Source organism: Citrobacter sp. Cpo061, from assembly GCF_030332845.1.
Taxonomy (GTDB): domain Bacteria; phylum Pseudomonadota; class Gammaproteobacteria; order Enterobacterales; family Enterobacteriaceae; genus Citrobacter; species Citrobacter portucalensis.
This window is the reverse complement of sequence record NZ_JAOWHB010000036.1, coordinates 1-113,327: the sequence shown is the minus strand read 5'-3', so window position 1 is coordinate 113,327 and position 113,327 is coordinate 1. Positions and strand designations below refer to the sequence as shown.

Below are 113,327 nucleotides of genomic sequence, written 5' to 3'. Positions count from 1 at the left end.
CCAAGCGAATGTATACCCGCCATCCGAATATCGATCTGTTAGCGTTGACCGCATGGCAGATGCTGTATGCCGCGCTGGTGATGAGCCTGGTGGCCTGGCTGGTTCCACAGCGAGATCCAGACTGGCAACCTGTCGTTTTCTGGGCATTAGCTTATAGCGCCGTGCTGGCGACGGCGCTGGCATGGAGTTTATGGCTGTTTGTGTTGCGTAACTTACCAGCCAGTATTGCCAGCTTAAGTACGCTGGCGGTACCTGTCTGTGGCGTTCTGTTTTCCTGGTGGTTGCTGGGTGAAGAGCCTGGCGTTGTTGAAGGTTGCGGTATTGTGCTGATTGTTGTTGCGCTGGCTATCGTCAGCCTGAAAAAACGCGTCTCCCAGGTTCAAAGCGTACGAAAAGCACCATCCTGCGAAAATTAATCGGCTAAAAAAATGCCCCGCATTTGCGGGGCGTTACCTCAGGAGCGTTTACGCGGCATCATGCGCAATAGCGTATTATCCTTCCAGAAATAGTGATGCATCAGGGCGGCAACGGCATGCAGACCAATAACAAAATAACCCAGGTTTGCCAGCGTCACGTGCCAGGACTTCAGCATATCCACTAAATCAAAGTTAGCCTCTGCCGCATGCGGCATAACGATGCCGAATGCAATCCACGGATTACCCCGGTTGTACATCATCACCAGCCCAATAATAGGCAGCACAATAAACAACAGATAGATAACCAGATGCCCCAGATGCGCCATGCCGGTCATCATTGGCTTTGGTTTTGGCACAATCGGCGGTGCCGGATATTTCAGCCTGACCAGCAGACGCGCCACCATCAGCGTTAATATCGTGATACCACAGGATACGTGCACCATGTTGAATAAGGGACGATAGCTGCGCGGGAAAAATCCGCGAAACTCCATGGCGCTATAGGCCACAATAACTAACAAAAAGACCAGCCAGTGAATACCGATTTGCAGGCCAGAATACTTATTCCCCATAACACTTCCTGAATAAAAACAATAATGCGTCAACATAACGGGCTTTTGTTAAAAATTCATTAACTTTTGTTCACCCATTTTCAGTCGCTTACGCTTAACAGCAAGAACCGCTATTGCCGAGGATGCCTGTCTGAACTAAGCCTGGTAAGGAAAATATGTCGTACCGCCTCATCCTGACAGGAGAAAACCATGAGTAAAATTGGCATTAACGGTTTTGGTCGTATCGGCCGTCTGGTATTGCGTCGGCTACTGGAAGTCAAAAGCAACGTGGAGGTTGTGGCCATTAATGACCTCACCTCGCCCAAAATTCTCGCCTATCTGTTAAAGCACGATTCAAACTACGGCCCGTTTCCCTGGAGCATCGACTTTACCGAAGACGCGCTGATTGTCGACGGTAAAAAAATCGCAGTCTACGCAGAAAAAGAGGCCAAAAATATCCCGTGGAAAACCACTGGCGCTGAGATAATCATCGAATGCACCGGTTTTTATACCTCGACAGAAAAAGCCAACGCACACCTGGATGCAGGTGCCAAAAAAGTGCTGATATCCGCCCCGGCTGGCGACATGAAGACCATTGTCTTTAACGTCAACGACGACACAATGGATGCGAACGATCGGATTATCTCGGTCGCATCGTGCACCACCAACTGCCTGGCACCGATGGCGAAAGCGCTGCACGATAGCTTCGGTATTCAGCTTGGCACTATGACCACCATCCACGCCTACACGGGAACGCAGTCGCTGGTTGATGGTCCACGCGGGAAAGATCTGCGCGCCTCGCGGGCAGCAGCAGAGAACATCATTCCCCATACCACTGGTGCCGCCAAGGCCATTGGTCTGGTTATTCCGGCGTTGAGCGGAAAATTAAAAGGCCATGCCCAGCGTGTTCCGGTGAAAACAGGATCTGTCACGGAACTGGTATCGATATTGGGGCAAAAAGTCACTGCTGAAGAGGTCAACAACGCGCTGAAAAAAGCCACGCAAAATAATGAGTCGTTTGGTTATACCGACGAGGAAATCGTCTCGTCAGATGTCATTGGCTCGCATTTCGGTTCGGTATTTGATGCAACACAAACCGAGATTACCGAAGTGGGCGATCTGCAACTGGTAAAAACCGTCGCCTGGTACGATAACGAATACGGTTTTGTCACCCAGCTTATTCGTACGCTGGATAAATTTATCAAGCTCTAATGTTCTGGCGGAGGCCTGCCTCCGCCCTCTTTCATTTCCCGCGAATTCAATACGTTGTGAGTCTCTCCCCGTTTTCGATTCACTGACTGTGCTATAGCTAACCTTTGCCACTGAGGGAGCATAGTAATGGAAGCACTGAGTCGTGAAACGTTAGAAAACATGATGGAGCAAGCCGTTGCCCACGCAACCACCGTCTCATTCTGGCCGCAGAGTGAAGCCCCCGGAGCAAAAAACAGCGATGCGGTGTTTACGCCTGAACCCCGACATACAGGAACATCTCAGTATGATCGTGCGGTCACCGGTATTCGTGCCCCGGAAATTACCGTTTATGCCCCCGAAAAACCTAACGGCGTAGGGATCCTTGTTACACCGGGAGGTTCTTACCGTCGCGTGGTGATGGATAAAGAAGGCAGCGTACTGGCACCATTCTTTAACGCCCGCGGTTATACCCTGTTTGTGATGACCTACCGCATGCCGGGTGATGGCCATGAGGAAGGTGCAAACGCGCCGCTGGCCGATGCCCAGCGCGCCATGCGCTACATTCGCGCCAACGCCCATGAATGGAAAATTAACCCTGACCGTATCGGTGTGTTGGGCTTCTCTTCCGGTGGTCACGTAGCCGCCAGTCTGGGAACCCGGTTTGCCGAACCGGTTTATACACCGATTGATAGCATAGACGAGCAACCAACGCGTCCTGCGTTCATGGCGTTGGTCTACCCGGTGATTACTCTGCGTGAAGACATCGGCCACCCGGGCTCTCGTCTTGAGCTGGTTGGCGCTACGCCCGAAAAGGAAGATCTGCGCCACTATTCTCTGGAAGAGCGAGTGGATAACACGACACCGCCGACATTCCTGCTACACGCCATCGACGATCCGGCGGTGAAAGTAGAAAACAGCCTGGTTTTCTTTAATGCGCTACGTGGGCTGGGCGTTCCGGTCGAAATGCATCTGTTTGAACGCGGTAAGCACGGATTTGGTATTCGCGATGCGCAAGGGTTACCGCTGGCCATCTGGCCGGAAATGATGATGAACTGGATCGCCACCAAAATGTGAGAATTGCGCCGGGTGGCGTACAGGCTCACCCGGCGAAAAACTTAAGACTGCAAATACACTACCTGTGTTTGCAGGTATTCATTCAGACCGTGTTTACCATCTGCCCCGCCAATCCCGGACTTGCGCCAGCCAGCGTGGAAGCCCTGCATCGCCTCGAAGTTTTCGCGATTAATATAGGTTTCGCCAAACTTCAGCCCCTTAATCGCCTTCATTGCCGTATTCAGATTCTGCGTATAGATCGATGAGGTCAGTCCGTAGTCGCTGTCATTGGCCATTGTCAGCGCCTGTTCCAGCGTATCAAATGCCACCACCGGCAGCACCGGACCAAACGTCTCCTCGTGCATAATCGCCATATCCTGGCGCACGTCTAACAGTAACGTCGGCGGATAGTAATAACCTTTACCGGCAACGGCTTTACCACCCAGCACCACACGGGCGCCTTCCTGCACCGCTCGCTCGACTTTTTGCTCTACACGCGCCAGCGCAGCGGCATTAATCAGCGGCCCCATCGCAATGTCATTGCGTTCGGCCGGATTGCCAAACTGCACGGCTTTCATCGCCTCACCCAGACGATTAACGAACTGGTCATAGATACCTTTCTGAACGTATACGCGCTCGGCACAGTTGCATACCTGTCCGGTATTGATCACCCGCGAGTCAACAATAGCCTTCACCGCCAGCTCAAGGTCAGCATCTTCCATCACGATAGCCGGGGCCTTACCACCCAACTCCAGACAAACTTTGGTGATGTTTTTGGCCGCTGCGGCCATAATTTTCTCACCCGCACCGACGCTACCGGTCATGCTCACCATGGCGACCTTCGGGTTTCCGGCCAGCTCCTGACCGACCGTTTCACCGCGTCCCAGCACCAGGTTAAAGACCCCGCGCGGTAAACCAATGTCATCAACAATTTTGGCAAAGGCGATGGCGTTATTCGGTGTGAATTCACTCGGCTTAATGACGATGGTATTTCCCGTCAGCAAGGCGGGAGCCAGTTTGCGGGCAATCAGGAAAAATGGGAAGTTCCACGGCAGAATGCCCGTCGTCACGCCCAGTGCACGCTTAAACAGCAGGATATTCTCACCAGGGCGATCGCTTTGCAGGATCTCGCCTTCATAGCGACGCGCCCACTCCGCCATGTAATCGATATAGTCGGCGGTAAACGCGACTTCAACGTCAGCCAGTTGTTGAATTTTTCCACCTTCCGCCACAATCAACGCGCTGATTTCATCGGCTCGCTGGCGGATACCTGCAGAAATTTTGCGTAACCAGTTTGCCCGTTCAATGGCAGGCAACGCTTCCCATTGCGGCTGAGCGCGATCCGCGGCATCGATCGCTTTACGCGCATCTTCGGCACGCCCATCGGGAATACGCGAGATAATCTCTTCCGTGGCCGGATTGACGACATCAATCCAGGCGTCATCGTGCCAGGTCACAAACTGCCCATCGATATACATAGGATGTTGTACGGGTACTGACATGCGGCTCTCCTGTGACTGATTTGTTTTTAACAGGTAAAACTATTGTTAATTAATATCAATCATGCATGACGCATTATCGCTGGAGTGGTGGTTCTGTGAACTGCTTCATAAAAGCGTCTGGAAAAGTGATGATAAAGAGAAAAACCAGGTGGGATTTCTGCCCGTTTGCCGTAAAACGCCGACAAACGGGCAGCAAGAATTACAGAGAACGGCTCTCCAGTAAGTCGGTCAGCGCGGTATCATTTTTTAGCTGCTGCCAGGCTTGCTCGACGTCCTGAGGAATATCGACATGTACGATAAAATCGTGTCCACAGGGCCCGTAGCCGGTTGCATCATCACGCAGACGCGGAAGTTCACCGGTAATGAGAGAAAGATAGCGATCTACCGACCACAAACCTTCTGCGGCGGGCACAAAATCCACGCCGTTGTGCTGTTGGGCCAGTTCAGGGATGAAACCAGGGAAACTCAACCAGCGCGGCGCATGCGGTTCATCGCGGGTGACGCGCTGAAACGTGGCCATTGTGCGGCGTTGCATAGTGGGATCCTGCACCACAATGACGGTATGAATACTTTCTGCCGCCTGATTCAGTAATGCACAGCTAAACCGGGCATTCTCACCGCAGTTTGTCGACTGATCTTCCACCCAAATTTTCTCACCCGGAATTTGCCAGAACTGGTGAGCAATATCGGCAAGGATCGCCGCTTCCGCGCGTCCGGTAGTACGAATGATGCTATAACGCGGATGCTGGGCAATCGCATCATACAGAAAGCGCGTGGAATGACCGATACCACCGCTAATCAGCAAGGGAACCTGTTGCTCTTTCGCGATCCGACAGGCGGCGTCGATGGTCGGAATAACCGCGTTTCCTGCCAGAATCACGCAATCTGACTGAACGGTGATATTCCCCGTAAAATCATTCTGCGCCAGCCATCGCCCTACGGTATTGATAGCCGCAAGGGTGGTTGCGGAAAGTGTTGGAAACTGACTCATATTGATGACTCCTGGTGTTTATCTTTACCGGGTACAGATGCCGGATGGCGGCTACGCCTCATCCGGCCTACGGTCCTGCACCGATTTATCCCGAAATCTGCTCCATCGCCTGCAGAATACGTTTATCGGAGATCGGATACGGCGTACCAAGCTGCTGGGCAAAATAGCTGACGCGCAGCTCTTCTATCATCCAGCGGATCTCTTTGACATCGGCATCTTGACGGCGCGCGGGAGGTAGTTTATTGAACCACTGCTGCCAGGCCTGCTGCACACTGTCCACTTTCAGCATCTGTGCACGGTCACGGTGCGGGTCGATAGCCAGTTTTTCCAGACGTTTTTCAATAGCCTGCAAATAACGCAACGTATCGCCCAAGCGTTTGAAACCATTGCCAGTAACAAACCCGCGATACACCAGTCCGCCCATTTGCGATTTGATATCCGCAAGACCCAGCGCCATGGTCATATCCACGCGCCCTTTCAGACGTTTGTTGATATTAAACACTGCGGTCAGGATCTGTTCGACCTGCTTCGCAATCTCCACCACCGTATCGTTCAGTTCAGCCCGCACTTTCTCATGCAGCGCGGTAAAGCCTTCTTCGGTCCACACCGGACCGCCGTTGGCGTCAATTAACTGATCCACACCGCAGGAGATACAGTCGTCAATCAAATCCAGAACTTTACCGTATGGGTTAAAGTACAGCCCCAGCTTGGCTTTATTGGGCAGCTTCTCGTGCAAGTATTTGATTGGCGAAGGAATATTCAGCAGCAACAGGCGGCGTAAACCGCACCACATCGCCTGCTGTTGCTCCAGTGGGTTATCAAACAGTTTGATGGCAACGCTGTCACGCTCATCGACCAGCGCCGGCCACGCTTTCACCTTATAGTTACCGCGTTTTTGTTCGTAACTTTCCGGAAGTTGACCGAAGCTCCAGATGTGCAACCCACTCTGTTCGATGCCGTCATCGGCCACCGCAGACAATGTTTCCTGAACTTTACCCTTCAGCGCATCCTTCAAATCTTGCAGCGAACGCCCTTCCTGTAGCTTCTTATTTTTATCATCCACCACCCGGAAGGTGATTTTTAGGTGATCGGGCACCTGATCCCAGTGCCAGTCTTCACGGTCAACGGTAACGCCGGTCATGCGGCGCAGTTCACGCTCCAGCGAGTCCAGCAGCGGCAGTTCCAGCGGTGTGACGCGGCCTAAAAACGCTTCCGCATAGTTCGGCGCGGGCACAAAGTTGCGTCGTACCGGTTTTGGTAACGACTTAATCAGGGCAATCACCAGTTCGCGGCGCAGCCCCGGGATTTGCCATTCAAAACCGTTCTCTTCGATCTGATTAAGCAGCGGGAGTGGAATATGTACGGTCACACCGTCCGCATCGGCTCCAGGTTCGAACTGGTAGCTCAGGCGCAGCTTAAGGTTACCCTGATGCCAGAAGTTCGGATAATCCAGCTTACTGATTTTCTCCGCACCCTCTTTGATGAGCATGCTCTTTTCAAAGTTGAGCAGATCCGGTGTTTCACGGCTGACCTTTTTCCACCAGCTATCAAAGTGACGCGCAGAAACCACGTCATGGCTGATGCGTTGGTCGTAAAACTCAAACAGCGTCTCATCATCGACCAGAATGTCGCGACGGCGTGATTTGTGCTCTAACTCTTCCACTTCAGCCCGTAACTTCAGATTGTCACGGAAAAACGCATGGCGCGTTTGCCAGTCGCCTTCCACCAGCGCATGACGAATGAACAGTTCACGCGACAACGCGGGATCGATCTGGCTGTAATTTACCTTACGGGCCGCAACAATCGGTAAGCCGTAGACAGTGACTTTTTCTGTCGCCATCACAGCACCCTGCGCGCGTTCCCAGTGCGGTTCGCTGTATGAACGTTTGATCAGATGCTGCGCAACTGGTTCCACCCACTCGGGATCGATACGTGCGGCAATACGTCCCCACAGGCGACTGGTTTCCACCAGCTCTGCCACCATCGTCCACTTCGGCGGTTTTTTGAATAAACCTGAACCCGGGAAGATCGAGAAGCGAGCGTTACGCGCCCCGGTAAACTCCTGTTTATCGGTATCTTTCATCCCGATGTGCGACAGTAAACCGGTCAGCAACGCGACGTGGATCTCCCGATATTCAGCAGGTTCGCTGTTGACCGGAATACCCAACTCTTTCACCACCTGGCGCAGTTGCGTGTAGATATCCTGCCACTCACGCACGCGCAGGTAGTTCAGAAAATCAAGTTTGCACTGGCGACGGAACTGGTTTGACGACAGCGCTTTTTGCTGCTCGCCGAGATAGTTCCACAGGTTCACAAATGCAAGAAAATCAGACTCTTTGTCGTGGAAACGGCGATGCTTCTCATCGGATGCCTGCTGCTTGTCCATTGGACGCTCGCGCGGATCCTGAATGGACAGCGCTGAAGTAATGATCATCGCTTCGCGCACACAACCATGTTTTTGTGCTTCCAGCACCATTCGCGCCAGCCGTGGGTCCACCGGAAGTTGCGACAGCTGACGGCCCAACGGCGTTAACTTGTATGCAGTTGCCTGTTCGTCGGTGGTTATCGCCCCCAACTCTTCGAGCAGGCGTACACCGTCCTGAATATTGCGCTTATCCGGCGCTTCAACAAACGGGAACGCCGCGATATCGCCCAGCCCCAACGCGGTCATCTGCAAAATAACGGATGCCAGGTTGGTACGCAGGATCTCCGGGTCGGTAAACTCCGGGCGCGACAGGAAATCGTCTTCGGAATACAGACGAATACAGATCCCTTCCGAAACACGACCGCAGCGACCTTTACGCTGGTTAGCAGAAGCCTGCGACACCGGTTCAATCGGCAAGCGCTGAACTTTGGTGCGGTAACTGTAACGGCTGATACGCGCGGTGCCCGGGTCAATTACGTATTTGATTCCCGGAACGGTCAGCGACGTTTCCGCCACGTTGGTCGCCAGCACGATGCGGCGACCGCTGTGCGACTGGAACACGCGGTTCTGTTCGCTGTTTGAAAGACGCGCATACAGCGGTAGCACTTCGGTATGTCGCAAATCCAGCTTATTCAGCGCATCGGCGGTATCGCGAATTTCACGTTCGCCGCTCATGAAGATCAGAATGTCGCCAGGCCCTTCACGCCCCAGTTCATCTACGGCATCAAAAATTGCCTGCAGCTGGTCACGCTCAGTGTCATCTGCATCTTCAACAATTGGACGATAGCGCACTTCCACCGGATACGTTCGGCCGGAGACTTCGATAATCGGCGCGTTATTGAAATGCTTTGAAAAACGTTCAGGATCGATGGTCGCCGAAGTGATGATAATTTTTAGATCCGGGCGACGCGGTAGAAGTTCTTTCAGATAGCCGAGCAGAAAATCGATATTCAGACTGCGTTCATGCGCTTCATCGATGATAATGGTGTCGTACTGCATTAGCAGCCGATCCTGTTGGATTTCTGCCAGCAGGATACCGTCCGTCATCAGCTTGACCATGGTGTTATCACTGACATGATCGCTGAAACGTACCTTATAACCGATACAGCCGCCCGGCTCGGTCTGCAGCTCTTCCGCAATACGGTTCGCCACGGTGCGCGCCGCCAGACGACGCGGCTGGGTATGGCCTATCAGCCCTTTTACCCCGCGCCCCAGTTCCATACATATTTTGGGTAACTGGGTGGTTTTCCCCGAACCGGTCTCACCGGCGACAATCACCACCTGATGGTCGCGAATAGCCTCCAGAATATCCTGTTTTTTCTGGCTGACGGGCAGGTTTTCCGGGTAGCTAATTTCCGGACGCGCCGCTTCACGCAGCACAACTTTACCGGCTGCCAGCTCAATCTCTTTCGCCATCTCCTGGTAAATGGCCTGTTGTGCATCAGGATTTTTAACCTTCTTCACACCGTGCAGGCGGCGGGCAAAACGCTGTCTGTCACGCAGCATCAGTGAGTCCAGCTGTTGCTGCAACATGTTGAAGGTTAATTTTTGTTGTTCTGTCATAGCGTTAAAAGGCAGTGCTCTGCCGGGTTAAATCTCTTTTAGATGATGGGTATAGAGTACCACATCGGCGCTTTTCATGTGTTGTTCAATAATTTCGAACATAGGATTCGATATATTGCGCTATCACTGCGACAGGATTGTGAATAAAGTGTCAACAAGCAACGGGGCACTACCCCTTCAAACACATAAAAGGAAACACCCATGAGCAAGGTATTAGTTCTTAAATCCAGTATTCTGGCAGGGTACTCTCAGTCTGGTCAGTTGTCTGATTATTTTGTTGAACAGTGGCGTGAAAAGCACTCTGCTGATGAAATCACTGTCCGCGACCTGGCTGCAAATCCTGTACCGGTACTGGATGGCGAACTGGTGGGTGCGATGCGCCCGAGCGATACACCGCTGACGCCGCGTCAGCAAGAAGCGCTGGCGCTGTCCGATGAGCTGATTGCTGAGCTGAAAGCGCATGATGTGATTGTTATCGCCGCGCCGATGTACAACTTCAACATCCCAACGCAGCTGAAAAACTACTTTGACCTGATTGCCCGTGCAGGTGTGACTTTCCGTTATACCGAGAAAGGCCCGGAAGGTCTGGTGACAGGTAAACGCGCGGTAGTGCTGACCAGCCGTGGTGGTATCCATAAAGACACACCAACCGACCTGATCACGCCGTACCTGAACGTATTCCTGGGCTTTATCGGCATCACCGACGTGAATGTCGTCTTTGCTGAAGGTATTGCTTACGGCCCGGAAGTAGCGTCTAAAGCACAGTCTGATGCGAAAGCCGCTATCGACAGCGTGGTAGCTGCCTGATAATTCCCCCTCTCACCATCCGGTGGGAGGGTTTCTCCGACACTTACTTCTTTCCCTGCATTTGTATCTGTTTGCCGTGAATGCGATTGATATCACGCCAGATGGTTGCATAATCCCTGCATTTCGCCAGATTCTCTTCCCAACAATGAAGCAAAAACTGTTCAGGCTCCGCGACATCCCGGCTTAACAGCTTGAATACCCAACGATTCCAGACGTACCACTTGAGAAGCCACATGATTTCACCCCACGACGCGACCGGTGTTGGACTATACCAACATCCATTTTATGCCGTGTGGCAACTATTGCGATGTCGATGAATAATCCAGCGTCGTGTCCCTCTGGCTGTGTGAAAAAGCGATTTACTCTTTTCTCAACCACTTACCATTTATACCCTGCACGTACTCTCCCGGTTTAGCGCGAGCAACCAGCTTTTGCCCGGCCATTTTTGCCACTTCATCTGGCGGAATATTATTGCTCTCAGCCAGTTGCTGATAGCTGGCGTGGCGCGCTTTATTAATCTCACTCACCAGCGCCTGCGTTTCGGCATCGGTTTTCAATGCAACCAGATAGCCATTGAGCGTTTCCCCTACTCGCCCCTGAGTTCTGGCTTCATTCAGGGTCAATGCCCACGCATTGCTGCAGAGTAAACTTAGGACGACCAGCGCCACTGCAAACTGTTTTCTCATCATGACCTCAGAACAAATCGCTGCGCGATTTCAATAAACTTTCGACGTCTTTATCAACTTTGATATGGATCTCATGCTCGATTTTGACGTTCATATTAATGGTGATGGGCTCTTTTGGCGCAGCCACTTCGATTCTGGGAGTACACCCTACCAGCAGAGATGAAGTCAGCAGACCCAGCATGGCAGCTATCGTTTTCATTGTTGTTCCTCACATTCCTTGCCTTCCGGGCAATGGGTTTCCGGCAGCGCTGCATTTTGTTCAAGCCATGCCTGTAAATTGTCGCCAAAACGCAAACTGCGCCATAGCGTAAAGACGTTTTCCTCGTGGGTATAATTCAAATTAACCGTACCTACTTTGCCATCTACCCGACTATTGCCAGTCACGGTTGACTGCATGGTTAAGACACCGAGGTTATCCAGATTTATTTTCGTCCACGAATGGCTTATTTCCATATAACGCAGCCAGTTAATGGCCGCCCCCGCCGCCATGTTATCTTTGACGACCGCATCCGCTGTGTCCTTATCAATACGCAACGTCATCGGTCCTGGATTAGTCAACCAGCCGTCTTTTATGATCCATTTTTCGTTATCCAGCCATAATGGCAACGCGCCACTGACCGGGCCAGACATGGCGAACTGTTTGGGGTTAACCGCACTGATAAGCTCGCTGGAAGAGATATTCTGCACCCGCAATAAGGCCGGGTCGTGCTGCGGCATCCGCAGTTGCTGCATGATGATTTTGCCACCCAGCAGGTCGGCACTGACATCGCTCAACAGTAACGGGTTGTTCTCACTCCAGGGGTACGCCCCCTGCAAATCGGCGGCGATATTCTTCACCGTCACCTGATTCACCACTTCCGCAATACGCAGTGAAATAGGTCCACGCGTACCCAGTTGCCATGCGCCTTCACTGAACCGGAAAGGCAATACAAAATCGACACCGTTGATTTGGTTATCGGGCATCCAGCCGCTACCGCCTTTTAACACCCCATGACCGCCTGCTTCAAAGCCCTGCTCCGGGGCTGCCGAAAACGCGACCTGCGCATACAGTTCACCTTCACGTAGCTTCATTTTCCAGTCAGGTGGAACCAGAGGTTGGAATACGGTGAGCGATTGTTTTGGCCACCATGCCTGTCCGCGCAGGCGGATACCGTCCCAACGACCATTCAGCTGTACGGGCCCAATCGCCCCTGCGTGAAGCTGGCCTTTGAACTGGAAAATTGTCGGATCGCTACCTTCCACGCTGAACTTCAGCGTCGATGGTGGTAACACGCTTCCCCCGGTGAAGGTGGTGTTCCCTGCGTCCAGCGACAGCGCGCCGCTAAATGTCGGTTTGGTTGCATCCCGCACCCAAACTATCGGTTCGTCCATCACCAGACGCGGATTTTCCACCTTCATCGTGCCGTATTGCAGATGATCAAATCCGGTAGAAAGATCAAATAGCTTCAGGGTGTTGTCATGCCATTCTCCCTTACCCGCTACGTCCCAACGGGCATGCATCGGCGTAAAGCTGCCTTCCCCCCAATATCGCCACTGCCAACGACCGGCATCAGGAAGAAAATCATTTGCCAGGCCATCCAGGTGCAGTTCAAAGCCCCCCATCTGGTTTTCATGCGCACGTAAAATAGCCTGCAGACGCCCATCCACACCACGTTGCGTGACTTTTACGCCTGCCAGCGGCCAGCGAATCTCGTCAATATCCAGCGAATCAATCACCCGCCCACGTGAGCGCAGCAGCGCTCCTGGCTCAAAAGCCAATTGTGGATCGTTCAGACTTCCGCTAAGTCTGGCGGGCAATTTCGCGTAGAAGATCAGATCGCCCTGTTTCGCTTCACCGGTCAACTGTAGCGGCATCTCGCTACTATCCATGCCAAGCTTACCCGGCCCCAGCGTTAATACGGCATTTCCTTTACCGGCGTCGCCATGCGTCAGAACGTTCAGACGCCCGCTCACCACCGCGTTTTCCAGTCCGGCCTGCCAGTTTTCAACTTTTATGCCCAACCGCCCGCTTAACGGGAATCCCTGATAAGGCCAGTTCCAGCGTCCGTCGCTGATGGTCAGTTGCTGGCGTGTTATTTCCCACGGAAGGTCAAGCAGCGGATCGGCATTATCACGCGCCATGACGATCAGTTGTCCGCTGTTTTCTTGCCACTCCAGTTCGGCATCCACAAGCGTAGGCTCTTGCGGCAGACTTAACGTCGCAACCGCATGACCGCTTACCGGTAGCCCATCGGGAACCAGTGGCATAGTAAATTCACCGACCAGTTTTACCGGCGGCTGGCCTTCAAATGCCGCAACATCCAGCTCCGTTACCGTGAGGTTTTGCCCGTGCAAACGCCCCTGAAATTTAACTTTTTCACCCTGGTAACGCAGCTGTTGATTAGAGGGAGTGAGCGAGAGTGACAGTTTTCCCTGCCATTCCTGCCATGGAGAAAGAATAAGTTTGTCGATGTTAATCCAGGTATTGGGCAGCATTGACTGCCATTCAGCCAGCGTTTTAGGCGCTACCGGCGATGGCTCTGCCTGGGGCAATTTGGCCAGGCAAGCTGAATCCAACTCAATGGTCCCGACATTCAGTGACCAGCGGCTGGGGTGAGACAGATCCGCCTGAGTGATGCGTGCTAGCGGGCAATCTTCAACCAGATAGCGGAGTTCAGGTATATGCAACCCATGCCGTGTCAACCGCGGGCTCTCATCCAGCGCGATGCGTGTTCCAACGGGTAACCAGATACCCACCAACGTAGGCACCCACAGGCCAAGCGTCATCACTAGCGTCAGCGGCACGAGAATCAATAATAAGAGGAGTGCCAGAACGGCTTTATATTTACCCTTCATGGGTAGTTAATATCCTGATTTAGCAAAAATTTAAGCCGGTTTAGGCCTGTATTGTGGCATGTTTAACTGGATATGCCCACATTAAGGATAGATAACCGATTTCCAGGCACGCTGTTACACGTGCCGTCTGGGATATTAAGATTCAGACTCAATGAGGCCTAAGTTGTCCATCGCTATGTTTAGGTCCGATACGACCTGCTTCTATCAGAATTTCCTCAATGAGTTCTTCGAGGCACTCCCTACCATGATGATCGCAGACCAGATGTACCTGCCGGGAAATCTCATCAGGTTTCATACCATCGCATAATGCCGCCTTGAGCATTAGGGTGGCCCATCGTTTTGCTTCAGAGTGAGTCAGCATAACCCCTCCCGATAATTGCTACCTGTATAAGCGTAGCTGCCCGGATGTGATTCGGCTGGCTTTTTACCTGCCGCGATATTCGGGTGTTGAGTTGGATAGAAAAATATCCAGTTGTTGAAATTGTGTAACCTGCCCACACTAACAACAGATACGCTGAAATTATTCATTACGCCTATGACTATCAATAACTTTTTAGATTTTGTAAAATAATTTGAATTGGATTAATGTGACGTCAAAATCACTGGAGAAAGTCTTATGAAACTCGCCATCTATAGTACAAAACAGTACGACAAGAAGTATCTACAGCAGGTTAACGAGGCTTTTGGTTTTGAACTTGAATTCTTTGACTTTCTGTTGACGGAAAAAACAGCGAAAACCGCCCATGGCTGTGAAGCTGTGTGCATTTTCGTCAACGACGATGGCAGCCGCCCCGTTCTGGAAGAACTGAAAAAGCATGGCGTGAAATACATTGCGCTGCGTTGTGCCGGGTTCAATAACGTCGATCTCGACGCAGCAAAAGAGCTGGGTCTGCAGGTGGTTCGTGTTCCAGCTTATTCACCAGAGGCCGTCGCTGAGCATGCGATTGGCATGATGATGACGCTGAATCGCCGTATTCACCGCGCTTATCAGCGTACCCGTGATGCCAACTTCTCTCTTGAGGGGCTGACCGGTTTTACTATGTATGGCAAAACCGCTGGGGTGATCGGTACCGGTAAAATCGGTATCGCTGCGTTGCGGATCCTGAAAGGTTTTGGTATGCGTCTGCTGGCGTTCGATCCTTACCCGAGCGCTGCTGCGCTGGAGTTAGGCGTTGAATATGTCGATCTTAAAACGCTGTTTGCAGAGTCCGATGTCATCTCTCTGCACTGTCCGTTAACACCGGAGAATTATCATTTGCTCAATCACGAAGCCTTTGAGCAAATGAAAAACGGCGTGATGGTCATTAATACCAGTCGTGGTGCATTGATCGACTCACAAGCCGCTATCGATGCGCTGAAAAACCAGAAAATTGGCTCTCTGGGTATGGACGTGTACGAGAACGAACGCGATCTGTTCTTTGAAGATAAATCCAATGACGTCATTCAGGATGATGTGTTCCGTCGTCTGTCAGCCTGTCATAACGTGTTGTTCACCGGACATCAGGCATTCCTGACAGCTGAAGCGTTGACCAGTATTTCTGAGACTACGCTACAGAATCTGGCCCAAATCTCCAAAAGCGAGACCTGTCCAAACGCCCTCTTCTAATACCTGTGCTCCCCTGGCGTCAGGGGAGCATTTTCAGACAATCACCGATGATAAAACATTCAGTATCATTATTATATTGAATGTATTCCCGTCACAAACGTAGAGAAATTTAATGAAGAAAGTTGTCACGTTGATTGCGCTCAGCCTGCTGATGGCTGGCTGTGTGAGCAATGGAAAAGTTTCCGTCAATCGCGAACAGTTGCAGCATCACCGCTTCGTTTTGCAAAGCGTGAATGGTAAAGCCGTCACCGCCACCAACAACCCACCTGAGTTAAGTTTTGGCGAAAACATGACGGTATCAGGAAAGATGTGTAATCAATTCCACGGCCAGGGCAAGCTGTCCGACGGTGAGTTGAAGGTAAAAGATATGGCGATGACGCGTATGATGTGCGCCGATCCACAGCTTAACGCGCTCGACGGGATCGTCAGCGAAATGTTTAAGCAAGGCGCACAGGTCGATCTAACTGCTGACCAGTTAACGCTGGCGACAGCAGAACAAACACTGACGTATAAACTCGCGGATTTAATGTAGGAAACGTGGTGGCTTAATAGCTCCCACAACTTCCGGCGGCAAGCGACTGCTCACTACAGCGTTTGCCGTTGGGTAGCGCACACATCCCGATAGCAGAACCATCCAGTTGACGAGCAACAGAGAGCGAACCGCCAATCATGGCGCAATTAGCTTCTCCTGAACTGGACATTGCTGCCTTCATGCCCGGTGCGACATGCGCGGCGGTTGCCTGCTGAACAGGTTCGCTGCTACAAGCCGATAATAATAACGCGGCACATCCTACCCAAAACGCTGCGCGCATCTTACTCCCCTCTGAATATTAACCAAACGACACAGCCATAAATAATAGGCAGCGGAAACACCGCCGTCGAGAGGAAAAATACGCATTTATGCGTACTGTTTACATTTTCTGGCAATTTTTTGCCTGCTCCTTTGATCAAACCATTCATTCTGTTTATTCCAGGGACACAAAAGCGAAAATCTGTCTTTAGCGCTTTTGCTAAAATAGAAGGATAACAACCAGGACTCGCCGCTGTTACGCGTGTCCCTCTTTTTGCGCAATGTAAGGGTGTCAGTATGATCACAATTGACGGTAATGGTGCGGTTGCTTCAGTCGCATTTCGTACCAGCGAGGTTATCGCCATCTACCCGATTACGCCCAGTTCGACGATGGCTGAACAGGCAGATGCCTGGGCCGGGAACGGGCTTAAGAACGTGTGGGGGGATACCCCTCGCGTCGTAGAAATGCAGTCAGAAGGTGGCGCGATCGCAACCGTTCATGGCGCGTTGCAGACCGGTGCGCTCTCTACGTCGTTTACCTCATCGCAGGGCCTGTTGCTGATGATCCCAACGCTGTACAAACTGGCCGGTCAGTTGACCCCGTTTGTACTGCACGTTGCGGCTCGCACAATTGCTACTCACGCATTATCAATCTTTGGCGATCATTCCGACGTGATGGCGGTGCGCCAGACAGGATGTGCAATGCTGTGTGCCAGCAGCGTTCAGGAGGCACAGGACTTTGCGCTGATTTCGCAAATAGCCACCCTGAAAAGCCGGGTTCCGTTTATTCATTTCTTTGATGGTTTCCGTACATCCCATGAAATCAATAAAATTGTGCCACTGGCCGACGACACGATCCTCGGACTGATGCCGCAGGCGGAAATCGATGCTCATCGCGCTCGGGCGCTTAATCCTGAGCATCCGGTTATTCGCGGTACGTCTGCGAACCCGGACACCTATTTCCAGTCACGCGAGGCAACAAACCCGTGGTACAACGCGGTTTACGATCATGTAGAACAGGCGATGAACGATTTCGCCGCGGCGACAGGTCGCCAGTACCAGCCATTTGAATATTACGGCCATCCTCAGGCTGAGCGCGTCATTATCTTAATGGGCTCGGCGATTGGAACCTGCGAAGAAGTCGTTGAAGAACTGCTGGCGCATGGCGAGAAAGTCGGCGTTCTGAAAGTGCGTCTGTTCCGTCCATTCTCTGCCGGACATTTACTGCGCGCGCTTCCGGAAACCGTACGCAGCATCGCCGTTCTTGATCGCACCAAAGAACCCGGCGCACAGGCAGAACCGTTGTATCTGGACGTAATGACCGCGTTAGCAGAAGCCTTTAACTGTGGCGAGCGAGAAACGCTACCGCGCGTGATTGGCGGACGTTATGGCCTTTCTTCCAAAGAGTTCGGTCCAGACTGCGTGATGGCAGTCTTTAATGAGCTGAGCAGCGCGAAGCCGAAACCTCGCTTTACGGTCGGCATCTATGATGATGTCACCAACTTGTCGCTACCGTTACCGGAAAACACCCTGCCCGGTACGGCTAAGCTCGAAGCGCTGTTTTACGGGCTGGGCAGCGACGGTAGCGTGTCAGCCACCAAAAACAACATCAAAATTATTGGTAACTCGACGCCATGGTATGCGCAGGGTTATTTCGTCTACGACTCGAAAAAAGCAGGCGGTCTGACGGTTTCCCACCTGCGCGTTAGCGAGCAGCCTATTCGATCAGCGTATCTGGTTTCACAAGCCGATTTTGTTGGCTGTCACCAGCTGCAATTTATCGATAAGTATCAGATGGCCGAGCGCCTGAAACCAGGCGGTATCTTCCTGCTTAATACCCCATACAGTGTGGATGAAGTCTGGGGTCGTCTGCCACAGGAAGTTCAGGCGGTACTGAATCAGAAGAAAGCCCGTTTCTACGTGATTAATGCGGCCAAAATCGCCCGCGAATGCGGTCTGGCAGCGCGTATTAACACCGTTATGCAAATGGCCTTCTTCCATTTGACGCAAATCTTACCCGGCGACAGCGCGTTGGCTGAATTGCAGGGGGCGATTGCGAAAAGTTACAGCAGTAAAGGACAGGACCTTGTTGAACGTAACTGGCAGGCTCTGGCCCTGGCGCGCGAATCCGTCGCCGAAGTAGCACTCCAGCCGGTTGATCCGCACAGCGCAAACCGACCACCGGTGGTTTCTGATGCCGCACCTGATTTCGTGAAAACCGTCACCGCGGCAATGCTCGCCGGTCTGGGTGATGCCCTCCCCGTATCAGCGTTGCCACCAGACGGCACCTGGCCAATGGGCACCACGCGTTGGGAAAAACGTAATATCGCCGAAGAGATCCCCATCTGGAAGGAAGAATTGTGTACCCAGTGTAACCACTGCGTTGCCGCGTGCCCGCACTCGGCAATCCGCGCCAAAGTGGTTTCACCTGAAGCGATGGAAAACGCCCCTGCCAGTCTGCATTCTTTGGATGTGAAATCACGCGATATGCGCGGTCAGAAGTATGTCCTGCAGGTTGCACCAGAAGATTGCACTGGCTGTAATCTGTGTGTCGAAGTTTGCCCGGCAAAAGATCGCCAAAACCCGGAAATCAAGGCCATCAATATGATGTCGCGCCTTGAGCATGTTGAAGAAGAAAAAGTTAACTATGACTTCTTCCTCAATCTGCCGGAGATCGACCGCAGCAAGCTTGAACGCATTGATATCCGTACCTCGCAGTTAATCACTCCGCTGTTTGAATATTCCGGCGCCTGTTCTGGTTGTGGTGAAACGCCGTATATCAAACTGCTTACGCAGCTGTATGGCGACCGCATGCTGATCGCTAACGCGACCGGCTGTTCATCGATTTATGGCGGTAACCTCCCTTCAACGCCGTATACGACCGATGCCAATGGTCGTGGACCTGCGTGGGCAAACTCTCTGTTCGAAGATAACGCTGAGTTTGGTCTGGGCTTCCGCCTGACGGTGGATCAACACCGTGTGCGCGTCATGCGTTTGCTGGAGCAGTTTGCGGATAATATTCCGGCTGAACTGAATGACGCCCTGCATGCTGAAGCGACGCCAGAAGTACGCCGTGAGCAAGTTGCTGCGCTGCGCCAGCATCTGAAAGATGTCGAAGGTGCACAGCAACTGTTAACCGATGCCGACGCGCTGGTCGAGAAGTCCATCTGGCTGATTGGCGGCGACGGCTGGGCTTACGATATTGGTTTTGGCGGGTTGGATCACGTCCTGAGTCTCACCGAGAACGTCAATATTCTGGTGCTGGATACCCAGTGTTACTCCAACACGGGTGGACAAGCGTCGAAAGCCACGCCGCTTGGAGCGGTTACCAAGTTTGGTGAGCACGGCAAGCGCAAGGCTCGCAAAGATCTTGGCGTCAGCATGATGATGTACGGGCATGTTTATGTCGCACAGATTTCTCTGGGCGCCCAGTTGAATCAGACGGTCAAAGCTATCCAGGAAGCTGAATCCTACCCCGGCCCGTCGCTGATTATCGCGTATAGCCCATGTGAGGAGCATGGCTATGACCTCGCGCTAAGCCACGATCAGATGCGTCAGCTCACGGCTACCGGATTCTGGCCGCTGTACCGCTTTGACCCACGCCGAGCAGACGAAGGTAAGCTGCCGCTGGCGCTCGACTCGCGCCCACCGTCAGATGCGCTGGCCGAAACATTGCTTAACGAGCAGCGTTTCCGCCGCCTGAACGCCCAACAGCCAGAAGTTGCAGAACAGCTGTGGAAGGATGCAACGGCTGATTTGCAAAAACGCTACGACTTCCTGGCCCAACTGGCAGGCAAAGCGGAAAAGAACGGTACCGAATAATACGTTTTTCTCAGTATTAGCCGGAACCCCAAAAAAAAAGCCCGAACAGTTGTTCGGGCTTGTCAATTTATTCGCTGGCTAATTAATAAGTGTCATCAATATACCAACGAAAAATAAAACGTGACAATAAAGGCATATAACACGCGCAGAATATCCCAACAAAATTCAATTGTATAATTTTTATTTTATATATATTTTACAAACTCATTCACGGCAATTATCACTATTTCCGTAGAATTATTTGTTTAAGGTTTTACTTAAGACGTAACAATTCATATTTATCTCTTTACGGAACTTCTCCTTTAGCATGCTTTTACTCCCTACATGGGTGGTCACAGGTTAATAAAAAAACTAAAGGATTATTTCAATGAACAGAAAAGTACTGGCTCTCGTAATTCCTGCCCTGCTGGCTGCAGGCGCAGCTCACGCTGCTGAAGTTTATAATAAAGACGGCAACAAATTAGATCTCTATGGCAAAGTAGACGGCCTGCATTATTTCTCTGACGACGCTAACAGCGATGGCGATCAGACTTATATGCGTATGGGCTTCAAAGGCGAAACACAGGTTAATGATATGATCACCGGTTATGGCCAGTGGGAATATCAGGTTCAGGCCAACGGCACCGAAGGTGATAAAGGCGACTCCTGGACTCGTCTGGCATTCGCAGGTATTAAAGTCGGCGACTACGGTTCATTCGACTACGGCCGTAACTACGGCGTAATGTACGACGTTGAAGGCTGGACCGATATGCTGCCAGAATTCGGTGGCGACTCTTACACCAAAGCTGACAACTTCATGACCGGTCGTGCAAACGGTGTTGCAACCTACCGTAATACTGACTTCTTTGGTTTGGTTGACGGTCTGAACGTTGCGCTGCAGTACCAGGGCGCGAACGAAAATCAGTCACCAGAGCAGGAAGGCACCAATAACGGTGGCGCCGATCGTAACATGAAGAACTCCAACGGTGACGGCTTCGGTATCTCCTCTACCTATGATTTGGGTATGGGCGTAAGCTTCGGTGCAGCGTACACCTCTTCTGACCGTACTAATGAGCAGGTTAACGATTCTACCGCTGGTGGCGATAAGGCTGACGCATGGACTGCCGGCCTGAAATACGACGCCAACAATATCTACCTGGCAACCATGTACTCCGAAACCCGCAATATGACCCCATATGGTGGTTCAGACGGTAGTGATTTTACTATTGCCAACAAAACTCAGAACTTTGAAGTGACTGCGCAATACCAGTTCGACTTCGGTCTGCGTCCGGAAGTTTCTTTCCTGATGTCTAAAGGTAAGGATCTGTCCTTGTCAGGAAATGCGGCAAATCCTGCAGGAACTAGCGGCGATAAAGATCTGGTTAAATATGCTTCTGTAGGTGCTACTTACTACTTCAACAAAAATTTCTCCACCTATGTTGATTACAAAATCAACCTGCTGGACGAAGACGACAGCTTCTATGCGGGCAATGACATCTCTACCGATGACACTGTAGCACTGGGTATGGTTTACCAGTTCTAAATTCGTAAGCCCGCTGGCAACGGCGGGCTATCCTTATTTTCTGTGTAACTCTGTTTTATCTCATTCGAAACATTATATCTGTTGCGTTAAAACACATCTCTGATAGATGATATCTTGCATTAAGGTCTGTAGTAGAGGATACCTGCAATGAATCATCATCCTGTAAAATCATCCCGTATTGCATCCATCGGCTATGACGAATCCTCTTGCACGCTAGAAATTCGCTTTCACCAGTTGGCTACCCTGCAATATCAGCAGGTCCCTGCCCGTATTTTTCGTGATTTCCTGATCGTGGTCTCTAAAGGCCGATTTTACGATGGGGTAATAAAAGGAAAATTTCCTGAAATCAAAATAAAGTGATGCCAAAATGTGATCGTTGTCATTGTACATAAAGTGCCATTACGCGGTAAGCTTTACGTGGATACTTAAACAGGAGGTTTTATGAACAGAACGATTCTTGTACCCATCGATATTTCAGACTCAGAATTAACTCAACGCGTTATTGCCCATGTTGAAGCAGAAGCAAAGATCGACGATGCGCAGGTTCATTTTTTGACCGTTATTCCGTCCTTGCCCTATTACGCTTCCCTGGGACTGGCCTACTCGGCAGAGTTACCGGCCATGGACGATCTGAAAGCCGAAGCGAAATCTCAACTGGAAGAGATTATCAAGAAGTTCAATATCCCAACGGACAGAGTGCACGTTCATGTCGCAGAAGGTGCGCCGAAAGATAAGATTCTGGAGATCGCCAAAAAATTACCGGCCGATATGGTCATTATTGCCTCACACCGACCTGACATCACCACCTACCTGCTGGGCTCTAACGCCGCGGCTGTAGTGCGTCACGCGGAGTGTTCGGTACTGGTAGTCCGCTAAGCTGTCTGGCCCGCACATCGCTGCGGGCTTTTTGTTTCTCCCTCATTTTCCCCACGATTCCTGATCGAAGCATACAAGGCCATTTCAGTATCGCTATGTCGTGACATCATTACGCCCTCTCTTGAAACCCGGATAAAAACAGAGTATAAATACTGTATATACATCCAGCTAAAAGAGCGATAAGCAATGTTCGTGGAACTCGTTTATGATAAAAGGAATTTTGATGGTCTGCCCGGTGCAAAAGATATCATTCTGGGCGAGTTAACTAAGAGGGTTCACCGGATCTTCCCCGATGCTGATGTTCGGGTTAAACCGATGATGACACTGCCGGCGATCAATACTGACGCCAGCAAGCATGAGAAAGAACAGATAAGCCGAACTGTGCAGGAAATGTTTGAAGAGGCTGATATGTGGCTGGTTTCAGATTAAACGCCTTGAACCGTCATATTGCTTAAGTACCATCCGCTGTGACTGGCAATCATTCAATACTCGCACTATCGGATGTTTGCCGGTTGGCCGCAGCCATGCTCTTGCATACGGCATGGTTGCGGCAGTTCGCCACACCCTGCGTTTTTCGCTCCCTGACATTGCTCGTTGATAGTTCAGAACTGAATTATCTGGCGGTGAACTGCTCCACAATTTTCTTCAGCGCTTCAATATCTGCTTTCAGCTGATTAATTGCTTCCTGTCCGGGACCATGTACCTTTATTCAATCGTTCGGTTCACAGTTTATTCTGGTCTGGTCACGGAGAGCAAAAATCTTACTACTCTATGAGTAGCATCGGTGCCAGATAGAACGCAGCTGTAAAACGTGCTGGTATTCGTCGCCGTAATCCGTACCATACGCGGCATACTTTTGCCTGCTGGCTGTAATCGGCTGGAGCGAACCCATCATTTATAGCTAATCAGATGGGGCATGAAAACGCGCAAATAGTGTACGACGTCTACAGTACATGGATTGAAGAAATGAATGACGATCGGGTTGCAATGTTGAATAACCAACTAGCCCTGTGATTGAAGTTTGCCCATTACATGCCCCTTTTGGTTTTTGAGAACGGTAAGAATGCAAGATAATCAACAAGTTACAAAGAAAGAACAATACAACCTGAACAAACTGCAAAAACGTCTGCGTCGTAACGTGGGCGAAGCCATTGCCGATTTCAATATGATCGAAGACGGCGATCGCATTATGGTGTGCCTTTCCGGCGGGAAAGACAGCTATACCATGCTGGAGATCCTGCGTAATTTGCAACAAAGCGCCCCGATCAGTTTTTCCTTAGTTGCGGTTAACCTCGATCAAAAACAACCCGGTTTCCCGGAGCACATTCTGCCAGAGTATCTGGAACAGCTGGGCGTTGAGTATAAAATTGTTGAAGAAAACACCTACGGGATCGTCAAAGACAAAATCCCAGAAGGCAAAACGACCTGCTCGCTCTGCTCTCGCCTGCGTCGCGGCATTCTGTACCGTACGGCAACCGAATTAGGAGCCACCAAGATTGCGCTCGGCCACCATCGCGACGACATCCTGCAAACGCTGTTTTTAAACATGTTCTACGGTGGGAAAATGAAAGGCATGCCGCCGAAGCTGATGAGTGATGACGGTAAGCACATCGTGATCCGCCCGCTGGCTTACTGCCGTGAGAAAGATATCGAGCGTTTCTCCGAGGCGAAAGGTTTCCCGATTATTCCGTGCAATCTGTGCGGCTCACAGCCTAACCTACAGCGTCAGGTCATTGCTGATATGTTGCGTGACTGGGACAAACGCTATCCAGGCCGCATTGAAACCATGTTCAGTGCGATGCAAAACGTTGTACCTTCACATCTGAGCGATATCAATCTGTTCGATTTTAAAGGCATTAAGCACGGTTCAGAGGTTGTGGACGGCGGGGATTTAGCGTTCGATCGTGAAGAGATCCCGCTGCAGCCTGCGGGCTGGCAGCCAGAAGAAGATGATGCTCAACTGGATGAGTTACGCCTGAACGTGGTGGAAGTGAAGTAAGCGTATGTCAGGCCTACAACGTACATAAGCGCCTGTAGGCCTGATAAGCGGAGCGCCATCAGGCGCCCCAACGGGTAGTTATTTCAATAACCGGACCCGGCAAGTCTTGCCTTTGATCTTACCGTTTTGCAATTGTTTCCACGCCTTGTGCGCTATGTTCTGGCGAACGGCGACATAGACGTGTGCCGGATGAACGGCAATTTTGCCAATATCAGCGCCATCCAGACCAATATCACCGGTCAGAGCCCCCAGAACATCACCAGGACGCATTTTCGCTTTTTTACCACCATCAATGCATAACGTCGCCATCTCTGCTTCCAGCGGCAGGATTGAGCCGTTAGCTGGCGCAGTTAGCCAGTTCAGCTTCAGTTGCAGCATTTCAGAAAGAATGTTGGCACGCTGCGCTTCTTCCGGCGCACAGAAGCTAATCGCCAGACCGCTGTTGCCGGCACGCGCGGTACGTCCGATACGATGGACGTGGACTTCCGGATCCCACGCCAGTTCGAAGTTAACTACCAGCTCAAGTGATTTGATATCCAGGCCACGTGCGGCCACATCGGTTGCGACCAGGACGCGCGCGCTACCGTTGGCAAAACGAACCAGCGTCTGATCGCGATCGCGCTGTTCCAGGTCGCCATGTAATGACAGTGCGCTTTGCCCTGCCGCATTCAGTGCATCGCAAACGGCCTGACAATCTTTTTTGGTGTTACAAAAAACCACGCACGATGCGGGTTGATGCTGGCTGAGTAGCTTTTGCAGCAGCGGAATTTTTCCGTGGCTGGAGGTTTCGAAAAACTGCTGTTCAATCGCCGGTAACGCATCGACCGTATCAATTTCAATCGTTAATGGATTTTGCTGTACCCGGCCACTGATAGCAGCAATGGCTTCCGGCCAGGTTGCGGAAAACAGCAAAGTCTGACGTGACGCAGGCGCAAAGCGAATGACATCATCAATCGCATCGCTAAAGCCCATATCCAGCATGCGGTCGGCTTCATCCATAACCAGCGTATTCAGGGCATCCAGAGAAACGGTGCCTTTTTGCAGGTGGTCAAGTAAACGACCCGGTGTGGCAACAATAATATGTGGTGCATGTTGCAGGGAGTCACGCTGTGCGCCAAAAGGTTGCCCACCGCACAGCGTTAAGATCTTGGTGTTTGGCAGGAAGCGCGCTAAACGACGCAGCTCACCCGCTACCTGGTCGGCAAGCTCGCGCGTTGGGCACAGCACCAGAGACTGCGTTTGAAACAGCGCGGCATCAATATGCTGTAATAGCCCAAGACCAAAAGCAGCCGTTTTGCCACTGCCGGTTTTAGCCTGCACGCGAACATCTTTACCCGCCAGGATTGCCGGTAACGCAGCAGCCTGAACAGGCGTCATTTCAAGATAGCCCAGCTCGTTAAGATTCTCGAGTTGAGCAGCAGGTAAAACATTCAGGGTTGAAAAAGCGGTCACAATTTAATCTCGCGGTAAAAACTCACATTCAGCAGGCGCGTATCCTCGCAGATATGTGCCCGTGATGCGACAATTTAATCGGTTCTTCATCCGGCGGCGGATCCGGCATGGGCTGCGGACGAGGTATGGGATCGGGAATGGGAACCGGATCGGTCGGTAGCGAATCAGTGTTCGACGTTGCAATCAGACAGGTCATATACCCCTCCAGTCATTCAGGTTGACTCTTTTAGGGTAGACGCTGATTTCCTGCAGGCAAAAAAAAGCCGACTAATCTAAGTCGGCGTCGTACGAATCAATTGTGCTATGCAGTAATTCAAAAAAGGAAGTAAGACAATATGGAGCGCAACGCCCATCGCTTGACGTTGCATTCACCTGCGAGAGAGATATTGCCCCGAATAGGTAGATGGTTTATTGACTTCGCTCAAAAATCAGGATGTTTTCATGCGCAAAAGCCACTAAAAAACGTTGTTGTTACAACCATTTACTACGGTGCAACCATAAAGTAACACCACCAATCAGGACCACTAACAGAATACAAAAAAGTGAGAAACCAAACTGCCAACCACCGCCGGGGATACCGCCGAGGTTAACGCCGAAAAGCCCAGTTAAAAATGTGCTGGGAAGAAAAACCATTGCCATCAATGACATTGTATACGTTCGGCGAGCCAGAGACTCCTGCATCACCTGCGCAATTTCATCCGCCATAATACCGGTCCGGGCAATACAGGCGTCTATTTCATCCAGCCCTCTCCCCAGCCTGTCAGCGATATCCTGCATCCGTCTCCGATGGTCGTCGGTCATCCAGGGTAAACGTTCACTCGCCAGACGCGCATAAACATCTCTCTGAGGAGCCATATAACGGCGCATCACAATTAGCTGCTTACGCAGTAAAGCCAAAAAACCACGCGGTGGGATCTGCTGATCGAGCAGGTTATCTTCCAGATCAATAATCTTGTCGTGCAGCTGTTCGATAAATTCGCTGGCATGGTCGGTTAGCGCATCACAAACATCCACCAGCCAACTGCCACAATCAGCCGGTCCCGTCCCTTCCTGGAGATCGCTGACCACATCATCCAGCGCCAGCACTTTGCGCTGGCGGGTTGAGACAATCAGACGTTCATCCATATATAAACGCATCGCTACAAGTTGGTCAGGACGCTCGTCGGTGCTGCCGTTAATACAGCGCAGTGTAATCAGCGTACCTTCCCCGACTCTACTGACGCGTGGGCGTGTACTTTCGCCTGCCAGCGCATCACGCACATTGTTGGGAAGAAGAGGTGTTGTCGCCAACCATTGGGCGCTTTCAGGATGGGTATAATTAAGATGTAGCCAGCAGGGATGCTGACTATCGATAACATCGTTATCTTCCAAGGGTTTCACCCCACCCCGGCCATCCAACAGCCAGGCAAACACGGCATCCGGCACATTAACATCCGTTCCCTTAATGGCTTCCACAGCGCCTCCACAAACATTCAGCTTTTTTCGTTAGTCTAGCTGTCAGAATATGTTAAGCAATATCTCATTGTCCCATTGTGCTGAAATGATTCATAAAAATATCTGATAATACAAAAAGCGCCGACGATTGCGACGCTTGCATCGAGATGCCCAGTTAAGCCCGCTGCCATCTCGCTGACTCAAGAGCGTTACTTAAGCGAAATTTATGTGTTCGCGACTGGAGATCAATCACCTGGTTTTTCAGGATACCCGAGGAATCAGAAAGCTCATCAACCATAATGGCATTACTTTGGGTTACATTCTCCAGTTCGGCCAGTGCATGAGTAATTCTGATAATTCCTTTCTCCTGCTCCTGTGTAGTGGTTAATATCTCGCCCATCAGTTGGTTTAATTGACCGGCACCACCGACAATATCATGCATATTTTTTTCTGCTTCACGCACAATAGCTGCACCTTGCTGAACATTTTGATGGGTTTGCGCAATCAGCTGCTTAATATTCTTAGCAGCATCCGCACTTCGGTGTGCAAGCATTCTGACCTCACCGGCCACCACGGAAAAACCTTTGCCATGTTCACCGGCCCTCGCCGCTTCCACGGCAGCATTCAATGCCAGAATATTTGTCTGGAATGCGATACCATCAATTAGCGTAATTATTTCCGTCATCTGCTGTGCACATTCGGTGATTGAACGCATATTTGTCGCAACCTGCACCATTAATTCGCCACCCTGAATGGCGCATTGCGTGGCAACTGTTGCCTGGACGCTGGCGATTTGCGTGTTGTCAGCATTATTTCGCGTATTAACGGCTATCTCATCCATATTAGCAGCCGTCTGCATCAATGCTCCTGATTGTTGTTCCGTTTTCACTGAAAGCTCGGCGCTGCGTTCCGCAAGCTGTTCAGAGAGCGCCATCGCCGTTTGTGAGGATGTTCGGATCTCATTAACGAGTGTTGAAATATTACTCGATAAACTATTGATACCCGGTATTAGTCTACCTGCACAATTATTACCAAACTCTGGAATACTGATCGCCAGATTCCCAGACGTCACTTCCTCAATGCTCCTTTTTACCGTATTGATCGGCATGACCAGGTATTTCGTCATATACCACCATAAGCATAATATAGAAATAACGCTTACCACATTTGTACCAATTATAATTTCCGGCGCGGCCGAGAAAATCATCTCAACAATATTGAGAGCAACTGCCGAAATGAGCAGAAATAAAATAATAAAGGTTCTGACGCTAATATCATTAAACATTTTAGTCCTGTGCACTAAGAAATTATGTAGATATTATTTTTTATAGCACCTGAAATGCAGAATGCCATTGCTCTGCGACGAAAGCTGAACTTTCAATGAGAGCCTGCAATCCTTTTACTTAAGGCAAGAAATTACACCTTTTATTCCCGTTAGTTCAGTGTTTTATTCCATCAAATGGCTGTGATGGTGCCAGTCATCAAGTTATTGTGATGACAAGCACATGGAGAGCATAAAACACACAGAACCATAAGCCTGGTGAATGTTTATATAAGTAATGGCTCGTAATTTTCACTATCTTCCTGTTTCCTCTAATACCAGTGAGAACATTCCCGGTTTTATCATGTTAACTGGACAAAACCTGCTAGATTTATTACCACGGCTTTTTTTCGATAGGTAGTATGATGTTGAACGTGTCGTGGGACCCTGTATTGATTGGGATTTCCTTTGTTGTCGCGTTTATTGCCTCTTTTATTGCTCTCGATAGTGCGGGCAAGGTGGCAATCTCCAATCGACGTGAATCAACCTTCTGGCGCCTGTCTGGCGGGGCTACGCTAGGGATGGGTATTTGGTCAATGCATTTTATCGGTATGCTGGCCATGAAAATGAGTATGCCGATCAATTACCATTTTTCGCTCACGGCATTTTCTTTCTTTATTGCGATCATTTCTGCAACTCTCGCTATTAATATCGCCATTTCCGGTAATACGCTTTCAACAAAACGATTAGTCGTAGCCACAGGAATATTAAGCGCCGGTGTCGTCACCATGCACTACGTTGGCATGTATGCCATTATTGAGCATGTTGCCATCCTATGGAGTCATTCGCTGATACTGCTCTCAGTGATGATTGCCATCGTTGCATCTGGTGTGGGTCTGTGGCTGGCGTTTCATTTGCGCCAAAATACCCGTCGAGCCCTGATCAATCGGCTTGTCGCCGCCCTTATTATGGCGCTGGCGATTGCCTCTATGCATTACACCGGGATGGGAGCGGCAACATTCACCCATTTTGGACACACAGTACACAATGGGCTCAGCACACTGGAACTCTCTGTCTGGGTCTGCGCCGTCACGCTGGTTATTTTGGGTATCATGCTGGTGGTGTCGATGGTGGATTCGCAACTGCGTACCTCCCGACTGGCTGACAACTTACATCAACTTAACTGCCAGCTTGAGCATCAGGTCCACTTCGACGCACTTACCGGACTTGCCAATCGCACACAGATAGATGCCTGCTTACAGGCCTGTTTGCAGCATTCCAAACTGCATCAGCATCAATTTGCTCTGGTATTCATCGACCTCGATCGCTTCAAAGTCGTTAACGATACCTGGGGACATCACATCGGCGATCAGTTGCTGATCGCCAGTACGCAGCGAATCTACAGCTGCCTTGATGACACCATGACGCTGGCGAGGCTGGGGGGAGATGAGTTTATTCTTCTGGTTCCTGACTGTAATAAAGAGGATATCACCGCTCTGCTGACCCGGATTGCGGCTGCGATTGGTGATCCTTTCACGCTGTTTGGGTACACCATTCGGGTTTCGTTAAGTGCGGGAAGCAGTATTTATCCTGAGCATGGTTCCACGTTGCATGAGTTAAAAGTAAAGGCTGATATGGCGATGTATCATGTCAAACAGGCTGGCAGAAACGGTTGGGCTATTTATAGCCCGGAAATGGAAGCTATCGCCGATACACCGCCGACATTTTTACAGGAATTGTCACAAGCACTGGAACACGATCAATTTGAGCTTTGGTATCAACCCAAATACACCGCCGGAGATCATTCCCTGACCGGTTTTGAAGCATTATTACGCTGGCATCACCCGGAACGCGGCATGCTGTTACCTGCTGAGTTTCTGCCTGCGCTGGAAGAGACAGGCCTTATCATTCCGGTCGGGAAATGGGTTATCCAGCAGGCATGCCAGCAGTTACATCAATGGAAGTTACAGGGCCATGCGGAATGGACCCTCGCCGTTAATCTTTCCCCTTCCCAGTTTGAACAACATGACATCGTTGATGTGGTTTGCAGCGCCCTTGCACAATATCAACTATCACCTGCATATCTCACGCTGGAATTGACTGAAAGTACAGCACTTAAAAATTTAAAACGTAGCGCTGAAGTCTTAAATGCATTTTCAGCTTTAGGGATCACCGTTTCTATTGATGATTTCGGCACCGGTTATTCAAATATATTGATGTTAAAGTCTCTTCCGGCACGGGAATTAAAAATTGACAGAGTATTTGTTAAAGACATTAGCGAGAACAGCAAAAATACAAAGATTGTGTCTACTATTATTGACATAGCCCACTCCATGAATATGCAAGTGGTGGCTGAAGGAATAGAGACCCAGGAGCAGGAAATACTCCTGACCCAGATGGGATGTGGCGTGCTGCAAGGTTTCTTGTTTGCAAAACCGTTGCCTGCGCATCAGATCCATGAATTGATTCCAACGGAAAGTAACATTAAGCAGCAGCGAATCGTACAGTCTTTGTCTCCTCAACAATCAATAACATTATGAGACTGTAATATAAAAAACAGATGCCATTAAACGGGCAACACAGCAGATAAAGATAACGGGATTATCGATGAGCACAACCGAGCTGCATTCACTGGATTTATTAACCCTGCCGGTGTGGATTGTTTCGCCGCATACCGAAGAACTGGTGTTCGCTAATACCGTTGCACGGGAACTGATGCAGGCCCCCTGCTTTTCTCTACTCCGCAAGGGCATATTTTCAACTCATGCCCAGAATGATTTAACCATGTATCTCAGCGATTTGAGAAATCATCACGACATTGTAGAAATCCTTACAGTTTGCCGCGAAGGTGAAGACGTCGCGATGGCCAGCCGCCTGTCCATCCGCTCTCTGCCGGAATCAGGTGACGTTATTCTTTTCGAAGGCATTGAAACACCGACTTCGCAAGGTCTGAAAGCGAGCCGTTCAGCGAATTATCAGCGAAAAAAACAGGGATTTTACGCGCGTTTTTTCCAGACCAACTCGGCCCCAATGTTGCTTATCGATCCGTCCCGTGATGGGCTGATCGTTGATGCAAATCTCAGTGCGCTAAATTTTTATGGCTATAGCCATGATACGATGTGCCAGAAACATACATGGGAAATCAATACGCTGGGCCGCCATATACTCCCGGTGATGCATGAAATCGCCCATCTTCCCGGTGGCCATAAGCCTTTGCATTTTGTGCATAAACTGGCAGACGGCACATCCCGTCACGTACAAACCTACGCCGGGCCAATCGAAATCTACGGTAATAAGCTCATGTTGTGCATTATTCATGATATTACCGAGCAAAAACGGCTGGAACAGGAGCTTGAGCGTGCGGCCCTGCGTGACGCCTTAACGGGATTGCTTAACCGCCGACATTTTTATCAGGTAACCGAGCCGGAACAGACCCACGCGATGTCATTGACACAGGATTACAGCCTGCTGTTGATCGACACCGATCGCTTTAAAAGCATTAACGATCTTTTTGGTCATTTAAAAGGTGATGAGGTACTTTGCGCTCTGGCCCGCACACTTGAATCCTGCGCAAGAAAGGATGATCTGATTTTTCGTTGGGGAGGTGAAGAATTTGTGCTGCTGCTGCCGCGAACCTCGTTAGATATTGCCCTCAATCTCGCAGAAGTGATACGGGCGACGGTGGCCAAAGTGACTCTCCCTGGCCTTCCCCGCTTTACCGTCAGCATTGGCGTAGCTCGGCACGAAACAAATGAAAGCATCGATGAGTTATTCAAACGCGTTGACGACGCGTTGTACAAAGCCAAGAACGAAGGCAGGAACAGAGTGCTGGCCGCCTGATGTTTACGTCGTTCAGCGACTGCGTTTAGCGTGACGCTCCCAGTTGTCCTGTTTTGCCTGTGCGGTTTTACGCAATGCCACATAACATGCCCCGCTGCCGCCATGATGCGGCAGTGCGGCGCAGTATGCTTGCACGTCGTCAAATTCCGTCAACCAGCGCGCCACGTAGCTGCGAACAATATTGGCATGGGAGTTATCGTCACGTCCCTTGCCGTGTATCACCAGCACGTTACGCAACCCTTCCTGCTGCGCCTGCAGAATAAAGCTAAAGAGCATCTGGCGACATGTTTCAACAGGTTGGCGAATAAGATTAAGGCTCGACTGCTGCGGGTATTTTCCGTTTCGCAGCTTGTCGGTCACGCCGTTCTGTAAACCTTCGCGACGAAACTCGAGCGGCACATTCAACGGGACAATATCGAGAAATCCCGTCGAGAGAAAATTATCCAGTTGTAGCGTATCGATACGCGCCGGAGTGCGAAGATTACGCATGGGCTGCCAGTGCACATCGGCATGGTTTTTCAGCGGTTGAACATCCCCCATTGCGTCAAGAAACAGCGATGCATCATCAAGGTTCATGTTTCATCCTCCAGCGTATTGCGACGGGCATTATCATAACCGCGCACTATTATACCGACAACTGTACTGGTAACGGTTTACGATTATTTCCAATAATTAACCGGATCCTCCGCGCTGAACCGATCTACTCACGACAAGTTGATATCCGTTTTTAGGGGTATAGCTGCGACGGTCACTGGCGTGATAATGTGTAGGCTCGCCTGAATGCTGTAATGAGAGAAACGGATGCTTAACTTACTGGAAGACACCATCGACACGCCGCTGGGCCCGCTGTGGGTTATTTGTGATGAGCAATTTCGCCTGCGCGCAGTGGAATGGGATCAGCACAGCGATCGCATGGAACAATTGCTTGATATTCATTACCGTACAGAAGGTTATCAGCGCATTACCGCCAAAAATCCTGGTGGATTAAGCGACAAACTCTCTGAGTATTTTGCCGGAAACCTCAGCATCATTGACACGCTGGAAACGGCAACCGCTGGGACGCCTTTCCAGCGTGAAGTCTGGCAAGCATTACGCACTATCCCCTGCGGGCAGGTCATGCATTATGGTCAGTTGGCCGAACAGTTGGGGCGCCCCGGCGCTGCAAGAGCGGTCGGCGCAGCTAATGGCTCCAATCCAGTAAGCATTGTGGTTCCCTGTCATCGCGTCATTGGACGTAACGGCACCATGACCGGATATGCCGGCGGTGTACAACGAAAAGAGTGGTTATTGCGCCACGAAGGTTATTTGCTACTCTAGATTCCAGGCAATTAATGCCTTATTCATCACACTTCCGCATAATGCGACCCCAAATTAAGTGTGGTTAATCAAGTAGATACAAACATTCGCTCCAGTTATGCCTGAATTATTCTCTATTGGGAGTAGCTCAGGCTTACGTGCTCACCAAAAAGATGTTAAAATTGACAAATATCAATTACGGCTTGAGCAGACCTATGATCCCGGAAAAGCGAATTATACGGCGCATTCAGTCTGGCGGTTGTGCTATCCATTGCCAGGATTGCAGCATCAGCCAGCTTTGCATCCCGTTCACACTTAACGAGCATGAGCTTGACCAGCTCGATAACATCATCGAGCGCAAAAAGCCTATCCAAAAAGGGCAGACGCTCTTTAAAGCAGGTGATGAGCTTAAATCACTCTACGCTATCCGCTCCGGAACGATAAAAAGCTATACCATTACCGAACAAGGCGATGAGCAAATTACCGGTTTCCATCTGGCGGGTGACCTGGTAGGTTTTGACGCCATTGGCAGCGGCCATCACCCGAGCTTTGCTCAGGCGTTGGAAACCTCAATGGTATGCGAAATTCCTTTCGAAACCCTTGATGACCTGTCCGGTAAGATGCCGAACCTGCGTCAGCAGATGATGCGTCTGATGAGTGGCGAAATCAAAGGCGACCAGGATATGATCCTGTTGCTGTCGAAGAAAAACGCTGAAGAGCGCCTGGCGGCCTTTATCTACAATCTGTCTCGTCGCTTCGCCCAGCGTGGGTTCTCGCCTCGTGAATTCCGCCTGACCATGACCCGTGGCGACATTGGTAACTACCTCGGTCTGACGGTTGAAACCATCAGCCGCCTGCTGGGTCGTTTCCAGAAAAGCGGCATGCTAGCGGTGAAAGGCAAATATATCACTATTGAGAACAGCGACGCGCTGGCAGTTCTTGCCGGCCACACGCGTAACGTTGCGTAATCTTTCCGCAAGCCTCTCTGTTATCCTTCTGTCAAATCGCTAAATTTTCCCGATTTATTGATCTGGCAGGAGGTTATTCCCTGTTTCAAACCACATTATTGGGTTACTCTTTTAGTTACAAACTGCGATGACAGTTGTAAGGAGACCCTGTATGGCTATGTATAAAAATATGCTGGTCGTCATCGACCCTAACCAGGACGATCAACCAGCATTACGGCGAGCTGTTTATTTGCATCAACGGATTGGTGGCAAAATTAAAGCCTTTTTGCCGATCTATGACTTTTCCTATGAGATGACTACCCTGCTGTCGCCTGATGAGCGTACGGCAATGCGTCAGGGGGTCATCAGCCAGCGAACTGCATGGATACGTGAACAAGCGAAATACTATATCGAAGCAGGGATCCCTCTGGATATTAAAGTGGTCTGGCATAACCGACCCTTTGAAGCCATCATCCAGGAAGTCATCAGCGCCAGGCATGACCTGGTCCTCAAGATGGCGCACCAACACGACCGCCTCGAAGCCGTAATATTTACGCCAACCGACTGGCATTTATTGCGTAAATGTCCAAGTCCGGTATGGATGGTGAAAGACCAGCCATGGCCTGAAGGGGGTAAAGCACTGGTTGCCGTAAACCTCGCCAGTGAAGAGGCTTATCACAACGCGCTCAATGAAAAACTGGTTAAAGAGACGCTACAGCTTGCAGAACAGGTTAACCATACCGAAGTGCATCTGGTAGGCGCCTACCCTGTCACACCAATCAACATCGCGATTGAACTGCCTGAATTTGATCCCAGCGTTTATAACGACGCAATCCGTGGACAGCATCTGCTGGCCATGAAGGCGCTACGCCAGAAATTCAGTATTGATGAGAAAGTGACGCACGTTGAAAAAGGCTTACCTGAAGAGGTCATTCCTGATTTAGCCGAGCACTTGCAGGCGGGTATTGTGGTATTGGGGACCGTCGGACGTACCGGTATTTCTGCTGCGTTTCTTGGTAATACCGCGGAACAGGTTATCGATCATCTACGCTGTGACCTGCTGGTCATCAAGCCGGATGAATATCAAACGCCAGTTGAACTGGACGACGAAGAAGACGATTAACCACACAATGAAATGCCGGATGGCGATATCATCCGGCATTTTAAACGCCTAGTGTTGCTCCTCACCACCGAGGAAATAGATACCAAGCGGGATAGCCAACAGAATCGTAAACACCATGCTGTAGACACAAATCATTGCAGATTGAATGGCGTACATTGAAGCGGTCCAGTCGGATAGCGGAATGTCATACTGTTCAATAACGCCACCGATCGTCGCTCGCGTCACGACCGACGCTGCGATAATAAACACTCCAAGCAGGCACAACAGAAACTTCCGTCCCTTCGCTGTTTTCAGCTTAGCCATGATCATAGTACTGTCCTTTTGCAGATGAAAACCTTGTTACTTTGCGCTAACAATACCATGACATCAACTGACTGTCTGCTACATAAACCGCATACAGGGTTGACGTCAGCGTTATTTCGCTGAAAATAGCGCTGATTGCATTATTTATCTCTCCTTTTGATTAATGATCTGACCGCCTTAACTGAGTAAAATATCTGGGGATTGGGATGTCAGATGATATTTAGCTAACACGGAGTTGCCAGGAAGAATCATGATCGCTGAACTGTTTATGAATAATGCGTTTAATTTGACGGTAATTCTTAGCTGCTGTGCCGCGCTGGTCCTGATGAGCGTCTGGTATCATCGTGGAGAGCGTCGCTGCAAAGGATTCATATTTCATGCCGCACAATTTTTTGTCTATGCCATTATCATTGGGACGTTTGGCAGCATTGCTAATAACGTTATCGAAAGTTACAGCCTGAAATTTATCTCCCCCAGCGTGGTCGACTTTATCTGCACCTCGTTGATTGCGTTGATCCTGACCATCAAACTTTTTCTGGTGATTAATCAGTTTGAAAAGACGCAGATTAATAAAGGCAGAGATATCACCAGCGCGAGGATCCTCTCGCGTATCATCAAGATTACCATCGTGGTTGCCATCATTTTACTGTATGGCGAACACTTCGGTATGAGCTTATCCGGTCTGTTAACCTTTGGCGGTATTGGCGGTATCGCAGTGGGTATGGCGGGGAAAGATATTCTGAGCAACTTTTTCTCAGGCATTATGCTCTATTTCGACAGACCGTTTAGCATAGGCGATTGGATCCGCTCCCCGGACCGCAATATTGAAGGCACGGTAGCAGAAATTGGCTGGCGAATGACTAAAATAAACACCTTCGACCATCGTCCGTTGTATGTGCCAAACTCGATTTTCTCCTCCATCAGCGTAGAAAACCCAGGGCGCATGACCAACCGGCGAATTAAAACGGTGATCGGGTTACGATATGAGGATGCCGATAAAGTCGGTGCCGTTGTCGAGTCGGTCAGAGAAATGCTGCAAAACCATCCTGGAATAGACCAGAAACAAACTCTATTGGTCTATTTTAATGAATTTGCCGATTCATCGTTGAATATCATGGTGTATTGCTTCACGAAAACCACCGTCTGGAAGGAATGGCTCGCGGTACAGCAAGACGTTTATTTAAACATTATCACGATAGTCCAGGCAAACGGTGCCGACTTTGCATTCCCCAGCCAGACGCTGTATATGGACAATCCTGAAGCATCGCCATCGACACACTAACAAAAGAAAAGACGCGGAAATCCGCGTCTTTTTTGTACTTATTTCAATGAGGCAATATCAATTACAAAGCGGTATTTCACATCGCTTTTCAACATCCGCTGCCAGGCACGATTAATATCCTGAATATCGATCACTTCGACATCGGCGGTAATACCATGCTGACCGCAAAAATCCATCATCTCCTGCGTTTCAGCAATGCCGCCGATAACTGAACCCGCCACAGACCTACGCCCAAGGATCAGGGGAACCGTATTCATAAACGGATCCAACGCACCAAGATAACCAACCAGCACCAGCGTACCGCTTAGTGCCAGGGTTGGGATATAAGGGTTCAGGTCATGAACGTAGGGCACAGTATCGATAATCAGATCAAACTGATTCGCTGCCGCTTTCATCTGTTCACTGTCAGTGGAAAGCACAACGTGACTGGCACCCAAACGTCTGGCATCAGCTTCTTTGCCCGGTGAACGCGTAAACAGCGTAACTTCCGCGCCCAGCGCATTTGCAAGTTTGATTGCCATATGTCCGAGTCCACCCAGACCGACAACCGCGACTTTACTGCCCTCACCTACCTGCCAGTGGCGCAGAGGCGACCATGTTGTGATCCCGGCGCAAAGCAGCGGCGCCGCACCGCGTAAATCAATCCCTTCAGGGACCTTCACCACAAACTTTTCGGTAACGACAATTTTGTCAGAATAGCCGCCGAAAGTAGGCAGACCGTCATGACGGTCGATATCGTTATACGTTAGCGTGTTACCTTCTTCGCAATACTGCTCTAGCCCCTGCTCGCAGGCGCTACAGTGTTGACACGAATCAACCATGCAGCCGACCCCTGCGAGATCGCCCACTTTGAATTTTGTTACCGACTTACCAACATGCACCACGCGGCCAATGATCTCATGCCCTGGTACCATCGGATATTTAGCACCGCCCCAATCGTTGTAGGCGTTGTGAATATCCGAGTGGCATACACCGCTGTATAAAATATCGATAACCACATCATCTTCACGCGGATCGCGACGAACAAAATTATGGGGGACTAAATCTTCTTTCACCGCCAGAGCAGCATAACCCTTCACATTCATGACCATTGAGATCTCCTCAGGGATTAGGTGTTACCAGAACCAGCATAGTTCAGGGCAGCAGGTTGTACTCAGCGTCGCTAACCGGTTCCAGCCATTCGTTCGACGCGCCAGGGGCCGGGATTTCCACGGCGATATGGGCAAACCAACTATCACGCGCGGCGCCGTGCCAGTGTTTCATTCCCGCCGGAATGTGCACGACATCGCCGGTTTTCAGCTCACGTGCCGGTTTATTCCACTCCTGATACCAGCCTCTGCCACCGGTCACCAGCAATATTTGTCCACCCTCATGATGAACATGCCAGAAGTTACGACAACCCGGTTCAAATGCGACATTGCCAATTACCACGCCTTCCATGGAGAGCATGGTCAGATAGCTGTCGCCAGTGAAATACTTCGCATACGCTTCATTTTTCTCTCCACGTGGAAAGACGCTGTTACCATCAAATTGTTCGTTCATAGTGACTCCAGTATGGATAATGTCCGCGGTGTTCATACCAGACATTCATCAAGAACCGTACGGGCATTTTCCCCAATCCCGGCTCCACAGTGCTGTTCGAGTATCGTAATAAACTCACTGAGTTGCTCAGGGAGGATCCCGATGTTAAGGCATATCGCAAAATGGCTTTTCAACTGGCTGTTAACGCCGCCCAGAACGGCCAGCGCCGAAACGGTCACCCATTCACGGTCCTGCCAGTCAAGTACATCTCGCTGAAAAATATCGCCAAACAGATGTGCTTTAAGCCAGACATCAATAGCGGGTGCAAAGTCAAACAGCGGACCGCTTACAGGATGTCCAACCAGTTGCGTCTGAGTTAGGCTCCCAGCCTGAACACTGTTCCAGTCTGCAGGTGGCGGCGTGGCCGTTCTACCTTCGTCGTCTGAAAGCCCTTTCTCGCTTCGACTTTTCACCACCGACATAAAGCAGGACAGACCGTTCAGGCTGCGAGGGAAACCGCAGTATGCGTAGAGCTGTAGCAGGATCTCTTTTACTTCATTGAGCGTGAGTCCCGCATCCAGTCCGGCGTTGAGCGCGACGTCCAGCTTTTCCATCTGTCCTGTGGCAGTGAATGCCGCAATGGGGATGATTGCCTGTTGTCTGGCATCCAGTTGGTATTGCATATTCGACTCTCCAAAACGGTGGCAACATTGCACCACCGGGGGCTGAAAACAGTAAAATTATAGAGACTCGACGTGTCGGTGATTAGAGAGGAAAAGAAGGACAAACTTATGAGCTGTGCTCATCAATAATGAGCAGCAGGTACTCTTTATTTGCAGGTAATTGATTGAAGACTTACGCCACAATCTCGATTAAATTGCCGTCAGGATCTTTTATCACCGCTTCGTAATAACCATCGCCAGTAGTGCGCGGACCTGAGACTAGTATCCCCTGTTCCTGCGCTTGCATTGCAATGGCATCAACATTTTCATTGCCGCCAACAGAAATGGCGAGGTGTACCCATCCGCAACGATTATTGTCAGGTTGCTGCCCGATAAGACCCGGTTTGGTCATTAACTCAATCGCAATTTCCTCGCCAATTTTGACAAAATAAGATTCAAACCCAGGATTGGTTTTACTGCGGTATTTCTCGTTGATCTTGCCGTCAAAAAACGAGACCCAGAAGCGAGCTTGCTGCTCGAGATCCTGTGTCCATAACGCCATATGCGCAATCTTCATAGCGAACCTCTTCCCGTTGTATCCAGAATAGTACGGCCCCTGTAAGGGATGTTGACATCGTTAATCATAATGCACGATCATGCACTCTATTGCTCGATGTTTATTTCACCTGGAGTATCTATGCTCGATTACGCCGCATTCCCGGAACAGCGCCAGGCGCTTATCTTTCAGATCCTGCAAGAAAACGGCAGAGTCATTTGTTCTGAACTTGCTAACCGATTAGGTGTTTCTGAACACACAATTCGTCGTGATTTGCATGAATTGAGCAAAGATGGCGTGTGTAAAAAAGTCTATGGTGGCGCGGTCATTACACTCCCTGAATCCGAAGACATCGACGTGCGCAAGAGTATTAATGTAGCCAAAAAGAGCAACATCGCGCAGAGATGTGCCCGACTGGTCAAATCTGGAAGCTGTATTTTTATCGACACGGGTAGCACCAATCTGGCGATGGCAGAAGCTCTGCCCGCCGAACTGGCGTTAACCGTGGTGACAAATTCACCGGAGATTGCCGCCGTTTTGCTAAAAAAACCGCTGTTTGAAGTCATTATGCTGGGTGGCGTGGTGCAGAGATCTTCAGGTGGGTGCGTGGGAGCTTCCGCCATCGCACAAGTGCAGGACATTTTATTCGATCAGGGATTTATTGGCGGCTGCGCGATGTCGCCTGAATCCGGCTTAACGGGATTTGATTATGCGGATTGTGAGTTCAAAAGAGCGGTGATTAAACAATGTAATGAAACTATCGTCGCGCTAACGGCTGAAAAAATCCCAGCCGTCGCCCGATATGTCGTTACCGAAAGCAGCAATATCGATGTGATTGTTGTAGAGGACAACATCAGCAAAGAGTACGCCACAGCGTTCCAGGCGCACGACATTCGAATTTATACCGTCTAACCGCGGTAGACTCGCTGAAAATTTACTGTGCTAAACGTTGCTCCTGGCGTCAGCGCTGTGATCGCTGACAGATAATCCAGACGGATTTTTTGCTGGTTTTCAGATTGCCCCACGACCAGAAATTCTTCTTTTTCCACGGTGGTACACGTCGTCAGCGCTTTAGCATCAAAACATGTGCCATCCGTTAGTTCAATGCGCAACCAATAGTGGTACATGCAGGCGATTTCCAGATAATCATGAAGATCGCAATCTATCGGGTGATACTCTTCGGTCGTTTTCATCATGCTACCTTCCCCAACGTCTTGTATATTCGGGAAATCGCCAACGCAACTTCCCGAACTATCTAGCTATTTCAACGCTTCAATGGGAGCGCCGAAATTAATATGCAGCACATTGCCGTCAATCACCAGCGCCGGAACAGATTTCACGCCAGCCACTTCAGCCTCAGCAACCCGATCAGGTTGCTCTCCCAGATGAACCACATCGATTTCAACATCTGCAGACAAATGCTGCAGAAGTGTCTGTTCTGCGGAAACACAAACCGGGCAACCTGCATGATAGAAACGAGCTTTAGTCATGATACATCTCCTTTAAATTATAGTATCGATTCGATACTATAATTCATGCTACGCTGCTTTTATCCTTTGTCAATATAGTTTTTAATCGATACTATATACCGAGGAGGATTTGTTATGCCCGACATGTCACTTTTCGACGTACTTGACCGGCTTTCCAGCCTGACAAGGATGTGGTTTCGCCAGCATCCTTTACTAGCGGATCTCCAGCCAGTACAACTTAGCGCGTTAATGTATCTGGCCCGTTGCAACCGTTATTCCAATACGCCGCTTGGCGTGACAGACTACCTTGGGCTCACCAAAGGTACCGTGTCACAATCGCTGAAGCTTTTGGAAAACAAAGGGTTGATTGTTCGCAAGCCGGATGACCGTGATAAACGTAGCGTCCATCTACACTTAAGTGAGTCGGCCAATACCTTACTGGAAGACCTGCTGCCCCCCACGTTTTTAGTGGAGGGTGAATTGGCAATGGATGAACGGGCGATCGTGCTCAGAGAGCTGCTGTTAGAACTGTTACGCGGGATCCAGAGGACCAACAATGTGCCTGGCTTTGGTCTTTGCCATAGCTGTCGGTTCCACCAAAAAATTGATGGTCAGGGATTTTGTAATCTGACGAAAGAGAGATTGAGTGAAGAAGATTCATTGCTGATTTGCCGGGAGCACCAGCCCCCGGAAACTTAAAATGGCTGGTGCAAAATCACACCAGCCATTTTAACGCAGGCAAAAAAGTTGTCCGTTTTACGAGCTCGCGACGTTTTCTCCACGCTTAGTCATGGATTTTAACGCCAAGGCAGCTGCGGACGAATTCAGGATTAAAATGCTTCACCGCCTCACCCACATAGCCTAAATCCAGCGAGCTGATATGCGCCATTTCGCTATCCGTGAGTGAGAAATCCCAGATGGCAAAGTTCTCTGCAATACGCTCCTGCCGGGTGGATTTAGGAATCACCGTGACGCCGCGCTGCACGTTCCAGCGCAGAACGACCTGAGCAACCGTTTTTTGATGGGCATCCGCAATCCCCTGGAGCATTTCATCTTCATACGGTTTATGCCTGCCACCGCATAACGGCGCCCAGGCTTCAGGCTGAACGTTATAGCGCTTCATAGTTTCAATGGCTACAGGTTGCGCAAAGTAAGGATGTAATTCGACCTGGTTCACCATCGGCTTAATTCTGACGGTTTCACAGAAGTTAGCTAATACATGCGCATAGAAGTTGGAGACGCCAATGGCCTTCAGTTTACCGGCTTCATAAGCCTCTTCCAGCGCACGCCAGGCGCTGAAATAATCGCCCATGGCCTGATGCAATAAATAAAGATCAATATATTCCAGGTCCGATTTTTTCAGCGACGCCTCAATACCGGCTTGAGCCATATCGTAGTTGGCCATATCCTGGACCCACAGCTTAGAAGTGATAAATAACTCCTCACGGGTACACAGACCTTCGGCAATGGCTGCACGAACCGCCTCACCCACGGCATCTTCATTGCTGTACACGGCTGCGGTATCGATGAGGCGGTAACCGGTACGAATAGCGCTTAATACAGACTGCTTACACTCTTCTTTATCGGTGAGCTTAAAAACGCCAAAACCAACCATCGGCATTTTGCGATTGTTACTTAGTATGGAGTATTCCACGGCCAAGCCCCCTGTCATGTTAAAACACCATATTAGGCCAGAAACCCCGCCGTGATTACCCAGTCATCTCTGATTTGACCTATGCCTAGCATTCATTAATACACATGAGGTTGTTCTGTTAAAGATGAGGGTAAGAAAGGATAAAGGCTGCGATATCAGCCTTTATGAACGCATCAGGACAGGACTGGCTCTACGGAACCAACATGGCATATGAACCTAATTCATGGTTCCGGACATAGCTCCTTCCGGTCGACACTATAAATTCTGAGTAATGTTGTAGTCTGCATAACAGACTACAACATTCAGGTGAGAGCAAACTAATGATGCCACCTGATCTGTAATACGTAAACATCAGCCATCGTCTGTATCCGTTTAAAGGATCCAGATGATGGTTTTACTGATTAAATCTTTCTTTAATGTGATTATCGCTTTTAACAAAAAAGTAGCACATCCCCATTACAACAAATATGAAACCGGAGCCGACGACCCAGTAACCGGGACCAAAGGCCTGGGGGTTCAGTATCATGTATATCAGGGATCCAATAGAGCAAAGCAAGACGCCTGTGCGTAAAACCCATTGGATAAATTTTGTCTGTTCATCCTTCAGTAAATGCTGGGCAAACAACATAACAACCATAATAGCCGGAAATAATATCAAACTGACATCAAGATGCAGCATGCGGAATGCAAAACCATACTCCCCTAGTGGCACAGGGTTAGCTGAGTTATAAAGATCGGCTCGATACTCTTCCAGGAACCCCATACCTGCTACGGTAATCACTATGCTACACCATGTAAGGAAGATCCCCATAAGAGTGTACTTGCTGGATTTGTTTAGTTTGACGCCATTTTTCCCTTTTCCGAAAAGTATTGCGCCAATCAGAAGTAAACCGCCACATAAAATAAAGGTACCGATTGTGAAATCACCTAAATCAATACCAGCCACACTATGGCCTCTGGGTTCAAAGAATCCTTTTTCTGTAAATATATGAGGGATCTGTAAATGAGAACCACCGAAACCTGATACTACTAAAATAATAACAACAGCAACCAGCCCAAAAATAACCAGCCATTCACCAGTTGCTTTTATCTTTGCAGCATATCCGGATAAATATCTCCCGTATCTCCAGGTCACTACCGACAGTATAAGACCAATGACAGCCACTACCATCATGTCTGAGTGAGAGCGTAGTAAATTGTCCTGCCATTCCGGTAGGGTATAACCGATCTTACCAGCATACCAACCTAATATTCCCAGCCAATCGCCAAAATCAAGAATGAACCCGGCTAAATCGCCAATCAGTGCGGCAATGACAGCTGTGCAGGATGCGGCTATAACCAGATAATATGTTCGTGATGACTTTAATTCTTTATTTTTTGACAGAATAAGTCCTGATAACATTGTTATCAGTATCACATCAAGCGATAAAAAAGAAAGAATTTGGTACCACAATGCAAGCTTGCTGTATTCCATAGAACGATTGATCGCACCACCACTTACACCAATTAAAATTGTGGCGATTGTGCAATAGAAAATAATTTTTTTGAATTTTCCGTCAAGACCATAAATCTGACTAACCAGTAGAGCAGTCAGACCAGCAAGACCTACAGACAAGCCATGAAAATACATTATTCTTGAGTAATCTACGGGAGTTACTCTGTCCACAAAAATAGAAAAAGGATTTGAAATAAAAACACTGCATACTGCATAAATGACCAGAATGATGAGTAGCCATTTGATTACCTGTGGCCAGCTATGTTTCCCCAGACCTGGTTCAGGTTCATAGTCCATTGGTTTTATCATCTATGTTATCTCTGTTATGGCTTTTGCTGAGATTTTTGAATACGTGCCAGTGAGTCAAACTGACAGAGCAGTAAGACCAGTGGCTGCGTTTTCTTCTTCAAATTGCCTTATTAGTCCAAATATCTTTGTATAAAGTACCTTAATCCTGGGGTTCAGCCAGTGTGATCGTCAGGATCTGTAGGTCATATTATTGGTATAACTAGGTCATTATATTGACTAAGATCTATAAATCTTTTGAAAGGTGAACCCAAAAAACGCAGATTATGTATGTATGACTCAGCAAGTCAGAGATGCTAATGACAGAATAGGTATAACGATGAAAATCTATAAAATCAGATGGTTATATTAATCATCACAGCTATAAGGGAGGTACTGTTGTCTGGGGATAGTCAAAACAAAGCAGGTCAGTGATTGAACAGCATCGCTATGCGATGAAAATGCCTGGGAGGCCGGTATCCTTCACCAGCCTTCAGTTTCCGGAGATGATAAAGCACGGGATCTGACAGACAGGTATATCGGGAACAAAGCCAGCCCGTAGTTATCTCTGAGAAATAGATCTTGAGCGTATGTCCGGACGATTTTTATCCCTACACATCTCACTCTTACGAGTTACTCATGATGCTTTCTCATTCACTGTCATGATAAATATCAGTAGGCTCTCACCCCGGTTTTCATAGAAATGAGGGACATCCGTTCTGGCCGTTGCAGAACAACCGGAATTAACCAGATACAGATGCTCTTGTACGCCAAGCGTGAGCGTCCCCGTTTGTACATAAAACAATTCAAGTGTTCCCGTAGAGTGACCGGGCGAAGCAAACTTTTCTCCTGGCTGCATTTCCCACATCCAGAGCTCTGTCATATCCGGCCCCCCGGAACCAGCAAGAAGCCTTGCTCTTCCTCCTTTGTCGCCTTTCCAGAGTTCAGGGATCTCACCTTCAGCAATAAGATGGACGGTTGGTTTTGTCCCTACATCGACAAAATCAGCCACCGATACCCCCATTGCGGCTGCCAGACGGCATAACAGCGCAATACTGGGATTGGCCTTACATCCTTCAATCTCGACCAGCGCTCCCTTACTGACATTTGCCTGCCTGGACAGCTCATCAAGCGACATTTTTTTTTGTTTACGGTACTGCTTAATTCGCTGCGAAACAGCTTCATTGACGGTGCTGACATCTGCACCCGCATCGGTCATTAAGTTGACTTTTTTGGTCATTGGTCGATATCATAAAATAAATTGGTCATTACAGGATTATCCCGTGTTAACACATTCTCCGTCAATTGCCCCGGAAGTTTATCGTACTGCTCCCGGTTTTCGAGCGCTTAGTATCTACGTAAAAGCCGCGCCGGTACTGAATCCTGACGTTGGCAGGGCAGCCTTGCTGGAAGCTTGTGAGGCGGTTCTGGCAGGCAGACCGGAATGGGCGGAGTCTCATCTGGCCGCATGGGCTGGCATTTTTCAATCATTTGGCGCCAAACCAAAGCGCACGCCTTGTTCAGCTGATGCGCTACGTAAGCGCGTGCTTCGTGATGGGATGATGCCAACACTGGATCCTGTTGTTGATCTTTATAACGCCGTCAGCCTCCGCTATGCCGTTCCGGTTGGTGGCGAGAATATTTCCGCTTACCAGGGCGCTCCGCGTCTGACCATTGCGGAAGGTACCGAGCCCTTTGACACGATGAAAGAAGGCGCACCTGTTATCGAGTATCCCTCCCCCGGAGAGGTTATCTGGCGTGACAATGCTGGCGTCACCTGCCGTCGCTGGAACTGGAGGCAAGGGATAAGGACACGTTTAAGTGTTGAAGCGCAGCAAATGTGGTTTATTCTGGAAAGTCTGCCACAGATGCCGCTGGAAAAGCTTCATGAAGCAGGAAGAATGCTGACTGACGGTCTGGAAGAAATGATGCCAGGTCTATGGTGTGAAATTACTCTCATCGAAGATCAGCACCAGTAATCTTATTCAGGACAAACACCTATGTTTACTGGCTTGTCTGCGTTTCCCTTAACTCCAGTCACCACCAGCGGCGTGGATGAAAAGGGCTTCAGTCATATTCTTTCTCGCCTAACAGAAGCCCGGGTTGATTCTATGGGTATCCTGGGGTCAACCGGAAGCTACGCTTATCTGACCCGGGAGCAACGCAAGCGCATCGCGACTCTGACAACACAGCACGCCGGAGAGATCCCTGTCATGGTGTGTGTGGGAGCTGTCAGCACGGAAGCCATCCTGCATCTGTCAGACGATGCGCAAGCCGCGGGCGCAAATGCCCTGCTGCTCCCGGCTGTCAGCTACCAGCCGCTCCGTGACGAAGAAGTCTTCGCACTATTTGAGACCGTTACCCGACACGCGTCAGTGCCGGTGTGCATCTATGATAACCCGGGCACCACACATTTTACCTTTACGGATGAACTGCACGGGCGTCTATCCTCACTGGAGGGGGTTCGCTCGGTCAAGCTTCCTGGTGTCCCGGATAGCCCGACTGCAGCGAGAGAGCGGGTCGAGGCATTACGTCAACACCTGCGTCCTGGCGTAACCATCGGTATCAGTGGGGATACTTATGCCGGGCTGGGATTAAACGCCGGCTGTGAAGTGTGGTACTCCGTTAGCGGTGGTTTGTTTCCGGTGACGGCGAAACAAATTACTGACGCAGCGGCGGCGAACGATCATGAACGCGTTACTGCCCTGACAACGCGCCTTGAGCCATTTTGGGCGCTGTTCCGTAAACATGGCGGAAGCATCCGCGTTATTGCTGCTGCCGCAGGCGTGCTTGGACTTACCGATACGGACTGCCTCCCTCGCCCCCTGCAGCCTTTGTCAGCAGGTGATATCGCGGATATTGCCCGTGTGATAACCACACTGGAGCTGAAATAGCCGTCCTTGAGGACCGGCTGTCTGCCGGTCCTTCTGAAACCTAACCGGGCAATAACCTTCATGACGATCCTTCGGTGTACAAACGCTCCTGCAAAGGCAGCTCTCGCACGCTATGCTCATGCCGTAACGACCTGCGGGTCACCGCCTGACCGCCCTCAATACAGAAAACCTTCTCCCCGATAAGCAATTCCCGCTATTTCACCAGGTTTAGTGCTTAACGATATACATTGTGCGGCTGTATGCGACATCTTCAGGGTTAGTAATCGGATACCCTTTCAGCCACGGTTTAATTAAACGCCCGTTGGTATACTGATAAATCGGTGCAATAGGTGCCTGTTCCATCAGAATTTTCTCCGCGGCGTTATAATCGGCATTGCGCGCTTTCTCTGTATTCTCCAGAGTTGCCTGGGTCAACACTTTGTCGTACGCCGGATCATTAAAGCGGGAGATATTGCCCGTATGGGTCGATGTTAATAGCGACAAGAACGTAGATGGCTCATTGTAGTCACCCACCCATGAGGCGCGGATCACATCAAAATTACCGGAATTACGGCTGTCGATATACGTTTTCCATTCCTGATTCTGCAGTTTTACGTCAACACCGAGGTTCTTCTTCCACATAGAAGCCACTGCAATAGCAATCTTCTGATGATTTTCTGAGGTGTTGTACAGCAGCGTCAGTTTAAGCGGTTTCTGTGGGCCATAGCCCGCCGCACGCAGCAGCGTTTTTGCCTGCGCGTTCAGTTCTTCCTGACTCATTTGCTCAAACGGTGAAGGTTCCGGTACAAATCCTGCCGTTACATCCGGCGTAAAATGCCATGCCGGTTTCTCACCGGTACCCAAAACTTTCTCTGCCATCAGACGACGATCGATAGTCATGCTGAGCGCCAGACGCACGCGCGAATCGGCGGTCGGTCCCTTCTGGGTATTGAAAGCATAATAATAAGTACCAAGTTGCGGCGGGGTGTAAACCTGACCCGGGATATCCTTCAACAGTTTCTGGTACATATTTTTCGGGAAGGATTCCGTGATATCAATATCACCAGCAAGATAGCGCTTGGTCGCAGCTGATTCCTGGTTGATCGGCAGGAAGGTGACTTTTTGCAGCACCGTTTTGGCGTTGTCCCAATAATGTGTGTTTGGTACCACTTCCAGTTTTTCGTTCACGACGCGATCTTTGAGCACATAGGCGCCGTTACCAATAAGATTGCCTGGTTTGGTCCACTCTTTGCCGCTCTCAACGTTAGCTTTTTGTACCGGATAGAATGCAAAACTCGCTGTCAGATTGGCAAACCAGGGCAGCGGTTTATCCAGTTGAACTTTCAATGTCCGTGCATCGACAGCACTAACGCCAAGTTTATCAGGCGTGGCTTTGCCATCGATAATAGCCTGAGCATTATTAATTCCCGCCAGCGCCGCAAACCAGGCAAACGGCGACAGCGTTTTTGGATCAACCAGACGCTGCCAGCTATAGACAAAATCCTGCGCCGTTACCGGCGTACCATCCGCCCATTGCGCATTGTCACGCAGCGTAAACGTCCAGATGCGGTTATCGTTACTCTTCCACTGGGTAGCGACGCCAGGCACGATCTCACCCTTCTCATTCTGGTTGACCAGCCCTTCAAATAGATCACGAATAACCTGTATTTCAGGCAGCCCTACGGCTTTTGCCGGATCAAGCGACGCCGGTTCGTCTTTTATATGACGCACCAGTTCTTGTTTCTCTGCCAGTACCGTTCCGCTGGGAACATCAGCAGCCCAGGATAAAGAAATGCTGCTAACCAACAACGCACAACAGGTTACTGAAACAGAATGCTGCATAAGATACCCTCAATTCCGGCTACTAAGTGAATGTGTAATTATTTGTATCGCCAGCAGGAAATGCAATTAACTTCCGACAAGAAAGTGATATTACACCTGAAAAGATAAGTGTGTGAAAACGATTTGATTATCCATACATTTTGCACAACACTGCGAGTAACAATCCAAGCATTCAGAGATGACTATGACCGTTACCCGTCCCCGTGCCGAGCGCGGCGCATTCCCACCTGGAACCGAACATTACGGACGTTCATTGTTAGGCGCACCGCTAATCTGGTTTCCTGCACTGGCAGCCGATCGTGAAAGCGGCCTGATACTGGCGGGAACGCACGGCGACGAAAACTCCTCGATCGTTACCCTTTCCTGCGCATTGCGTACGCTTAACCCTTCCTTGCGTCGCCACCATGTAGTGCTGGCCGTAAACCCTGACGGTTGCCAGCTTGGACTGCGCGCAAATGCGAACGGCGTCGATCTGAACCGTAATTTTCCCGCCGCAAACTGGAAAGCGGGAGAAACGGTGTATCGCTGGAACAGTAGCGCAGAAGAGCGTGATGTGGTGTTGTTGACCGGCGAAAGTCCGGGTTCGGAACCAGAAACCCAGGCGATGTGTCAGCTTATTCACCGAATTCATCCCGCCTGGGTAGTCTCTTTTCACGACCCACTGGCCTGTATTGAAGATCCCAGAAGCAGCGAGCTGGGTTCGTGGCTGGCACAGTCGTTTGAATTGCCTCTGGTCACCAGCGTAGGTTATGAAACGCCCGGCTCTTTTGGGAGCTGGTGCGCAGACCTGAATTTACACTGCATAACCGCCGAATTTCCGCCCATTTCATCGGATGAAGCGAGCGAAAAATACCTGCTGGCCATGTCCAATCTGCTGCGCTGGCACCCTAGAGATGGAGCTGCCCGGTCGTAAAATGCAGGGCTGGCTCCGCATCGCTGGCCAGCCAGGTAGGGCCATCAAGATCGGCAAAGTTAACCTGCGGCGTAAGCGGTAACGCCGCACCGATAGCCCGGGAGGTACACAGCATGCAGCCCAGCATCAGCGCAAATCCCTGCTCGCGGGCTTCCGTTGCCAGCGCCAGTGCTTCCGTCAGACCGCCTGTTTTGTCCAGTTTGATATTGACCATTTCATAGCGTCCGTGCAGCGCTTTCAGGCTGCTGCGAGTGTGGCAACTTTCATCTGCGCAGATGGGCAGCGGATGCACAAAATTCTCCAGAGCGGCATCATCCTGAGCCGGCAGCGGCTGCTCCAGCATTGCCACCCCTAAATCAGCCAACAGCTGACAGCGTGCCGCAAGGCCTTCTGCCCGCCAGGATTCATTAGCGTCGACAATAATCGTAGCGTCAGGAACAGCCGCACGAATGGCAACCATCCGCTCACTAATCAAGCGAGCATCCAGTTTAACTTTCAGCAGTTTTGCGCCATTTCCCCACAGCGCAGCCGCGCTCGCAGCCATTTGTTCCGGCGAGCCAATCACTACGGTTTGCGCCGTCGTCACCACTTCCGCCAGTTCACTTCCCACCAATTCCGCCAGCGATTTCTGCTGTTGACGCGCACTTAGATCCCACAACGCGCAGTCTACGGCATTTCGTGCAGCCCCTGCTGGCAGCAGCTTTTGCAGCTCTTCACGCGTCAGTCCGTTTTCCAGTTGTGGTGCAATGCTCATAATTTGCGCCAGGACAGAGGCATCGCTTTCACCGTAGCGTGGGTACGGTGTGCACTCGCCAATACCTGTGACGCCATTTTCTGTCAATTCGACGACAACCACATGCGCTTCGGTCCTGCTCCCACGGGCTATGACAAAGGGAGTGTGCAGCGGCCAGGCTTCCTCATATACCTTAACTGTTCTCATTTGTTTTCCTTAATGCAGTCCCTGAAGCGGATATCCGCAAATAGCGTTTGCCGTGTTAACTGTTGATGGCATAAACTAGCCTCGACGTTAACTATATGTAAACAGGAAGATAACCATGTCACAAACCGTTCATTTCCAGGGCAACCCGGTTGCAGTTGCCGGCTCCATTCCTCAGGCTGGAAGCAAAGCTCAGGCTTTTACCCTTGTGGCTAAAGACCTGTCTGACGTTACGCTGGGCCAGTTTGCAGGCAAGCGCAAAGTGCTGAATATTTTCCCAAGCATCGATACTGGCGTTTGCGCGGCATCGGTACGTAAGTTTAACCAACTGGCGACAGAAATCGACAATACCGTCGTACTGTGTATTTCGGCCGACCTGCCATTCGCCCACTCTCGTTTTTGCGGCGCGGAAGGTCTGAGCAACGTTATCACGCTGTCCACCCTGCGCAACGCAGAATTCCTGAAAAACTACGGTGTTGAAATCGCTGAAGGCCCGCTGAAAGGTCTGGCCGCACGTGCCGTAGTTGTTATCGATGAAAATGACAATGTTCTTTTCAGCCAACTGGTCAATGAAATCACCAACGAACCAGACTACACAGCAGCGCTGGACGTTCTGAAAGCATAAACTGCGTTTGCATACAAAAATGCCTCCGGATGGAGGCATTTCCATTTACGGCATTACTCTTCGCTTTTTTTCTGTTGGCTCAGGCCGTACTCGCGCAATTTATTGGCAATCGCGGTATGCGAAACGCCGAGGCGCTTGGCCAGCTTGCGCGTGCTGGGATAATTCATATACAGCTGCGTCAGCACGGAGCGTTCAAAGCGGCTGGTAATTTCATCCAGCGACCCTTCCATCACCTCTTCTCCGACCGCAACCGTTGCCGCATCATAATCCGGCAGCAAAATATCCTGTGGCCGTAGCTCATAGCCTTCAAGCTGGGTCAGCGCCCGGTAGATAGCGTTTTTAAGCTGACGCACGTTGCCCGGCCAACCGTAACGGGTTAACACCGTGCTGAGATCGGCGGACAGCTTCGGACGCGGCACGCCCTGCTCATCGGCAAAACGCGCTACGAACAGTTCGGTGAGCGGCATAATATCTTGTGGGCAATCGCGCAGCGGCGGCAGGTTTAACGTCAGTACATTCAGACGATAATAGAGGTCTTCACGGAAAAGTCCTTTCTGCACCAGCTCCACAAGGTTCTTTTGCGTCGCGCAAATCACACGGACATCAACATGAACTTCGTGATCTTCTCCCACGCGACGGAACGTACCGTCATTGAGAAAACGCAGCAATTTGGTCTGCATACGCGGCGACATTTCGCCAATTTCATCTAACAGAACCGAACCGCCATTCGCCTGCTCAAAGAACCCTTTTTTGCCTTCCGGCGCATGGCCAAACAGCTCGCTTTCAACCGCATCTTCAGGGATTGACGCACAGTTCAGCGCCAGATACGGTTTCGACGCACGCGGGCTTGCCAGATGACAGGCATGAGCAAAAAGATCTTTGCCGGTGCCGGTATTACCAGTAATCAGCAGCGGTGCGCTCAGCGTCGCCAGCTTGCGCGCTTGTTCTACGACGTGTTTCATTTTGGCGCTGACGGCAATAATCTGGCTAAACGCACTGAGATCCTGCGTTGTCATATTTTGCAGCTGACGTCCCATTCGGATGGTGGAGCGCAACATCACCACCGCGCCGGTCAGCATCTGCTCCTGATTTTCGCCCTGCAAATGGACAGGCGTAATTTCCATCAGGAAATTCTGCCCGTTAATCACGACATGTTCGCTATGGGAATCCTGCGGATTGCTTTCCAGCCAGCGCTGAAAGTTAAACCCATTGATTAACTGGGCTGCGGTATGGTTGCGCATCCGCTCCTGGGTGTGCGCAAAAAGTTGACAGCTCGCAGGGTTCGCCATCTCAACTTTGCTTTTCATATCAAGAGAAAGGACCGGCTCTGGCAACGCTTCAAGCAGCGCACTTAGCGCCAGATGTTCACGTTCAGAAGGCATCCAGGGCACGGTACGCACATCCGTAACCCCTGAAATACGGCGAATTTCAGCCATCAGGCTGCTGAAGTTGGTGAACTCCAGCTCCGCAAAATTAAGGTAAATCCGCCCGATGGGGTCAATCTCGATACCGCGTAAATCAATGCTTCTCAGCACCAGTAAATCGAGCAATTCGCGGGTCAGACCAAGACGGTCTTCACAAAAGACTTCCAAACGCATAGGAACCTTCATCAGGACAAGGGATTATGTAGTAAATGATAAGACAGTATTTGGTTCGCAGGAAGAACTCTGTCAACAAATATTGACAGCGCGCTGGAAAATTGGGCGCCGGGGCGTAAAGTTATACGATCGGCGCCTGTTTTTTAGCTAACTTTCGCGCGGAGATTTGTTCTTTTGTAAGGTCTCTTTCACCTGACCAATCAGTTGACGGCGAAAATCGCCCAGTCGTGGCTTATCATCATCGATCCACGGCAGCGGTCGGCAAAGCTCCATAGCTTTAATGCCCAGACGCGCCGTTAATAACCCCGCGCCAATGCCCTGTGCAGCACGCGTTGATAAGCGGGCGGCTAAATCCTGCGACATCCAGTCCATCCCTACTTCCCGCACCAGCTCACTGGCCCCGGCAAAAGCGATATTCAACAACACCAGGCGGAACAGGCGCAGACGGCTGTAATAACCAAGTTCAATGCCATACAGCGATGCAATGCGATTAATCAGCCGCAGATTTCGCCAGGCGATAAACGCCATATCCACCAGCGCCAACGGACTGACTGCAATCATCAGCGTTGACTCTGCCGCTGAACGGCTAATCTCACGCCGGGCTTGCGCATCCAGTACCGGCTGCACAAGATGGGCATACAGACTGACCACTTCGCGATCGTTCTGCGTTTCATGAATTGAGGCATACCAACGCTGTAGCGCCGGATGCGACTGATCGATACCCGCCTGCTGCGCCAGTTTTTCACAAAATGCACGACCTTTTCCGGTTCCATGGCTGTGGAGCAAGTCTCGCGCTTCATCACGTTCGTGCGCGCGCTGACGCAATCGCCACAATCTGCGCCACTCGGTCGCCACCGATCCGACACCTGCGCCGATAATCAATGCGCCTGCGGCACATCCTCCCAGCGCGACCCAGTCCTGAGTCTGCCAGGCGTTCATGGTCCACTGCACACCCTGAGCAACAACGCTTACGCCAAACAGCGCCAGCCCGCCCATCACCATCTTGCGCCACAGACTGCGTTTGGGGCGTAAGGCCGCATCAATGACGGCCTCCGCCTGACCATCGTCTTCCAGGGGTTCATCCACTTTCGCCGGAGAAAAAGTCTGCGCCTCCGTTTCGTTGAACATTTGCTGCGCTTTAAACGCCGTGTTTTGTTCCACGTCCAGCGGACCTGAGAAATCGATACGCGGTTTTAACGGCTCGCTCATCGCAATTTATCTCCTATTAAAAACTCCAGCGCGGCATCGAGGCGGATATGCGGTAAGGGTTTATCGACATCCATAACCTGCGGGCGAAATGCTTCAAACTGAAATCCCTGGCTGTCCCAGAACGCCTGTCCTGGCAGTCGCGCGGGCACTTCCCCCGGATAAACTGTTAGCGGTTCGCCATCGCTCAGACGATTACCTCGCAGCGCCGGGATCTTTTCACCTTTCACATCGATTAAGCCGCTGGTGGTTGCCTGCACCGATGCCAGCCCCAGACAATCCATGCTGATACCTTCGAACGCAGCGTTTTGCCATGCGTCCTGGATCAGCTGCTGCAATAACGACACCATATTGGCGTGCTGATCCACCGTGACGTGGTCGGCTTTGGTGGCGGCAAACAGCAGCTTGTCGATCACCGGAGAAAATAGCCGACGAAACAGCGTACGCTGCCCGTAATGGAAGCTTTGCATCAACTGGGTAAGCGCCAGACGCATGTCGTTGAACGCCTGTGGCCCGCTGTTGAGCGGCTGCAGGCAATCGACCAGCACAATCTGGCGGTCAAAGCGCAGGAAGTGATTCTTATAAAACCCTTTGACGACCTTTTCGCAGTAATAATTGAATCTTTCGCGCAACATGCCCGCGTTGGTGTGTTTGTCAGCCTGCGCCAGCTTTGATTCCCCCCAGGCATCGACATCCGGCCACGGGAAGAATTGCAGCGCAGGCGCGCCCGCCATATCCCCGGGCAGGACAAAACGGCCCGGTTGAATAAAATGCAGGCCCTGCTGTTTACACTGATGCAGATACTCCGTCCAGGCGGCAGCAATTTCCGCCAGACGGTTTTCATCAGCAGGCGCCAACGGATCCAGCCCCTGGCATAACTGCCGCCATTTTGCCGACCATTCGCCCCGCTGCCCCTGCAATAATCCGGTCATTTGCCGCGACCAGCTCAGATAATCCTGGGCAAGCATCGGTAAATCGAGCAGCCACTCCCCCGGATAATCGACGATCTCCAGGTACAGCGTGGAGGTGTCTTTAAAGTGGCGCAGTAAAGAGTCATTGGATTTATAGCGCAACGCCAGACGTATTTCACTCACGCCGCGCGTAGGGGTCGGCCAGGTTGGCGGAGAGCCGTACAGTTGCGCCAGTCCCTCATCATAGGTAAAGCGCGGAATGCCAAAATCGCGTTGAGGAACCCGTTTCACGCCGAGCAAACGCTCTTCGCGCACGCAGCTGAGCAACGGCAGACGCGCACCGGCATGAATATTGAGTAACTGGTTTACCATCGCAGTGATAAACGCCGTCTTACCGCTGCGGCTAAGTCCGGTGACAGCCAGGCGTAAATGCCGGTCTACGCCGCGATTAACCAGCGAATTGAGTTCATTTTTAAGTCGCTTCATCGCCATCCCGTTTTGCTGAAGGAACCGAAGAAATTATAACAAACAGGAAGTAAAGATAGGGGTCAATTCTTACTTATCAACTACCTGGGCGGTACCTGGCGGCATTATTCTTACCGCCAGGAGCAGAAGAACTGCGTACGGCTTATTTATTCTCTACTTTAGGAAGCGAGATCTGGTTGATGCCACCTTCATTCGTCACCTGCGTATAGCCCATTTCAGTCAACATATCCTTCGCTTGTCCCGATTGACGCCCGGAGTTGCAGTACAGCTTCACAGTGTCGTTCTTATCAGGAACTTCAGCTGCAATACGTGCCTTCATTTCTTTTAACGGAATATTGACGGCCCCCTGAATATGCTGCTGTTGGTACTGTTCAGGAACGCGAACATCGATCCAGTGTTCGGCTGCGTAAACCGGCATGCCGATGACCAGAGCCAACGCTAATACACCTTTTTTCAACATAATATCTTCCTGACTGATAGTTGGATTTACCTCTACACTATACGCCAGTTCTTAAGAAAATATTGCGACCGCATTATCACCGTCTGCAGGCGCGGACGATTGTTCCTCAGGTTACCCATGCTGCAGTTAGCCTGTTGATTTTTCTACCCACATTTGATGTTCCTACCCAACAATTAGGTGAGCAAAGCTGTAATTTATTATTTAATCTGATTGCAGGTGAGAAAGGATTACAGAATATCACGATAGGAACACAAATATTGCTGACCGACTTCCTGATATAAAACTTGGGTATTAATGCTCTGCGAAATAGATTTTTAGTTCACCCTCAATACCCGTGGTAACGATCCAAAAGAATTCTGACAGCCCCAAAATTATATTTGTGAGCTGCCGCAAATTAACTGAGGGAATGTTGATTAATTGTTGCTTGCTTTTGCTGATTCAAATATCAGGGTTGATTACCTGAATAGCGTTTCGACAATTTTGCCGCAGCCCGACTCAACACCGGTTCCAGAACCAACGCCAGCAGCATTTTTAGCGGGCGTCGGGCGACGGACTTCACCGCCCACCCTGCTACACCCGCCGGGCCGTAGCGCAGCGCGGTCAGAAGCACCAGCTTACCTGCTATTTTAAAGCCCGGCTTAACCCTTTGCCCGGCACGTTGCCAGCGATTGTTCATTTCTGCCCTCACAATTGACGGAAGCGACTACGTAAGGAAAAAGTATCGGACGTCACATAACGCTCCATTTCACGTAAACGCTTTTCACTAGCCGCCAGCTCGCGATCGACGGCATCCAACAGCTCACCGCTTGATGGCTGCTGCTCGCCGGAAACCACATTATCCGGCATCGGATCCAACACAAAGGTCAGCACGATGTAGGCGACGAAGGTGAAAAAGGCCAGGCCAAAAAAGACTGACAACACCACCAGGATCCGTACCAGCTTCACAGGCACATCGAGATAATGCGCAATCCCAGCGCAAACCCCCTTCACCATGCCCTGCTGCGGAATACGCCACAGTTTTTTGTTCAGATTAACGCCTCCCATTAGCGGTCCCTCCAGTTTGGATGTTCAGCATCAAGAATGTCTTCCAGCGCCTGAATGCGCTCGCGCATCCGCTGTGCGTCATCGTTGAGTTCAACCAGGCGTTGCTGTTCACTTTGCGACAGTTCGCCACGGCTGGAACGGTTGCTGTAATGCAGCCAGAGCCAAATCGGTAAAACGAACAACACAAAGATGGTTAACGGGATGGCCAGAAATAGCGCGCTCATGAGTACTCCTTACAGGTGATGAGCGGCGGCGCCTTCGGGCGCCGCCAGATGTTATTATTGCTTGTCTTGCTGCATTTTGGCTTTAAGTTGCGCCAGCTGCTCGCTGATTTCATCATCTGCTTTCAGGTCAGCAAATTGCTGATCCAGAGACTTCTGTTTACCGAAGTTATGGCTTTCAGCCTCGGCTTCCATCTGATCGATACGACGCTCGAAAGATTCAAAGCGCGCCATCGCTTCATCGAGTTTACCGCTGTCCAGTTGACGACGAACATCACGCGAAGAACTCGCTGCCTGATGACGCAGCATCAACGCCTGCTGACGAGCACGGGTTTCACTGAGTTTATTTTCCAGCTCACCGATCTCTTTTTTCATACGCGCCAGCGTATCGTCAACCAGCGTCACCTCATGCTCCAGAGAGGCAATTAAATCGGTCAGTTTCTGCTTTTCAATTAACGCAGAACGCGCCAAATCTTCTTTCTCTTTACGCAGCGCAAGTTCTGCTTTTTCTTGCCACTCTGCCTGTTGGGCACTGGCCTGTTCGATACGTCGAGATAATTGTTTCTTTTCTGCCAGCGCACGCGCTGAGTTAGAACGTACCTCAACCAGCGTGTCTTCCATTTCCTGGATCATCAACCGCACCAGTTTCTGCGGATCTTCAGCCTTTTCCAGCAACGCATTAATGTTGGCGTTCACGATGTCGGCAAAACGAGAAAAAATACCCATAATGTAATCCTCACTTACTGTTCTGATATCGGGCTATGCCCTGCTGTTTTCGTTATGCACTTGGCGTGCCAACTTTTTATATAATTGATTTTAATGTAATTATATAATTTTACCTGCCAGGCTAATTAGCGTAAATTGGTGAATAACACTAACAAATGGTGAATTTCATCATGGCTGGATACAAAGATAATCTTCTGGGTGAAGCGAACAGCTTTATTGAAGTGCTGGAGCAGGTTTCTCATCTGGCACCGCTGGATAAACCTGTACTGGTTATAGGTGAGCGCGGGACCGGGAAAGAACTTATTGCCAACCGCCTGCACTACCTCTCCACCCGCTGGCAAGGCCCGTTTATTTCGCTTAACTGCGCGGCTCTAAACGAAAATTTGCTTGATTCCGAACTGTTTGGTCACGAAGCGGGTGCCTTTACCGGCGCGCAAAAACGCCATCCGGGACGTTTCGAACGCGCCGACGGCGGTACGCTGTTTCTCGATGAACTGGCAACCGCCCCGATGTTGGTACAGGAAAAATTACTGCGGGTTATTGAATATGGCGAGCTGGAGCGCGTTGGCGGCAGCCAGCCGTTGCAGGTTAACGTACGACTTGTTTGTGCGACCAATGCCGACTTACCTCGCATGGTCAGCGAAGGCACTTTCCGCGCTGACCTGCTGGATCGCCTGGCCTTTGACGTGGTGCAACTCCCACCGTTACGCGAGCGTCAAAGTGACATTATGTTAATGGCCGAGCATTTTGCCATTCAGATGTGCCGCGAGATCGGATTACCTCTGTTTCCGGGTTTTAGTGCCGAGGCCAGAGAAACGCTCCTCCACTACCGTTGGCCGGGCAATATTCGTGAACTGAAAAACGTCGTGGAGCGATCCGTTTACCGGCATGGAACCAGTGATTACCCGCTGAATGAGATAATCATTGACCCCTTCCGCCGCCACACTACGCAGCCGCAGGCGCCGGAAACTAAACCGATGTCTGTAGGGTTACCGCTGGATCTGCGTGAATTCCAGCAGCAGCAAGAGAAAGACTTTCTACAAACCAGCTTACAGCAGGCAAAATTTAACCAGAAAAAAGCCGCTGAATTACTGGGTCTGACTTACCATCAGCTTCGCGCTTTGCTGAAAAAACACCAGATTTAACGCACATTTGCAGATGTCATATTGGCGGATTTGACGCATAACCTCATCAGGGTTTACCATGACGCCATTACTGTATAAAAAAACAGGTACAAATATGGCTCTGGCACTCGTTGGCGAAAAAATTGACAGAAACCGTTTCACCGGTGAGAAAATTGAAAATAGTACATTTTTTAACTGTGATTTTTCAGGTGCCGACCTGAGCGGCACTGAATTTATCGGCTGTCAGTTCTATGATCGTGAAAGCCAGAAAGGGTGCAATTTTAGTCGTGCGATGCTGAAAGATGCCATTTTTAAAAGCTGTGATTTATCCATGGCGGATTTTCGCAATGCCAGTGCGCTGGGCATTGAAATTCGCCACTGCCGCGCACAAGGCGCAGATTTCCGCGGCGCAAGTTTTATGAATATGATCACTACTCGCACCTGGTTTTGTAGTGCATATATCACTAACACAAATCTAAGCTACGCCAATTTTTCGAAAGTCGTGCTGGAAAAGTGTGAGCTGTGGGAAAACCGTTGGATGGGTGCCCAGGTACTGGGCGCGACGTTCAGTGGTTCAGATCTCTCCGGCGGCGAGTTTTCGACTTTCGACTGGCGAGCAGCAAACTTCACACATTGCGATCTGACCAATTCGGAGTTGGGGGACTTAGATATTCGGGGCGTTGATTTACAAGGCGTTAAGTTGGACAACTACCAGGCATCGTTGCTCATGGAACGTCTTGGCATCGCTGTGATTGGTTAGCATTCACGGAGCGGTAAGTACCGCTCCCGCTCTTATACAATAGTGTCCGCTCTTGCCTTAAAAGTCACTTTCGACGCACAGAGCATAAACGTTAGAGGGTTCCGGTCCCCCCATCAGAACACCAGACCTGACCAGACGTATAGCTGTTCTCCCAAGCGGCCAGGGTGACATAAAGCGGCGCGATTTCCACCGGTTGACCAGGGCGTCCCAGCGGCGCATTTGCCCCAAATTTCTCCACCTTTTCCTGCGGTTGACCACCACAGCACTGCAGTACAGTCCAGTATGGACCCGGCGCGACGGCATTGACACGGATCCCTTTCGGGGCCAGCTGTTTCGCCAGCGATTTAGTAAATGCCACGATAGCTGATTTAGTCTGAGCATAATCAAGCAAGATTTCACTTGGCTCATAAGCCTGTACGGAGGAGGTATTAATTATCACGCTGTCTGGTGAAAGATGGGGGATGGCCGCTTTGGTGATCCAAAACATAGCGTAAACATTGGTTTTGAATGTTGCGTCGAAATCTTCTGTGGTGAGTTCCTCAATTGACTCACAAAATTGCTGACGACCCGCATTATTGACGAGGATATCCAACCCTCCCAGCCCTTTTACCGCCTGTTTTACCAGATGGCCGCAAAAAGTTTCATCACGGATATCTCCGGGGATGGCCAAAACATTTCTGCCAGCTTTTTTTATCAGGTCGACCACTTCACGCGCATCATCTTCTTCTTCAGGTAAATAGTTAATCGCAACATCAGCGCCTTCACGAGCATAGGCAATAGCAACAGCACGACCAATCCCTGAATCCCCACCGGTAATTAATACCTTGCGCCCATTCAGGCGACCGCTTCCCTGATAGCTGTCTTCTCCATGATCGGGGCGCGGTTGCATTTTCCCCGCCAGCCCGGGAAAGGGCTGCTGCTGCTGTTGAAAAGGCGGCGCCGGAAAACGCGCAGAATTGGTTTTATTGATGGTCTTTTTTTCCTTGTTTAAGCCAGCCATTCAATTACCTCTCATTATTTATCACAAAGACTAATAAGCGTAGACCAAAATGAATGGCATGACCTATATTATCCAGCTGCACTTAATTTTCTCGGAATATTACCCCCCCTACTTTCCTCTACCGTTACGCTTATATCCCCACCAACGTTAGATTTAATTTAAACAATATTATTTGAGACTTATCCAGTTCGCAGTATTAATAAATAGCAACCACACTTAACATCTCAACCTTGGCAAAAGGAGAACATATGAAATTATCCATAACGCCATTATTATGTTGTTTTTTATTGTCGCCAGCGCTTGCTGATGATAACGGCGGGTTGAAAAATGATACAGCTCCACCGCCAGCCCACGCTCTGGATGAAGGTTATCGTGGAACTGAAGATGCAAGAATCATGACTGTCGAACAGGCCAAAACGATGCATGACGGTGCGACCATTTCTCTGCGAGGTAATCTCATCGAGGATCAAGACGGAGACAAATTTGTCTTTCGTGATAAAATCGGCAGTATCCTGACTTTAATTCCACACGCGGTTTTCGATGGTCGAACGGTTAAACCCGATCAAATGATCAGTATTAACGGTAGCCTCGACGCTAAAATGCAACCACCAGTAGTACGCGTAAATAAGATCCAGAAGTAACGCAATAACCGGGAAGAAAGCCGCTCTTCCCGGTTGATTTTCTTTATTCCCACGATTTTGCGAATGCTCTCTTCTGCCCGTCATGGTCATTTCCCCCTCTTTCCCCTCACATTTTTCTTTCTACCCGCGAATCACACGTTTATAGCAAGTCAGATGGGCCATGAAAATGCTAAGATAGTTAACAGAGTAGATTCAAAGTGGATAGCAGGTATGAATTTTGACCATGTCGCGGTGTTGAACTCGCGCTTATCGAGCCTGTTACTCCCAAAAACAAACGGTAATGGCAAATGTCATTAAGTATTAGTAAGATAGCCTCTTTATATAATCCATTAAAATTATGCGCCTGGTTTTATCATCTCTGATCGTGATGGCTGGATTTCTGAGTGGTCAGGCTGCTGCTGCGCCTGAGCAAGCTCCGCACGCTGATATCCGTGACAGTGGGTTTGTCTATTGCGTCAGCGGGCAGGTCAATACGTTCAACCCACAAAAAGCAAGCAGCGGTCTCATCGTCGATACGTTAGCGGCCCAATTGTATGACCGACTGCTTGATGTAGATCCCTACACCTATCGGCTGGTGCCTGAGCTGGCTGAAAGCTGGGAGGTGCTGGATAACGGCGCAACCTACCGCTTCCATCTTCGTCGTGACGTACAGTTTCAGAAGACTGCCTGGTTCACCCCCACCCGCAAACTGAATGCAGACGATGTGGTGTTTACCTTCGAGCGCATCTTTGATCGCCACCATCCGTGGCACAATGTGAACGGCAGCAGTTTCCCCTACTTCGACAGCCTGCAGTTTGCCGATAACGTCCAAAGCGTGCGCAAACTGGACAACAACACCGTTGAATTCCGCTTAACGCAACCGGATGCCTCCTTTATGTGGCACCTTGCCACACACTATGCCTCCGTAATGTCGGCCGAATATGCCGCTAATCTGGCAAAACAGGATCGCCAGGAGTTGCTCGACAGACAACCCGTCGGCACAGGCCCGTACCAGCTTTCAGAGAATCGTGCTGGCCAATATATTCGGTTGCAGCGACATGAAAAATTCTGGCGTGGTACCCCCCTGATGCCGCAGGTCGTAGTGGATCTCGGCTCGGGTGGAACCGGACGCTTATCGAAATTACTCACTGGCGAATGTGACGTCCTGGCCTGGCCTGCCGCCAGCCAGCTCAGCATATTGCGTGATGACCCTCGCCTGCGTTTGACGCTGCGCCCGGGGATGAACATTGCCTATCTGGCGTTCAACACCAATAAACCGCCGTTGAATAACCCTGCCGTGCGGCATGCGCTGGCGCTAGCGATCAACAACCAGCGCTTAATGCAGTCTATCTACTACGGGACGGCAGAAACCGCGGCATCTATTTTGCCTCGCGCCTCGTGGGCTTATGATAACGAAGCTAAAATTACAGAATACAACCCGGCGAAATCGCGCGAGCAGCTAAAAGCGCTGGGGCTGGAGAATCTGACGTTACAACTTTGGGTCCCTACCAGCTCTCAGGCCTGGAACCCCAGTCCGCTGAAAACCGCCGAGCTGATTCAGGCAGATATGGCTCAGGTGGGTGTGAAAGTGAAGATCATCCCGGTAGAAGGTCGTTTTCAGGAGGCGAGATTAATGGATATGAACCATGATCTGACGTTATCCGGCTGGGCAACGGACAGTAACGATCCTGACAGTTTTTTCCGGCCGTTGCTCAGCTGTGCCGCCATCAATTCGCAGACCAACTTTGCCCACTGGTGTAATCCGCAGTTTGACAGCATTCTGCGCAAGGCCCTCTCTTCGCAGCAGCTTTCATCGCGAATTGATGCCTATGACGAAGCGCAAAATATTCTTGCCCAAGAGTTACCGATCCTGCCGTTGGCCTCTTCGCTACGTCTACAGGCTTACCGCTACGACATCAAAGGGTTGGTGCTCAGTCCATTCGGTAATTCCTCTTTTGCCGGCGTGTCCAGGGAAAAGAAAGATGAGGTGAAAAAACCATGATTATCTTCACCTTGCGTCGATTTTTATTGCTACTGGTAACCCTGTTCTTCCTGACCTTTATTGGCTTCAGCCTGAGCTACTTCACGCCTCATGCGCCGTTACAGGGTGCATCGCTGTGGAACGCATGGGTATTCTGGTTCAATGGTCTCATTCACTGGGATTTCGGCGTATCCAGTATCAACGGTCAGTTGATCTCAGAGCAGCTGAAAGAGGTGTTCCCGGCCACAATGGAGCTGTGCATTCTTGCCTTTGGTTTTGCACTAATGGTTGGGATCCCCGTTGGTATGCTGGCCGGTATCACGCGGAACAAATGGCAGGACCGCTGCATCAGCGCATTGGCTCTTATGGGGTTTTCTATCCCCGTTTTTTGGCTGGCGCTGCTGCTGACATTGCTCTTCTCGCTGACCCTCGGCTGGTTACCCGTTTCCGGGCGTTTTGATCTTCTCTACGAGGTGAAACCTGTTACCGGTTTTGCCATTATTGATGCGTGGATCTCCGACTCGCCCTGGCGCGATGAAATGCTGGTCAGCGCTATCCGTCATATGGTGCTCCCGGTGCTGACGCTCTCCGTTGCGCCCACCACAGAAGTTATCCGCCTGATGCGTATCAGCACCATTGAGGTCTTTGATCAGAACTATGTCAAAGCGGCGGCCACGCGCGGTTTGTCACGATTAACGATTCTGCGTCGTCACGTCCTGCACAATGCCCTTCCGCCGGTGATCCCGCGTCTGGGCTTACAGTTTTCCACCATGCTGACATTGGCGATGATCACCGAGATGGTCTTTAGCTGGCCAGGTCTTGGTCGTTGGCTGATTAACGCGATTCGCCAGCAGGATTACGCGGCGATTTCAGCGGGCGTGATGGTGATTGGTTCACTGGTTATCATCGTTAACGTCATCTCTGATATTCTGGGTGCTATGGCTAACCCTCTGAAACATAAGGAATGGTATGCCTTACGATAGCGTCTATAGCGAAAAACGCCCGCCAGGTACGTTGCGCACCGCATGGCGCAATTTCTATGGTGATGCGACTGCGATGATTGGCCTGTACGGCTGTGCGGGACTGGCTATTCTGTGTATTTTTGGTGGTTGGTTTGCCCCTTACGGCATCGATCAGCAATTTCTCGGCTATCAGCTTTTACCGCCGTCATGGTCGCGCTATGGCGAAGTCTCATTCTTCCTCGGGACTGACGATCTGGGACGTGACGTTTTAAGTCGTCTGCTCAGCGGCGCGGCCCCGACCGTTGGCGGCGCGTTTGTCGTTACTCTTGCCGCCACGCTGTGTGGCCTGGTATTGGGCGTAGTTGCCGGTGCGACGCACGGCTTGCGCTCTGCGGTGCTGAACCACATTCTGGACACCCTGCTGTCGATCCCTTCTCTGCTGCTGGCGATTATTGTGGTGGCCTTTGCCGGGCCGCATCTGACACACGCCATGTTTGCCGTCTGGCTGGCGCTGCTGCCGCGCATGGTGCGCTCCGTTTACAGCATGGTGCATGACGAGCTGGAGAAAGAGTACGTCATTGCCGCTCGCCTGGACGGTGCAACCACACTGAATATTCTGTGGTTCGCCGTTCTGCCCAATATTACCGCCGGCCTTATTACTGAAATCACCCGCGCACTGTCGATGGCGATTCTGGATATCGCCGCGCTGGGTTTTCTCGACCTTGGCGCACAGCTGCCGTCCCCAGAATGGGGAGCCATGCTCGGCGACGCGCTGGAGCTGATTTATGTCGCACCGTGGACGGTGATGCTGCCAGGCGCGGCAATTATGATAAGCGTGTTGCTGGTTAACCTATTGGGTGACGGCGTGCGCCGCGCAATTATTGCGGGGGTGGAGTAATGCCATTACTGGATATCCGCAACCTGACCATTGAATTCAGGACCGGTGACGACTGGGTAAAGGCTGTTGATCGTGTCAGCATGACCTTGAATGAGGGTGAAATCCGCGGGCTGGTCGGCGAATCTGGCTCCGGCAAAAGTCTGATCGCTAAGGCCATTTGCGGCGTAGCTAAAGATAACTGGCGCGTAACCGCAGACCGTATGCGTTTTGATGATATCGATCTGCTACGCCTTTCCGCGCGTGAACGACGCAAACTGGTCGGTCATAACGTCTCCATGATCTTTCAGGAGCCGCAGTCATGTCTCGATCCGTCCGAGCGTATCGGACGTCAACTGATGCAAAATATTCCGGCATGGACCTACAAAGGTCGCTGGTGGCAGCGCATCGGTTGGCGCAAACGCCGTGCGATTGAACTCTTGCACCGCGTCGGGATAAAAGACCATAAAGACGCCATGCGCAGCTTTCCATATGAGCTGACCGATGGCGAATGCCAGAAGGTCATGATCGCTATCGCATTAGCGAATCAGCCGCGTTTGCTGATTGCCGATGAACCAACGAACGCGATGGAGCCAACCACCCAGGCGCAAATTTTCCGTCTGCTAACCCGTCTGAATCAAAACAGCAATACCACCATTTTGTTGATAAGCCATGATCTGCAAATGCTCAGCCAGTGGGCTGACAAAATCAACGTGATGTACTGCGGGCAAACGGTCGAAACCGCGCCAAGTAAAGATTTGGTGACCATTCCTCATCATCCTTATACTCAAGCGTTGATTCGCGCTATTCCTGATTTTGGTAGCGCAATGCCGCACAAAAGCCGCCTGAATACCATGCCAGGAGCTATTCCATTGCTGGAACAATTACCCATCGGCTGTCGTCTGGGGCCACGCTGCCCTTATGCACAACGCGAATGTATTGAAACCCCAAGACTGACCGGAGCAAAGAATCATCTCTACGCCTGTCATTTCCCGCTGAACATGGAGAGAGAGTGAGATGGTAGAAACCCTGCTCGAAGTTCGTAATCTGAGCAAAACCTTTCGCTACCGGACAGGTTTATTTCGCCGCCAGACCGTTGAGGCCGTTAAGCCCCTGAGTTTCACCCTGCGTGAACGTCAGACGCTCGCCGTCATTGGTGAAAACGGTTCGGGGAAATCTACGCTGGCAAAAATGTTGGCGGGTATGATTGAACCCACCAGCGGTGAGCTGCTGATTGACGATCATCCGTTAAAATATGGCGATTATTCATTTCGTAGTCAGCGGATCCGTATGATTTTCCAGGATCCGTCAACATCGCTTAATCCGCGGCAACGTATCTCGCAGATCCTTGATTTTCCGCTACGTCTGAATACCGACCTCGAGCCTGAGCAGCGTCGTAAACAGATCGTGGAGACCATGCGCATGGTCGGGCTGCTGCCCGATCACGTAAGCTATTACCCACATATGTTGGCCCCAGGGCAAAAACAGCGTCTGGGCCTTGCCCGTGCGCTCATTTTACGCCCCAAAGTCATTATCGCCGACGAAGCCCTGGCCTCTCTGGACATGTCGATGCGTTCACAGCTCATCAATCTGATGCTGGAATTGCAGGAAAAACAGGGGATTTCGTATATCTATGTGACCCAACATATTGGCATGATGAAGCACATCAGCGATCAGGTATTAGTCATGCATCAGGGCGAAGTGGTAGAACGCGGCAGTACAGCGGATGTTCTGGCGTCCCCGCTTCATGAGCTTACCCGCCGCCTGATTGCAGGTCATTTCGGCGAAGCGCTTACCGCTGATGCCTGGCGAAAAGATCGTTAACAAACGGCTGCCCTCCTCAACCGGGGGGCAATCTGTCATCAGTGACACAACGTGGGTAAGAGCAGCGTATCAACTTCGGTAAACGCGACTGACGGGTAAAGGGCACCACCTTGCATTGCCCAGACACCTGCGGTACTGGCCTCGTCAATAAGTCGTACTGTTTCTACTCCCTTCACCACAACACGGTCGCAATATTCCCTGATATTTTTGATCAGCACCGGGAACATCGGTTTTTCTACCTGTTCCAGGAAGAAACCGCGATCCAGTTTCACAACGTCAAAATGACCGCAAACCAGCGGACTGGCCCCTACGCTGCCGGAGCCAAGATCGCCCAACCACAATGCGTTTGGGCCGTCGCGAAGTGAATTAATCAGCAGATTATTCAGGCACACGGTATTCGACAGAAAACGTTCTGAAAGTTCCAGTGCAATAAATGGTAGAGCATGTAAGGCCGACTTGATGGCTGGATCACCAATCGCCAGCAGTGCCATTTCGTCAATGAGGTTCAGGGTGCAAATAAGGCTGTTGCGCTCAAACCAGTCACGCTTTTCGGCAATTAATCGAATTTGCTCGAGCATGAAATTACGCTTTTGTTCGCTATCCCACGCTGAAATGATGAAATCTGGATGCAACGGGTGAACCGTATCTGAAGTAAACCGGGCGTTAATCTCTACACCCAGTAATTTATCTGTTGTGTCTCTCATCGGTTCCGCGATGAAATGATAGTGCATAAGACCACTCCAATTGATCATAACATACTGATAATGCACTTCTAATCATAATCAATCAATAATATCGATCAATGAATCGATATTGATCGATAAAAACAATATATCATAACAAGCTGAATATTGTCATATTTTATGTTTTAAGAAAGTTCCTACCTTGCTATGTTTATTAACATCAGCTAGCAATGAAATAATACCATTTCAATGCCTTTGAAACCTCGTATTTTCTCTGATTCACCGACGTTAGATGCCTGAACGAAGCATAAGCGGAGGGGGATGATATACTCCTCACATGAAATGACGTGACAGGTCACGTGAGGCGGATAACCATTCTCCAGGGAAAAAGCGTGGGATATAATTTCAGGCCAATTTCGAGTAAGCTTAACGCGTCAATTATAACTCATTGATTGATAAAAGATAAGTGTTAACCAAAAGGATTAAAGCCATGGGTTTTTTATCAGGTAAGCGCATTCTGGTGACAGGCCTTGCCAGTAAATTGTCTATCGCATGGGGAATCGCTCAGGCGATGCATCGCGAAGGTGCCGAACTGGCGTTCACCTACCAGAACGACAAGCTGAAAGGTCGTGTGGAAGAATTTGCAGCGCAATTAGGCTCCAACATTGTTTTGCAGTGTGATGTGGCTGAAGATGCCAGCATTGACGCCATGTTTGCTGAACTGAGCAAAGCCTGGCCGAAATTCGACGGTTTCGTACACTCCATCGGCTTCGCACCTGCTGACCAACTGGATGGTGATTATGTGAATGCAGTTACCCGCGAAGGATTTAAAATTGCGCATGACATTAGCGCTTATAGCTTTGTTGCGATGGCAAAAGCATGTCGTTCTATGCTAAACCCTGGCTCTGCGCTATTGACGTTGTCCTATCTGGGCGCAGAGCGTGCAATTCCTAACTATAACGTGATGGGCCTAGCGAAAGCCTCATTGGAAGCAAACGTCCGTTATATGGCTAACGCAATGGGGCCTGAAGGCGTACGCGTAAACGCAATTTCCGCAGGTCCAATCCGCACCCTCGCCGCTTCCGGTATCAAAGATTTCCGTAAAATGCTGGCCCATTGCGAAGCTGTTACGCCGATTCGCCGCACTGTTACCATTGAAGATGTGGGCAACTCTGCGGCATTCCTGTGTTCCGATCTTTCTGCCGGTATCTCTGGTGAAGTCGTACACGTTGACGGTGGTTTCAGCATCGCTGCAATGAACGAACTGGAGCTGAAATAATCTTCCACTCTTTCTGGGCGGCCCACTGTCGCCCATGATGCTCGTTTTTAATTCCCCTCTACCCTGTCCCATATATGCTTTTCTGATATTTATTATCACGTAACAATCTTTCATCCCCTCTTCTGCTTACGTCAGGATATTGCAGCGCAAACGATCCGGCGTAGTGGTATGACGACGTGTCCGGGTCGCCACTTTTTAGACCAAGGACCGCCCATGGAACAACGCCGAATTGAAGGCAAAAGCCACTGGTATCATGAGACGCAATCCAGCATGTATCCACAAGATGTTCTGCCGCTGGTGCCGGAAGCCGCTCATGTCGACGACTGCTTTTTACTGGATCTGGCGATATCTGATGACGCCCTTTTACCTTTTCAATCTTGGTTAATCCCTGCCCGTAAACTTGCACAGATCCTCTTCCCGACCCACGTAAATCTGAGTCAGATGCACACATTCAGTGCCTATGAACGGATGAGTACGGCGTTAACCGTCGCTCAGGTATATGGCGTCCAGCGATTATGTAATCACTATGCCGCGCGTCTAACACCGCTTCCTGGGCCGGACTCCTCGCGGGAAAGTAACCATCGACTGGCGCAAATCACCCAATATGCTCGTCAACTTGCCAGCTCTCCTGCCGTGATAGGCGCGCGCGATCGCCAGCATCTGGATGCTGTCGGGCTAACCACCAACGATAGTATTCTGATGAATCAAATTATTGGTTACGTCGGTTTTCAGGCCCGTATCGTGGCCCTGTTTCAGGCCTGGTGTGGACATCCGGTGCGCCGAATTCCGGGTCTCGATATACAACAATTCGCTCACGCTTCGCCATTTAGTGCAGCAAACGCTACCTGGCACGCTGCGCCATTCCCAATAGAAAAACATCTTAATCATGATGAGTCGATAGAAAGACGTTATCCCGAGGAACTGCAAGCGTTACTGCCATTACTGATACATTCCCCCGTCATTTTGGATTTACTCGGGTCGCTCATTTCCAGCACGCAACGTAGCGGGATACCGATACAGGCATTTTCATTGGCGGCACTGATGACTTCGCGGATTAATGGCAGCGTGGCCTGTTTTAATGAACATGCGTATTCAGCTCATGAATTAACCGAGGCCATTACCGTTCTTCGTCAGGATGAACGTGAATTACAACGGTGGGAACAACGACATCCGGTTGAGCGCGTCACCCTACAGGCGGTACAATGGCTGACCCGGGCGCCCGACCGCTTTAGCACCGCACTGTTAACGCCTTTGTTCGATCAGGGAATCTCTTCAGAGCAGGCCATTAACCTGCTAGCCTGGAGTGGATTGTGCGGATGGTTGAATCGCTTGAAAATCGCGCTGGGCGACACTGATTAACCGATCCACTTACTGAAAGAGCGCTTGCTGCCACTGGCAGAATCGCGTAAAACTGTCAGCCGCTCTTTTAGCCACGAAAATAGACAATTATGCTTCAGGACAACCCGCTGCTAGCGCAGCTTAAACAGCAACTACATTCCCAGACGCCACGTGCTGAAGGGGTGGTAAAAGCCACGGAAAAAGGCTTTGGCTTCCTGGAAGTCGATGCACAAAAAAGCTATTTCATTCCACCGCCGCAGATGAAAAAAGTGATGCATGGCGACCGTATTGTTGCGGTTATCCATACAGAAAAAGACCGTGAGTCTGCTGAGCCGGAAGAACTGATCGAACCCTTCCTGACGCGCTTCGTGGGTAAAGTTCAGGGCAAAAATGACCGTCTGTCCATTGTGCCGGATCATCCGTTACTGAAAGATGCTATTCCTTGTCGTGCAGCCCGCGGCGTTGAACATGAATTTAAAGAAGGCGACTGGGCTGTTGCAGAAATGCGCCGCCATCCGCTGAAAGGCGATCGCACCTTCTACGCCGAGTTAACCCAATTTATCACTTTTGCTGATGACCACTTTGTCCCGTGGTGGGTCACACTGGCACGCCATAATCTGGAAAAAGAAGCACCAGACGGTGTAGCAACCGAAATGCTGGACGAAGGCCTGGTTCGTGAAGATTTAACCGCCCTCAATTTCGTCACCATCGACAGCGCCAGCACCGAAGATATGGACGATGCGCTGTATGCTGAAGAACAAGCTGACGGCACGCTACAATTAACCGTCGCCATTGCCGACCCAACAGCCTGGATTGCAGAAGGCAGCAAGCTGGATAAAACGGCTAAAATTCGCGCGTTCACCAATTATTTACCGGGGTTCAATATCCCGATGTTACCACGTGAATTGTCTGACGATCTCTGCTCTCTGCGCGCGAACGAAGTGCGCCCGGTTTTAGCTTGTCGTATGAGCATTACCGCCGATGGCACGATTGAAGACAACATCACCTTCTTCGCCGCAACCATCGAGTCCAAAGCGAAGCTGGCCTATGATAATGTTTCCGACTGGCTGGAAGGTACTGGCGAGTGGCAACCAGAAAACGACGCGATTGCGGAACAAATCCGTCTGCTGCATCGTATTTGCCTGAGCCGAGGAGAGTGGCGTCATAACCACGCGCTGGTCTTTAAAGATCGCCCGGATTACCGTTTCGTTCTCGGTGAAAAAGGTGAAGTACTGGACATCGTCGCTGAGCCACGCCGCATCGCAAACCGTATCGTGGAAGAATCCATGATTGCGGCAAATATTTGCGCCGCCCGTGTGCTTCGCGACAAGCTGGGCTTCGGTATTTATAACGTCCATATGGGATTCGACCCGGCCAACGCCGACGCTCTGGCCGCGCTGCTGAAAACCCACGGTATGCACGTCGATGCCGAAGAAGTACTGACACTGGAAGGTTTCTGCAAACTGCGCCGCGAACTGGATGCACAGCCATCCGGCTTCCTCGACAGCCGAATTCGCCGCTTCCAGTCTTACGCTGAAATTAGTATTGAGCCAGGTCCACACTTTGGGCTGGGTCTGGAGGCATATGCCACCTGGACTTCCCCAATCCGTAAGTACGGCGATATGATCAACCACCGTCTGCTTAAGGCTGTCATCAAAGGCGAAACCGTCGCTCGACCTCAGGATGATACCACCGTGCAAATGGCAGAACGTCGTCGCCTGAACCGGATGGCTGAGCGTGATGTGGGTGACTGGCTATACGCCCGTTTCCTGAGTGATAAAGCCGGAACTGACACCCGCTTTGCGGCCGAGATCATCGACGTCAGCCGCGGCGGCATGCGCGTACGTTTGGTTGATAATGGCGCTGTTGCCTTTATTCCTGCACCCTTCCTGCACGCCGTGCGTGATGAACTGGTCTGCAGCCAGGAAAGTGGTACCGTACAAATCAAAGGTGAAGTGGTTTACAAAGTCACTGATGTGATTGACGTAACTATCGCCGAAGTTCGCATGGAAACCCGTAGCGTTATCGCGCGTCCAGCAGCGTAAACTGACAAATCCAACGACCTTTCTCTTTTTTGAAAGGTCGTTTTCTTTTTTTAGCGGCCAAATTTCAACCACACACTACACTTCTCTTATCCAGTCAAAATTTTTTTTTACTATTTTTCAGTTCCGCTGGCTTTGCTTTTTATGGATTCTGGATTACATATAAATATATAAATAAAACAATACGTTCAGCCATAATCACCCTGAATGAATCATGGCTACCCTTACTTTTGAGGCTTTATGCGCTTTAAACGGGATAGTACACATCATGAAAGACGTCCGGGAGCTGGTTACGTTGTATAGCTATGTGGGCACTCATAACCCCTACTGGCGTTTGTCAGAGGATTGCAACATCCTGCATTTCTCTATTGACGAAACAGCAGACGCTGAGCAGACCATCGAATTATCACCCGAGCAGGCCGACCGCATTCGCGAGATGACGGTAATTACGTCAAGCCTGTTGATGACGTTACCTATTGAAGATGACGATATTCCGGTACATTTGGTCGGGCGGAAAATCAATAAGCGCGAATGGGCCGGCAGCGCATCAGCCTGGGATGACACCCCTTCCGTCGCACGCGATCTGGCTCAAGGTCTCTCTTTTGCCGAGCAGGTGGTTTCAGAAGCCAATTCCGTTATTGTCATTCTTGACCGCATGGGCAACATTCAGCGTTTTAACCGTCTGTGCGAAGAGTACACCGGACTCAGAGAACGTGAAGTCATTGGCCAAAGCGTATTCACACTGTTTATGAGTCGACGTGAAGCCGCAGCCTCCAGACGCAACATCGAGGTCTTTTTTCGCGAAGGCAACTCATATGAAGTCGAACGTTGGGTGAAGACCTGCAAAGGTCAGCGCCTGTTTCTTTTTCGCAATAAGTTTGTACATAACGGTAGCGGCAAGAACGAAATATTTCTGATCTGTTCCGGCACCGATATCACTGAAGAACGCCGCGCGCAGGAACGCCTGCGTATGTTGGCTAATACCGACTCCATCACCGGATTACCGAACCGTAACGCCATTCATGAGCTGATAAGCGACGCGATTGAGAACGCAGGTGATACTCAGGTTGGGATTGTATATCTCGATCTGGATAACTTCAAAAAGGTGAACGATGCCTACGGGCATATGTTTGGCGATCAGCTATTACAGAGTGTGTCGCTTGCAATCCTCAGTTGTCTTGACGACAACCAGCTATTGGCTCGGTTTGGCGGTGATGAATTTATCGTCCTTGCCACCGAAACGTCCCAGAGCACTCTGGAAGCTACCGCATCGCGCATTCTGACACGCCTGCGTCAGCCCTTTCGCATTGGCCTGATTGAAGTCTATACAGGCTGCTCTATTGGTATTTCCCTTGCTCCACAGCATGGTCAGGACTGCGAGAGCGTCATTCGTAACGCCGATACGGCCATGTACACCGCGAAAGAAGGCGGCCGCGGACAGTTTTGTGTTTTCTCTCCGGAAATGAATCAGCGGGTATTTGAATACCTGTGGCTGGATACTAACCTGCGCAAGGCGCTGGAAAACGATCAACTGGTTATCCATTATCAGCCAAAGATAACCTGGCGAGGCGAAGTGCGCAGCCTGGAGGCGCTGGTACGCTGGCAGTCTCCGGAACGCGGCCTCATTCCACCACTGGAATTTATCTCCTACGCCGAAGAATCAGGGCTTATCGTTCCGCTGGGTCGCTGGGTTATTCTGGACGTTGTGCGTCAGGTCGCAAAATGGCGCGCCAAGGGAATCAATCTGCGCGTGGCGGTAAACGTTTCCGCCCGCCAGCTCGCCGATCAGACGCTATTTACCGATCTCAAACAGGTGCTTCATGAACTCGACTTTGAATATTGCCCCATCGATGTCGAGTTAACGGAAAGCAGTTTGATTGAAAATGAACAGTTGGCACTGTCCGTCATTCAGCAGTTTAGCCAGTTGGGGGCGCAAATCCATTTGGATGATTTTGGTACTGGATATTCGTCACTGTCTCAACTGGCCCGCTTCCCGCTTGATGCAATTAAACTGGATCAGACCTTTGTCAGGGATGTACACAAACAACCTATTTCGCAGTCGCTGGTACGTGCCATTGTTGCGGTCGCACAGGCACTCAATCTGCAGGTCATCGCCGAAGGTGTTGAAAGCGCGAAAGAGGATGCGTTTTTAACCAAAAATGGTGTCAACGAGCGTCAGGGTTTTTTGTTTGCCAAACCAATGCCAGCGGCTGCATTTGAACGTTGGTATCGACGACATCTGAATAAAAAAACGCGCTAATGCTGTGGGATCAAACGTCATTAATAGCCATAAATGGACATTACGTAACGATCCTATCTGCATGTAATCACAGAATATATAATATTCTTCTATCATTGATAGTTAATACTATTTTTCCCTTCTCTTTTGCCATGAAATTCTGCATCATGAAATTCAAACTCTATTGCTATTAGGATGATAACCATGTCTGATATCGACGCTCAGCGTCTGGCCGAACGCATTGATACCGTGCTGGATATCCTCGTTGCAGGTGATTACCACTCAGCCATCCACAATCTCGAAATTCTGAAGGCTGAGCTGCTAGACACGGCCAAAGAAGATGCCGAGTCTTTGCCCAAAAAGCACAAGGCTCCCTGGGAGATCTGATGACATTAACCCTTTAATGTCGCTGCTATAAGCAAACTGCGTATGAAGCAGTTTCCGTTTAATTTCCGATACGATATCGCAATAAAATTAATATTATGAATTCCCGACAACAATCTATTTTGCAGATGGTGACTGATAAAGGTCAGATGAGCGTCGCCGAACTGGCAAAAATCACCGGTGTCTCAGAAGTGACGATTCGACAGGATCTGAACACACTGGAAAAACAGAGTTATTTACGCCGTGCGCACGGTTTTGCCGTTTCATTGAACAGTGATGATGTGGAAACGCGCATGATGACTAATTTTACGCTGAAGCGTGAACTGGCCGAATTTGCCGCATCTTTGGTAAGCCCTGGCGAGTCCGTATTCATTGAAAACGGCAGTAGCAATGCGCTCTTGGCCAGAACGCTGGCGGAGCAAAAAGATGTCACCATCATTACCGTCAGCAGTTATATAGCCCATCTGCTGAAAGAAACCCCCTGCGAAGTGATTCTCCTTGGCGGCATCTATCAGAAAAAAAGCGAAAGCATGGTGGGACCCTTAACTCGCCAGTTTATCCAGCAGGTACATTTCAGCAAGGCCTTTATCGGCATTGATGGCTGGCAGGCTGACACCGGCTTCACCGGACGCGACATGATGCGTTCTGATGTAGTTAACGCGGTGCTGGAGAAAGGTGCAGAAGTTATTGTGCTTACTGACAGCTCAAAATTCGAAGCCATTCACCCTTACACGCTGGGTCCATTAGAGCGATTCAGCCGCGTAGTCACGGATTCCAGACTCAGCGCCAGCGTACAAATGCAGCTCGAGCATTCAGGATTAACCGTCAATATCATTGATGCGCACGCATAAAATCTTCAGCAGATGATTTGTCAGTCGGCAAATCATCCCCTCTCTGAGAGTTATCTGACAGTCCAATTAAGACTTTTTACCTGTCGTTAACAGGATTAAGTCGTAAAATTAATGTTAGCGATATAACAGGAACGAACCTCCAATCTCAGGATAGTGTTTGTCATGCCTTCGCTAAACGGTTTCACGGAAATATCTTCGTTAGCCTAAATTTAGCGCTATTCTTAAAGAACACTGGATTCCGTGAATCAATAATTCAGGAGAAAGTATTATGTTAGTAACGAGCAAAAAAATGACCGCTGCCATTTTGGCGATTACTCTAGCAATGTCGCTGAGTGCCTGCTCTAACTGGTCCAAACGTGACCGTAACACCGCAATTGGTGCTGGTGCTGGTGCAATCGGTGGTGCAGTCCTGACTGACGGCAGCACGCTGGGCACGCTGGGTGGTGCTGCAGTAGGTGGTATTATTGGCCACCAGGTGGGTAAATAATTTACGGTTAAACGGCTCGATATAATAATACGTTTACTTTTTCAGGTCTGTATTATTAAAAAGCCACGGAAAAATTCCGTGGCTTTTTTTATTAACCGCCAGCCAATTTAACTTTCATTCCTTTGGCTTCCAGCAGCGATTTAATCAGGTCGCGTTTATCACCCTGTATCTCAATCACGCCATCCTTCACTGCCCCGCCGCAACCACATTTTTTCTTCAGTTCCGCAGCTAATTTGGTCAGTTCAGCATCGTCCTGATCTATTCCAGTAATCAGGCACACGCCCTTACCTTTGCGGCCACTGGTCTGTCGCTGGATACGGACAATGCCGTCGCCTTTGGGACGCTCTGGGACGGCTTTCGGTTCATCAATACGCCCGGTGTCAGTTGAGTAGACCAGACGAGAATTTGAGTCGTTCATTTACGCACCTCGTTTCAGGGAGGCATTGATCATCTTCAGCGTCTGAGCCGGATCTGCCGACTGTGTGACCGGACGACCAATAACCATATAATCCACGCCAGCTGACTGTGCCTGTTCCGGCGTCATAATGCGACGCTGGTCGCCTGCCTCGCTACCTTCAGGGCGAATACCCGGCGTAACCAGTTTAAATGCCTGGCCAAATGCCTGCTTGAATCGCACTGCTTCCTGCGCGGAGCATACGACGCCATCCAAACCACAATGTTGGGTTAAGCGCGCCAGCCTTTCCGCATGCTCCGCAGGTGACAACGTCACGCCTAGGTCGGCAAGATCGCTGGCTTCCATACTGGTCAGAACTGTTACTGCAATCAGCAGCGGCGCATCCTTGCCAAAAGGGGCCAGGGCTTCACGTGCGGCGGTCATCATACGCGCCCCACCTGAAGCATGAACGTTAACCATCCACACGCCAAGCTCGGCAGCTGCCGCAACGGCATGTGCGGTAGTGTTGGGAATATCATGAAATTTCAAATCAAGAAAAACGTCAAAGCCACGCTGTTGTAAATCGCGAACCAACTGAGGTCCAAAAAGCGTGAACATCTCTTTGCCCACTTTCAAACGGCAATCACGAGGATCAATTCTGTCGACAAAAGCTAATGCTTTATCACGATTGGAATAATCGAGAGCGACAACGACAGGAGAATCAGTAACAGCACGAGAAGAAGATGAAGCAGTAAACGTCATGACCAGACCTTCCTGAGGATGGGCGCCATCGGCGGCGCAAAATGGGTAAACGGCGTGCATTCTACCTGCGGCAATAGAAAATTAACAGGCGCGATTACATTTCTGCCAAGCGAATTTGGCAACGGAGGTTGAGGATGGATTGGTTACACATCATTAGTATGTTGTAACTAAAGTGAAGTTTTTTTTAAAAATTACAGCCCATCAAGTCCGCGAATAGGCTTAATGGTTGACCATGAGCGACAGGATGGGCAGTGCCAGTACAGTGTATATGCGGTAAATCCGCACTTCTGGCAACGATACCGAGGCTTGCTGCGCACCTGCTCCCCGACCATATCGCGCAGAACCATCAGGCTCTCTTTCGCGCGCCCTTCTTCTGCTTCGTTAAGATGGTAATCCATCAACTTGTGGAACACGCGCATCGTAGGATGGCGTTGTAGCTGGCGGGTAATATAAACCTGAGCGGTATCAGTCCCCTCACGCGCTTCAAGAATATCGGCCAGCATCAGCTCTGCGGCGGCGCCAGTATTCTCCTCAACGGCCCGACGTAAAAACTCGGCCCACTCATCGTTTTTTCCCAGATGCTGGTAGCAGCTTTGCAGCATTTCCAGCGTTTCGCTGACCAGTTCTTTATCCTGAGAAATCACGCGTTGCAGACTTTCAACGGCCTTCGCGTAATCGCCTTTCACCATATACACACGGCCCATCATGATGGAAACACGTGCACTGTTTTTGTCTGCCGCAGCCCCTTTTTTCAACAGCGTCATGGCGCGATCCATATCGTCGCTGCCCATCTGCTGTAAGGCCAGTTCGCAGTAGAAGTGAGCTATCTCGATACGTTGTTTATCTTTACCGAGCTTCACCAGGCGTTCTGCAACATCAATCGCTTTCTGCCATTCGCTGGTCGCCTGATAAATTTGCAGCAGTTGCTGTAATGCACCGACGCGAAAATCTGTTTCATCGGTAAGCTGATTAAACATGTCTTCCGCGCGGTCGTACAGACCTGCGGCCATGTAGTCGCGCCCCAGCTGTTGTACGGCCAACAAACGCTGCTCATAGGTTAGCGAAGCACTTTCCATTAACGTTTGATGGATGCGGATTGCGCGGTCGACTTCACCGCGCGAGCGAAACAGGTTTCCGAGGGTGAGATGAGCCTCAACGGTGCCCGTATCCTCTTTTAGCATATCGAGGAACAGATCCACCGCTTTGTCTTGTTGGTTGCTCAGGAGGAAGTTAACCCCGGCGACATAGTCACGGGAAAGACGGTTAGCTTCATCCTGCTTGGTTTGTTGCGCACTTCTGCGACCCATATACCACCCATAGGCAGCGGCTACAGGCAAAAGCAGAAACAACAACTCCAACATAAATAATTATTCCTTCACAACCGACGAATCGGCAGAAACCGCAACGTCGGTCGCAGGCGTAAGCTGGTTTTCCAGTCGTTTGATTTTACGTTCGGCACGCGCAAGAGACACACGAACCTTCAGCCAGAAAAGGCCGCAAATTAACCAACCAATCGCAAAACCTGCGGCAAACAATACAGCAAGCAGCGTAGAGATACGATACTCACCCTGAGCCAGCAGGTAATTAAACGTAACCTGTTGATCGTTTTGCGCACCTAATGTCACCGAAATAACAAAAATCGCCAACACCAGTAAGAAAATGAGTAAATATTTCACATTACTTCCCGTTATGTGGTTTGAGCGAATAAATCGTGTACAACTTACCGCGTTGAGCCCTTTAAATTACCATTTTCACAACGAGTGCGAAACGGAAAAGCGCTTTCCCCTTTCTGATTTAAGGGCAAAATTCGAAAAATCAATCATGGCTAACTTTCTTGTTCACGCTGAGCGATTTCTTTTTCCTCCTGCACAGGCGGCGTTAATGGTCCGCATACCCGCTGCGCAAGCCACGTCGCCAGTGTTACCAGCAACCATGAAATCAGCGTTGCAACGACCAAATCACGGGGCCAGTGCATGCCTAATAGCAAGCGACTCCCCATAACACCCGTAGCCCAGAGAAGTAAAAACACAATCGTCAGCGTACGTCGGCGTGGCCATAACAGTCCTACTGCAAGTAAAGCCCAACTGGCGGCAAACATCGTATGCCCTGACGGAAAGGCAAACCCTGTTTCTTTTTGCCAGTGCTTACGTAGAAACGTCGGAATATCCTGTTGTTCGGCCAATTGCTCTTTAACTAAGTGACCACGATCTTTACGTTTTAAAGTGTAGAACTCATCAACCGGAATATGGTGCGTTTTTTCCAGCCACACGACAAAGGGCCGAGGTTCCTGCACCCTGTCTTTAACCCAGGACTTCACGCCCTGACCGACTAAAATTGCCGCAGCCAGGATCGCAAACAGCATTACCGCAGCTTTCAGACGAAAACGCAGACACCACAGAAACCATGCACAGAGAACAACGTGAGTGATAATGCCCCACGGCTGCGTCACCGTTTCCGTTATCCAGTACAGAGATTTTAGCCACCAAACGTTATGTCCCGGCTGCCAGCCCCAGCCCGATACCCATACGGCAATCGGCATAATAAGTAGCAGCCCGGCCCCGACCGCGGTGCGCTTTGCAATTGACAGCATTGCCTCTCCTTTCGTCGATAAGTCTCACAATCATAACTGAAAAAAGCGCATGCCGGGGAAATTGACAATTTTGTGCCATTCCAAAAGCGAATCCGTTGTCGCGATTAGGTGAACATCGTTGCCTTATGGCAAAATAGTGCAATATAGAACAGAAGCCAACAGGCGACGGCACGACAGTGCCAGCATAATCTGGAGAATTACATGCAGCTTAAACGTGTGGCAGAAGCCAAACTGCCAACCCCCTGGGGTGATTTCCTGATGGTGGGATTTGAAGAACTGGCAACCGGACACGATCACGTCGCACTGGTTTTTGGCGATATCACAGGCCAAACGCCTGTCCTGGCCCGTGTCCACTCCGAATGTCTGACTGGCGATGCATTGTTTAGCCTGCGTTGCGATTGCGGTTTCCAGCTCGAAGCGGCTCTCACCCATATTGCTGAAGAAGGGCGCGGTATCCTGCTTTATCATCGTCAGGAAGGACGCAATATCGGCCTGCTCAATAAAATCCGCGCCTACGCGTTGCAGGACCAGGGTTATGATACCGTTGAAGCTAACCATCAGTTGGGCTTTGCGGCAGATGAGCGTGATTTCACGCTGTGTGCAGATATGTTCAAGCTGCTTGGTGTGGACGAAGTTCGTTTGCTGACCAATAACCCGAAAAAAGTGGAAATTCTGACCGAAGCGGGAATCAACATTGTTGAACGCGTGCCGCTGATTGTGGGTCGTAACCCGAACAATGAACATTACCTGGACACCAAAGCCGCCAAGATGGGACATTTGCTGGGCAAGTAATAATTGTTACCGCCGATAAAAAAGCCTGCTCTTGCAGGCTTTTTACATTCTAGCTCAACATATTACGAATCACGTAGTGCAGTATGCCATCATTTTGGTAGTACGTTAGCTCCGTCGCGGTATCGATACGGCAGCGGCATAAAACCACCTCTTTACGTCCATCCGAGCGAACCATACTCACCGGCACTGTTGCACCCGGTTTGATGTTTTGCAGATCCGTAATATCGATCGCTTCCTCACCGGTTAGTCCCAGCGTTTTACGCGTGACGCCCTGTGGGAATTCCAGCGGTAAAATCCCCATACCAATCAGGTTAGAACGGTGAATACGCTCAAAGGACTCTGCGATAACCACGCGAACCCCCAGCAAGCGCGGGCCTTTCGCCGCCCAGTCGCGGCTGGAGCCTGAGCCATACTCTTTCCCGGCAATAACCGCCAGAGGGATATTCTCCTGTTGATATTGCATAGCCGCATCATAGATAGCCACTACCTCAGTTCCCGGCAAATGACGCGTCATCCCACCTTCCACGCCGGGTACCATCTCATTGCGAATACGAATATTGGCAAAGGTACCACGCATCATCACTTCATGATTCCCGCGCCGCGAACCGTAGGAGTTAAAATCTTTACGCTCTACGCCGTGGCTTTGCAGATAACGCCCCGCCGGGCTGTCCGGCTTAATACTACCTGCAGGAGAAATATGGTCGGTGGTGACGGAATCTCCAAGCATTGCAAGGATACGCGCACCATGAATGTCCTGGACCGGATCCGGCGTCGCCTGCATACCATCGAAGAACGGCGACAAGCGGATATAGGTTGAGTCAGACTGCCAGCCATAGGTATCAGCCCGATCTACCTGGATTGCTTTCCATTCTGGCGTGCCTTCAAACACTTCAGCATACTCTTTATGGAACATGGCGGTAGAAACCTGCTCCACGGCACGGGCAATTTCCTGAGCCGTCGGCCAGATATCTTTCAGATATACGGGATCGCCCTTTCTGTCATGCCCTAACGGATCTTTCGTCAGATTGATATTCATATTCCCCGCCAGCGCATAGGCCACCACCAGCGGCGGAGACGCCAACCAGTTGGTCTTCACGAGCGGATGGATACGCCCCTCAAAGTTTCGGTTGCCGGAAAGCACAGCACCAACGGTGAGGTCGCCTTTTTTGATAGCTGTCTCGATAGGATCAGGTAACGGACCCGAGTTACCGATACAGGTGGTACAGCCATAACCTACAAGGTTAAATCCCAGCTCATCAAGGTACGGCGTGAACCCTGCCTGCGCCAGATAATCAGACACCACTTTCGATCCTGGCGCCAGCGAGGCTTTCACCCATGGCTGACGTTTCAGACCAAGCGTCACTGCTTTTTTCGCCAGCAACCCCGCCGCCATCAATACGCTTGGGTTAGAGGTGTTGGTACAGGAAGTGATCGCTGCAATAACCACAGCACCATCCGGCAGCTGGTACTGGTGACCGTTCATTGTATAGTCCACTGGCTGGCGATCTTTCAGCGAGCTATTCACTTCGAGTTCATTACTCGCCGAAAACGCTTTCGGGACATCAGCCAGTGCCACCCGATCCTGCGGACGCTTCGGTCCGGCAAGGCTAGCTTCTACACTGCCCATATCCAGCTCCAGTGAACTGGTAAATACGGGTTCATCCCCAGGATTACGCCACATTCCCTGCGCTTTGGCATAGGCGCTGACCAGCTCAACCTGCTCCTCACTGCGCCCACTCAGACGCATATATTCAAGAGTGATGCTATCGATCGGGAAGAAACCGCAGGTTGCGCCGTATTCCGGTGACATGTTCGCAATGGTTGCCCGATCGGCCAGCGGTAAGGTGTCCAGCCCATCACCGTAGAATTCAACGAATTTACCGACCACGCCGTGCTTACGCAGCATCTGGGTGACGGTTAAAACCAGGTCAGTAGCGGTGATGCCTTCACGCAGTTTGCCCACCAGTTTGAAGCCCACAACATCCGGGATAAGCATAGAGACCGGTTGACCCAGCATTGCTGCTTCGGCCTCAATGCCTCCAACGCCCCATCCCAGCACACCGAGACCATTAATCATTGTCGTATGGGAATCGGTTCCGACCAACGTGTCAGGGTAAGCCACCCACTCACCGTCCTGTAACTCGCTCCAGACGGCTTTGCCGAGGTATTCAAGGTTAACCTGGTGGCAAATCCCCGTTCCCGGTGGCACAACGCTGAAGCGACTAAATGCCTGCTGTCCCCATTTCAGGAACACATAACGCTCATGGTTACGTTCCATTTCCAGGCGTACGTTTTCTTCGAAAGCATCATCATCACCAAAACGGTCCACCGTTACCGAGTGGTCAATGACAAGGTCCACTGGCGAAAGCGGATTCACTTTTGCTGTATCTCCGCCCAAACGTTTCACCGCTTCGCGCATGGCGGCCAGATCGACCACCGCCGGCACGCCGGTAAAATCCTGCATCAGAACACGAGCGGGTCGATAGGCAATTTCACGATCGGCATGGGCAGTCTTCAGCCAATGCGCGAGCGCATGAATATCATCTTCGGTTACGGAATTACCATCCTGCCAACGAAGCAGGTTTTCCAGTAACACTTTCAGCGATTTTGGTAGTCGGGTGATATCACCCAGTGATTTAGCGGCCAGAGGTAAACTGTAGTAGCGGTAGGTTTTATCTTTAACCTGCAATGTGTCCTTACTGGCTTCTCGTAGGGTCGACGACATAGCTCCTCCTTAAATGACAGGGTTGGATCCCCTGATTTCCTCAGGGTTAGTATTAAAGATAACACAAACAAAATGTAACGCTTTGATAACAACTCAAATTGATAAAAGTAGCGCGCGAAACAAAAGCGCGAAGTGAGGTCAATGGTAGGGAGTAAGGTCTAGCCGTGTAGATGAATAGGATGAATATTCAGCAGGCAATAGCGCAATCGATAATACGTTGATTAGGTGGCTGATGGTGAATACATGGGATAAACAATGCGATATTTAAGGCCACGAGGTAATCGTTATTATTATAAAATACGTACGAATTATTGTTTCTGTTTATCATCATCGGTTAACAGATCAATAAACGCCCGTTGTTCAGGAGAAAGATTCCAGGATTCGGGTATCTTTGGCTCCTTCTCGGCGACGGTTTTGCTCTCTTGCTCATGGTCATGAGACGCTGGCGTCACGGTAGAGTGCTGCTCCGGTGCGGACATACTTACCCCCACACGTTCCAGGCCACGAGTGCGACAATAATCCAGAATATCGCAGAGCCAAGAAACACGGCGAACCAGGCTTTACGTTTCATCGCGGGATCCCGGCGTGCAGGCTGGTTTCCTGAAGGCATCGCTAACCTCATACTATCGAAATCACTTATCATTTAGGCACCAAACAATTGGTACAATTAATCATCAGATAGGAGGAATCCTAATAAAAAAGGCGAAAAAAAGCCAGTTAATTTTCGGACTCGATCTGATAAATAAATCAATTGTTTGATCAATTATGAATATTTGAGAGTGATTTTTGGCAAGCTGACTAATTTGAAACTACTTTAGAGAACTTTTTCCATAAATAATTTATGGTTAATATATAGGAGGAGAAATAATGAATAAATTAAGACTCTCCCGTCGGTATCACTTTATGCTTACGGCTTACGGATACCGACAAGGTAACAACCGTTATTATTTCTCAGGCAATTTAATATCTTTAAACATGGCTTCAATATCATCGTTGGAACGTAGAGCCACCGCCGTGTCCACCACATCACGCGTCAGATGCGGCGCGAAACGTTGAATGAAATCATACATGTAACTGCGTAAGAAGGTGCTGCGACGAAAACCAATTTTGGTGGTGCTATGGCTGAAGATATCGTGCGCATCCACACGTACCAGGTCAGGATCGGAAACAGGATCAACCGCCATACTGGCAATTACACCCACGCCGAGACCCAGACGGACATAGGTTTTAATAACATCGGCATCGGTCGCGGTAAAAACAATACGCGGCTCCAGACCCGCACGGTTAAACGCGGTGTCCAGCTCCGAACGCCCGGTAAATCCAAAGGTGTAGGTCACCAGTGGATACTGTGCCAGTTCCTCAATAGAAACCGAAGATTTTCCCGCCAGCGGATGATCCGGCGTGACGACAATCGAACGGTTCCAGTGGTAGCAAGGTAACATCACCAGATCGTCATACAGATGCAGGGCTTCCGTCGCGATGGCAAAATCCGCATTCCCTTTCGAGACGGCTTCGGCAATTTGCGTTGGCGATCCCTGATGCATATGCAATGAAACACGAGGATATCGCTCAATAAACCCCTTAATCACGTTCGGCAAAGCGTAACGTGCCTGGGTGTGCGTGGTGGCGATATATAGCGAGCCTTTATCCGGCCAGGTATGTTCGCCAGCAACGGACTTAATAGCATCTACCTTAGACAGTACTTCGCGCGCAATACGGATAACTTCCTGCCCCGCTGGCGTAACCTGGGTCAGATGCTTACCGCTACGGGCGAAAATCTGGATGCCAAGTTCATCTTCCAGCATACGAACTTGCTTACTGATACCGGGCTGAGAGGTATAAAGCCCTTCCGCCGTTGAGGAGACATTAAGGTTGTGGTTCACCACCTCAACAATGTAGCGAAGCTGCTGTAATTTCATGTTATGCCATCCCGATTCGCGCCATCAAATCATCGTTTCAGTGCAGGCTCGTGGGCGCTGCTAATACGATTTAATAATAAAAAGTCTGTTAACTATAACCACTATATCATTTATATGTACGCTGTATAGGTATGACAAAAAATAATATGCCAGAACAAAAAGGGCCGCTTACGCGACCCTTTGAGGAGAAATTCAGCCGTAACGCTGTTATTTCTTCCCTTCTACCCATTTACCGTCAACGAAGAACGCGGACCAGCCAGTCGCCTTACCGTCTTTCTCAGCGGCAACGTATTGCTGCTTGGTTTTACGGCTGAAACGAACCATAGACTTGTTACCATCCGGGTCTGTTTGCGGCGCATCTGCCAGATAACGCAGTTTTTCCGGCAGGCGATCGCGGAAGCGGTACAACTCTTCCACCAACGGCGCACGAGTCTCACGTGATTTCGGGAACGTATTGGCCGCCAGGAAGATACCTGCAGCACCATCACGTAACACGAAATACGCGTCAGATTTTTCACACGGCAGTTCCGGCAGCGGAACCGGATCTTCTTTCGGCGGAGCAACTTCACCGTTACGCAGGATCTTACGGGTGTTTTTACACTCGTCGTTAGTACACGCCATGTACTTGCCGAAACGTCCCATTTTCAGGTGCATTTCAGAACCACATTTTTCGCACTCTACGATAGGACCGTCATAACCCTTGATACGGAATTCACCCTCTTCGATCTCGTAGCCGTCGCAGGTTGGGTTATTACCACACACATGCAATTTACGCTTAGGATCGATGAGATAACTGTCCATTGCTGTACCGCACTTCTGGCAGCGGCGTTTGGCGCGCAATGCGTTCGTTTCAGCGTCATCGCCTTCAAGCACGTTCAATACTTCGTTTTCCGGCACCAGGTTAATGGTGGTTTTGCAACGCTCTTTCGGGGAAAGTGCGTAGCCGGAGCAACCAAGGAAAACGCCGGTACTGGCGGTACGAATACCCATCTTGCGTCCGCAGGTCGGGCAATCAATGCTGGTCAGCACCATCTGGTTCGGACGCATACCGCCTTCTTCAGGATCTTTCTCGGCTTTATCTAACTGCTGAGTAAAATCAGTGAAGAAGTTGTCGAGTACGCCCTTCCATTCGGCTTCGTGATTCGCCACCTGGTCGAGGCTGTCTTCCATCTGCGCGGTAAAATCGTAGTTCATCAGCTCGCGGAAGTTTTCTTCCAGACGATCGGTGACGATTTCACCCATTTTTTCAGCGTAGAAGCGACGGTTTTCAACGCGAACATAACCGCGATCCTGAATCGTAGAGATGATCGACGCATAGGTGGATGGACGACCAATGCCACGCTTTTCAAGCTCTTTAACCAGCGAAGCTTCACTGAAGCGTGCAGGCGGCTTGGTGAAGTGCTGCGCAGGTGTCAGCTCGATAAGCGTCAAGGTATCGCCTTTGTCCACCGCCGGTAAGATGCGATCTTCATCGCCCTTACGCAGCGCTGGCATCACTTTGGTCCAACCATCGAAGCGCAGAATACGACCACGCGCTTTCAGACGGAAATCACCCGCACCCACGGTCAGGGTGGTAGAGTCATATTTCGCTGGCGTCATCTGACAAGCTACAAACTGGCGCCAGATCAGCTGATACAGTTTTTGCGCATCGGCTTCCATATCTTTCAGCGACTCCGCCAGTACGGCGACATCGGAAGGACGGATAGCTTCGTGTGCTTCCTGCGAGTTCTCTTTGCTGGCGTACTGGTTCGCGCTCTCCGGCAAATATTTTTTGCCAAAATTATCACTGATGTAATCGCGAACCATGGTGACAGCATCCTGGCTCAGGTTGGTTGAGTCAGTACGCATGTAAGTGATGTAACCCGCTTCATACAAGCGCTGCGCCATCATCATGGTTTTCTTCACACCAAAGCCCAGACGCGTGCTCGCAGCCTGCTGTAGCGTGGAGGTAATGAACGGTGCGCTCGGCTTGCTGCTGGTCGGTTTATCTTCACGTTCCAGGACGCTATAGCGCGCTTTTTCCAACAGGCTAACAGCGGCAAGCGTTTGTTCCCGATTTACAGGACGGAACGGTTTATCATTTTGATGCGTCACCTCAAGCGGCAACGCGTCGCCGCCCGGCGTGGTCGTGTTAGCATCAATTTCCCAGAACTCTTCTGGAACAAATGCTTTGATTTCGCGTTCACGCTCAACCACCAGACGCACAGCCACAGACTGTACGCGACCGGCAGACAGACCACGCGCAATTTTTTTCCACAGCAGTGGCGACACCATATAGCCCACAACACGGTCCATAAAGCGGCGCGCCTGTTGCGCATTAACACGATCAATGTTCAACTCGCCCGGTTTTTCAAACGCCTGGCGAATAGCATTTTTGGTAATTTCGTTAAACACCACGCGGCTGTAGCGGGTGTCGTCGCCACCGATGACTTCCCGCAGGTGCCATGCAATGGCTTCCCCTTCGCGGTCAAGGTCGGTTGCGAGATAGATGTGGTCGGCTTTTTCAGCCAGTTGCTTCAGTTCAGAAACAACTTTCTCTTTACCAGGCAGCACTTCATAGCGCGCATCCCAGTTGTGCCACGGGTCAACACCCATACGGTTGACGAGAGCGCCACGTTCATCCTTTTTGGGCTTTTTAGCCGTTTTGGTGGAGGTTGAGTCGGCGCTCTTTTTAGTTGCTGAGCCACTGGTCGGCAAATCACGGATATGACCGACGCTGGATTTCACCACGTAGTCATTACCCAGATACTTGTTGATCGTTTTGGCTTTTGCCGGGGACTCAACGATGACAAGAGCTTTACCCATATTCACCTTTACCTAATTTGATTCTTCCAGAATGCGTCGCACGTTGATTCACCTTCCACTGGCGACGAGACATCGATATGGTCTCTGCGTCGGCGGATATCAACCCCTTAAACTGTTTCGCGTTTGTAATGTAACTCTCATGTAACTGAGTTAACAGGCTTTTTTTCTCACAAACGCTCTAGCACGACGAAGTATTGGTCGAATGTCAAGCAAATCTGTTGCCAGATTGACGAAAGCGTCACACTGTACCTGATAAAATGCGTTACGCAACTTTATTAGCATGCAAAAACAAATCTCGCCAGTTGTAACACTGTCGTAAAACCTTCATTTATGTCAGGGAATATTTGCCCATAAGGCGGGCTCAGCGTAGACTAATGTCCTTGTTTAAGGAGTAAATCATGCATAAAGACACTCAACCCATCGATCGCGAAACACTGCTGATTGAAGCCAACAAAATCATTCGTGAGCATGAGGACACGCTGGCGGGGATTGTCGCCACCGGCGTTACGCAGCGAAACGGCGTGCTGGTTTTCAGCGGAGATTACTTTTTAGACGAGCAAGGGCTACCAACGCCCAAAAGTACGGCTGTGTTTAATATGTTTAAACACCTGGCGCACGTACTTTCTGAAAAGTATCACTTGATCGATTAACTCGAGAAATAATTTGCCGGATGGCGGCAACGCCTTATCCAGCCTACATTGATGCCTATTTGTAGGCCGGATAGGATATGTGAGCATCGCTATCCGGCAATGACAATTTTACATCAGTGGCTTCTGCCCCCGCTGCCACCAGCGCATCAGCAAACGATCGGCGCTCTCCGCCGCACTACCGGTAAAACGATCCATCAGCTTTTTACGCTGCAGATAGCGAACGTTCAACACTTCACGACCTTCCATCAGCCCGAGGATCACCTCATCGCTGGTGTTGATCTCATCCACCAGCCCATTTGCCAGCGCCTGTTGACCAAACCAGTGTTCACCCGTGGCAACCTGCTCAATGTCCAGAGTCGGGCGCATACGATGCACAAAATCTTTAAACAAATGATGCGTTTCGTTCAGATCTTCACGGAATTTCTGCCGCCCTTCTTCCGTGTTCTCGCCAAGCAGCGTCAGAGTACGCTTGTACTGTCCGGCGGTGTGCAGTTCGATATCAATATCTTTCCCTTTCAGGAAGCGGTTAAAGTTCGGGATCTGCGCCACCACGCCAATTGAGCCGACGATAGCAAACGGCGCCGAAACAATTTTATCTGCCACGCAGGCCATCATATATCCGCCGCTCGCAGCGACTTTATCTACCGTGACGGTCAGTGGGATCTGCTTATCGCGCAGGCGTTGTAACTGGGACGCAGCCAGGCCATAACCATGTACCACACCGCCCGGGCTTTCCAGACGAACCACCACCTGATCCTGAGGTTTAACAACCGCCAGCACCGCCGTCACCTCTTCGCGTAATGCGCTGACCTCGTGGGCATCCATACTGCCTTTAAAATCAAGCACCCATACACGGGGTTTATCTGATGACGTACTGTCACCCAGTTTCGCTTTTGCCTTGGCGGCCTTCGCCTCCAGCTTCTGTTTCTTTTTCTGCGCCTTATGCCAGAATTTTTGCTGATGCCCATCCAATAAGGCCAGCGACAGGTCTTCCTTCATCTCTTTATATTGATCGCTGAGGTTAATAACCCGCAATTCCCCACGCTGACGTTTGCGTTGTGTCGCGTTTACGATCAGCATCACCACCACTGCAATAGCCACCACGACAGTGACAATTTTTGCCAAAAACAACCCATATTCAGACAACAATTCCACGAGACCCACCTTGGTTAAACAACGCGACTTCCGCTCAGTGTACAACAGGCGTGTCACCTCGTCTTGCTTCATACATCCAGTGCTGAATCAGTAAAAAGCATGACAAAGCGTTCATTTTGCGGTGTTATTGCCTTTGGCTGATTGAAAAAGAACAGGGTTTAAGGCATAAAGCCCAAAAGTTATTGCGAACGAGATGGCCAGGGCGTCGCCGAGGAGTAGCCGTGCATTACCAACCTAAACAAGACCTTTTACAGGGCCGCATTATTCTTGTCACCGGTGCCAGCGATGGTATCGGACGCGAAGCCGCGCAGACCTATGCACGCTATGGCGCGACCGTTATCCTGCTTGGGCGTAACGAAGAAAAACTGCGTCAGGTTGCCCGCACTATCGCCGATGAAAACGGAACACAACCACAGTGGTTTACACTGGATTTACTGACCTGTACCTCTGAAGAATGTCACCAGCTTGCGCAACGCATTGCCGCACATTTCCCGCGTCTGGATGGCGTACTGCATAACGCCGGATTACTCGGCGATATTTGCCCAATGAGTGAACAAAACCCGCTGGTCTGGCAGGATGTGATGCAGGTAAATGTGAATGCCACTTTTATGCTGACTCAGGCATTGCTGCCGTTGTTACTCAAATCCGATGCCGGATCGCTGGTCTTTACCTCTTCCAGCGTTGGCCGCCAGGGACGCGCCAATTGGGGTGCATATGCCACCTCAAAATTTGCGACCGAAGGGATGATGCAGGTTCTGGCTGATGAGTATCAAAACCGTCATCTTCGCGTAAACTGTATCAATCCTGGTGGAACACGAACAGGTATGCGAGCCAGTGCATTCCCCACAGAAGATCCACAAAAATTGAAAACTCCCGCCGATATTATGCCGCTCTACCTGTGGCTGATGGGCGATGACAGCCGCCGTAAAACCGGTATGACTTTTGACGCCCAGCCGGGCCGTAAACCAGGAATTGCCCAATGAGTGAAGAACGCTATCAGCAACGTCAACAGCGCGTAAAAGATCGGGTTGACGCACGCGTTGCCGCCGCTACGGACGAGCGCGGGATCATCATCGTATTCACCGGAAATGGTAAGGGTAAAACCACCGCCGCATTCGGTACCGCCACGCGCGCGGTGGGCCACGGTAAAAAAGTCGGCGTCGTACAATTTATTAAAGGTACGTGGCCAAACGGAGAACGTAACTTACTTGAACCCCACGGCGTAGAGTTTCAGGTTATGGCGACAGGATTTACCTGGGAAACGCAAAACCGTGAGTCCGACACCGCGGCCTGTATGGCCGTGTGGGAACATGGCAAGCGGATGCTGGCCGACGATGGACTGGATATGGTGGTGCTGGACGAGCTGACCTACATGGTGGCATACGACTATCTGCCGCTTGAAGAGGTCATTACTGCCCTAAACGCGCGCCCTGCCCATCAAACGGTGATTATCACCGGCCGTGGATGTCATCGCGATATTCTGGAGTTAGCGGATACGGTCAGCGAGTTGCGCCCGGTCAAGCATGCGTTTGAAGCGGGCGTGAAGGCCCAGATAGGGATTGATTACTGACAGTAGGCCGGATAAGGCGCTTGCGCCGCATCCGGCTCCACGCTAACGCCTGATGGCGCTTTGCTCATCAGGCCTACTCATGATTAACCGTTGTTGCTACGACCACCCGGACGACGGCTACTACCGACCTGTGAGTGACGCTTCACCGCACGACGGATCTGATTTGCCTTCATGCGACGACGATCTTTCTCGACGGCAACTTTAGATGTCGTTTCCGGCTTCAGCTCCACCAGTTCACGCAGATAGTTGGTCTGCGCGAGGTCAAGCTCGGTCCAGCCACCACGCGGCAGGCCTTTCGGCAGCGGGATATCACCGTAACGAACACGAATAAGACGGCTTACCTGTACACCTACAGCTTCCCACAGTCGACGGACTTCACGGTTACGCCCTTCGGTCAGCGTGACGTTATACCACTGGTTGATCCCTTCACCACCGCTGAATTTGATCGTTTTAAATGCCGCCGGACCATCTTCCAGCTGTACGCCACGACTCAGATCGCGCAGTTTGGCATCATCAACCTGACCAAACACACGTACCGCATATTCACGTTCAACTTCACGGCTTGGGTGCATCAGACGGTTAGCCAGTTCACCATCGGTGGTAAACAGCAGTAAACCGCAGGTATTCACGTCCAGACGCCCTACGGCAATCCAGCGCGCATCACGCAGTTTTGGCAAACGATCGAACACGGTCGGACGACCTTCCGGGTCGTTACGGGTACACAGTTCACCTTCTGGCTTGTAATAGGCCAGAACGCGGCAGATTTGCTCCGCAGACTCTTTAACCGAAATCAGATGACCGTCGATACGGATTTTCAGACCCGGAGTGACTTCAACGCGATCGCCGAGCGTGGCAATTTTGCCATCAACGCTCACGCGACCCGCGGCAATAATAGATTCGATTTCACGGCGAGAACCGTGGCCAGCGCGCGCCAGCACTTTTTGTAACTTTTCGCTCATAGAGCTTCCTTTAGATGTCGCCTTCACAGGCGTCGAACAGGAGAATCAACGGCGCCAGTCAGCGCCATTTTAAGGCCGCGTAGTATAGCGGTTCGCGCCCTTATAAGAAAGGTTTAACGTCGCCGACGCCTTCACGCAACACCACCGGGGAATCGTCGGTTAAATCGATGACCGTGGTCGGCTGCTGACCGAGATAGCCACCGTGAATAATCAAATCCACCAGTTTTTCCAGACGGTCTTTAATCTCTTCCGGGTCTGACTCAGTAAATTCACTGCCCGGCAGCATCAGCGATGTAGAGAGCATCGGCTCGCCCAGTGCTTCCAGCAGCGCCAGCGCAATCGGATTCGATGGCACACGCAGGCCGATGGTCTTACGTTTTTCCTGCAACAAACGGCGCGGAACTTCTTTCGTCCCTTTCAGGATGAAGGTGTAGTTACCCGGCGTGTTGTTTTTAATTAAACGGAATGCCACGTTGTCGACAAACGAATAGGTCGACAGTTCGGACAGGTCACGACACATCAGCGTAAAGTTGTGCCCGTCCGGCAGATGACGGATGCGGCAAATGCGCTCCATGGCGCCTTTATCTTCAATTTTGCAGCCCAACGCATAGCCGGAATCGGTTGGATAGACGATCACCCCACCTTTACGCACGATTTCAACGGCCTGATTGATCAGTCGCTGCTGCGGGTTTTCGGGATGAATATAAAAAAACTGACTCATACTTTCCTCTCTGTGATCTCGGGCTGCTCCCAAAGTTGCCAGACGCCTTCTACGCCTGCGGGCAACCAAAGTTTACGACCCAACTCAATCCATGGGCAGGGTAGATGAAAATCAGACCCTTGCGATGCCCACAGTTGATGCGAACGCGCAAGCGTCGCCAGATGGGTGCGTTCATTGGGAGACTGCTGGCACTGTGCTACTTCCATCGCGTCGCCGCGATGTTCAGCAAAATGTGCAACCAGTCTTTTCAGCCACTTAGCGCTAAGATCGTACCGCCCAGGATGAGCCAGAACAGCCTTACCGCCAGAATGATGAATGACATCAATAGCTTGTTCTATTGTACACCACTGTGGCGGAACGTAACCGGTTTTCCCACGGGCAAGATATTTTTTAAAGACATCCGCCATGGTTGTGGCTTTTCCACATTCCATCAGGAAACGCGCAAAATGGCCCCGCGTAACCGCCCCGCCATCAGCCAAGCGTAACGCCCCTTCCCACGCGCCGGGGATATGCGCTTTGTCGAGTCGTTCAGCAATCAGGCGTGCACGCTGCTGACGACGTTCCGTTTGTTGCGCCAGAAACTCACACATCATGGGATGGGCGATATCAATGTTCAGACCCACTATATGGATCTCATGGTTTTCCCAGACCGTTGATATCTCGACGCCAGGGATCAAATTTAAGGCTAAACCTGAACGTGAAATTTCTTCTCTTGCCGCCGCAATGCCGGCCGTGGTGTCATGATCGGTGATCGCCAGTGTACCGACTCGCATCTCTACCGCACGGTGTACTAAGGCTTCTGGCGTTAATCGCCCATCGGAGGCTGTAGTATGACTGTGCAGGTCATAAATCACTGCGTAATTCGTGTCGCTCAAGGCGGCTCCCGTTTCAATAAATGTCGTATCACGCCCATCATAGCGGTTTCGACAAATATACTGAAATCAGGTGTTGACTTTATTCCATCGAACTAGTTAACTAGTACGCAAGTTCACATGAAGAAGGTATCTGAGATGAAAGCAACATTTGTTCTGCACGGTTGGTGGCGCACTTCCTGATTTCGGGCAGTGTCTTACGTCTGCAATATGCAACCAGATACCCGGCCCGCCAAATGAGCGGGCTTTTTTTTGAACAAAATTAATGAGAATAACGATGCAAACTCAAAAACCGACACTCGAACTGCTTGCCTGCGATGCCGCCTACCGTGAGAATCCGACGGCGCTGTTTCATCAAGTGTGTGGCGCACGTCCAGCAACACTGCTGCTGGAATCTGCAGATATCGACAGCAAAGACGATCTGAAGAGCCTGCTGCTGGTCGACAGCGCATTACGCATTACCGCTCTCGGTGACACTGTCACTATTCAGGCATTGTCCGCAAACGGCGCATCGCTGCTGTCGCTGCTGGATGTTGCCCTGCCCGCTGGCGTTGAGAACGAACAACAGCCGAATGGTCGTCATCTGCGATTCCCTGCCGTCAGCCCTCTGCTCGATGAAGACGCCCGCTTATGCTCCCTGTCCGTATTTGATGCATTCCGTTTATTGCAGGAGCTGGTTAATGTTCCAGCGCAAGAACGTGAAGCGATGTTCTTCGGCGGTCTGTTTTCTTACGATCTGGTTGCCGGTTTTGAAGATTTACCTCAGCTTGAAGCGGGCAACCGTTGCCCTGACTACTGCTTCTATCTGGCAGAAACGCTGATGGTTATCGACCACCAGAAAAAAAGCACCCGTATTCAGGCCAATATTTTTACCCCCAATGATGCGGAAAAACAGCGTCTTAATGCTCGTCTGGCGCAATTGAGCCAGCAGCTTACCGAGCCTGCGCCGCCGTTGCCGGTCACTGAAGTCCCGCAGATGCGCTGCGAGTGCAATCAGAGCGATGAAGAGTTTGGCGCCGTAGTTCGTGGCATGCAAAAAGCGATTCGCGCGGGCGAAATTTTCCAGGTGGTGCCATCCCGCCGTTTCTCGCTGCCCTGCCCATCTCCGCTGGCGGCCTACTATGTGCTGAAGAAAAGTAACCCCAGCCCATACATGTTTTTCATGCAAGACAACGAGTTCACGCTGTTTGGCGCCTCCCCGGAAAGCTCGCTGAAATACGATGCCACCAGCCGCCAGATTGAGATCTACCCGATTGCTGGTACTCGCCCGCGCGGTCGTCGTGCGGACGGTTCGCTTGATCGCGATCTCGACAGCCGTATCGAGCTGGAGATGCGTACCGACCATAAAGAGCTTTCTGAGCACCTGATGCTGGTTGACCTTGCGCGTAACGACCTGGCGCGCATCTGTACGCCTGGCAGCCGCTATGTTGCTGACCTCACCAAAGTCGATCGTTACTCCTTCGTTATGCACCTGGTTTCGCGCGTGGTCGGCGAACTACGTAGCGATCTGGATGTGCTGCACGCTTACCGCGCCTGTATGAATATGGGCACGTTAAGCGGAGCGCCAAAAGTTCGCGCCATGCAGCTTATCGCCGAGGCCGAGGGTCGTCGCCGTGGCAGCTACGGCGGTGCGGTAGGTTACTTCACGGCGCATGGCGATCTGGATACCTGTATTGTCATTCGCTCCGCCCTCGTGGAAGACGGTATTGCCACCGTACAAGCCGGTGCCGGGATTGTTCTGGATTCTGTACCGCAGTCTGAAGCCGATGAAACCCGTAATAAAGCGCGCGCGGTTCTGCGTGCTATCGCTACCGCGCACCACGCACAGGAGACCTTCTAATGGCTGACATTCTGCTGCTTGATAACATCGATTCTTTTACCTATAACCTGGCGGATCAGCTGCGTACTAATGGTCACAATGTGGTGATTTACCGCAACCATATTCCGGCCCAGACGTTGATTGACCGCTTAGCAACCATGAAAAATCCGGTGCTGATGCTTTCTCCAGGACCAGGCGCGCCAAGCGAGGCAGGTTGCATGCCGGAGCTGTTAACCCGTTTGCGCGGCAAGCTGCCAATCATCGGTATTTGTCTGGGACACCAGGCCATTGTTGAAGCCTATGGTGGATATGTGGGTCAGGCCGGAGAGATCCTTCACGGCAAAGCGTCCAGCATTGAACACGACGGTCAGGCGATGTTTTCTGGTCTGGCGAATCCGCTGCCGGTGGCACGCTATCATTCGCTGGTTGGCAGCAACGTACCTGCTGGATTGACCATTAACGCCCACTTTAACGGCATGGTGATGGCGGTACGTCACGATACCGATCGCGTCTGCGGCTTCCAGTTCCATCCGGAATCAATTCTGACCACCCAGGGCGCGCGTTTGCTGGAACAAACGCTGGCCTGGGCGCAACAGAAGCTTGAACAAACCAATACGCTGCAACCCATTCTGGAGAAACTGTATCAGGCCCAGACGCTGTCCCAGCAGGAAAGTCACCAGCTGTTTTCCGCAGTCGTTCGCGGTGAACTGAAGCCGGAACAACTGGCTGCGGCGCTGGTGAGCATGAAAATTCGTGGCGAACACCCGAATGAAATTGCCGGTGCGGCAACCGCGCTGCTGGAAAACGCCGCCCCGTTCCCGCGCCCTGATTATCTGTTTGCCGATATTGTCGGTACCGGCGGCGACGGCAGCAACAGCATCAATATTTCTACCGCCAGCGCCTTTGTTGCGGCGGCTTGCGGACTGAAAGTTGCCAAACACGGCAACCGCAGCGTCTCCAGCAAGTCTGGCTCTTCGGATCTGTTAGCGGCATTTGGCATCAATCTGGATATGAACGCTGATAAATCCCGTCAGGCGCTAGATGACCTCGGGGTGTGCTTCCTGTTTGCGCCGAAATATCACACCGGTTTTCGCCATGCCATGCCGGTACGCCAGCAGTTGAAAACCCGCACGCTGTTTAACGTGCTCGGCCCGTTGATTAACCCGGCGCATCCGCCGCTGGCGCTGATCGGCGTTTACAGCCCGGAACTTGTGCTACCGATTGCTGAAACGCTGCGCGTGCTGGGATATCAACGAGCAGCCGTGGTACACAGTGGTGGCATGGACGAAGTTTCGCTGCATGCGCCGACCATTGTGGCAGAGCTGCACGATGGGGAAATCAAGAGTTATCAACTGACGGCAGAAGACTTTGGTTTGACGCCTTACCACCAGGAACAGCTGGCTGGCGGCACGCCGGAAGAAAACCGTGACATTCTTAGTCGCTTGTTACAAGGTAAAGGTGAAGCCGCTCATGAAGCTGCTGTTGCCGCGAATGTCGCCATGTTAATGCGCCTGCACGGTGAAGAAGATTTAAAAGCCAATGCGCAAACCGTGATTAATGTACTGCGTAGCGGTGCGGCCTATGACCGCGTCACTGCACTGGCAGCAAGAGGGTAAATGATGCAAACCGTTTTAGCGAAAATTGTCGCAGACAAGGCGATTTGGGTAGAAGCCCGCAAACAGCAACAACCGCTGGCCAGCTTTCAAAATGATGTTCAGCCTGGCTCACGTGATTTCTACGATGCGCTGCAAGGTGCGCGCACCGCCTTTATTCTGGAATGCAAAAAAGCATCTCCATCAAAAGGCGTGATCCGTGATGACTTCGACCCGGCACAGATTGCGAGCATCTATAAACATTATGCTTCCGCGATCTCCGTACTGACCGATGAGAAGTATTTCCAGGGGAGCTTTGATTTCCTGCCTATCGTCAGCCGCATCGCACCGCAGCCGATTCTGTGCAAGGACTTTATTATCGATCCTTACCAGATTTACCTGGCGCGTTTCTACCAGGCGGACGCCTGTTTGCTGATGCTGTCGGTGCTCGATGATGAGCAATATCGTCAACTCGCCGCCGTCGCCCACAGCCTGAAAATGGGCGTACTGACCGAAGTCAGTAACGAAGAAGAGCTGGAGCGTGCTATCGCACTGGGCGCCAAAGTCGTTGGTATCAACAACCGTGACTTACGCGATCTGTCGATTGATCTGAATCGCACCCGTCAACTGGCGCCGCGACTAGGGCACGGTGTGACCGTCATCAGTGAGTCCGGCATCAATACTTACGGTCAGGTGCGCGAGCTCAGCCACTTCGCCAACGGTTTTCTGATTGGCTCCGCGCTGATGTCGCATGCTGATCTGCACGTCGCCGTGCGTCGCGTACTGCTCGGCGAGAATAAAGTCTGCGGTTTAACCCGGGCTCAGGATGCAAATGCGGCATACGAAGCGGGTGCCATTTACGGCGGCTTGATTTTTGTCCCCACATCACCGCGCGCGGTCAACGTTGAACAAGCGCGAGAGGTCATGACCGGCGCGCCGTTGCAATACGTCGGGGTGTTTCGCAACTCAGATATTACCGACGTGAGCGCAACAGCGGCGGAGCTGGGACTAACTGCCGTGCAACTGCACGGTAACGAAGACCAGTCCTATGTTGACGCCCTGAGCGACTTACTGCCCGCACAGGTGCAAATCTGGAAGGCACTCAGCGTCAGCGAGACGTTGCCAGCCCGTGATTATCAGCATGTCGATAAATACGTCTTCGACAACGGCCAGGGCGGCAGCGGTCAACGCTTCGACTGGTCACTTTTAGGCGGACAATCGCTGGATAACGTTTTACTGGCTGGCGGACTCGGCGCAGATAACTGCGTTGACGCGGCAAAAACCGGCTGTGCCGGTCTCGATTTCAATTCTGGCGTAGAGTCACAGCCGGGCATCAAAGATGCACGTCTTCTGGCTTCGGTCTTTCAGACGCTGCGCGCATATTAAGGAAAAGGACATGACAACATTACTCAATCCGTACTTTGGTGAATTTGGCGGTATGTATGTGCCACAGATTCTGATGCCTGCCCTGCGCCAGCTGGAAGAAGCTTTTGTCAGCGCACAAAAGGATCCTGAATTTCAGGCGCAGTTTACAGATCTGCTGAAAAACTATGCGGGTCGCCCAACCGCACTGACCAAGTGCCAGAACATTACTCAAGGCACCAACACGACGCTGTATCTCAAGCGCGAAGATTTACTGCACGGCGGCGCGCACAAAACCAACCAGGTGCTGGGTCAGGCGTTGTTGGCGAAGCGCATGGGTAAAACGGAAATCATCGCCGAAACAGGCGCGGGTCAGCACGGTGTTGCATCTGCTCTCGCCAGCGCACTGCTGGGGTTGAAATGCCGTATTTACATGGGCGCGAAAGATGTTGAACGTCAGTCGCCTAACGTTTTCCGTATGCGTTTGATGGGCGCTGAAGTTATCCCCGTTCACAGCGGTTCCGCAACGCTGAAAGATGCCTGTAACGAAGCGCTTCGCGACTGGTCTGGTAGCTACGATACCGCGCACTACATGCTCGGTACGGCGGCTGGTCCGCACCCTTTCCCGACTATTGTGCGTGAGTTCCAGCGCATGATCGGTGAAGAAACCAAGGCGCAGATTCTGGAAAAAGAAGGCCGTCTGCCGGACGCCGTTATCGCCTGCGTGGGCGGCGGTTCTAACGCCATCGGTATGTTCGCCGATTTTATTAATGAAACCAGCGTCGGTCTGATTGGCGTAGAGCCAGGCGGTCACGGGATTGAGTCTGGAGAACACGGCGCGCCCTTGAAGCATGGTCGTGTCGGGATATACTTCGGCATGAAGTCCCCAATGATGCAGACTGAAGAAGGACAGATTGAAGAGTCTTACTCTATTTCTGCAGGGCTGGATTTCCCATCGGTCGGGCCACAGCATGCATACCTGAACAGCATTGGTCGCGCCGATTATGTTTCAATCACCGATGATGAAGCACTGGAAGCCTTCAAAACGCTGTGTCTGCACGAGGGAATTATCCCGGCACTGGAGTCCTCCCATGCCCTGGCGCACGCGTTGAAAATGATGCGTGAGAATCCAGAAAAAGAGCAGTTGCTGGTGGTTAATCTCTCCGGTCGCGGCGACAAAGACATTTTCACCGTACACGATATTTTGAAAGCTCGAGGGGAAATCTGATGGAACGTTACGAAAACCTGTTTGCACAGTTGAAGGACCGCAAAGAAGGCGCTTTTGTCCCCTTCGTAACCCTGGGCGATCCGTCTGTTGAGCAGTCACTGAAAATCATTGATACGCTGATTGAAGCCGGTGCCGACGCTCTTGAGCTCGGCATTCCGTTCTCCGATCCGCTGGCAGATGGCCCAACTATTCAGGAAGCCACCCTGCGTGCGTTTGCCGCCGGCGTTACACCGTCGCAATGCTTTGAAATGCTGGCGCTGATTCGCCAGAAGCATCCGACGATTCCCATTGGGTTGCTGATGTATGCCAACCTGGTCTTCAGCAAGGGCATTGACGAGTTTTACGCCCAGTGCGAAAAAGTGGGTGTGGATTCTGTATTGGTGGCCGATGTTCCCGTTGAAGAGTCTGCACCATTCAGAACTGCAGCGCTGCGCCACAACATCGCGCCGATTTTCATCTGCCCGCCGAACGCTGATGAAGAACTGCTACGCCAGATTGCCTCTTATGGTCATGGCTACACTTATCTGCTTTCACGTGCAGGTGTGACCGGTGCCGAAAATCGTGCGGCATTACCGCTGCATCATCTGGTTGAAAAGCTGAAAGAATATGGTGCGCCACCTTCTTTACAGGGCTTTGGTATTTCTGCGCCTGAACAGGTCGCTGGTGCTATTGAAGCCGGTGCTGCCGGTGCAATTTCCGGCTCGGCAATTGTGAAAATCATTGAGAAAAATGTTGCGGCACCGGAACAGATGCTGGCTGAGCTGAAAGCGTTTGTCAGCACGATGAAAGCCGCCACCCACCAATAAGCTAAATCAACCGCCAGAAATTTCTGGCGGTTTTATCCTTCTTTCGTGTGCTTCATTCTATACATAGCGCTATCCGCATTCTGAATGGCCACATCAAGTTCACCATTCACCTCTGCAATCCCCCACGATACTGACAATGGCACGGTATGGCCATCCACCACAAACACATGGCTGGTCACCTGCCCACTAATACGTTGCGCGATTGCTATAGCGTCAGTTGCCTGCGATCGAAACAGCAGGATCATAAATTCATCCCCGCCGGTACGAATCACAATATCGTGACTGGTGCGGGTGTTTGACAGCATCCTGTTGGCGATAATTTGCAGCGCACGATCGCCTGCCGCGTGGCCCCAGGTGTCATTGACGGCCTTGAACTTATTACAGTCAAGTAGCACCACCGAGCAGTGTGATAAATCCCGACGCTTGATGATGTCGAGAATTCGGCGGTTAAAACAACCGGTCAGGGTATCAATATAAACCTTGAGGTCACTTTCGTTCAGCCATGATTTTAACGAGAAGCTGATCATGATGAAGAAAAACGGCGCCAGCAGAATCACGATACCTGCATGCGTGTCGCGCGTCATAAAACGACCTAATGATAACGAATAGTGCAGCGCATATTTCTCTGAAAAATTGCGCACCATAAAGCGGGATTGACCGGTACATTTACCGGATAAACAGAGACTCTCATTGTTGGTCAAATTCACCAATTCTACGTTCAATTCTGGTGGAATTTGGTAGTCAAATGCCTGGGCTAACGCTTCCTGCAATTCGGACTTTGAATGGTCATAGACCAGATAAGCCACGATTTGGTCTGATATCTCTTTGCCAGACAGATCGTAGATATAACTCACCACGCTGTAAGCTTTTTCACCGGTAATTTTATCGGTATAGAAATTCGTTGAGCTGAGGGCTTTATTTTTGACGTTTTTCTGCAGCAGTCGGGTATAGAAATCGACGGGGGGATAGAAAAATTGCGTGATATCCCGCGCCATTTCAGAATTAGAGAAACTGAAATTGCGCGAATCGGAAGCCATAAACCAGTAAAAATAATCTGAGTTTTTGGCGATAATATAACGATGTGCATCAAAACTGCCCGGGTTTAGCTCATTGACCATACCGCGAATAAACTCCGCCGCCGTATACATACACAGCGCGTTGTGGCTGGTTTGCTGAGCAACCATTGTCCCCGTTGCCGAATGCAGCCGCTTTGGGTCGGCGTTAATTCCCCATTCATTCTCATCCCGGGGGGCGAATTGTGAAATATCACCGCATTGATCACCCGTTTTGATATGGTGGTAGCGCTCGCCAATCGCATCGGCGATCAGCTCGTTGTCGTTAAAAATGTCCATCATGCGCGCTTGCAGGCGGTTAACACCTTCGCTGGCAGCGGCCATTCGCTGTTCATAAATAATAAACAGAAACAATGACGTAAATATCAACGTAATGAGCCCTGATACCAGCAGTGCCTGCCTGTTTCTGAGCTTATCCTGCACAATCTTCACGAGTCCACCCTGATAGTTAACAGTATTGCCAAATCGGTTACCCGTTTATGTTGTCGCATAACAGCGTTGTACGTTGATAGAGAATGTTCGCCACCCCGATGCAGGTAAGTTGATGTAGCCCGCAGCCGCGCGCTTAGGTTACAGTTTTATACAATAAAAGCACATAATTGTTAACATAACCGCAAACTAATCATCACCTTCAATAGGATACCCTGCCCGTCGAATGGCCTCGCGGCAGTCGTTTACGCCTGCGGCATAGCCCGCCTCAATCTCACAAACCGGACTAGCGCTGCAATAAGGTAGTGTAACTGGAGTCGCAATAAGTTTCTCCAGCGCCTCAATTTTATCCATGTAAAGCAATAACTCACGTGCAGCACTTACGGCAAACGCTGCCGTTTGATCTTCGGAGAACGGTTCCAGAAGTGCGATTTTTTGCTGTAGCAGATGGCGGGTCAACATCATCAGCAATATCCTCAAAATTGTTTTGCTTAAAGAGTAGCACTACATCAAAGGGGAGAAAGGTAGGATGGGATTGTTTAAACGATGGGTCTAAGTAAGGATATTGTCTGAAAACGGTAACAGACAGCTCCGTGCAAATCTCTGGCGAAGATCAGATATTTTTAGTTGATGACGATGGAGAATATCCGAGTTTGTAATAATAGTGCACTCATTGTTTCCATACTGTCTGAGACTGTCAATCGTTAGACTACTCTGAGCGTGAAGCGGACCATAATTTCTGATGTAAAGCTTCACTGATAATGTCGGGACAGTGATGAGTGAGAAACTCACGTTGTGCTTACACCAGGATTATCTGGAATGATGGAGTTAACATCTCAATTGTTCATAGCGGCGCTGAGTGGATGCAGGATATCGCGGGGCATATTGGACGTATAACGTTTATCGCGTACCTAAGAAGTTAAGACCAGAGGTTTTAATTATTACATTTTTAAGATAGTGGTTTTTATCTGTTTTTTAGAATTGCCATATCTGGCCAGACATTCTTATCCATAACAACTTTATGAGTTAAAAAAATCTGCCATAATGACAGATTCTTTTAATCTATCATTAGAGATTAGCAACGTTATGATATACTTTTTGAACATCATCGTCATCTTCAAGGGCATCAACAAGCCCTGCAAAGACTTCTAAATCTTCTGGTGAAAGTTCAATTTCTGATTGAGCAATCATCTCTAATTCTGTGGTAGAGAATTCAGTAATCCCTGCAGCTTTTAAAGCTGCAATGCCTTTGTGAAGATCTGTAGATTCTGTATAAATAACGATGTTTCCTTCTTCTTCGGTTACATCACGAACATCTACTTCAGCATTAAGCAAAATTTCAAAAATGTGGTCAGGGTCTGTCCCTTCAAAAACAATCACTCCGGTATTGTCAAACATATAGCTGACAGAACCAGCAGCTCCGATATTCCCGCCTTTTTTATTAAAAATTGAGCGGACATTAGCAATCGTACGGTTAACATTTGAAGTCAATGTTTCAGCGATAATCAGTGAGCCACTGGGACCAAAGCCTTCATAACGCCCTTGCACGAACGTTTCATCACTGCCGCCTTTGGCTTTATCAATGGCTTTATCAATAACGTGTTTTGGAACCTGCGCTTGTTTAGCACGTTCAATAACGAATTTTAAAGATGTATTTAATTCTGGGTCTGGTTCGCCTTGTTTAGCAGCAGCATAAATTTCGACACCGAATTTTGCATATACATTAGACGTTGCACCGTCTTTAGCTGTTTTTTTAGCAACAATATTTGCCCACTTACGTCCCACTGGAATGATCTCCTCAAAAATTCATTTACATAGTCGACAGGTAAATAACCTAGCATTACATTATATCATGACGTATAAATCCTCGTCTATTAAAAATAAAAATATTCGAATTTTACGATATGTTACTTTAATTTTATCAATAGTTAACATTATTGATAAATTATCCTCTGGTTCTTTTTTGTTCTTAATAAATGGTCCGCAGCAATAATGCATAAGAAAAGAGAAACAAAAGTAATATTCCAGACAAACACTTCTACTATTAAAGTTGCTGCTGCACTGCTTATAGCGTTATAGCGAGGTATCGACACACAAATTTTGTCAGGCCAGATGAGCAAAATAATGGCCGATCAAGACAACGATACGCGAGGAAAAGAATGGAAAAAAACTGGCCATTTGACGACCAGTTTTGCAGAAGTATTTTACAGTAAATATCAGAAACGATAACCCGCAGAGAACATAAACACCCACGGATCGAGGCGTACACTGTCTCGCTGCTGGACGCCACCCATTTTATAGCTTGCGGTGGTATCGATATCCATGTACCAGACCGACATGTTAATCAGCCAGTCGCGGTTAATCAGATAGTCCATACCGACTTGCCCTGCTGCACCCCAGGAATCTTTCAGGCTCAGGTCCGATAACCCCGTTTTTTTGCCGTTATCGTTAAAGCCTTCATCGAAGAAGGTCGTGTAGTTCACCCCAACACCTACGTACGGACGCAGTTTACTGCTGGAGTCACCGAAGTACCACTGCGCCATTAACGTCGGCGGTAAATGATGTACGGTGGCAATATCACCCGTTGCAGCAGTGCCGATTTTATGGCGGAACGGCGTAGCTGCCAGTAATTCAACACCGATATTGTCGGTTGCCATGTAGGTAAATGTCAGACCCAACTGCGTGTTATTGCTGACATCAAAGCCACCTAAGCTGCCCAGCGTACCACCTGCACCTTCCGTCGGCCTGACGGTGGCAGAACCCGCACGAATAAAGAATTCTCCAGCTTCATGCGCAAATGCGTTACCAGAGAGAAGAGTTGTTAAAGCCAATGCTGCAACTGTTAATTTTTTCATGTCCGCTCCATCGTTATGGTTATAAAAGCGGAACGAATATACCCACATTGGAGTAATAAGTGATCTAACATGGATCACATTGACTTTGATAATTTAACATTTATTGATCCAGATTAAGTTAGAACTTGCATTCAAAATCCTTGTTAAATTAATTCAGATCAATTTTGATATATTTTCATTGTGCAAGTACCTCCAGCTCATTGCTGATGGTTGATGGTTGATGGTTGATGGATATCTGCGCGTGATGCGCAGATAACAAACAGCGTTCATGCACGACGCTGAAGTCATAGCCAAAAATTACTGCAGCTTTACAAAGATATGCTTTTCCATACATCGCGCGATGCTGCCACTGTAGAGTTATCCAGGGTACAATTGCCCGCAAATGAACACCTGCAAAACTCAAGGAGAGTGCATGTCTATCACGGCGAAATCCGTTTACCGTGACACGGGAAACTTTTTCCGTAATCAATTCATTACCATCTTGCTGGTATCGTTGTTGTGCGCGTTTATCACAGTGGTGTTAGGGCATGCCTTTTCCCCCACTGACGCACAAATTGCGCAACTCAGTGAAGGCGATCAGTTAACCAGCAGCGTGGGGCTGTTCGATCTGGTGCAAAACATGACCCCGGAGCAACAGCAAATTTTGCTACGCGCATCCGCAGCGTCGACGTTTTCCGGTCTGATTGGTAATGCCATCCTCGCCGGGGGGGTCATCCTGATGATTCAGCTGATTTCAGCAGGTCATCGCGTCAGCGCGTTACGTGCCATCGGCGCCAGTGCGCCAGTGTTACCGAAGCTGTTTATTCTGATTTTTCTGACTACTCTGCTGGTGCAAATCGGTATTATGCTGGTTGTTGTACCCGGTATTCTGCTGGCGATCCTGCTGGCACTCGCACCGGTGATGTTGGTACAGGACAAAATGGGTGTCTTTGCCGCGATGCGCAACAGTATGCGTCTGGCGTGGTCCAATATGCGACTGGTTGCGCCGGCAGTGATCGGTTGGTTGCTGGCAAAAACGCTGCTGTTGCTTTTTGCGCCAAGTTTTGCAGTACTTACGCCGAATGTAGGCGCGGTATTGGCGAATACGCTGAGCAATATGATCTCCGCCGTGTTGCTGATCTATTTGTTCCGCCTGTACATGCTGATTCGCCAATAAACCCTGAACGCATTCCGGGCTTGTTCCCGGTGCTTTTGATGACGGAATCGAAGAATGAAGCAGTTTCTTGATTTTTTACCGCTGGTTGTCTTTTTTGCTTTTTATAAGCTTTACGACATCTATGCGGCGACCTCGGCGCTGATTGTCGCGACGGCTGTAGTGTTGATTTACAGCTGGGTTCGCTATCGCAAGGTCGAGAAGATGGCGTTAATCACCTTTGTCCTGGTGGCCGTATTTGGTGGCCTGACTATTTTTTTCCACAACGATGAATTCATTAAGTGGAAAGTAACGGTGATTTACGGGCTGTTTGCTGGTGCTCTGCTGGTTAGCCAGTGGGTGATGAAAAAGCCGCTGATTCAACGCATGTTAGGTAAAGAGCTGACCCTACCGCAGTCAGTGTGGTCGAAACTTAATTTAGCATGGGCCGTATTTTTCATCCTGTGTGGTCTGGCGAATATCTATATTGCATTTTGGCTACCGCAGAACATTTGGGTCAACTTCAAGGTGTTCGGTCTGACCGCCCTGACTTTATTCTTTACGCTGCTGAGTGGGGTCTATATTTACCGTCATCTGCCGCAAGAAGATAAATCATAATTCATGCTCGCCAGATCTGCGGATCTGGCGAATTTTTATCCCCTCGCGTTCCATTGTGCTGACAACCTGACTTACATCTGCTCTGCACGCCGCATCACCTCTGTTCTCAACGCACAAATTCTAGTAGCATCGCGCCTGTAATCTTTCTCTATAGTCGGTTCTACAATGACAACAACGAATAACACTCCCCAGGGTGAACTGGTTTTACGTACTCTGGCAATGCCTGCCGATACCAACGCGAACGGTGATATTTTTGGCGGCTGGCTGATGTCACAAATGGATATAGGTGGCGCGATTCAGGCCAAAGAGATCGCACATGGTCGTGTGGTAACGGTGCGAGTGGAAGGGATGAGCTTTTTGCGCCCGGTCGCCGTAGGTGATGTGGTGTGTTGCTATGCGCGCTGTGTGAAACGCGGGACAACCTCGATCAGCATCAATATTGAAGTTTGGGTGAAGAAGGTCGCTTCTGAACCTATTGGGCAGCGCTATAAGGCCACCGAAGCTCTGTTTATCTACGTTGCCGTTGATAAAGACGGGAAACCGCGTCCAATTCCCACGTTGGTCTGATAGCACACGTCAGTACTGCTATCCGGCAATCATCACTCTTGATCATTGCCGGACGGCCTGATGCTTACTCGATCTGCGTTGTGCCGTTTAATTTGAAAACAATATTCACCACAAGCCCGGAACCGGGTTTGCCTGCTTCATAACGCCATCTACGCATCGCATTTTTCACTTCACGCTCAAACATATTGGCAGGCTGTGCAGACAGGATCTCCACATTTTCAACCCGGCCATCCGGCGTTACGTTAAATTTGACCTTTACCCGGCCTTCAATGCGCAGCGCCTGAGCTCGCGCCGGATACTGAGGCTGATTACGGCTTAAAGCACGTGGACCCGATGGCGCACTGACCACCGGTTTGCTGGTAGTTGCCGGCGCGGTATTGGTCATTGTGCGAGTAGGTGCCGTATTTTCCAGTGGGGAGGCCGGGCGCGGTTCTGCTGGTTTAACATCGCGTTTCGGTTGCTCTTCCACCTTTTTCACCGGTTTTGGCTTCGGTTTAGGCTTGGGCTTCGGTTTTTCAATCACCACCGGCGCCTCTTTTGGTGGCTCTGGAATCGGTTCAGGTTCCGGTTCAGGCTCGACAACGGGTTCCGGCGGCGGCTGAACGGCCTGAGGCGGTTCGAGATCGGCAGGCGCGACCATCGTGACAGAGATCGGCTGCGCTGGCGCAGGTAGTTCAATAACCTGATGTACCGAGGTATACAGCAAACCAGCCACTACGGCACCATGAATGCCGACAGACAGTAACGTTGGCCAGGGAAAGCGACGAGGTAAATCAAGGGTCATTGAAGTCATAATCGTTTCAGTAAAAAAACCAGGCCCTGATTTTAAATGCAAATAGCAATCATATTCAATAAGCCCGTGGTGCTAACTGACATTTAAAACGCGATTTTATGATAAAAAACCACTTTCAGAGTATGGCCTTAACATATCAGTTATCTTTCCGTTGCAGTTGTTAGGCCTTTCCAATAACGTTATTAACGACTTTTACCGTTCAAGGAGCTCTACCCGTGCTGTATGTTATTTACGCTCAAGATATCGCAGACTCTCTCGAAAAACGTCTTTCCGTACGCCCTGCTCATCTGGCTCGCCTGCAACTCCTTCATGACGAAGGCCGTTTGCTCACGGCGGGCCCCATGCCAGCGGTCGACAGTAACGATCCCGGTGCGGCGGGTTTTACCGGCTCGACGGTGATTGCCGAATTTGAATCTTTGGAGGCGGCACAGGCGTGGGCAGAAGCCGATCCGTATGTTGCGGCGGGCGTTTATGCGCAGGTTTCAGTAAAACCTTACAAGAAGGTTTTTTGAATTTAAATAATTAACCTTAAATTCAAATAGATAAACACAAACATTCATCCAAAATCAAATTTAAGGGCGCATTTAGGTACACATTAACCTACGCGCCCTCTCTTTTAGTTACCACCTATACTTTCAGTCTGACATATGGCTGGAGGTTTCTATGTGTGGACGCTTTTCACAGTCGATGACGCGTGAAGACTATCTCGTCCTTCTCGCTGACGAAGTCGAACGAGACATTCCATATGACCCGGAACCGATCGGGCGTTTTAACGTGGCGCCAAGCACCAGAGTTCTGCTTCTGAGCGAACGTGACGAGAAACTCCATCTCGATCCTGTTATCTGGGGATACGCCCCAGGGTGGTGGGATAAACCACCACTAATTAACGCACGCTCTGAAACTGCGGCCACCAGCAGAATGTTTAAGCCTCTGTGGCAACACGGTCGCGCAATTTGCTTTGCTGATGGCTGGTTTGAGTGGAAAAAGGAAGGCGACAAAAAGCAGCCCTACTTCATTCATCGAGCCGATGGCCAGCCGATATTCATGGCGGCGATCGGCAGCACACCATTCGAACGTGGAGATGAAGCAGAAGGATTTCTGATAGTGACGGCTGCTGCAGACAAAGGACTGGTAGATATTCACGACAGGCGGCCACTGGTACTGTCACCAGATGCTGCTCGCGAATGGATGAGGCAGGACGTTGGAGGGAAAGAAGCTGCGGAAATTGCGGCCGATGGTTCTGTGCCGGCTGAGAAATTTACATGGCACGCCGTGACACGTGCCGTCGGGAATGTGAAAAATCAGGGAGCAGAACTAATACAGCCAATATGATTACATTACCGGACAATCATCAAATTCCGCGTTCCTGGCATCATTAATGATGTACGTGATCACCCCGAATATAGCGGGTGCAGAACTGTAACCGTCATCATCTACTGGCAGTGCCTCCCTTCTCCCGTTATCCAGATTAACCAGGTGGGGCTGAGGATGAGTCCGATATCGCTTGATCCTGAATTCTCCGTCTATCGCGCATATCAGCAGCGAGCCATCACAGGGAGAAAGTGAGGCATCAACAACAAGCAGCGCCCCCTGGATTATCCCTTCCCTGAAATGTGAACGCGATGCCCGCATGAAATACGTCGCTGCGGGCTGACTGATTAGCTGCTGGTCGAGAGAGATCCTTGTTTCAACGTAATCTGCCGCAGGTGAAGGAAAGCCCATGGCTAGAGTCCTCCGTTTGGATTGAACAGCTGGAAGGTACGGTTCTCGCCTTCCTGCGTTGATATATCGCGGAATGTTGTCACATACCACTCGATCCATTCGTTGGCCTGCTTCATCGTCCAGTTCCAGTTAACCTTACTCAGTTCCTGGACAAACCGCTGAGTGGTGACGGTCTTCCGGCCATTTGGTTCCTGATTTATCGAAGCATACCAGGCTATTTCAATATCGCTGCGTCGTGGCATCATTACGCCCTCTCTTGAATACCGGATAAAAACACAGTATAAATACTGTATATCCATCCAGTAAAGAGGCAATGAGCAATGTTCGTGGAACTCGTTTATGACAAGCGTAATGTTGAAGGGTTGGCGGGGGCCAGAGAGATCATCCTGGCTGAGTTGACGAGGCGAGTGCACCAGATTTTCCCTGACGCCGAAGTGAGGGTGAAGCCGATGCAGGCGAACGGCTTGAATAGCGATGCTAGCAAAAGCGATCGGGAAAAGCTGAACCGCATGCTGGAGGATATGTTTGAAGAATCCGATATGTGGTTAGTTTCGGAGTAGTGCCAGCTTTTACCAAGTCCTTTTCATACCTTTCTGGATACGGGAAACCAAATTCCCGTATTGGATGAACCATTGCCGCCCTTTTTTAAAGCTGCTCTACCAGCGGATAAAAATTATGATCCTCGCGCTGCATTCGTTCATGCACCTTGCGCAACACTACATTCGCGTCGCGGCGAAATGCCTCGTCACAATTGATAAGCTTATTTGCCGTATTCCAGCGACGGGAAAACTTTTCATACTCGGCAACAATATCAGCCATCTCGCGCTGAAAATTTACGCTCATTGTTTTTAGCTTTTGATCGTTCACCTTTTCCAGATAAGGATATAAAAACTGATCTTCGGCAGAAAGGTGTACTTTAATCACAGAACTCATACTGATAACGGTTTGAGCGATTTCTTGCGCATGAGCCGTCACACCCGCCCGGCTAAGCTCCCTGAGGCGGCTAATTTTATGGATAATCTCGGCATGCTGGATCTTCATTTTATCAATATTCACTGGGGAATCCCTTAATGAGCTTTGCAATTTATAACATATATATTAAATGCATCTTTAAAAATAAGCAATCTGAGTTGTTTTTATTAAATTTTATAAATTTACGTTATGTAAATACATAATAAACAAAATTTGAATGCAAATATAAAGAGATCTATTGCCAATCTTCGGAATTTTTCTATCGTACATATGTCTCAAAACTGCGCCAATGCCGCCTCAAGAGATATCGCAGCATCAGTGCTGTTGATAAAGTGCGTCACCCGCCTCATAACCTCAGCCTCTTCAGCTGCATCACCTTCGATCGCTTCGCCGTCATCCGTGATTAACGCTTTCCCCCTAAGCTTCGCAAACTGCGTCCGACCTCCGGACAGAATCAACAGCGCATCACCCTGCTGTGGGCGCGTGACCGGGACGATGATCGCATAACCCGCCGACGTCTCGAGGATGCGACTGTCGGGAGTCATGCAGACACTGGCTGGCGTAACCCGCTGCTCTATATAGTCGGTAGCTGGTGAAGGAAAGCCCATGTTTACGCCCTCTCTTGAATACTGCATAAAAACACAGTATAAATACTGTATATCCATCCAGTAGAGGGGCAATGAGCAATGTTCGTGGAACTCGTTTATGACAAAAGGAATTTTGATGGTCTGCCCGGTGCAAAAGATATCATTCTGGGCGAGTTAACTAAGAGGGTTCACCGGATTTTCCCTGATGCTGATGTCCGGGTTAAACCGATGATGACACTGCCGGCGATCAACACTGACGCCAGCAAGCATGAGAAAGAACAGATAAGCCGTACTGTTCAGGAAATGTTTGAAGAGGCTGATATGTGGCTGGTTTCAGATTAAACGCCTTGAACCGT

At 50.4% G+C, this 113,327-nt stretch carries 115 protein-coding genes, 3 pseudogenes and 1 other annotated feature (1 of these 119 running past the window's edge); of the genes and pseudogenes, 59 read left to right on the top strand and 59 right to left on the bottom strand.

Going from position 1 to position 113,327, the window contains the following annotated elements; all coding sequences use genetic code 11:
* Positions 1-416: the final stretch of a DMT family transporter gene (locus OGX97_RS06625; RefSeq protein ID WP_235127556.1), read on the top strand. The gene continues 511 nt to the left of window position 1, outside the view; the window shows 416 of its 927 coding nt (coding positions 512-927); its start codon lies off the left edge, out of view; the stop codon is at positions 414-416.
* Between the two features lie 38 nt (positions 417-454).
* Here the strand turns inward: OGX97_RS06625 and cybB are convergent, their stop codons facing one another.
* Positions 455-985 carry a cytochrome b561 gene (gene cybB, locus OGX97_RS06620; protein WP_008784870.1) on the bottom strand — a complete coding sequence of 177 codons (531 nt, stop codon included), beginning with the start codon at positions 983-985 and terminating at the stop codon, positions 455-457.
* 189 nt (positions 986-1,174) lie between these two features.
* Between cybB and gap the strand changes: the two genes are divergently transcribed.
* Both gap and OGX97_RS06610 read left to right on the top strand, forming a co-directional pair.
* Positions 1,175-2,176 carry a type I glyceraldehyde-3-phosphate dehydrogenase gene (gene gap / locus OGX97_RS06615; RefSeq protein WP_235127555.1) on the top strand — a complete coding sequence of 334 codons (1,002 nt, stop codon included), beginning with the start codon at positions 1,175-1,177 and terminating at the stop codon, positions 2,174-2,176.
* Positions 2,177-2,302: 126 nt separating this feature from the next.
* Complete coding sequence (locus OGX97_RS06610) at positions 2,303-3,229, top strand: alpha/beta hydrolase (protein ID WP_235127549.1); 927 nt, start codon at positions 2,303-2,305, stop codon at positions 3,227-3,229.
* A gap of 41 nt (positions 3,230-3,270) precedes the next feature.
* Here the strand turns inward: OGX97_RS06610 and aldA are convergent, their stop codons facing one another.
* The 3 genes from aldA to hrpA all read right to left on the bottom strand — a co-directional run bounded on the left by aldA (position 3,271) and on the right by hrpA (position 9,689).
* Entirely contained in the window at positions 3,271-4,710 is a 1,440-nt protein-coding gene (gene aldA / locus OGX97_RS06605) for an aldehyde dehydrogenase (protein WP_235127548.1), read from the bottom strand.
* 199 nt (positions 4,711-4,909) lie between these two features.
* Positions 4,910-5,701, bottom strand: coding sequence for a YdcF family protein (locus OGX97_RS06600; RefSeq protein ID WP_279850620.1), 792 nt, complete (start codon positions 5,699-5,701; stop codon positions 4,910-4,912).
* An 85-nt stretch (positions 5,702-5,786) separates the two neighbouring features.
* A complete protein-coding gene (gene hrpA / locus OGX97_RS06595; protein WP_279850621.1) occupies positions 5,787-9,689 on the bottom strand; it encodes an ATP-dependent RNA helicase HrpA in 3,903 nt (1,300 codons plus the stop codon).
* Positions 9,690-9,890: 201 nt separating this feature from the next.
* Here hrpA and azoR point away from each other — a divergent pair, with 201 nt between their 5' ends.
* On the top strand, positions 9,891-10,496 hold the full coding sequence (gene azoR, locus OGX97_RS06590) for an FMN-dependent NADH-azoreductase (protein WP_003020341.1): 606 nt from the start codon (positions 9,891-9,893) through the stop codon (positions 10,494-10,496).
* Positions 10,497-10,539: 43 nt separating this feature from the next.
* Here the strand turns inward: azoR and OGX97_RS06585 are convergent, their stop codons facing one another.
* From OGX97_RS06585 to OGX97_RS06570, 4 genes are all read right to left on the bottom strand, one after another.
* The gene (locus tag OGX97_RS06585; protein ID WP_008784880.1) at positions 10,540-10,731 is read right to left on the bottom strand and encodes a hypothetical protein; all 192 of its coding nucleotides are present in this window, start codon (positions 10,729-10,731) and stop codon (positions 10,540-10,542) included.
* Between the two features lie 124 nt (positions 10,732-10,855).
* On the bottom strand, positions 10,856-11,182 hold the full coding sequence (locus OGX97_RS06580) for a YdbL family protein (protein ID WP_153687401.1): 327 nt from the start codon (positions 11,180-11,182) through the stop codon (positions 10,856-10,858).
* A gap of 7 nt (positions 11,183-11,189) precedes the next feature.
* Positions 11,190-11,381: a YnbE family lipoprotein gene (locus OGX97_RS06575; protein ID WP_008784882.1), complete on the bottom strand. Its 192-nt coding sequence runs from the start codon at positions 11,379-11,381 to the stop codon at positions 11,190-11,192.
* Positions 11,378-14,017, bottom strand: coding sequence for a YdbH family protein (locus tag OGX97_RS06570; protein ID WP_286592059.1), 2,640 nt, complete (start codon positions 14,015-14,017; stop codon positions 11,378-11,380). Before OGX97_RS06570 ends, OGX97_RS06575 begins: the two co-directional genes overlap by 4 nt.
* Positions 14,018-14,633: 616 nt before the next feature.
* Here OGX97_RS06570 and OGX97_RS06565 point away from each other — a divergent pair.
* A complete protein-coding gene (locus tag OGX97_RS06565; protein ID WP_094169345.1) occupies positions 14,634-15,623 on the top strand; it encodes a 2-hydroxyacid dehydrogenase in 990 nt (329 codons plus the stop codon).
* A gap of 112 nt (positions 15,624-15,735) precedes the next feature.
* Positions 15,736-16,155 carry a heat shock protein HslJ gene (gene hslJ / locus OGX97_RS06560; RefSeq protein WP_100272398.1) on the top strand — a complete coding sequence of 140 codons (420 nt, stop codon included), beginning with the start codon at positions 15,736-15,738 and terminating at the stop codon, positions 16,153-16,155.
* Positions 16,156-16,168: 13 nt separating this feature from the next.
* On the opposite strand, the gene OGX97_RS06555 is transcribed toward hslJ, so the two are convergent.
* Entirely contained in the window at positions 16,169-16,435 is a 267-nt protein-coding gene (locus OGX97_RS06555; protein ID WP_003833199.1) for a putative hemolysin, read from the bottom strand.
* 275 nt (positions 16,436-16,710) lie between these two features.
* Here OGX97_RS06555 and nifJ point away from each other — a divergent pair, with 275 nt between their 5' ends.
* From nifJ to ttcA, 7 genes and pseudogenes are all read left to right on the top strand, one after another.
* Positions 16,711-20,235 (top strand): pyruvate:ferredoxin (flavodoxin) oxidoreductase, encoded by a 3,525-nt coding sequence (nifJ, locus tag OGX97_RS06550; protein WP_235127544.1) that lies wholly within the window; start codon positions 16,711-16,713, stop codon positions 20,233-20,235.
* A gap of 367 nt (positions 20,236-20,602) precedes the next feature.
* The gene (gene ompC / locus OGX97_RS06545; protein WP_100272396.1) at positions 20,603-21,757 is read left to right on the top strand and encodes a porin OmpC; all 1,155 of its coding nucleotides are present in this window, start codon (positions 20,603-20,605) and stop codon (positions 21,755-21,757) included.
* Between the two features lie 147 nt (positions 21,758-21,904).
* Positions 21,905-22,117 (top strand): KTSC domain-containing protein, encoded by a 213-nt coding sequence (locus OGX97_RS06540; RefSeq protein ID WP_103015385.1) that lies wholly within the window; start codon positions 21,905-21,907, stop codon positions 22,115-22,117.
* Positions 22,118-22,198: 81 nt separating this feature from the next.
* Positions 22,199-22,633, top strand: coding sequence for a universal stress protein UspF (gene uspF, locus OGX97_RS06535; RefSeq protein WP_003833207.1), 435 nt, complete (start codon positions 22,199-22,201; stop codon positions 22,631-22,633).
* 186 nt (positions 22,634-22,819) lie between these two features.
* On the top strand, positions 22,820-23,062 hold the full coding sequence (locus OGX97_RS06530; RefSeq protein WP_003840850.1) for a DinI family protein: 243 nt from the start codon (positions 22,820-22,822) through the stop codon (positions 23,060-23,062).
* Positions 23,063-23,377: 315 nt separating this feature from the next.
* Positions 23,378-23,647, top strand: a pseudogene (locus tag OGX97_RS06525) (tyrosine-type recombinase/integrase); the annotation flags it as partial.
* Positions 23,648-23,696: 49 nt separating this feature from the next.
* Entirely contained in the window at positions 23,697-24,632 is a 936-nt protein-coding gene (gene ttcA, locus OGX97_RS06520) for a tRNA 2-thiocytidine(32) synthetase TtcA (protein WP_032943567.1), read from the top strand.
* A 78-nt stretch (positions 24,633-24,710) separates the two neighbouring features.
* On the opposite strand, the gene dbpA is transcribed toward ttcA, so the two are convergent.
* The 4 genes from dbpA to OGX97_RS06500 form a co-directional block, all read right to left on the bottom strand.
* Positions 24,711-26,084, bottom strand: a complete 1,374-nt coding sequence (gene dbpA / locus OGX97_RS06515) for an ATP-dependent RNA helicase DbpA (protein WP_008784890.1) — start codon at positions 26,082-26,084, stop codon at positions 24,711-24,713.
* Between the two features lie 28 nt (positions 26,085-26,112).
* A complete protein-coding gene (gene ynaL / locus OGX97_RS06510) occupies positions 26,113-26,280 on the bottom strand; it encodes a proline-rich small protein YnaL (protein ID WP_108912468.1) in 168 nt (55 codons plus the stop codon).
* 275 nt (positions 26,281-26,555) lie between these two features.
* Entirely contained in the window at positions 26,556-27,539 is a 984-nt protein-coding gene (gene zntB, locus OGX97_RS06505) for a zinc transporter ZntB (protein WP_032943570.1), read from the bottom strand.
* Between the two features lie 154 nt (positions 27,540-27,693).
* Positions 27,694-28,803: a methyl-accepting chemotaxis protein gene (locus OGX97_RS06500; protein ID WP_218659218.1), complete on the bottom strand. Its 1,110-nt coding sequence runs from the start codon at positions 28,801-28,803 to the stop codon at positions 27,694-27,696.
* Between the two features lie 401 nt (positions 28,804-29,204).
* Between OGX97_RS06500 and OGX97_RS06495 the strand changes: the two genes are divergently transcribed.
* The gene (locus OGX97_RS06495; protein WP_235127607.1) at positions 29,205-31,319 is read left to right on the top strand and encodes a putative bifunctional diguanylate cyclase/phosphodiesterase; all 2,115 of its coding nucleotides are present in this window, start codon (positions 29,205-29,207) and stop codon (positions 31,317-31,319) included.
* A 67-nt stretch (positions 31,320-31,386) separates the two neighbouring features.
* Entirely contained in the window at positions 31,387-32,619 is a 1,233-nt protein-coding gene (locus OGX97_RS06490) for a GGDEF domain-containing protein (RefSeq protein WP_008784893.1), read from the top strand.
* 12 nt (positions 32,620-32,631) lie between these two features.
* Here the strand turns inward: OGX97_RS06490 and smrA are convergent, their stop codons facing one another.
* On the bottom strand, positions 32,632-33,195 hold the full coding sequence (gene smrA / locus OGX97_RS06485) for a DNA endonuclease SmrA (protein ID WP_235127543.1): 564 nt from the start codon (positions 33,193-33,195) through the stop codon (positions 32,632-32,634).
* 225 nt (positions 33,196-33,420) lie between these two features.
* Here smrA and ogt point away from each other — a divergent pair, with 225 nt between their 5' ends.
* The 3 genes from ogt to uspE all read left to right on the top strand — a co-directional run bounded on the left by ogt (position 33,421) and on the right by uspE (position 35,985).
* Positions 33,421-33,936 carry a methylated-DNA--[protein]-cysteine S-methyltransferase gene (gene ogt, locus OGX97_RS06480; protein ID WP_008784895.1) on the top strand — a complete coding sequence of 172 codons (516 nt, stop codon included), beginning with the start codon at positions 33,421-33,423 and terminating at the stop codon, positions 33,934-33,936.
* A gap of 194 nt (positions 33,937-34,130) precedes the next feature.
* The gene (fnr, locus tag OGX97_RS06475) at positions 34,131-34,883 is read left to right on the top strand and encodes a fumarate/nitrate reduction transcriptional regulator Fnr (protein ID WP_003020397.1); all 753 of its coding nucleotides are present in this window, start codon (positions 34,131-34,133) and stop codon (positions 34,881-34,883) included.
* Positions 34,884-35,034: 151 nt separating this feature from the next.
* Complete coding sequence (gene uspE / locus OGX97_RS06470) at positions 35,035-35,985, top strand: universal stress protein UspE (RefSeq protein ID WP_008784897.1); 951 nt, start codon at positions 35,035-35,037, stop codon at positions 35,983-35,985.
* A gap of 48 nt (positions 35,986-36,033) precedes the next feature.
* Here uspE and OGX97_RS06465 read toward each other — a convergent pair whose 3' ends face one another.
* Positions 36,034-36,294, bottom strand: coding sequence for a DUF2534 family protein (locus OGX97_RS06465; RefSeq protein WP_003020403.1), 261 nt, complete (start codon positions 36,292-36,294; stop codon positions 36,034-36,036).
* Positions 36,295-36,538: 244 nt separating this feature from the next.
* On the opposite strand from OGX97_RS06465, the gene OGX97_RS06460 reads away from it, so the two are divergent.
* Positions 36,539-37,570: a mechanosensitive ion channel family protein gene (locus tag OGX97_RS06460; protein ID WP_235127539.1), complete on the top strand. Its 1,032-nt coding sequence runs from the start codon at positions 36,539-36,541 to the stop codon at positions 37,568-37,570.
* Positions 37,571-37,608: 38 nt separating this feature from the next.
* Here the strand turns inward: OGX97_RS06460 and OGX97_RS06455 are convergent, their stop codons facing one another.
* From OGX97_RS06455 to OGX97_RS06440, 4 genes are all read right to left on the bottom strand, one after another.
* Positions 37,609-38,661 carry an NAD(P)-dependent alcohol dehydrogenase gene (locus OGX97_RS06455; RefSeq protein WP_279850625.1) on the bottom strand — a complete coding sequence of 351 codons (1,053 nt, stop codon included), beginning with the start codon at positions 38,659-38,661 and terminating at the stop codon, positions 37,609-37,611.
* A 43-nt stretch (positions 38,662-38,704) separates the two neighbouring features.
* Positions 38,705-39,112 carry a cupin domain-containing protein gene (locus OGX97_RS06450; protein ID WP_020996378.1) on the bottom strand — a complete coding sequence of 136 codons (408 nt, stop codon included), beginning with the start codon at positions 39,110-39,112 and terminating at the stop codon, positions 38,705-38,707.
* Between the two features lie 32 nt (positions 39,113-39,144).
* Complete coding sequence (locus OGX97_RS06445; RefSeq protein ID WP_198802312.1) at positions 39,145-39,774, bottom strand: carboxymuconolactone decarboxylase family protein; 630 nt, start codon at positions 39,772-39,774, stop codon at positions 39,145-39,147.
* A 172-nt stretch (positions 39,775-39,946) separates the two neighbouring features.
* Positions 39,947-40,330: a VOC family protein gene (locus tag OGX97_RS06440; RefSeq protein WP_008784902.1), complete on the bottom strand. Its 384-nt coding sequence runs from the start codon at positions 40,328-40,330 to the stop codon at positions 39,947-39,949.
* A 120-nt stretch (positions 40,331-40,450) separates the two neighbouring features.
* On the opposite strand from OGX97_RS06440, the gene OGX97_RS06435 reads away from it, so the two are divergent.
* The gene (locus tag OGX97_RS06435; RefSeq protein WP_128611632.1) at positions 40,451-41,221 is read left to right on the top strand and encodes a DeoR/GlpR family DNA-binding transcription regulator; all 771 of its coding nucleotides are present in this window, start codon (positions 40,451-40,453) and stop codon (positions 41,219-41,221) included.
* Here OGX97_RS06435 and OGX97_RS06430 read toward each other — a convergent pair.
* Together OGX97_RS06430 and OGX97_RS06425 are read right to left on the bottom strand one after the other, a co-directional pair.
* Positions 41,218-41,502, bottom strand: a complete 285-nt coding sequence (locus tag OGX97_RS06430; protein ID WP_032943584.1) for a Rho-binding antiterminator — start codon at positions 41,500-41,502, stop codon at positions 41,218-41,220. The genes OGX97_RS06435 and OGX97_RS06430 overlap by 4 nt on opposite strands.
* A gap of 66 nt (positions 41,503-41,568) precedes the next feature.
* Positions 41,569-41,799 carry a glutaredoxin family protein gene (locus OGX97_RS06425; protein ID WP_008784905.1) on the bottom strand — a complete coding sequence of 77 codons (231 nt, stop codon included), beginning with the start codon at positions 41,797-41,799 and terminating at the stop codon, positions 41,569-41,571.
* Between the two features lie 114 nt (positions 41,800-41,913).
* On the opposite strand from OGX97_RS06425, the gene OGX97_RS06420 reads away from it, so the two are divergent.
* Positions 41,914-42,477 carry a MarR family winged helix-turn-helix transcriptional regulator gene (locus OGX97_RS06420; protein ID WP_235127535.1) on the top strand — a complete coding sequence of 188 codons (564 nt, stop codon included), beginning with the start codon at positions 41,914-41,916 and terminating at the stop codon, positions 42,475-42,477.
* 85 nt (positions 42,478-42,562) lie between these two features.
* On the opposite strand, the gene OGX97_RS06415 is transcribed toward OGX97_RS06420, so the two are convergent.
* The 3 genes from OGX97_RS06415 to OGX97_RS06405 form a co-directional block, all read right to left on the bottom strand.
* Positions 42,563-43,432 carry an aldo/keto reductase gene (locus tag OGX97_RS06415; RefSeq protein ID WP_235127533.1) on the bottom strand — a complete coding sequence of 290 codons (870 nt, stop codon included), beginning with the start codon at positions 43,430-43,432 and terminating at the stop codon, positions 42,563-42,565.
* 394 nt (positions 43,433-43,826) lie between these two features.
* Complete coding sequence (locus tag OGX97_RS06410; protein ID WP_235127526.1) at positions 43,827-45,224, bottom strand: hypothetical protein; 1,398 nt, start codon at positions 45,222-45,224, stop codon at positions 43,827-43,829.
* A gap of 625 nt (positions 45,225-45,849) precedes the next feature.
* Entirely contained in the window at positions 45,850-46,452 is a 603-nt protein-coding gene (locus tag OGX97_RS06405; protein ID WP_235127524.1) for a helix-turn-helix domain-containing protein, read from the bottom strand.
* A 43-nt stretch (positions 46,453-46,495) separates the two neighbouring features.
* On the opposite strand from OGX97_RS06405, the gene OGX97_RS06400 reads away from it, so the two are divergent.
* The gene (locus OGX97_RS06400) at positions 46,496-47,191 is read left to right on the top strand and encodes a B3/B4 domain-containing protein (RefSeq protein ID WP_235127521.1); all 696 of its coding nucleotides are present in this window, start codon (positions 46,496-46,498) and stop codon (positions 47,189-47,191) included.
* Between the two features lie 21 nt (positions 47,192-47,212).
* Complete coding sequence (locus OGX97_RS06395) at positions 47,213-48,106, top strand: dihydrodipicolinate synthase family protein (RefSeq protein ID WP_235127519.1); 894 nt, start codon at positions 47,213-47,215, stop codon at positions 48,104-48,106.
* 207 nt (positions 48,107-48,313) lie between these two features.
* Here the strand turns inward: OGX97_RS06395 and mppA are convergent, their stop codons facing one another.
* Entirely contained in the window at positions 48,314-49,927 is a 1,614-nt protein-coding gene (gene mppA, locus OGX97_RS06390; protein ID WP_279850626.1) for a murein tripeptide ABC transporter substrate-binding protein MppA, read from the bottom strand.
* Positions 49,928-50,111: 184 nt separating this feature from the next.
* Here mppA and mpaA point away from each other — a divergent pair, with 184 nt between their 5' ends.
* Entirely contained in the window at positions 50,112-50,840 is a 729-nt protein-coding gene (gene mpaA / locus OGX97_RS06385; protein WP_235127518.1) for a murein tripeptide amidase MpaA, read from the top strand.
* Here the strand turns inward: mpaA and ycjG are convergent.
* Entirely contained in the window at positions 50,815-51,780 is a 966-nt protein-coding gene (gene ycjG, locus OGX97_RS06380; protein ID WP_008784909.1) for an L-Ala-D/L-Glu epimerase, read from the bottom strand. The two genes, mpaA and ycjG, sit on opposite strands and share 26 nt — an antisense overlap.
* Positions 51,781-51,895: 115 nt before the next feature.
* Here ycjG and tpx point away from each other — a divergent pair, with 115 nt between their 5' ends.
* Positions 51,896-52,402 carry a thiol peroxidase gene (gene tpx / locus OGX97_RS06375; RefSeq protein ID WP_235127509.1) on the top strand — a complete coding sequence of 169 codons (507 nt, stop codon included), beginning with the start codon at positions 51,896-51,898 and terminating at the stop codon, positions 52,400-52,402.
* A gap of 53 nt (positions 52,403-52,455) precedes the next feature.
* On the opposite strand, the gene tyrR is transcribed toward tpx, so the two are convergent.
* From tyrR to pspE, 4 genes are all read right to left on the bottom strand, one after another.
* Positions 52,456-54,000 carry a transcriptional regulator TyrR gene (gene tyrR, locus OGX97_RS06370; RefSeq protein WP_008784910.1) on the bottom strand — a complete coding sequence of 515 codons (1,545 nt, stop codon included), beginning with the start codon at positions 53,998-54,000 and terminating at the stop codon, positions 52,456-52,458.
* 147 nt (positions 54,001-54,147) lie between these two features.
* On the bottom strand, positions 54,148-55,209 hold the full coding sequence (locus OGX97_RS06365; protein ID WP_008784911.1) for a YcjF family protein: 1,062 nt from the start codon (positions 55,207-55,209) through the stop codon (positions 54,148-54,150).
* Positions 55,206-56,603 (bottom strand): YcjX family protein, encoded by a 1,398-nt coding sequence (locus tag OGX97_RS06360; RefSeq protein WP_003833262.1) that lies wholly within the window; start codon positions 56,601-56,603, stop codon positions 55,206-55,208. Before OGX97_RS06360 ends, OGX97_RS06365 begins: the two co-directional genes overlap by 4 nt.
* Positions 56,604-56,745: 142 nt before the next feature.
* On the bottom strand, positions 56,746-57,063 hold the full coding sequence (gene pspE, locus OGX97_RS06355; protein ID WP_008784913.1) for a thiosulfate sulfurtransferase PspE: 318 nt from the start codon (positions 57,061-57,063) through the stop codon (positions 56,746-56,748).
* A gap of 155 nt (positions 57,064-57,218) precedes the next feature.
* Here pspE and OGX97_RS06350 point away from each other — a divergent pair.
* Positions 57,219-57,344: pseudogene (locus tag OGX97_RS06350) on the top strand (LacI family DNA-binding transcriptional regulator); the annotation flags it as partial.
* Positions 57,345-57,508: 164 nt separating this feature from the next.
* On the opposite strand, the gene pspD reads toward OGX97_RS06350, so the two are convergent.
* Genes pspD through pspA form a run of 4 tightly spaced genes read right to left on the bottom strand, consistent with a single transcriptional unit; the run spans position 57,509 to position 59,054 of the window.
* Complete coding sequence (gene pspD, locus OGX97_RS06345; RefSeq protein WP_003833267.1) at positions 57,509-57,739, bottom strand: phage shock protein PspD; 231 nt, start codon at positions 57,737-57,739, stop codon at positions 57,509-57,511.
* 8 nt (positions 57,740-57,747) lie between these two features.
* Positions 57,748-58,107, bottom strand: a complete 360-nt coding sequence (gene pspC / locus OGX97_RS06340; protein WP_003020497.1) for an envelope stress response membrane protein PspC — start codon at positions 58,105-58,107, stop codon at positions 57,748-57,750.
* Entirely contained in the window at positions 58,107-58,331 is a 225-nt protein-coding gene (gene pspB / locus OGX97_RS06335) for an envelope stress response membrane protein PspB (RefSeq protein WP_003020509.1), read from the bottom strand. The genes pspC and pspB overlap by 1 nt, the downstream gene beginning before the upstream one ends.
* A gap of 54 nt (positions 58,332-58,385) precedes the next feature.
* Positions 58,386-59,054, bottom strand: coding sequence for a phage shock protein PspA (gene pspA, locus OGX97_RS06330; protein ID WP_003020532.1), 669 nt, complete (start codon positions 59,052-59,054; stop codon positions 58,386-58,388).
* 155 nt (positions 59,055-59,209) lie between these two features.
* Between pspA and pspF the strand changes: the two genes are divergently transcribed.
* Entirely contained in the window at positions 59,210-60,199 is a 990-nt protein-coding gene (gene pspF, locus OGX97_RS06325; protein WP_172111135.1) for a phage shock protein operon transcriptional activator, read from the top strand.
* 94 nt (positions 60,200-60,293) lie between these two features.
* Positions 60,294-60,938 (top strand): quinolone resistance pentapeptide repeat protein QnrB6, encoded by a 645-nt coding sequence (locus OGX97_RS06320; protein WP_001749994.1) that lies wholly within the window; start codon positions 60,294-60,296, stop codon positions 60,936-60,938.
* A 91-nt stretch (positions 60,939-61,029) separates the two neighbouring features.
* On the opposite strand, the gene OGX97_RS06315 is transcribed toward OGX97_RS06320, so the two are convergent.
* A complete protein-coding gene (locus tag OGX97_RS06315) occupies positions 61,030-61,938 on the bottom strand; it encodes an SDR family oxidoreductase (RefSeq protein WP_235127507.1) in 909 nt (302 codons plus the stop codon).
* A gap of 248 nt (positions 61,939-62,186) precedes the next feature.
* Here OGX97_RS06315 and OGX97_RS06310 point away from each other — a divergent pair, with 248 nt between their 5' ends.
* The 6 genes from OGX97_RS06310 (at position 62,187) to sapF (ending at position 68,199) form a co-directional block, all read left to right on the top strand.
* Positions 62,187-62,579: a YdeI family stress tolerance OB fold protein gene (locus tag OGX97_RS06310; protein WP_235127499.1), complete on the top strand. Its 393-nt coding sequence runs from the start codon at positions 62,187-62,189 to the stop codon at positions 62,577-62,579.
* 337 nt (positions 62,580-62,916) lie between these two features.
* Positions 62,917-64,560, top strand: a complete 1,644-nt coding sequence (sapA, locus tag OGX97_RS06305; protein WP_235127487.1) for an ABC transporter substrate-binding protein SapA — start codon at positions 62,917-62,919, stop codon at positions 64,558-64,560.
* The gene (gene sapB, locus OGX97_RS06300; protein ID WP_003020545.1) at positions 64,557-65,522 is read left to right on the top strand and encodes a peptide ABC transporter permease SapB; all 966 of its coding nucleotides are present in this window, start codon (positions 64,557-64,559) and stop codon (positions 65,520-65,522) included. The genes sapA and sapB overlap by 4 nt, the downstream gene beginning before the upstream one ends.
* Positions 65,509-66,399, top strand: coding sequence for a peptide ABC transporter permease SapC (gene sapC, locus OGX97_RS06295; protein WP_003833291.1), 891 nt, complete (start codon positions 65,509-65,511; stop codon positions 66,397-66,399). Before sapB ends, sapC begins: the two co-directional genes overlap by 14 nt.
* Positions 66,399-67,391, top strand: a complete 993-nt coding sequence (gene sapD, locus OGX97_RS06290; RefSeq protein WP_003020556.1) for a peptide ABC transporter ATP-binding protein SapD — start codon at positions 66,399-66,401, stop codon at positions 67,389-67,391. Before sapC ends, sapD begins: the two co-directional genes overlap by 1 nt.
* A 1-nt stretch (position 67,392) precedes the next feature.
* Complete coding sequence (gene sapF / locus OGX97_RS06285) at positions 67,393-68,199, top strand: peptide ABC transporter ATP-binding protein SapF (RefSeq protein WP_003020558.1); 807 nt, start codon at positions 67,393-67,395, stop codon at positions 68,197-68,199.
* A 38-nt stretch (positions 68,200-68,237) separates the two neighbouring features.
* Here sapF and OGX97_RS06280 read toward each other — a convergent pair whose 3' ends face one another.
* Entirely contained in the window at positions 68,238-68,930 is a 693-nt protein-coding gene (locus OGX97_RS06280) for an EAL domain-containing protein (RefSeq protein WP_032943595.1), read from the bottom strand.
* A 442-nt stretch (positions 68,931-69,372) separates the two neighbouring features.
* On the opposite strand from OGX97_RS06280, the gene fabI reads away from it, so the two are divergent.
* From fabI to osmB, 7 genes are all read left to right on the top strand, one after another.
* Positions 69,373-70,161 carry an enoyl-ACP reductase FabI gene (gene fabI, locus OGX97_RS06275; RefSeq protein WP_020996373.1) on the top strand — a complete coding sequence of 263 codons (789 nt, stop codon included), beginning with the start codon at positions 69,373-69,375 and terminating at the stop codon, positions 70,159-70,161.
* A gap of 213 nt (positions 70,162-70,374) precedes the next feature.
* Positions 70,375-71,520 (top strand): carboxymuconolactone decarboxylase family protein, encoded by a 1,146-nt coding sequence (locus OGX97_RS06270; protein WP_235127481.1) that lies wholly within the window; start codon positions 70,375-70,377, stop codon positions 71,518-71,520.
* 89 nt (positions 71,521-71,609) lie between these two features.
* Positions 71,610-73,544, top strand: a complete 1,935-nt coding sequence (locus OGX97_RS06265) for an exoribonuclease II (protein ID WP_057067367.1) — start codon at positions 71,610-71,612, stop codon at positions 73,542-73,544.
* Positions 73,545-73,809: 265 nt separating this feature from the next.
* On the top strand, positions 73,810-75,801 hold the full coding sequence (gene pdeR / locus OGX97_RS06260) for a cyclic di-GMP phosphodiesterase (RefSeq protein ID WP_008784927.1): 1,992 nt from the start codon (positions 73,810-73,812) through the stop codon (positions 75,799-75,801).
* A gap of 183 nt (positions 75,802-75,984) precedes the next feature.
* Complete coding sequence (locus tag OGX97_RS06255; RefSeq protein WP_003833313.1) at positions 75,985-76,167, top strand: YciZ family protein; 183 nt, start codon at positions 75,985-75,987, stop codon at positions 76,165-76,167.
* 95 nt (positions 76,168-76,262) lie between these two features.
* The gene (gene yciT, locus OGX97_RS06250) at positions 76,263-77,015 is read left to right on the top strand and encodes a DNA-binding transcriptional regulator YciT (RefSeq protein ID WP_003020580.1); all 753 of its coding nucleotides are present in this window, start codon (positions 76,263-76,265) and stop codon (positions 77,013-77,015) included.
* Between the two features lie 268 nt (positions 77,016-77,283).
* On the top strand, positions 77,284-77,502 hold the full coding sequence (gene osmB / locus OGX97_RS06245; protein ID WP_003020583.1) for an osmotically-inducible lipoprotein OsmB: 219 nt from the start codon (positions 77,284-77,286) through the stop codon (positions 77,500-77,502).
* A gap of 91 nt (positions 77,503-77,593) precedes the next feature.
* Here the strand turns inward: osmB and yciH are convergent, their stop codons facing one another.
* The 5 genes from yciH to pgpB all read right to left on the bottom strand — a co-directional run bounded on the left by yciH (position 77,594) and on the right by pgpB (position 81,248).
* Positions 77,594-77,920 carry a stress response translation initiation inhibitor YciH gene (gene yciH, locus OGX97_RS06240; protein ID WP_003833315.1) on the bottom strand — a complete coding sequence of 109 codons (327 nt, stop codon included), beginning with the start codon at positions 77,918-77,920 and terminating at the stop codon, positions 77,594-77,596.
* Positions 77,921-78,658 (bottom strand): orotidine-5'-phosphate decarboxylase, encoded by a 738-nt coding sequence (gene pyrF, locus OGX97_RS06235; RefSeq protein WP_020996371.1) that lies wholly within the window; start codon positions 78,656-78,658, stop codon positions 77,921-77,923.
* 191 nt (positions 78,659-78,849) lie between these two features.
* Positions 78,850-80,019: a lipopolysaccharide assembly protein LapB gene (gene lapB / locus OGX97_RS06230; RefSeq protein ID WP_008784929.1), complete on the bottom strand. Its 1,170-nt coding sequence runs from the start codon at positions 80,017-80,019 to the stop codon at positions 78,850-78,852.
* 6 nt (positions 80,020-80,025) lie between these two features.
* Positions 80,026-80,334: a LapA family protein gene (locus OGX97_RS06225; RefSeq protein WP_003020595.1), complete on the bottom strand. Its 309-nt coding sequence runs from the start codon at positions 80,332-80,334 to the stop codon at positions 80,026-80,028.
* A 149-nt stretch (positions 80,335-80,483) separates the two neighbouring features.
* On the bottom strand, positions 80,484-81,248 hold the full coding sequence (gene pgpB, locus OGX97_RS06220; RefSeq protein ID WP_235127476.1) for a phosphatidylglycerophosphatase B: 765 nt from the start codon (positions 81,246-81,248) through the stop codon (positions 80,484-80,486).
* A gap of 201 nt (positions 81,249-81,449) precedes the next feature.
* Here pgpB and ribA point away from each other — a divergent pair, with 201 nt between their 5' ends.
* Positions 81,450-82,040 (top strand): GTP cyclohydrolase II, encoded by a 591-nt coding sequence (gene ribA, locus OGX97_RS06215; protein ID WP_003020601.1) that lies wholly within the window; start codon positions 81,450-81,452, stop codon positions 82,038-82,040.
* A gap of 49 nt (positions 82,041-82,089) precedes the next feature.
* Here ribA and acnA read toward each other — a convergent pair whose 3' ends face one another.
* The 5 genes from acnA to topA all read right to left on the bottom strand — a co-directional run bounded on the left by acnA (position 82,090) and on the right by topA (position 89,489).
* Positions 82,090-84,765, bottom strand: a complete 2,676-nt coding sequence (gene acnA / locus OGX97_RS06210) for an aconitate hydratase AcnA (RefSeq protein WP_100272385.1) — start codon at positions 84,763-84,765, stop codon at positions 82,090-82,092.
* Positions 84,766-85,073: 308 nt separating this feature from the next.
* Positions 85,074-85,244 carry a hypothetical protein gene (locus OGX97_RS06205; protein WP_164091695.1) on the bottom strand — a complete coding sequence of 57 codons (171 nt, stop codon included), beginning with the start codon at positions 85,242-85,244 and terminating at the stop codon, positions 85,074-85,076.
* A 2-nt stretch (positions 85,245-85,246) separates the two neighbouring features.
* Complete coding sequence (locus OGX97_RS06200; protein WP_213732144.1) at positions 85,247-85,387, bottom strand: YmiA family putative membrane protein; 141 nt, start codon at positions 85,385-85,387, stop codon at positions 85,247-85,249.
* Positions 85,388-85,709: 322 nt separating this feature from the next.
* Positions 85,710-86,684, bottom strand: coding sequence for an HTH-type transcriptional regulator CysB (gene cysB, locus OGX97_RS06195; protein ID WP_003020610.1), 975 nt, complete (start codon positions 86,682-86,684; stop codon positions 85,710-85,712).
* A gap of 207 nt (positions 86,685-86,891) precedes the next feature.
* Positions 86,892-89,489, bottom strand: coding sequence for a type I DNA topoisomerase (gene topA / locus OGX97_RS06190; RefSeq protein ID WP_003833325.1), 2,598 nt, complete (start codon positions 89,487-89,489; stop codon positions 86,892-86,894).
* 398 nt (positions 89,490-89,887) lie between these two features.
* Between topA and OGX97_RS06185 the strand changes: the two genes are divergently transcribed.
* Positions 89,888-90,139, top strand: coding sequence for a YciN family protein (locus tag OGX97_RS06185; protein ID WP_003020616.1), 252 nt, complete (start codon positions 89,888-89,890; stop codon positions 90,137-90,139).
* Positions 90,140-90,247: 108 nt separating this feature from the next.
* Here OGX97_RS06185 and sohB read toward each other — a convergent pair whose 3' ends face one another.
* A complete protein-coding gene (gene sohB / locus OGX97_RS06180; RefSeq protein ID WP_032934465.1) occupies positions 90,248-91,294 on the bottom strand; it encodes a protease SohB in 1,047 nt (348 codons plus the stop codon).
* A gap of 221 nt (positions 91,295-91,515) precedes the next feature.
* Between sohB and OGX97_RS06175 the strand changes: the two genes are divergently transcribed.
* Complete coding sequence (locus tag OGX97_RS06175; RefSeq protein WP_048216262.1) at positions 91,516-92,277, top strand: YciK family oxidoreductase; 762 nt, start codon at positions 91,516-91,518, stop codon at positions 92,275-92,277.
* Entirely contained in the window at positions 92,274-92,864 is a 591-nt protein-coding gene (gene cobO / locus OGX97_RS06170; protein ID WP_279850629.1) for a cob(I)yrinic acid a,c-diamide adenosyltransferase, read from the top strand. Before OGX97_RS06175 ends, cobO begins: the two co-directional genes overlap by 4 nt.
* An 83-nt stretch (positions 92,865-92,947) precedes the next feature.
* Here the strand turns inward: cobO and rluB are convergent, their stop codons facing one another.
* The 3 genes from rluB to rnm all read right to left on the bottom strand — a co-directional run bounded on the left by rluB (position 92,948) and on the right by rnm (position 95,419).
* On the bottom strand, positions 92,948-93,823 hold the full coding sequence (gene rluB, locus OGX97_RS06165; RefSeq protein WP_003020625.1) for a 23S rRNA pseudouridine(2605) synthase RluB: 876 nt from the start codon (positions 93,821-93,823) through the stop codon (positions 92,948-92,950).
* Between the two features lie 100 nt (positions 93,824-93,923).
* The gene (locus OGX97_RS06160; RefSeq protein ID WP_003833336.1) at positions 93,924-94,544 is read right to left on the bottom strand and encodes an L-threonylcarbamoyladenylate synthase; all 621 of its coding nucleotides are present in this window, start codon (positions 94,542-94,544) and stop codon (positions 93,924-93,926) included.
* A complete protein-coding gene (gene rnm, locus OGX97_RS06155; protein WP_008784938.1) occupies positions 94,541-95,419 on the bottom strand; it encodes an RNase RNM in 879 nt (292 codons plus the stop codon). The genes OGX97_RS06160 and rnm overlap by 4 nt, the downstream gene beginning before the upstream one ends.
* A gap of 135 nt (positions 95,420-95,554) precedes the next feature.
* Here rnm and trpL point away from each other — a divergent pair, with 135 nt between their 5' ends.
* From trpL to trpA, 6 genes are all read left to right on the top strand, one after another.
* Positions 95,555-95,599: a trp operon leader peptide gene (gene trpL, locus OGX97_RS06150; protein WP_012905981.1), complete on the top strand. Its 45-nt coding sequence runs from the start codon at positions 95,555-95,557 to the stop codon at positions 95,597-95,599.
* Positions 95,576-95,670, top strand: a sequence feature (Trp leader region). Its footprint overlaps the gene before it by 24 nt.
* Positions 95,671-95,693: 23 nt before the next feature.
* Positions 95,694-97,256, top strand: a complete 1,563-nt coding sequence (locus OGX97_RS06145) for an anthranilate synthase component 1 (RefSeq protein WP_279850630.1) — start codon at positions 95,694-95,696, stop codon at positions 97,254-97,256.
* Positions 97,256-98,851, top strand: a complete 1,596-nt coding sequence (gene trpD, locus OGX97_RS06140; RefSeq protein WP_057067328.1) for a bifunctional anthranilate synthase glutamate amidotransferase component TrpG/anthranilate phosphoribosyltransferase TrpD — start codon at positions 97,256-97,258, stop codon at positions 98,849-98,851. The genes OGX97_RS06145 and trpD overlap by 1 nt, the downstream gene beginning before the upstream one ends.
* Positions 98,852-98,854: 3 nt before the next feature.
* Positions 98,855-100,213, top strand: coding sequence for a bifunctional indole-3-glycerol-phosphate synthase TrpC/phosphoribosylanthranilate isomerase TrpF (trpCF, locus tag OGX97_RS06135; protein WP_279850631.1), 1,359 nt, complete (start codon positions 98,855-98,857; stop codon positions 100,211-100,213).
* Between the two features lie 10 nt (positions 100,214-100,223).
* On the top strand, positions 100,224-101,417 hold the full coding sequence (trpB, locus tag OGX97_RS06130; protein ID WP_003020645.1) for a tryptophan synthase subunit beta: 1,194 nt from the start codon (positions 100,224-100,226) through the stop codon (positions 101,415-101,417).
* Positions 101,417-102,223: a tryptophan synthase subunit alpha gene (trpA, locus tag OGX97_RS06125; RefSeq protein ID WP_235127462.1), complete on the top strand. Its 807-nt coding sequence runs from the start codon at positions 101,417-101,419 to the stop codon at positions 102,221-102,223. Before trpB ends, trpA begins: the two co-directional genes overlap by 1 nt.
* Before the next feature lie 32 nt (positions 102,224-102,255).
* Here trpA and OGX97_RS06120 read toward each other — a convergent pair whose 3' ends face one another.
* The 4 genes from OGX97_RS06120 to ompW form a co-directional block, all read right to left on the bottom strand.
* Positions 102,256-103,728 carry a GGDEF domain-containing protein gene (locus OGX97_RS06120; protein WP_213752781.1) on the bottom strand — a complete coding sequence of 491 codons (1,473 nt, stop codon included), beginning with the start codon at positions 103,726-103,728 and terminating at the stop codon, positions 102,256-102,258.
* Positions 103,729-103,914: 186 nt separating this feature from the next.
* Positions 103,915-104,190: a hypothetical protein gene (locus OGX97_RS06115; RefSeq protein WP_103285304.1), complete on the bottom strand. Its 276-nt coding sequence runs from the start codon at positions 104,188-104,190 to the stop codon at positions 103,915-103,917.
* 603 nt (positions 104,191-104,793) lie between these two features.
* Positions 104,794-105,510 carry a YebC/PmpR family DNA-binding transcriptional regulator gene (locus OGX97_RS06110; RefSeq protein WP_003020658.1) on the bottom strand — a complete coding sequence of 239 codons (717 nt, stop codon included), beginning with the start codon at positions 105,508-105,510 and terminating at the stop codon, positions 104,794-104,796.
* A gap of 431 nt (positions 105,511-105,941) precedes the next feature.
* Positions 105,942-106,580: an outer membrane protein OmpW gene (ompW, locus tag OGX97_RS06105; protein WP_071446265.1), complete on the bottom strand. Its 639-nt coding sequence runs from the start codon at positions 106,578-106,580 to the stop codon at positions 105,942-105,944.
* 306 nt (positions 106,581-106,886) lie between these two features.
* On the opposite strand from ompW, the pseudogene OGX97_RS06100 reads away from it, so the two are divergent.
* The 4 genes and pseudogenes from OGX97_RS06100 to yciA all read left to right on the top strand — a co-directional run.
* A pseudogene (locus tag OGX97_RS06100) lies at positions 106,887-106,964 on the top strand (YkgJ family cysteine cluster protein); the annotation flags it as partial.
* A gap of 28 nt (positions 106,965-106,992) precedes the next feature.
* Positions 106,993-107,736 carry a YciC family protein gene (locus OGX97_RS06095; protein ID WP_003020663.1) on the top strand — a complete coding sequence of 248 codons (744 nt, stop codon included), beginning with the start codon at positions 106,993-106,995 and terminating at the stop codon, positions 107,734-107,736.
* Between the two features lie 54 nt (positions 107,737-107,790).
* Positions 107,791-108,330, top strand: coding sequence for a septation protein A (locus OGX97_RS06090; RefSeq protein ID WP_048235264.1), 540 nt, complete (start codon positions 107,791-107,793; stop codon positions 108,328-108,330).
* Between the two features lie 165 nt (positions 108,331-108,495).
* Positions 108,496-108,897, top strand: coding sequence for an acyl-CoA thioester hydrolase YciA (gene yciA / locus OGX97_RS06085; RefSeq protein ID WP_008784945.1), 402 nt, complete (start codon positions 108,496-108,498; stop codon positions 108,895-108,897).
* A gap of 64 nt (positions 108,898-108,961) precedes the next feature.
* Here yciA and tonB read toward each other — a convergent pair whose 3' ends face one another.
* Entirely contained in the window at positions 108,962-109,690 is a 729-nt protein-coding gene (gene tonB / locus OGX97_RS06080) for a TonB system transport protein TonB (RefSeq protein ID WP_168150127.1), read from the bottom strand.
* Between the two features lie 215 nt (positions 109,691-109,905).
* On the opposite strand from tonB, the gene OGX97_RS06075 reads away from it, so the two are divergent.
* Together OGX97_RS06075 and OGX97_RS06070 are read left to right on the top strand one after the other, a co-directional pair.
* On the top strand, positions 109,906-110,202 hold the full coding sequence (locus tag OGX97_RS06075) for a YciI family protein (RefSeq protein ID WP_003020675.1): 297 nt from the start codon (positions 109,906-109,908) through the stop codon (positions 110,200-110,202).
* Between the two features lie 151 nt (positions 110,203-110,353).
* Positions 110,354-111,022, top strand: coding sequence for an SOS response-associated peptidase (locus OGX97_RS06070; protein ID WP_149335268.1), 669 nt, complete (start codon positions 110,354-110,356; stop codon positions 111,020-111,022).
* On the opposite strand, the gene OGX97_RS06065 is transcribed toward OGX97_RS06070, so the two are convergent.
* Positions 111,023-111,412 (bottom strand): HumD family translesion DNA polymerase, encoded by a 390-nt coding sequence (locus tag OGX97_RS06065; RefSeq protein WP_008323363.1) that lies wholly within the window; start codon positions 111,410-111,412, stop codon positions 111,023-111,025.
* A gap of 2 nt (positions 111,413-111,414) precedes the next feature.
* Positions 111,415-111,657 (bottom strand): DNA polymerase V, encoded by a 243-nt coding sequence (locus OGX97_RS23275; RefSeq protein ID WP_436537486.1) that lies wholly within the window; start codon positions 111,655-111,657, stop codon positions 111,415-111,417.
* A 75-nt stretch (positions 111,658-111,732) separates the two neighbouring features.
* Here OGX97_RS23275 and OGX97_RS06055 point away from each other — a divergent pair, with 75 nt between their 5' ends.
* Positions 111,733-111,972, top strand: coding sequence for a DinI family protein (locus OGX97_RS06055; RefSeq protein WP_126957515.1), 240 nt, complete (start codon positions 111,733-111,735; stop codon positions 111,970-111,972).
* An 85-nt stretch (positions 111,973-112,057) separates the two neighbouring features.
* On the opposite strand, the gene OGX97_RS06050 is transcribed toward OGX97_RS06055, so the two are convergent.
* Positions 112,058-112,468, bottom strand: a complete 411-nt coding sequence (locus OGX97_RS06050) for a hemerythrin domain-containing protein (protein WP_048217473.1) — start codon at positions 112,466-112,468, stop codon at positions 112,058-112,060.
* A 191-nt stretch (positions 112,469-112,659) separates the two neighbouring features.
* The gene (locus OGX97_RS06045) at positions 112,660-112,992 is read right to left on the bottom strand and encodes a hypothetical protein (RefSeq protein ID WP_003841689.1); all 333 of its coding nucleotides are present in this window, start codon (positions 112,990-112,992) and stop codon (positions 112,660-112,662) included.
* A 78-nt stretch (positions 112,993-113,070) separates the two neighbouring features.
* Here OGX97_RS06045 and OGX97_RS06040 point away from each other — a divergent pair, with 78 nt between their 5' ends.
* The gene (locus tag OGX97_RS06040; RefSeq protein WP_003840850.1) at positions 113,071-113,313 is read left to right on the top strand and encodes a DinI family protein; all 243 of its coding nucleotides are present in this window, start codon (positions 113,071-113,073) and stop codon (positions 113,311-113,313) included.
* The last annotated feature ends 14 nt before the right edge of the window (positions 113,314-113,327 follow it).

Excerpts from the sequence above, each read along its gene's own strand:
- cybB (WP_008784870.1), bottom strand. The coding sequence starts at position 985 with ATGGGGAATAAGTATTCTGGCCTGCAAATCGGTATTCACTGGCTGGTC.
- gap (WP_235127555.1), top strand. The coding sequence starts at position 1,175 with ATGAGTAAAATTGGCATTAACGGTTTTGGTCGTATCGGCCGTCTGGTA.
- OGX97_RS06610 (WP_235127549.1), top strand. The coding sequence starts at position 2,303 with ATGGAAGCACTGAGTCGTGAAACGTTAGAAAACATGATGGAGCAAGCC.
- aldA (WP_235127548.1), bottom strand. The coding sequence starts at position 4,710 with ATGTCAGTACCCGTACAACATCCTATGTATATCGATGGGCAGTTTGTG.
- OGX97_RS06600 (WP_279850620.1), bottom strand. The coding sequence starts at position 5,701 with ATGAGTCAGTTTCCAACACTTTCCGCAACCACCCTTGCGGCTATCAAT.
- hrpA (WP_279850621.1), bottom strand. The coding sequence starts at position 9,689 with ATGACAGAACAACAAAAATTAACCTTCAACATGTTGCAGCAACAGCTG.
- azoR (WP_003020341.1), top strand. The coding sequence starts at position 9,891 with ATGAGCAAGGTATTAGTTCTTAAATCCAGTATTCTGGCAGGGTACTCT.
- OGX97_RS06585 (WP_008784880.1), bottom strand. The coding sequence starts at position 10,731 with ATGTGGCTTCTCAAGTGGTACGTCTGGAATCGTTGGGTATTCAAGCTG.
- OGX97_RS06580 (WP_153687401.1), bottom strand. The coding sequence starts at position 11,182 with ATGAGAAAACAGTTTGCAGTGGCGCTGGTCGTCCTAAGTTTACTCTGC.
- OGX97_RS06575 (WP_008784882.1), bottom strand. The coding sequence starts at position 11,381 with ATGAAAACGATAGCTGCCATGCTGGGTCTGCTGACTTCATCTCTGCTG.
- OGX97_RS06570 (WP_286592059.1), bottom strand. The coding sequence starts at position 14,017 with ATGAAGGGTAAATATAAAGCCGTTCTGGCACTCCTCTTATTATTGATT.
- OGX97_RS06565 (WP_094169345.1), top strand. The coding sequence starts at position 14,634 with ATGAAACTCGCCATCTATAGTACAAAACAGTACGACAAGAAGTATCTA.
- hslJ (WP_100272398.1), top strand. The coding sequence starts at position 15,736 with ATGAAGAAAGTTGTCACGTTGATTGCGCTCAGCCTGCTGATGGCTGGC.
- OGX97_RS06555 (WP_003833199.1), bottom strand. The coding sequence starts at position 16,435 with ATGCGCGCAGCGTTTTGGGTAGGATGTGCCGCGTTATTATTATCGGCT.
- nifJ (WP_235127544.1), top strand. The coding sequence starts at position 16,711 with ATGATCACAATTGACGGTAATGGTGCGGTTGCTTCAGTCGCATTTCGT.
- ompC (WP_100272396.1), top strand. The coding sequence starts at position 20,603 with ATGAACAGAAAAGTACTGGCTCTCGTAATTCCTGCCCTGCTGGCTGCA.
- OGX97_RS06540 (WP_103015385.1), top strand. The coding sequence starts at position 21,905 with ATGAATCATCATCCTGTAAAATCATCCCGTATTGCATCCATCGGCTAT.
- uspF (WP_003833207.1), top strand. The coding sequence starts at position 22,199 with ATGAACAGAACGATTCTTGTACCCATCGATATTTCAGACTCAGAATTA.
- OGX97_RS06530 (WP_003840850.1), top strand. The coding sequence starts at position 22,820 with ATGTTCGTGGAACTCGTTTATGATAAAAGGAATTTTGATGGTCTGCCC.
- ttcA (WP_032943567.1), top strand. The coding sequence starts at position 23,697 with ATGCAAGATAATCAACAAGTTACAAAGAAAGAACAATACAACCTGAAC.
- ynaL (WP_108912468.1), bottom strand. The coding sequence starts at position 26,280 with ATGACCTGTCTGATTGCAACGTCGAACACTGATTCGCTACCGACCGAT.
- OGX97_RS06500 (WP_218659218.1), bottom strand. The coding sequence starts at position 28,803 with ATGTTTAATGATATTAGCGTCAGAACCTTTATTATTTTATTTCTGCTC.
- OGX97_RS06495 (WP_235127607.1), top strand. The coding sequence starts at position 29,205 with ATGTTGAACGTGTCGTGGGACCCTGTATTGATTGGGATTTCCTTTGTT.
- OGX97_RS06490 (WP_008784893.1), top strand. The coding sequence starts at position 31,387 with ATGAGCACAACCGAGCTGCATTCACTGGATTTATTAACCCTGCCGGTG.
- smrA (WP_235127543.1), bottom strand. The coding sequence starts at position 33,195 with ATGAACCTTGATGATGCATCGCTGTTTCTTGACGCAATGGGGGATGTT.
- ogt (WP_008784895.1), top strand. The coding sequence starts at position 33,421 with ATGCTTAACTTACTGGAAGACACCATCGACACGCCGCTGGGCCCGCTG.
- fnr (WP_003020397.1), top strand. The coding sequence starts at position 34,131 with ATGATCCCGGAAAAGCGAATTATACGGCGCATTCAGTCTGGCGGTTGT.
- uspE (WP_008784897.1), top strand. The coding sequence starts at position 35,035 with ATGGCTATGTATAAAAATATGCTGGTCGTCATCGACCCTAACCAGGAC.
- OGX97_RS06465 (WP_003020403.1), bottom strand. The coding sequence starts at position 36,294 with ATGATCATGGCTAAGCTGAAAACAGCGAAGGGACGGAAGTTTCTGTTG.
- OGX97_RS06460 (WP_235127539.1), top strand. The coding sequence starts at position 36,539 with ATGATCGCTGAACTGTTTATGAATAATGCGTTTAATTTGACGGTAATT.
- OGX97_RS06455 (WP_279850625.1), bottom strand. The coding sequence starts at position 38,661 with ATGGTCATGAATGTGAAGGGTTATGCTGCTCTGGCGGTGAAAGAAGAT.
- OGX97_RS06450 (WP_020996378.1), bottom strand. The coding sequence starts at position 39,112 with ATGAACGAACAATTTGATGGTAACAGCGTCTTTCCACGTGGAGAGAAA.
- OGX97_RS06445 (WP_198802312.1), bottom strand. The coding sequence starts at position 39,774 with ATGCAATACCAACTGGATGCCAGACAACAGGCAATCATCCCCATTGCG.
- OGX97_RS06440 (WP_008784902.1), bottom strand. The coding sequence starts at position 40,330 with ATGAAGATTGCGCATATGGCGTTATGGACACAGGATCTCGAGCAGCAA.
- OGX97_RS06435 (WP_128611632.1), top strand. The coding sequence starts at position 40,451 with ATGCTCGATTACGCCGCATTCCCGGAACAGCGCCAGGCGCTTATCTTT.
- OGX97_RS06430 (WP_032943584.1), bottom strand. The coding sequence starts at position 41,502 with ATGAAAACGACCGAAGAGTATCACCCGATAGATTGCGATCTTCATGAT.
- OGX97_RS06425 (WP_008784905.1), bottom strand. The coding sequence starts at position 41,799 with ATGACTAAAGCTCGTTTCTATCATGCAGGTTGCCCGGTTTGTGTTTCC.
- OGX97_RS06420 (WP_235127535.1), top strand. The coding sequence starts at position 41,914 with ATGCCCGACATGTCACTTTTCGACGTACTTGACCGGCTTTCCAGCCTG.
- OGX97_RS06410 (WP_235127526.1), bottom strand. The coding sequence starts at position 45,224 with ATGGACTATGAACCTGAACCAGGTCTGGGGAAACATAGCTGGCCACAG.
- OGX97_RS06405 (WP_235127524.1), bottom strand. The coding sequence starts at position 46,452 with ATGACCAAAAAAGTCAACTTAATGACCGATGCGGGTGCAGATGTCAGC.
- OGX97_RS06395 (WP_235127519.1), top strand. The coding sequence starts at position 47,213 with ATGTTTACTGGCTTGTCTGCGTTTCCCTTAACTCCAGTCACCACCAGC.
- mppA (WP_279850626.1), bottom strand. The coding sequence starts at position 49,927 with ATGCAGCATTCTGTTTCAGTAACCTGTTGTGCGTTGTTGGTTAGCAGC.
- mpaA (WP_235127518.1), top strand. The coding sequence starts at position 50,112 with ATGACCGTTACCCGTCCCCGTGCCGAGCGCGGCGCATTCCCACCTGGA.
- ycjG (WP_008784909.1), bottom strand. The coding sequence starts at position 51,780 with ATGAGAACAGTTAAGGTATATGAGGAAGCCTGGCCGCTGCACACTCCC.
- tpx (WP_235127509.1), top strand. The coding sequence starts at position 51,896 with ATGTCACAAACCGTTCATTTCCAGGGCAACCCGGTTGCAGTTGCCGGC.
- tyrR (WP_008784910.1), bottom strand. The coding sequence starts at position 54,000 with ATGCGTTTGGAAGTCTTTTGTGAAGACCGTCTTGGTCTGACCCGCGAA.
- OGX97_RS06365 (WP_008784911.1), bottom strand. The coding sequence starts at position 55,209 with ATGAGCGAGCCGTTAAAACCGCGTATCGATTTCTCAGGTCCGCTGGAC.
- OGX97_RS06360 (WP_003833262.1), bottom strand. The coding sequence starts at position 56,603 with ATGAAGCGACTTAAAAATGAACTCAATTCGCTGGTTAATCGCGGCGTA.
- pspE (WP_008784913.1), bottom strand. The coding sequence starts at position 57,063 with ATGTTGAAAAAAGGTGTATTAGCGTTGGCTCTGGTCATCGGCATGCCG.
- pspD (WP_003833267.1), bottom strand. The coding sequence starts at position 57,739 with ATGAACAATCGCTGGCAACGTGCCGGGCAAAGGGTTAAGCCGGGCTTT.
- pspC (WP_003020497.1), bottom strand. The coding sequence starts at position 58,107 with ATGGGAGGCGTTAATCTGAACAAAAAACTGTGGCGTATTCCGCAGCAG.
- pspB (WP_003020509.1), bottom strand. The coding sequence starts at position 58,331 with ATGAGCGCGCTATTTCTGGCCATCCCGTTAACCATCTTTGTGTTGTTC.
- pspA (WP_003020532.1), bottom strand. The coding sequence starts at position 59,054 with ATGGGTATTTTTTCTCGTTTTGCCGACATCGTGAACGCCAACATTAAT.
- pspF (WP_172111135.1), top strand. The coding sequence starts at position 59,210 with ATGGTGAATTTCATCATGGCTGGATACAAAGATAATCTTCTGGGTGAA.
- OGX97_RS06320 (WP_001749994.1), top strand. The coding sequence starts at position 60,294 with ATGGCTCTGGCACTCGTTGGCGAAAAAATTGACAGAAACCGTTTCACC.
- OGX97_RS06315 (WP_235127507.1), bottom strand. The coding sequence starts at position 61,938 with ATGGCTGGCTTAAACAAGGAAAAAAAGACCATCAATAAAACCAATTCT.
- OGX97_RS06310 (WP_235127499.1), top strand. The coding sequence starts at position 62,187 with ATGAAATTATCCATAACGCCATTATTATGTTGTTTTTTATTGTCGCCA.
- sapA (WP_235127487.1), top strand. The coding sequence starts at position 62,917 with ATGCGCCTGGTTTTATCATCTCTGATCGTGATGGCTGGATTTCTGAGT.
- sapB (WP_003020545.1), top strand. The coding sequence starts at position 64,557 with ATGATTATCTTCACCTTGCGTCGATTTTTATTGCTACTGGTAACCCTG.
- sapC (WP_003833291.1), top strand. The coding sequence starts at position 65,509 with ATGCCTTACGATAGCGTCTATAGCGAAAAACGCCCGCCAGGTACGTTG.
- sapD (WP_003020556.1), top strand. The coding sequence starts at position 66,399 with ATGCCATTACTGGATATCCGCAACCTGACCATTGAATTCAGGACCGGT.
- sapF (WP_003020558.1), top strand. The coding sequence starts at position 67,393 with ATGGTAGAAACCCTGCTCGAAGTTCGTAATCTGAGCAAAACCTTTCGC.
- OGX97_RS06280 (WP_032943595.1), bottom strand. The coding sequence starts at position 68,930 with ATGCACTATCATTTCATCGCGGAACCGATGAGAGACACAACAGATAAA.
- fabI (WP_020996373.1), top strand. The coding sequence starts at position 69,373 with ATGGGTTTTTTATCAGGTAAGCGCATTCTGGTGACAGGCCTTGCCAGT.
- OGX97_RS06270 (WP_235127481.1), top strand. The coding sequence starts at position 70,375 with ATGGAACAACGCCGAATTGAAGGCAAAAGCCACTGGTATCATGAGACG.
- OGX97_RS06265 (WP_057067367.1), top strand. The coding sequence starts at position 71,610 with ATGCTTCAGGACAACCCGCTGCTAGCGCAGCTTAAACAGCAACTACAT.
- pdeR (WP_008784927.1), top strand. The coding sequence starts at position 73,810 with ATGAAAGACGTCCGGGAGCTGGTTACGTTGTATAGCTATGTGGGCACT.
- OGX97_RS06255 (WP_003833313.1), top strand. The coding sequence starts at position 75,985 with ATGTCTGATATCGACGCTCAGCGTCTGGCCGAACGCATTGATACCGTG.
- yciT (WP_003020580.1), top strand. The coding sequence starts at position 76,263 with ATGAATTCCCGACAACAATCTATTTTGCAGATGGTGACTGATAAAGGT.
- osmB (WP_003020583.1), top strand. The coding sequence starts at position 77,284 with ATGTTAGTAACGAGCAAAAAAATGACCGCTGCCATTTTGGCGATTACT.
- yciH (WP_003833315.1), bottom strand. The coding sequence starts at position 77,920 with ATGAACGACTCAAATTCTCGTCTGGTCTACTCAACTGACACCGGGCGT.
- pyrF (WP_020996371.1), bottom strand. The coding sequence starts at position 78,658 with ATGACGTTTACTGCTTCATCTTCTTCTCGTGCTGTTACTGATTCTCCT.
- lapB (WP_008784929.1), bottom strand. The coding sequence starts at position 80,019 with ATGTTGGAGTTGTTGTTTCTGCTTTTGCCTGTAGCCGCTGCCTATGGG.
- pgpB (WP_235127476.1), bottom strand. The coding sequence starts at position 81,248 with ATGCTGTCAATTGCAAAGCGCACCGCGGTCGGGGCCGGGCTGCTACTT.
- ribA (WP_003020601.1), top strand. The coding sequence starts at position 81,450 with ATGCAGCTTAAACGTGTGGCAGAAGCCAAACTGCCAACCCCCTGGGGT.
- acnA (WP_100272385.1), bottom strand. The coding sequence starts at position 84,765 with ATGTCGTCGACCCTACGAGAAGCCAGTAAGGACACATTGCAGGTTAAA.
- OGX97_RS06205 (WP_164091695.1), bottom strand. The coding sequence starts at position 85,244 with ATGTCCGCACCGGAGCAGCACTCTACCGTGACGCCAGCGTCTCATGAC.
- OGX97_RS06200 (WP_213732144.1), bottom strand. The coding sequence starts at position 85,387 with ATGAGGTTAGCGATGCCTTCAGGAAACCAGCCTGCACGCCGGGATCCC.
- cysB (WP_003020610.1), bottom strand. The coding sequence starts at position 86,684 with ATGAAATTACAGCAGCTTCGCTACATTGTTGAGGTGGTGAACCACAAC.
- topA (WP_003833325.1), bottom strand. The coding sequence starts at position 89,489 with ATGGGTAAAGCTCTTGTCATCGTTGAGTCCCCGGCAAAAGCCAAAACG.
- OGX97_RS06185 (WP_003020616.1), top strand. The coding sequence starts at position 89,888 with ATGCATAAAGACACTCAACCCATCGATCGCGAAACACTGCTGATTGAA.
- cobO (WP_279850629.1), top strand. The coding sequence starts at position 92,274 with ATGAGTGAAGAACGCTATCAGCAACGTCAACAGCGCGTAAAAGATCGG.
- rluB (WP_003020625.1), bottom strand. The coding sequence starts at position 93,823 with ATGAGCGAAAAGTTACAAAAAGTGCTGGCGCGCGCTGGCCACGGTTCT.
- OGX97_RS06160 (WP_003833336.1), bottom strand. The coding sequence starts at position 94,544 with ATGAGTCAGTTTTTTTATATTCATCCCGAAAACCCGCAGCAGCGACTG.
- OGX97_RS06145 (WP_279850630.1), top strand. The coding sequence starts at position 95,694 with ATGCAAACTCAAAAACCGACACTCGAACTGCTTGCCTGCGATGCCGCC.
- trpD (WP_057067328.1), top strand. The coding sequence starts at position 97,256 with ATGGCTGACATTCTGCTGCTTGATAACATCGATTCTTTTACCTATAAC.
- trpCF (WP_279850631.1), top strand. The coding sequence starts at position 98,855 with ATGCAAACCGTTTTAGCGAAAATTGTCGCAGACAAGGCGATTTGGGTA.
- trpB (WP_003020645.1), top strand. The coding sequence starts at position 100,224 with ATGACAACATTACTCAATCCGTACTTTGGTGAATTTGGCGGTATGTAT.
- trpA (WP_235127462.1), top strand. The coding sequence starts at position 101,417 with ATGGAACGTTACGAAAACCTGTTTGCACAGTTGAAGGACCGCAAAGAA.
- OGX97_RS06115 (WP_103285304.1), bottom strand. The coding sequence starts at position 104,190 with ATGATGTTGACCCGCCATCTGCTACAGCAAAAAATCGCACTTCTGGAA.
- ompW (WP_071446265.1), bottom strand. The coding sequence starts at position 106,580 with ATGAAAAAATTAACAGTTGCAGCATTGGCTTTAACAACTCTTCTCTCT.
- OGX97_RS06095 (WP_003020663.1), top strand. The coding sequence starts at position 106,993 with ATGTCTATCACGGCGAAATCCGTTTACCGTGACACGGGAAACTTTTTC.
- OGX97_RS06090 (WP_048235264.1), top strand. The coding sequence starts at position 107,791 with ATGAAGCAGTTTCTTGATTTTTTACCGCTGGTTGTCTTTTTTGCTTTT.
- yciA (WP_008784945.1), top strand. The coding sequence starts at position 108,496 with ATGACAACAACGAATAACACTCCCCAGGGTGAACTGGTTTTACGTACT.
- tonB (WP_168150127.1), bottom strand. The coding sequence starts at position 109,690 with ATGACTTCAATGACCCTTGATTTACCTCGTCGCTTTCCCTGGCCAACG.
- OGX97_RS06070 (WP_149335268.1), top strand. The coding sequence starts at position 110,354 with ATGTGTGGACGCTTTTCACAGTCGATGACGCGTGAAGACTATCTCGTC.
- OGX97_RS06065 (WP_008323363.1), bottom strand. The coding sequence starts at position 111,412 with ATGGGCTTTCCTTCACCTGCGGCAGATTACGTTGAAACAAGGATCTCT.
- OGX97_RS23275 (WP_436537486.1), bottom strand. The coding sequence starts at position 111,657 with ATGATGCCACGACGCAGCGATATTGAAATAGCCTGGTATGCTTCGATA.
- OGX97_RS06055 (WP_126957515.1), top strand. The coding sequence starts at position 111,733 with ATGTTCGTGGAACTCGTTTATGACAAGCGTAATGTTGAAGGGTTGGCG.
- OGX97_RS06045 (WP_003841689.1), bottom strand. The coding sequence starts at position 112,992 with ATGGGCTTTCCTTCACCAGCTACCGACTATATAGAGCAGCGGGTTACG.
- OGX97_RS06040 (WP_003840850.1), top strand. The coding sequence starts at position 113,071 with ATGTTCGTGGAACTCGTTTATGACAAAAGGAATTTTGATGGTCTGCCC.